Raw genomic sequence first — 115,343 nt, 5'->3', positions numbered from 1 at the left:
ACAGCTGCGACGGACGCGAAATGCCCGTACAGGACAGCTGGCAGTTGGGCTTTGACGCCCAGGGGCGCCGCTCTCTGGTCAGTCAGAGGCTGGTGGGCGATCGAGGCTTCGGCATAGAGGTATTTGCGCTCTTAAGTAATGGTTTGGTGAGCGAGTGCCAAGTGAGCTGGCGCGATGAGGTTGACGAAGTCACTGCCCAGTATCACTTATGCTCTCCTGAGGGGCACTCTCCCCGTTTAGGTGATGAAATAAAGGCAAGCTGGAGTGGGCCCAATGGCCCGCAGGAATTGCGGGTGGGTGGTGATAACCGTCTGCTGTTTCCTCTGATGCGAGTTTTTATGGGGCCGCTATTGAAAACACTGATAAAACACCCAGCAGGCCTAGAGGTTGTTTCTCCGGATATTGTGGACCCCTCCCAGCGGGGCAAATTATTGTCACCAAGAGTGAGTCACCGCACTGCACGAATTATGGCAGGAGACCAGGCTAGCCAGCGCACCCAGGACCTGGGTTCGGATATTAGCGGTTATATTTATCAGGGCGATGAAGCTGAACGGGATGCGCACTGCTATGTCGATAACCGTAGTTTGCTGGTTGGTTATGATTGGCCTTCCAGTACTGGTCGCCTGTGGCAGGTTCGGCTCAGAGACCTGGAGTGGTCCCCCAGTCTAACCAGCCTGCTTTTTTAATATCCCTTCTCTTTTCTGTGGTTGTGTTCACTTAGGCAGAAGTTTGTGAACACAACTGAATTATCAGTCCTGTGAATAATGAATATTGATTGACGTCTCATTCACCTTGATAAGATTCCAGGGTTTCTACGACTCGTGAAAATTATCCCCAAATGCCTTCCTTTCTCAGTGTTTTGAACTTTTAGCCTCCAGTGGGCATCCTAGTCAACCTCCCGTAACAGGTCTTTGAGAAAGTACTGACAAATTTATACGGCGGGATTTTTTCAGAACCGCAGTGTAAGCTTGCGTCACTATTGTGCTAATGGGGGAGCCATTTTGCCTTTTATCAAATCTAATTCCCGTTGGGGGATGCCACTGGCGATCGCCTTAGTTGTGACTTCACAGTTACCCTTTAATGTCGCTCTGGCCAGTATCGATGAAGAGACAGAGGTAGAGCTCAAGGAGCTGGAAAAAGCACCGGAAAAACAGCAGGAACAGTGTTTGCAAGAGCAGCTGTTGATTTCTTCTGCTGAGACCACTCTGAGGGAGATTCGCTTGCTCTGTGCTGACCGGGTCAGGGCTCAGCTGGGTCTGGAGGAGGATTTCTTTGAGGTCGATCCGGTGGTGGAGGAGTACTCAGAGGAACTGCCCACGGATAAGGTCCTGCTCGGTGGTCGTGCCCAAGCTATTCGCGATGCTGCCAGCAATCCCTTTACCCTGGCCTCCCATAAGACCAACTATATATTGCCATTTACCTATAACCCGTCTCCCGAGAAGGGCGGCTTGTCGGATTATGAAGGTGAAGGTAAAGACCTGGATAATATCGAGGTGCAATTCCAGCTGTCAGTGCAGGTACCCGTGTGGCGGGGCTTTCTCGGCAGTGCCTCATTTATGAGTGTGGCCTACACCAACCGCAGCTTTTGGCAGGCCTATAACTCCGATAACTCATCACCCTTTCGTGAAACCAACCACGAACCGGAGTTGATTCTAACCTGGCTCAATGATTGGAGTTTGTTTGGCTGGCAAAATGTGGCGAACCAGATTGCCTTCAACCACCAGTCCAATGGCCGCAATGAGCCCTATTCCCGAAGCTGGAACCGGGTATACGCTAACTTCCTGTTTGAGAAGGATAATTTTTCCGTTGGCATCAAGCCCTGGTATCGCCTCCCGGAGGACCGTGACGATGATGACAACCCGGATATAGAGCATTACATGGGGCATTTTGAGCTGGGTGGGCGCTACCGGGATGGCGATCACACCATAGCCGTTATGGTGCGCAACAATTTGCGCTCAGATAACCACGGTGCCTTTGAGCTCACCTGGGGCTTCCCCCTTGGTGACCGTGTGGATGGCTATATTCGCTACTTTAACGGTTACGGAGAAAGCCTGATTGACTACGATGAGTCAGTGCAGACTCTTGGCTTTGGTTTCACCCTGGCTCAGGGGTTCTAGCCCCTGTTAAAGGGTGAGTCAGAAGTGGTTCAGGGAGAAGTGGTTCAGGGAAGGAACCGATGGGATTTGAAGACAGTTACCGACTCAGCGCGCATGCGGTGATTACCAATGATGCGGGGGAAGTCTTACAGTTGCTGGCAACATATGCCAATCGCAGCTGGGGGCTTCCCGGTGGCGCCCTGGACCCGGGAGAGACTATCCACGAGGCCCTGCGGCGAGAGTGCCGTGAGGAGTTGGGCCGGGAGGTGGGTATCGAATACCTCAGTGGTGTCTATTACCACAAGGTCTACAACTCCCATGTTTTTATTTTTCGCGCCCGCTTCACCGATAGAAGGCACATCACCCTATCTAGTGAGCACTCAGAGGTAGCGTATTTTCCCCTTGAGCGCCTCTCCGAGGTGCAGCGGCAGAGAGTCAGGGACTGCCTCGAGTTCGATGGCGTTGTTCGCAGCGCAAAGTTCTAACTTTATCCCCTTCCTTGGCAATAGATCTGGTCGGTCAGCACGCTTTTGGCGATTTTCGCCAAAAGCTCTGACATCGCGGAATTCCCTAGTTCTCTCTATTAGTATTTGCCCCCTGGTTTTTTACCCAAGAACTCCAGATTCTCCGCTATTGCCGGGGGACTTAATAAAAGTTAATAAAATCAAACAGTTGAATAATTAAAGCAGCGGCCCTCGAGAAGTTGCGGGCTATGCTGGTGGATAAGAATATGGGTTTGGACATGAAGATGCCTGAATTGGGCAACCTGAAGCACAGCGCACAGAAGCTGGAATGCCACGTAGCGCTGGTGAGCGCAGACAGCAAATTGGCGGGAGACTGGGTTAGCGCCCTCAACAATACCGCAGCTCTGCATGAGAATCCCTTCGGCCTGGTTTTTGAGGCGGTGGTTCCTGCGGAGGTTGAAAATCTGGCGCTGCAGGAAGGCCGCCTGCAAGCGATGATCGTGGATGGTGGCACCGATGCTCAGGGGCTGGAGGCCGCTGATATGCTTGCCGACCAGATACATGCACTTCGTTCCCAGCTCAATATTTTTCTGGTGGCTCAGAGTGATGTCGCTGGCGGCACACCTTTGGCGGGTAAGAGTGGCGTTAAGTCACTGGCCAGTCTGCGCAGGCGTTTTGATGAGTTGTTTGACCGCCGGGAAGGCAACTTTAACCACATGTTCCGCCTAGTGCAGGCGTTTATTGCCCGCCGAGCCTCCACTCCCTTTGCCGATACCCTGAAAGAGTATGTGTTCTCCGCACGTGACGCCTGGCATACCCCCGGTCACTCTGGTGGCGATAGTCTGCGCAATAGCCCCTGGGTGGGGGATTTCTACCGTTTTATGGGCGAGCACGTCTTCAATACCGACTTGTCTGTTTCGGTGCAGATATTGGATAGCCTGCTGGAACCGCACTCGGTAATCCAGGAAGCACAGGATCTCGCGGCCCAGGCATTTGGCTCGCGCCATACCTTTTTCCTGACCAATGGCACCTCCACCGCCAACAAAGTAGTGATTCAACAGATCCTCGGTGGGGGCGGTAAGATTATTGTCGACCAGGCCTGCCACAAATCGGTTCACCATGCGATAGTGATGAACCGCTGTGAGCCGGTCTACCTAAAGTCGGTGTTGCACCCAGAATTCGGCATTTATGGCCCGGTGAAGCGCTCTGATATTGAGGCGGCCCTGGATGAACACAGTGATGCGCGTCTATTGGTTATCACCTCCTGCACCTACGACGGGCTGCGTTACGATCTGAAGCCCATCATCGATTACGCCCATGAGCGCGGGGTTAAGGTGCTGGTCGATGAGGCTTGGTTTGCCCACGGTTTCTTCCACCCGGAACTGCGTCCGACAGCGCTGGAGTGTGGCGCTGACTACGTAACCCAGAGTACCCATAAGATGTTGTCGGCCTTCTCCCAGGCCAGCATGATTCATGTGCAGGACCCGGACTTTGACGAGTTCCGCTTCCGCGAAAACCTGAACATGCACGCTTCCACCAGTCCGCAATATGCCATGATTGCCAGTCTTGATGTAGCCCGCAAGCAGATGGCAATGGAGGGTTACGGGCGCCTCAAGCAGTGCCTGCAGATGGTGGAAACTCTGCGATGCGCAGTGAACGAAACAGGCGTATTCCGCGCCCTGACTCGCGACGACCTGATTGCCGAGCCCCTGTCTGGCGACAACATCCGCCTGGACCCCACCAAGGTAACGATCGATATTTCCCGCAGTGGCTACTCGGGCAATGAAATGCAGATCAAGCTGTTTGACCAGTATGGTATTCAGGTGGAAAAGACCACCTACAATACCATCACGGTATTGGTAACTCTGGGGAGCACTGAGAGTAAATTGCTGCGTCTGATTCACGCGCTCAAACAGCTGGCGGGCAATACCCATAAGCGTATCCATGTGGGTACACCGCGTCGTTTGCCTGAATTCACCCGCTTTACCTGTCTGCCAGCGGATGCCTACTTTGCTGAGACAGAAGAGCTGCCATTGATGGATAACGGCGTTAACGCTACGCAGAATCTGGTTGGCCGCACCAGCGCTGATGAGATAGTGCCTTACCCGCCGGGTATTCCAGTACTGGTTCCCGGGCAGGAAATTTCCGCACAGATCGTGCAGTTCCTACAGCAGTTATTACAGGGGCAAAATACCACGGAGATTCACGGTCTGATTTTCCGCTCCGATGAACCCATGCTGCGCGTGGTTAAGGATGTGCCAGGCATTGAAGAAGTCAAAGACAAGAAGTCCGGTGCTAAAAAGACTAAATAAAACGATATGAGCTATCCGGCATGGAGGCCGGTATGTTTGATCAACCAAGGACGGTATTGCTTGCTGGGGCTTCGGGCGGTTTGGCTCGTGCAATAGGCGCTGAAATAGTTCGACGCTATCCCGATATTACACTGGTAACTTTGAGTCGCGCCGCTGTGGATCGGGTGCCGGGGCATGCCGGGGAGCGTCGGCACCTGGCGGTTTCCCTCGCTGATGAGCACTCTGTTAAATCCGTTGAGACCTTTCTCTCTGAGTTTTCCTCTCCGCCCGACTGGGTGATTCATTGCTGTGGGCTGTTACACGATGCATTCCATGGCCCGGAAAAATCCCTGGCTCAATGTGAGGATGATTGGTTGATACAGTCCATGCGAATCAACCTTCTGACTCACTTGCACCTGGCCCAGGCTCTGGACAGGAAGTTACTGCGAAAGCAGCCGCTGCTGTGGGCATCCCTTTCAGCCAAAGTGGGGAGTATTGGTGACAATGCTCTAGGGGGTTGGTATAGCTACCGTTTCAGCAAAGCAGCGCTCAATATGCTGGTAAAAAACCTATCTATTGAATGGGGGCGCCGCCTGGAACAGAGTTGTGTGGTGGCAATCCATCCGGGAACGACGGATACGGCACTTTCGAAACCATTCCAAAGTAACCTTGCTCCGGGCAAATTATACAGCCCGGCACTGAGTGCCGGGCGTATTGTAGATGTACTGCAACAACTCGCCCCTGCCGATAGCGGCAACCTGTTTTTTTGGGATGGTAGTCGCTTACCCTGGTAGGTAATCAGGGGCTCTCAAGCCTGGCCAGGTGTTATCGTCTGTTATTCGCGGATATCCGCTGTTGGCCTGGTCAGTGGTGATGTAATAGCGTATATAGCGTTGATTTTTCAGGAAGAAATAAGCGCGAAACGTGTTCCACTGGTGGGCCGCCGTAATCTTCGTAGCATAGGCGCCGAGCCCCGGCCAAGTATTGTCATTGATAGGTTTTGGGTGACCACTGTCAAGCCGATCATCTTCCAAGTCATAGCGCAAATAATTTCCCTCCTCCAGAAAAAAATAGACTTTGCTATTCGACCACTTCAAGGCTGCACGAATTTTTGACGCGTAGGAAGCCATACCTGGCCAACTATTGTTATCCACGAGTTTGGGGTAGCCGGAGTCCACCTGATCATCATTGAGGTCGTAACGCAGGTAACCTCCATCGCTTAAGAAGAAATAACCTTTATCACTATTGGCTTTAAAGGCAGCGACAACCTGATTGGCATAATCTTCTAATCCTGACCAACTACTGTTATCTGTTGTACGTGGATAATCATTTGCGGTTTTGTCTAGAATTTTGTTATAGCGAACATAATGGTTGTCTCCACGAAAGTAGTATGCGCGCGAGCCGTTCCAGTCGAGACCAGCAATAATCTCCGGGGCGCTTTTACGCAGAGCGACTGGGGTATCGTTATTGACGAGTACATAATCTAGAATGCCCTGAACGCCTGTGTAGTCAGTCCAACTCCGTGTACTAGCGTCTACTACATCAATAAGTCGATCGTTCTGATAGATTTCTACTGGGCCGCTACCTATGGAATACCAATTGATGGATATATTACTGGCCGACATCAATTTACGCGTGCCAGGGCTGTGCCAATCAATGGATTTCCATCCAGTTTCCAGGTTGTCTGCAGATCGGTACCCATAAAACGCAGTATTGTAGGGCTATCGACGTTTGTACCGAATAGCCATAAATACCATCGAAGTTTTTATTATGGATATCCTCAACCTAATCGCTGTGCTCAGAATTTAATGGTTGGTTACTACCAATAAATATAGTTTTCTCATTGACCGTCTGTAATCCATGATCACAGCCCAGGGTATCGCGACCATGGTCTGTGGTTACCAGCACCAGCCATTCTTCTCTGCTAGCAATGCGCGAATCTACGGCATCTAACAGCTCACAAAGTTGTGTATCACTCGTCTGAATACTTTCGTTATAGCGATCGCCAAAACAGGAACTGTGACCGGCACCATAGGGATCATCCAGATGTAGGAATAGAAAATCCACATGCCCAGAAGAAATTTCCTCTATAGCGTGTACGGTAAAATCCGCATCGGAAAGGCCATTTAAAACCAAGCCTGCTTGCTCCTGATCTGCGGAGAAGAAGTTGCTATTAATGTGGATAAAGATTATTTATCCATTTTGCCTTCGGCGCATCTAAAGTATGCATTCTCAGAAGAGAGTTATCTCAGATTTGCACTAACTAGAACCTTTGCAAGACCAGATTTTGGTGATCTCAATCCAGGTGGTTACTATGCCGGGCACGATAATGAGTTTATAGGTGGTAATCCAGATCTTGAACCCACTTACTCCTGGAACTTTGATGTGTTGTACGAATATTATTTCAATAATTCGGGGATATTATCTGCGGGTCTTTTCTATAAAGATATTACTGATCCAATTTTTACAGATGTGAAAGAGGGAGCGTATAATGGGGTTTCTGGAGTTGAGGTTTATAGCCCGGATAATGGTGATAATACCTCGCTGAGAGGCTTGGAGTTTATCCTGGTTCACAAGTTAGATTTCTTGCCAGGATTCCTGCCGAATATTGGGGTCTCAGCAAATGTTACCTTAATGGATTCAAAAATGCATATTCCGGGTCGAGATGAATCTGTACCAATTTCTCGTTAAGCCGGTTTATTGCATAATCTCTCTACCTATTATGACGACGGTGCTTTTTTCCATTCGCCTGACTCAAAATCATAAGGGCGAGTATATTGATGAGCATGATGCTAATAAAAATGAAGATCAATACTATGGGCCTTATACTAGCCTGAATATGAGCGCAAATTACACGTTGAGTGACAAGCTGGTTGTCTTTGCTGAAGCCTTAAATCTTACCAATGAACCATTAACTTACTACATAGGTGATAAAGATAGACCCAAGCAGGTAGAGTATTGCGGAGTTTGTGGACAATTGGTTTTTCGCTACAGTTTTATAGCCGAACGTTTTACTTTTTAAAAAAACAACTCGTCTGTTGGCGAGTTGTTTTTTTGAGCTTTCTTAATTATTTATTGTAAGTGGATCACCTCGTCTGAGTAGTGTTTCGATATCTATACCTTTTGGTAGGCTTCCACTACTATGTGCTCCTCTTGTTTCCAGCCTTGAACGAATAAAAGCATCACTGACAGACTGATTGCCAGCCTGCAGTAGTAGATGTGTCTGCATTGTGATTGCCATTTTATCTACGATACCGCGTGCTCGGTATTCAAATTGGTCCAAGTCGGAAAGTTCTTTTTTTAGAGAATCTACTGCTTTGTCGAACCGGACATCAACACCAATGCTTGTTGTCATTTCATCCAACCAGTGGTTAACCACACTGGGTGTTTTCATGATAGCCCGCAGTACATCAAGGGCCTGGATATTACCGGACCCCTCCCAGATAGCATTAATTGGCGCATCTCGGTAGAGACGGGCGGTGATAAAGTTCTCAATAACTCCATTCCCGCCCAAACACTCCATAGCCTCATAGGCGTGATGGGGGCTGCGCTTACAGATCCAATATTTGCCGACTGCCGCTCCCAGTCGGAGTAGCATTTGTTCATGTTCTTGATCCTCATGGTCCATCGCCCTAGCCATACGCATTGTTAGGGCAACAGATCCCTCAACCTCTAATTGAAGGTCCGCAAGGACATTTTGCATTAGGGGGTGGTCTATTAGCTTTTTCCCAAAGGCTTCTCTTTGTGCTGCGTGATAAATTGCTTGCACCACGGCTTGTCGCTGGCCCCCAGAGGATCCGACCATACAATCAAAACGGGTGATTGCTACCATCTTGATGATTGCGTTGACCCCTCGGCCCTCCTCACCCAGTAGCCACCCCAAAGCACCTCGCATCTCAACTTCTGATGAAGCATTGGATACATTACCAGACTTTACTTTGAGCCTTTGGATTTCCAGTGGGTTTTTGCTTCCATCTGGACGCCATCTGGGAACCAGAAAACAGGAAAGGCCTCCAGGCGCCTGAGCCAAAATCAGAAAACCATCACACATAGGCGCAGACATGAACCATTTATGGCCGAGAAGCTCGTAGGTACCATCCCCCATAGGGACGGCAGTGGATGTGTTTGCCCGTACATCCGAGCCTCCCTGCTTCTCAGTCATACCCATGCCAATAGTGAGGGAGTGTTTTTCAAAGTATGGGCGGTTACTGCCATCGTAGCCGCGACTGAGGATCTTGGGAATCCACTCCTCCGCTATCTCTGGATTTAATTTTATCGAGGGAATAGCGGCAAAAGTCATTGTTATAGGACAGCCGTGACCCGCTTCAAGTTGACAATGTAAATAATTCTTTGCAGCTCGAGCTACATTGGCCCCATTGCGGGGGGCGCTCCATGGAGAGCTGTGTAGGCCCTCTGATAAAGCTAGTTGCATAAGCTGATGGTAGGAGGGGTGGTAGCGTACTAGATCTATGCGGTTACCGGTTCGATCATGGCTTTCAAATATTGGCCTGAACTCATTGGCAGCATAACCCCGCTCTATCATTTCAGGTCTTCCGCAAACCTCACCATAACGCTGCAAATTATCCTCAGCCCAATGTCCACCATTGAGGTGTACTGAATCAAATAGAGCTTGATCGCCAGCATATAGGTTGTGTCCACATAGGGGTGGGGTTTGATTGTTTATGCGATGAGTAGTTGCATGGGCTGAGGGGTGAAGTTGATCGCTCATGATCAGGGCCTCTAGGGTTTACAAATATGAGGGGTAAGGTCTCTAGGCTTGGTCTATTTGGTACAAATTTGCCAGTTTCCCGATGGAATAAATAATCAGATACTACCAATGTAAAACTATAAAGTAGCCTACCTTTGTACGTTATTTAAACACTGATCGATTTCGATGAGATATATAAGGAGCATGAATAATTTATGGTTCATATAAAATTCGTATGTAGTTTATTCAAAACAATATCGTTTTCTTTATGAGAAACATATTCTTTATTTGAAAGTAGTTGGATAGATGTCTTTTCAATTTTTTTATGGTTTGGCTTGTGTCGGTAAGCGGGGGCATTCTGATGCTCCAGGTGGAAATTTTCGGCTACCTTTTGGTTAAAATAAATCCATTAAATATGCGGATTAGTACAATTTTTTTGCTATTGTCTATGTTCTAAAAATACTTTTAGCTTTATACAAAAGCATGTCCTCCGGAGATGTAATCCTGTGAAATTGTAATACCTTTGTATTAAAAGATGACTTTTGTCTTATTTGTTGGCACACTTAAGATTGAATTTTTGTTATCTGCTTCACTACCTGTTGCAGTGTTAGGGTTGATCGAATAGATTTAGCTCATACCAAATATGCTACGGACAGAAAATAATAAAAAAGTAAGAGAACGTCAGATTAAATCTTAAAGGAATGCGTGTTGGGGGAACCCAGATGAATTTGCATAAGGATTATGCGCGTCTCAAAGTTGTTTCACCGGAAAAAGTTTGTAAGGGGCCAGCAGTTGCTTTCTTAACTTCTTCGGTCAACTTACAGAGTTCAATTTTTGCGGGACATATTGAGGAAGAGTTTAATACGAGATGTTCTATCGTGCAGCGTACCCCATCTTTTTCTATTGGTGGACTAAAAGCTGATTATGTGTTGCTAGACTGCGTGGGTCTTTTGAAGTCAGATCTCGATCATTTATTGCGAGACATTCACGCCTCTATTAATCCACCCAGTATTATTCTTTTAAATGTTGATGACCCTAATGAAGTTGACTTTGTCCTGCATTGGGAGAGAGTGCTCGGGCTCATGCCTGCTAGGTCTGAGCCTGGTGTCATAATGGAACGGTTAGGCAGGATATTCTCTGGAGAGTATTGGTTTCCTAGAGAGGTATTACATAATTTTCTTCGGCAGCACAGGCGTCCCAAAAGGTGGATGAGCTCCTCCTCAAATCTCACTCAAAGAGAGAGGCAGATATTAGAGCTTATCTGCGAGTGTCGAACAAATGCTGATATTGCTGAAGTCTTATGTGTCAGTGAACACACTGTAAAAAGCCATTTGTATAAAGTCTATAAGAAGATTGGTTGTAAGAACAGGCTGGAAGCAAGTAGTTGGGCAAGTCAGAATTTGTGATATGGGAAAACTTTATTTACTTTGCTTTAAGCTTTTATTGGTTTTTTCTTTAGGAGTCTTGCCAGTCTCATCAATTTCTCAGGAGTCAGTACTTTCTGAGAGCGAAGAGTCCATTCTTACTGGACTAGTTATAGATAATACAGTGAGCGGTATAGGGCATGAGTTTGCACGCTCTCTTTCTCTTTATATTTCGTCCAATCTATCAGACTTTGATTATAACCTTACTGTTCATGAGAGGCCCTCTGCGAGATGGGGTAGTGTTGTATGGGTAGATTATGAAAATAAAGAAGTATTTAGGACTGTTATCTATCCAGGTCGAAGGCGTTTTGGTCAGGTAGTTGAGCAAGCTGTCGCTCAAATAAACAACAATGTTAGGCAGCAGAGACTGCAGGCATTATTTTCACAAAATTTAGATTTGGCCGGGGAGGAGCTGTAGTGCGGTTCTCATTACTTTTGGTTGCTATTCTGTTGTCTACTTCTGTTTCTGCGACAGAACTTATATATACCCCAGTAAACCCATCTTTTGGAGGTAACCCTCTCAATGGTAATTATTTATTAAACAACGCCAGTGCACAGAATAGTAAGAAGGATCCTAAAGCAGGGAAATCGCCTTACTCTGATTCATCATCACTCGATAGATTTACAGATACCCTTGAGTCAAGACTGTTATCTCAGTTACTTACTGATGTTGGCAATGGTAATGACGGTACTTTGGTAACTGATGATTTCATTGTAAATATACTCGATGTAGATGGTACTTTGACTATAACTATTACAGATGCTGTCACAGGAGAGCTTTCTGAGATTGTAGTCGTTGGCCTAAATCCCGGTAACTGATTTAATTGGCCAGCGGATGGTTTGTTTTTATGGGTGGTGGTGATGGCGGTGAGAATAATATTTATAGTTTCTGTTTTACTTTTGAGTGGTTGTACTTTTTTTCAAGATACTGGTGAGGCCTTATTTGGTCCTGGAGAACAGAAAGCCACTCTAACGGACAGAATGAGTACTTATGCGGATCTATTGAGTCTGCCACCCCCTAGGGGAAAGATTGTGGTAGCTGTTTATGGCTTTAGCGATCAAACTGGTCAATATAGGCCAGCTCCATCCAGCTCTTTCTCTACTGCCGTAACACAAGGCGCTGCCTCAATGCTTGTTCAAGTGCTCAATGAGTCAGGTTGGTTTGTCACTCTAGAGCGGGAAGGGTTACAAAACTTGCTTACTGAACGGAAAATAATTCGAGCAGCAATCAAAGAGCAAGAATCTTCAGCACCATTCGAACTGCCATCCTTAATGTCCGCCAATATAATGTTGGAGGGCGGGATAGTCGCCTATGATACCAATATTAAAACTGGTGGTGCCGGCGCCCGTTATTTCGGAATTGGACTCAATGAACAATATCGAGTAGATGAAGTTACTGTTAACTTACGCGCAGTTGATGTTAGAACTGGTAGAGTTTTAAATAGTATTCTGACAAGCAAAAAAATCCTATCAAGGCAAATACAGGGTGATGTTTATACATTCGTGGAGTATAAACGATTGCTAGAAATTGAAGCAGGGATGACGACCAATGACCCCGCTCAGCTTTGTGTTCTTTCTGCGATTGAGTCAGCAGTCATACATTTAATCGCCAACGGTGTAACCAACAATTTATGGGCAATGCAAGATGTTAATGAATTTCCTAGCTCTGTGCTGAGTGAATATGCAGATGCTACTGTGAAAATACTTTAAATAATTTTCGATTATTTTTTTTTATATCTGTCGGCTATATTTTAAAAAAGCTTACGCTCTTTTACTTTTAGGGGATATTTCCTTGTGTTTGAGCGTAAGTTTGTGTAATTTGTGCGGCTTCCCATCTGGCCTCTTATTGGTCTCTTAGAAAATCCTCTTAATCATCAAGAGTCTCATACAAAAGTCTTAAGATTTTCGCATTATTTTTAAGAAAAATATTCTTTCTTCTGATTTATTGTCCCTTCTTATATTTCTATAGTTGTCTCCGGTGGGCGAAGTCGCTCTTGCTTCAATTTCACTAAGGGAGATTTGGGTGGGCGCTATCAAGGCGAGTTTTTATTTTTTACTCCTGCTGGTTACCTGTATTCCCGCTGTTTGGGCAGGCGATTTGGATGGCTACGATGAGCTGTCCTCTGGTCAGGGGACGCTGGATCTTATGTTACAGCGTGATGAATCTATTACGGGCCAACTGGCTGAAGTTGTTCAGAGTGGGGACTATAACGTTGCCGAAGCATCCCAGTTTGGACAGTACAACCAAGTTTTTCTGGTTCAAGAAGGCTATTCGAATGAAGCTGTAATTCAGCAGGCTGGTGAATATAACTACGCAGCCATTTCCCAGTCTGGTGCTTATAACCAGGCAACAGCTATTCAAAATGGAATAGATAATATTGCCCTCATCAATCAGGTGGGTAATGCCAATTCAGCCAATATCATCCAAAACGGAGATGGCCTATTTGGATTTGTCGCGCAGTTCGGTGACAACCATGCAGTGCAAGTAGTTCAATATGACTAAAGCACTGTTTCTTTTTGTTCGTATTTGTTTATTTAGTCTGATGGAGATGCATAAATGAAAAAGCTTTCACTTGCTGCTGCGATTGCAATGCTTGTTGGTGCTGGGCAGGCCATGGCCGATAGTAATTATGGTGATCAGTTACAGACTGGCAATAATAATGCTGCAGACATTTACCAAATGTTTGAGTCCACCAATAACGCTGCTTACCAATGGCAAGAAGGTGACGATAACCGCGCTAATGCAAGCCAGTCTTCAGCCGATGCTAACTATATTGACCAGACCCAGGTAGGTAACCGCAACTATTCTGAAACTGATCAATATAATCAAAATGGCTCACAGGCCTATACTTTCCAGCAGGGCGAGGGTAACCAAGGTGTTATTCACCAGTGGGATGGTGCGAGAAACACAGCTTACGCTACTCAAATTGGTAGTGAAAACACCATGCACCTGGATCAGTACACCGAGGCTAATGACAATACCCTTGATGCAGTTCAAGACGGTAATGACAATATGGCCGCCCTGCAGCAAGATGGCAACGGCAACTTGTTTGTCAGCACCCAAGCAGGTGATGGCAACAGTGTTTGGAGCAGCACTTGGTACAGCTCGGCAGATGGCTTCTTAGGTGGTCAGGTCGGTGAAGGTAACGTTGGCTTCGTCTATCAGGGCGGCGTAGAAAACACGGCTAACCTGGTACAGACTGGCGATTACAATTACTTGGATTTATCCCAGGATGGTGCCAATAACGTTACCACTATTGCCCAGACTGGTACCGGCAACTCCAGCGCAGCCGGTCAATACGGCGATGCCAACGTGATGACTGTTACTCAGAATGACACTAATAACATCGGTGATATGTACCAGTATGGCAACAACAATGCTGCTACTCTGGTACAAAATGGTGACCTAAACTGGACTGAGTTCTCCCAGTCAGGGGACCTGAACGTAGCAACCATTGACCAGTCTGGTAGCGCTAACTCAGCCTTCGGCTATACCGATGGCATGGCCAATACGCTAGATATTGATCAGGCCGGTGAGCTGAACCTGGCTGAAATCCACCAAGACATGGGGGAATTCAACTTAATGGTTGTATCTCAAACTGGCTTTGAGCACGGTGCTCACCTGGGACAATCTGGTAGCGAAAACGCTACTTTTGTTACCCAGACAGGCAACTTCAACATGGCGAGTGTCCACCAGATGGGTAACGGCAATATGGCTGCAGTTTCCCAAAACTAATACAGCTATAGCGACTGTTGTCAGTACCTCTCCCCGTTTAGGGGAGGGGTTTTTTATTGGTCGAATATAAAATCCAACTTTCGCTTGTTTGAGCAGCTCTTTGCCTAGATGCTTCTTTGCCCGCTCAGATTAAGAGTAAGTTCCAGGAGACCATTCCATGGGGACCGATATTGGCTCCCACCCTTAATTGAGGAATCCACAGCTCTGGCTTTTAGCAGAAGAGCCTCCAGTTTGTGGGGCGTTAAGCGGGATAACGCAGCTTGTATGAGCGGTTGGCGCTTTTGTATACGAACCAGTCTTGCTATGGGCTGCCCTTGGTTGAGTTTTTCACCTAGCTCTAACAGTGAGCGTATCTCTCTTGTCAGGGCCCAGAGTACCACCGGTGGCTCAATACCTTCTGCACGTAAACCCTGCAAAGTCTTAATCGCTTTTTCAGGCTCTCCCGCCAGTGCCCGGTCAATTAGGTCAAAAACACTATAGCGAGCAGAGCTGGTAACACTCTGCTCCAGTTGCTCAACAGTTATTGTTGCGCCGTCATTATTTAAAAGCTTAAGCTTTTCGATCTCCTGGCTGGCAGCAAGTAGATTGCCCTCTACCCGTTCAGCTAGAATTTTTATAGCTTCCTTCTCGGCGGTTAACCCCGTGGAATTCATTCTTTGGCTAATCCAGTGTGGCATCTCCTGGGCGCTGACCGGCCAAATTTGTACCAGCACACCTTCCTGCTCAAGGACTTTAATCCATTTACTATTGAGCTGAGACTTATCAAGCTTGGGCAGAATCAGCAGTAATATTAAATCCTGGCTGGCAAGCGAGGAAAATTCCTGCAAGGCTTTGCTACCCTTATCCCCTGGCTTGCCACCGGGTGCGCGCAGCTCAATAAGTTTTTTTTCCGCAAACAGGGACATATTTCCGGCTGAGGCAAGTAATAATCCCCAATCGAAATTGTGTTCAGCATGAAGAAGTTCGCGCTCGCCAAAACCGTTTTTTTTTGCTGCCACACGTATTTGGTCGCAACACTCCTGTACAAGGAGTGGTTCATCGCCTGAGATGATATAAACCGGCGCCAGCCCTTTTCTAAGCTGCTGGGAAAGTTGTTGGGGGTTGATACGCATGGCGGAGCTACCTAGTAGCTCTTGTCTTGCAGTGGTGCATTGACATCAATACGGCGCAGACGGTTGATCATCCGGCTAATAAGTTCCCGGCGCATCTCTGCACGTAAGAGACGCTCCTCTTCCCCTTTACTGACAATTTCTGAAACGTCCCACTCCAGTGATCTGTAGACATCGGCCTGCGCTTTATTTAAAAGCACTTCGCCACTATGTGTTCGTACACTATAAATAGCGCTAGTAATCAATTCGTACTCAGAAGCCCGACCTTCAGAATCCACCGCAACAGTAAGCTTACGTTCCATTTCCTTGTGAATAGTGAGTAGGTAATCTGCCTCAATAGGAGATGCGGCAACAGGGACCCCACCATTTTCCAGAAGGCGGCTGATTTCATCCGCAATATCACTGCGTGGATTTTCACTGGAAATATAAATGGTGCTGCCAGGAGGAAAGTTCTTTGGAGCTCCGCGTAGGTGCCAACCGCAACTGGCGGTGGTCACAATGGCAAATAGAAGGACGATACGACGTGCGATTATTTTCATAAACTACCTGGCTTTTTTGTACCAGTAAACAGGGATTTTGCAGATACGAGCCGGGAGCAAGGTGCTCCCGGCTGACGGTTGGTTTTTACTGCGCGGATTTTTTACTTCGCGACAATATTTACCAGTTTGCCCGGTACGACAATAACTTTGCGTACAGTGGCATCGCCGATAAATTTCTGGACGTTCTCATCGGCAAGGGCGAGCTTTTCCAAACTCTCTTTGTCCGCATCAGCAGGCGCATCCAGCTTTGCACGTACTTTACCATTGACTTGAACAACCAAGGTAATGGACGTACGCACAAGTGCTTTTTCATCTACTACTGGCCAGGGAGCGTCGATCAAGGCGCTGGTATTACCAAGGATTTGCCACAGTTGGTGGCAAATATGTGGAGTTACCGGAGCCAGTAGCAAGACTGCTGCCTGCAGGGCCTCTCTCTCTACTGCAAGCCCTTGCTCACTACTGCGATCCGCTAGCTTGCCCACCTCATTGAGAAGCTCCATCACTGCGGCGACAGCAGTGTTAAAGGTTTGGCGGCGGCCATAGTCGTCGCCCACTTTCTGAATCGTCTCGTGGGTTTTACGACGCAGTTGTTGCTGTTGGTCGGTTAAGGATTGCTGGTCAATCTGAGTGCTGCAGGTGCCTGTGGCAACATGCGAATGTACGGTCTTCCACAGTTTGCGCAGGAAACGGCTGGCGCCTTCAACGCCGGCATCGTGCCACTCGAGGGTCTGCTCGGGAGGAGCGGCAAACATGGTGAATAGGCGAACCGTATCGGCACCGTATTCTTTAACAGCGGCATGGGGATCGATGCCGTTGTTTTTTGACTTGGACATCTTAACAACGCCGCCGGCGACCACTTCCTCACCGGTTGCGCGCTCGACCGCTTTAATGGGTTTGCCCTTGTCATCGCGCTCCACGTCTACATCGGCGGGGTTGATCCAGGTTTTATGGCCATTTTCTTCTTTATAGAAAGACTCGGCTAAAACCATGCCCTGGCACAGCAGCTGCTTGAAGGGTTCATCGCTGTTGACCAGCCCCTCATCCCGCATCAGCTTATGGAAGAAGCGTGCATAGAGGAGGTGCAGGATGGCGTGTTCGATACCACCTACATACTGGTCGACAGGCAACCAATAGTTGGCGCGATCAGGGTCGAGCATACCCTCTTTAAAATCCGGGCAGGTGTAGCGTGCGTAGTACCAGCTGGATTCCATGAAGGTATCGAAGGTATCTGTCTCGCGCTCGACCGGCGTACCATTGAGTTCATCCTTGCGCCATTCAGGGTCCGCTTTAATGGGGGATTGAACGCCGTCCAGCTCCACATCTTCCGGCAGCAAAATGGGCAGCTTATCGGCTGGCACGGGGATCTCGCCACCGTCCGCCAGGTTGAACATGGGAATAGGAGCGCCCCAGTAGCGTTGGCGGGACACGCCCCAGTCGCGCAGACGGTAATTGGTGGTTACCCGTCCCTTACCAGCGGCAATCAGCACTTCGGATATTGCGGTAAAGGCACCATCAAAATCCAGGCCATCGAAATTGCCGGAATTTACCAGCTTGCCTTTTTCAGTGAAGGCTTCCTTGTCCAGATCAATCTCCTGGCCATTGGTGGGAGCGATGACCTGGGTTATTGGTAGCTGGTACTTGTGTGCAAATTCCCAGTCGCGTTGATCGTGAGCGGGTACGGCCATAACGGCACCGGAGCCATAATCCATCAGAACATAGTTGGCTACCCAGACGGAGACTTCCTCCCCACTGATGGGGTGGATGGCCTTGAGACCGGTATCCATGCCTTTCTTGTCCATGGTGGCCATGTCGGCCTCGGACAGGGACTGCTTTTTGCACTCCGCGATAAAGGTTTTCAGCTCCGGGTTAGATTCTGCCAATTCCAGTGCAATAGGGTGTTCGGCGGCGAGGGATACATAGGTGACGCCCATCAGGGTGTCTGGGCGGGTGGTGTATACATCGAAATAGTCCATTCCAGCCACAGTGGTGGGCAGGCTAAAGCTCAGCTCCACACCGCGACTCTTGCCGATCCAGTTGCGCTGCATGGTGCGCACCTGTTCTGGCCACTCCGGCAGCTTATCCAGGTCCTCGAGAAGTTCTTCGGCATAGTCGGTGATCTTGATAAACCACTGGGCCAGCTCGCGTCTTTCCACGGTGGTGCCGCAGCGCCAGCAGGCTCCGTCTTCAACCTGTTCATTGGCGAGCACTGTCTGGTCATTGGGGCACCAGTTTACCGCGGAGTTTTTCTTGTAAACCAAGCCCTTTTCATAGAGGCGGGTGAAGAACCACTGCTCCCAGCGATAATAGGACGGCTGGCAGGTGGCCAGCTCGCGGGACCAGTCAAAGCCAAAGCCGAGGGCTTTCAACTGACCCTTCATGTAATCGATATTGGCGTAAGTCCACTTGGCCGGCGCAGTTTTATTCTGGATGGCGGCATTTTCCGCCGGTAGTCCGAAGGCATCCCAGCCCATAGGATGCAGGACATTTTTCCCCTGCATACGCTGGAAACGGGAAATGACATCGGTAATGGTGTAGTTACGCACATGGCCCATATGCAGCTTACCGCTGGGGTAGGGGAACATGGATAGGCAGTAGAACTTTTCCCTGCCGGTATCTTCCTGAACCTCAAAGCTTTTCTCTGTCTCCCAGAATTCCTGGGCGGAAGCTTCGACTGCGGAGGGGTTGTACTGCTCTTCCATTGATTGGGGACCTATACTCTGTGATCAAATTTTGCGGGGAAAATATTCAGTGTTTTAGTGGGAGAAGTTCTGGATCGGCAAGCAAAAGGATTGATTGCGATCAAGGACTTCCACCTGAGCATCTATTAGGATGCGTAAACGCGAGATTATAGGAGGGATACCGTGACGAAGGAACCGAAGTTGCCGCCGAAGGACGATCTGGCCGATGAGTTTCGTGAAGACCTGGAGGATTTGGTCGAGGGTGAACTGGCAGTAGAGAACCTTACCGCAAATAAAGTCGCTTTTCTTCGCGCCTGGTTGAAAGATGATCTACATCGGGCGGGGGACTATATGCGTGGCTTGGGAGGAGAACTATTGACTCTGGAGGAGCGCGGGGGCGACTGGTTACTGAACGCCGCGGACCCCACAGAAACGGCCTGGCCCAATCTTATGCGCTGTATCCGCGAAGGCAAACCCTGGGCCCTCGCCGGTGAGACAGTGGGGGCCGATGAGGAGTTGCAGTGCCTGGGCTGCGGTTATCTCGCCCAGCCGCCGGAGAATAGCCAAATTACTCCCTGTCACCGCTGTGGATATGGTTGTTTCAGGCAGATAGAAGGCGGCCTTGAGTATTGAGTGAGCTGTATAAAATAGCGACCAATATGCTGATGCCGCCCCTGGCGCCAATGCTGGGGTTACTTGCGGCATTCTTTATTCGCTTTTTTCCAGAGGGTTCTCTGCTGGAGAAGTCTTCCCTGCCACTGGCGGTTTTTTCATTTTGCCTGCTTTGGCTCAGTGCCACCCCAGCTTTTTCCAGCTGGCTCGGCAAGTGTCTGGGCTCAACGACAGACTTGCCAGATACGGCGCCAGCACCCCAAGCTTTGGTGGTGCTGGGTGGAGGGGTTTATCGGGACGGTGAATCTGGCTATGAAACTCTGTCCACATCCAGTATGGAGCGGGTGCTTTGGGCGGCTCAGCAGGGACCAGAAGACATGCCAATCCTGGTGTCTGGCGGTCGTGTCTCACCGGATGAGCATGCCTCTGAATCACAACTGATGGCAGACTTACTGAAAGGGTTGTCCCGTCCGGTGAGTTGGCGTGATGCTTGCAGTCACACTACCGCAGAGAACGCGGTAAACAGCGCAGCGATATTGCAGGGCGCAGGTGTGGATACTATTGTGCTCGCCACTCATTGGTGGCACATGCCCAGGGCCGCTGCGGTCTTTAAACGAGCGGGACTAAAGGTACAGCCCTTACCGGTGGGCAGTATTTCTGAGTTGTCACCGAGGGCACGGGGTAGGGTTTTACACTGGATACCCAATGCGGAGGCGCTGTTACAAACTCAGACCTATTGGAGAGAGCTCATGGCGCAGGTATGGTATCAATTTCGACCGCTTCCACAGGCAAAAAAGTGCTGAGGAACTTTTGTGGCGAAGGGGTCTCTGAGATTTATTAAGCATGAGGGAGTAGGCGTCGGTTAGGGAATGCATCTGTTTTATTGGCTAGTTGTATCGGGCAAATAGACGACTGGCGCCACAGATCTCACCCGCTGATTACTACTTAATATGGAGTAGCGACTGTGGATAACAACCATAACAATAAACGAGATAACCTTATGATGAAGGGCATCCCGGTTTCCTTTGCTCCCATCCAGTTACACAACAGGCTCAATCGGGCGGTATGGATTGGCTTCAAGCGTGTAGATCAGGATGGTAGAACGCTTTTTTTCCTGTGCGGTGGGGCCGAAAGTGGGGCTCAGTTAAACAAAAATTTTGAGACTTTTGCTGGGCAAATAGTCCGCGAGTTTGGTCTCGATCCAGCGGAAGTGGAGTTTATTGAACTGCGTGTCAATGCAGAGGAGTCCCAATGGTATCGCTGGCATGCGCAGTGGGTTGGCTCTGCGCCGATGGCTAGCCACGGAGATTTAGTCACTAGTGAATCTAGCCGGCGCTATCTGACCCAGGCCCTGGAGAGCGGTGTGGTCGCGGCTTAAACCAAGGCGCTTGAGCACTCTGGCAACAATAGTCTGCTTCTAGGCGCGCACCTTGTTACTGGCATTGTCTTTATCCAGTAGGTCGGCCAATGCTTGTTCCAGTGTGGGAAACTGGAAGCTGTAACCGCTATCGAGGGCGGCGTGAGGCTCCACCCTTTCACTGGCGAGGAGTAGCTCTTCTGCCATTTCCCCAAATAGTGTTTTCAGCAACCAGGCGGGTGAACGGAATAGGCATGGGCGGTGTAGTTGTTTTGCTAGTAAGCGGCTAAAGCTGTTATTGGTAACCGCCTCTGGGGCGCTCGCGTTGAAAGGTATACACAGACGCTGGTCGATAGCGTGGAGTAATAAACCCACTTCATCTTCTTCGTGAATCCAGCTCATCCAGTGCTCACCAGAACCCATTGGCCCACCGAGTCCCAGGCGAAAGGCTGGGAGCATCTTTGGTAGTGCACCGCCGCGCCTGGAGAGCACAATTGCGGTGCGTATGGTTCCAACACACATCCCAGCCCTTTGTAGTGGCTGCGTGGCCGCTTCCCAGTCACGGCATAATTGTGCGGAAAACCCTCCTCCGGGTGGGCTGTCCTCCTTGAGCAGTTCGCCGCCGCGATCTCCGTAATAACCGATAGCCGATCCTGAAAGGAAGTAACTGGGGCGCTCTCTCTGGGCGAGGGTCCATCGCACGAGTTGTTCGGTAATATTTAGACGGGAATTGCGAATCTCGGCGCGACGTTTCTCGGTCCAGCGGGTGGAAATGGGTTCCCCGGCCAGATTCACCACGACATCTACCGGTTCTTGAACCTCTTCCGGCGAGCTGCAGGCATTGACGGATTCGCCGCAGAGTTGGTGCACTTTATCGGGTTGGCGACTTAGTACTGTAAGAGTATCGCCGCGGGCTAGCCAGCGCTGGCAAAAGAGTCTGCCAATTAGGCCGGTGCCACCACTGATCAAGCAATGCATAAACAGCCCATCCCCGCCAAAATTTCACAGGTAAATTGCATGCAGCATAGCAGTCATCCCCGATTGCGGGGTGTTTTGGCAGCATGCGGTGAAGTGATTGGTGGCAGAAGATGATTACTCGGTGACGCCTCCGGGGATGGGTTTCTCAGCATTATCGGACCGCTTGCGGCTGAGAAGGAGTGCTAGGGCCATCATAGGCAGTGCCAGGGCAAACACTGAGAAAATGCCGGCGAGCATGAACGGCGTTGAGCCGCGCATAGCGCGTATATCGCCGGTCATATTTGCCCGCTCAAACTGGGGCAGCTGCTCGATGATCTGTCCGCGGGGGTCGACGATCGCGGTGACCCCGGTATTGGTGCCTCGCACAAGATAACGGCCGGTCTCTAGCGCGCGCATTTGCGCCATTTGCATATGTTGCAGCGGCCCTATGGACTCGCCAAACCAAGCATCGTTACTGATAGTTAGGAGTACCTGGGAAGTGAGGGCGCTATCCGCCACCAGGCGGGGGTAGACAATCTCATAGCAGATAAGAGGTGCCCAGCTGGCTCCCCCGGCATTGAGAGGCCCTTGCTGGTCGGGCCCGGAACGAATAAAAGAAGTGGGCAAATTGAAGAATTCAATAGTACCCCTGATCAGGTTTTCCAGTGGGACATACTCGCCAAAAGGCACCAGGTGACGCTTGTGGTAAACACTGGGGCTGCGTCCAAAGACTGCAGCGGAGTTATGTACCTTGCGGGTACCATCCTCGGAGTTATGGGTGTCGTAGAGAATACCGCTGATCAGATCGATACCGGTTTTCTCGGCATTGCGCTGCAGGGCTTGCATCAGGTTTGGGGCCTGGCCGTAAAGCATAGGCAGTGCCGCTTCCGGCCAGATAATGACATCCACATCCCGTTCGCTCAGTGAGCGAGTGCCCTCCTGGTAGCGACTGATAGTTTCTCCGCGAAACTCCGGCAGCCACTTTTTTTCCTGGGGAATATTGGCCTGAACCATCCCAACGGTGATTATGCCCCCCTCGGCCTGGGTCCACTGAATATTGGCGAGCGCAGCTCCGAGAGGCCAGGGCAGCACTGCTGCACCAATCAGTGCTATATGAGCCGGTCGCTTGAGGGGAGCCAGACGGCCGCTGGCGGCTAGAGCGAGCACGGCTCCAGAGAGGGCCAGTAACAGCCCGATACCATAGACACTCAATACCGGCGCCCAGCCAGACATCCAGGTGCCAAGATGGGCATAACCGGCGAATAGCCAGGGGAAGCCGGTAAACATCCAGCTGCGGAACCATTCACTGATAAACCAGAGCGCGGCAAAGGCGAGAGCAAAGCTAAATTTGTTGGCGGTAAAGCGACCGAGAAAAGAGAAAGGCGCCGCCAGGAGTACCGCCATGAGTGCGACAAACCCGCCGGTGAGCGCAAACCCCAGGGGAGGCGAAGAGTTGCCGAAGTTAGTGATTGAGACATAGACCCAGGAGCCACCAGTTGCATACAGGCCAAGCCCATAACAGAAGGCCAACCAAAAGGTGCTGCGTCCGCGCATTGGCTGACCGCGGGAGGCGAACAGGAGCAGCCAGGCAAATAGGGCGAGAGACAGGAGTCCACACACCCAGTAGTTGAAGGGTGCCAGGGAAAGTGTCATTAGCCCGCCGGCACCCGCACCGGCGAGAGATAATAGTATTCTTCGCATAGACTCGCTTAATCGGTAGCCGCAGCTGCGACTGTATCCCTAGCAGAGAATGTTATGACTAGACCTATAGGTGCCCGGTTCAATCTTCATCGGGCGGCTTACGCATATGGGCTACGCGCAGCAGGTGGATTTGCCGGCTGTCCGCGTAGAGTACCCGGAACAGGAAGTCTCCGAGGCGGGTGACTTCATCGCGGCCGGGCAGATGGCCGAAAGACTGCATAATCAGACCGCCAACCGTGTCGAATTCTTCATCGCTGAATTCGGAATCGAAAAATTCATTGAATTCCTCGATGGGCGTGAGTGCCTTGACGATGTAGTCATTTTCACCCACCCGGCGGATAAAGCTATCCGCTTCTTCCTCATCGGTTTCGTCTTCGATCTCACCGACGATTTCCTCGAGGATATCTTCAATGGTCACAACGCCGGAAACGCCGCCATATTCGTCGATTACAACGGCCATATGGTAGCGATTTTCACGGAACTCCCGCAGGAGGATATTCAGGCGCTTGCTCTCGGGGATGATATTGGCTGGGCGAATGATGTCTTCTAGCTGGAATGCTTCAACGCCTTTGAGAAGCAGGGGGAGCAGATCTTTGGCCAGCAGTATCCCGCGGATATCGTCGATACTCTCACCGACAACAGGGAAGCGGGAGTGGCCCGACTCGATAATCTTGGGCAGAAATACCTCGGGCTTATCCTGTAGTCCCACAACCACCATCTGCGAGCGGGGGATCATTATCTCCCGCACCTGCTGGTTGGACACATCCAGGGCACCCTCGATGATGGATAGAGCCTCGGCATCGACCAGCTGATTTTCAGCGGCGTCCTTGATGATATCCAGCAGTTCATCGCGGGACTTGGGTTCGGCAGAAAATGCACCAAACAATCTTTCCAGCCAGTTCTTCTCACTCGACCGGGGTTTGCTGGAAGAGTGACTACTTGGGGGCTCGTCTGTGGTCATGGAAGTGGCCATGCTCCGGATATCTCTCGTCTATTTCAATCAATAATCGTAAGTGGGTAATTTCATTTTGACCCCTTGTCATCCCGCCTCATCGAGAGGGATGTAGGGGTCGGCAAAGCCGAGGTGGGTCAACAGGCCCGTTTCCAGCTTTTCCATGATTTCCGCATCGCTATCTTCGATATGGTCATAACCCAGAAGGTGCAGTGTGCCATGGACCAGCATATGTGCCCAGTGCGCCTCAGTCGTTTTGTTCTGTTGCTCCGCTTCCTTTTCCACAACTGGAGCACAAATGACTAAGTCGCCCAGTATTGGTAGGTTTAATTCGGCGGGAAAGTCTGTTTGAAAAGACAGAACATTGGTCGGCTTGTCTTTGCCGCGATACTGAAAGTTGAGCTGTTGGCTCTCCGCTTCGTCGACGATGCGCACAGCCAGTTCAGCCTCTTTGCGCCGGCCGGACAGGGCATTGGTGATCCAGGTGCGGATCTTTTCATCGGAGGGCAGGTTTGTGCAGCGGCTGGCACGCTGCACATCAAGGGTCAAATCAATCATAACTCAGCGGGGGAACCTCAGGCGGCATTCTCGTCGGTTTTGCTACCGATATTAACTTCCCGCTCGGCTTCGTGAATATCGTAAGCTTCTACGATGCGCTGCACGAGGGGGTGGCGGACAACATCTTTAGCGCCGAAATGGGTAAAGCTGATACCGTTGACCTTACCGAGGACTTCTACCGCGTGGCGCAGCCCTGAGGCCTGTCCGCGCGGGAGGTCGACCTGGCTCGGGTCACCGGTAATCACCGCAGTGGAGCCGAAACCAATCCGGGTCAGGAACATTTTCATCTGCTCACGGGTGGTGTTCTGACTCTCGTCGAGGATCACAAAGGCGTTGTTGAGGGTACGTCCGCGCATATAGGCCAGGGGCGCTACCTCAATCACATTGCGCTCGATCAGTTTGCCGACGGTTTCAAAACCGAGCATTTCGTAGAGTGCGTCGTACAGTGGTCGCAGGTAAGGGTCCACTTTCTGGCTCAGGTCACCGGGAAGGAAGCCGAGTTTCTCACCGGCTTCTACTGCTGGACGCACCAGCAGGATGCGCTCCACCTGGTCTTTGAGCAGGGCTTCGACTGCACAGGCCACTGCCAGATAAGTCTTGCCGGTACCGGCTGGGCCTATGCCGAAATTAATATCGTTGCTCTGAACCGCCTGCACATACTTGCGCTGGTTTAGGCCTCGGGGGCGAACAGAACACTTCTTGGTGCGAATCAGTACCACTTGGTCGGCTTCGCTGGATTCTTCCTTCTCCCCCTTATTGAGCAGTTCCTCCACACCGGCCTGTTGTAGGGCCAGGTGTATCTCATCGGGGGTCAGTTGATCGCGCGAGCCGGTTTCCTTGTAGAGAAAGCTCAACAATTCACAGGCGGCCTTGGCTTTATCGGGCTCGCCGTAGACGGCGAACTGATTGCCGCGATTGCGGATCTCAATGTCCAGTCGCTGCTCTATTTGGCGTAGGTGTTGGTCGAACTGACCGCAGAGGTTGGCGAGGCGGCGAGCGTCGTTGGGCTCGAGGGTGATACTGTGAGCGAGGGTTTGCGTTTCCAAACTGGTTTCCGGCACCTTAATCTGTAGGGTTCATTGCTAGGGTATACCCATTTTCCCTGTATGGGAAAGCTTTGGGTGTTACCAATAGGTTCTAACTTTACCCGATTTTAATTACAGCTTGTAATTTCAGTGGTGCTGTTAGGATATTTGGGCGGCAAGGTGTGGTTTTTAAGCACACCTTGCCTGGATTTAAAGTAATCCCTAACCCTTAGAACAGGTCCTCTTCCAGCTCCGAGGTAATCAGTGTGCCGCGCAGGGAGTTTGGCAGGGCCTCCTCAATCAGGACATCGGCAAATTTGCCAATCAGGGCCAGGTCATCGGCGCGGAAGTTAACCACTCGGTTGTTTTCGGTGCGCCCTTGCAGTTGACCGGGGTCTTTCTTGGAAACTCCGGTCACAAGAACCCGTTCGGTATTGCCGACCATATGCCGCGCGATAGCCTGGGCCTGCTGGTTGATACGGTTTTGTAGTAGCTGCAGGCGCTCTTTTTTAACCTCTTCCGGGGTGTCGTCGGGCAGGTCAGCTGCCGGGGTGCCCGGGCGCGGTGAGTAGATAAAGCTGAAAGAGAGGTCAAAGCCCACTTCCTGAATCAGATTCATAGTGGCTTCGAAGTCCCTGTCAGTTTCACCGGGGAAGCCCACGATAAAGTCAGAGGACAGGCAGATATCCGGGCGTATTTTCTTCAGGCGGCGGATCTTAGACTTGTATTCCAATGCGGTGTGGCCGCGTTTCATCGCCATCAAAATGCGATCGGAACCACTCTGTACCGGCAGGTGCAGGTGGCTGACCAGTTCTGGTACCTGTGCATAGACGTCGATCAAAGCGTCAGAGAACTCCACTGGGTGCGAAGTGGTGTAACGGATGCGGTCGATGCCGTCTATAGCGGCCACATAGGTGATCAGCTCGGCGAAATCCACCTCTTGTCCATCCACTCCGGCAGCGCGGTAAGCGTTGACATTCTGGCCCAGCAGGTTGACTTCTCGCACGCCCTGTTCTGCCAGGTGGGCGACTTCCTCCAGTACATCGGCAACTGGCCGGCTCACTTCCTCGCCGCGGGTGTAGGGCACTACACAGAAGGTGCAGTACTTGGAACAACCTTCCATAATGGAGACAAAGGCGGTGGCGCCATCGGCCTCGGGTTGCGGCAGTCGGTCGAACTTCTCGATCTCCGGGAAGCTGATATCCACAACCACTACGCCATTTTTCTGCTCTTTGGTTTCCATCATTTCCGGCAGGCGGTGCAGAGTTTGTGGGCCGAAGATCAAGTCAACATAGGGGGCGCGCTTGGCGATTGCCTCGCCTTCCTGGCTGGCCACGCAGCCACCAACGCCGATAACCAGCTCGGGATTTTTTTCCTTGAGACGTCTCCAGCGACCCAACTGATGGAACAGTTTTTCCTGGGCCTTCTCGCGAATAGAACAGGTATTGACCAGTAGTACGTCCGCCTCTTCGGGATCGTCGGTGGGTACCATCGCGTGTGACTCGCCGAGCAGATCGCGCATCCTGGCGGAATCGTACTCATTCATTTGGCAGCCGTGGGTTTTGATGTATAGCTTTTTCGCCGGTGTATCGGACATATCGTGCCTGATTAAAAACTGGTCAATTAAACGGGTGGGGCATTATAGCGACAGGACCCGGTACTGCATAGATGGCTATATTAGCGCTTGAGAACCTGTGCTATTCTTGCGCGCTTTTTCGGGCATTGCCCGCTTTCTGAACAACTTCGAGCTTCGGGGTATTCCCCATCCTGAGAGACCTATGGCCAACCCGATATATAAAGTGATTTTCCACAACCAGAACCAGGTATATGAACTCTATGCCCGGGCGATTTATCAGAGCGATATGTACGGCTTTATTGAGGTCGAGGAGTTCGTATTCGGTGAGAAAGCCCAGCTGGTAGTGGACCCTAGCGAAGAAAAGCTGAAAACTGAGTTTGCCTCGGTAACCCGTTCCTATATCCCTATGCACAGCATTGTGCGAATCGATGAAGTGGAAAAAGAGGGGACCGGCAAAATTGTCGAGGTTAAAGGCGATAAAGTGGCTAAATTCCCCTTCGCCCCGCCCATTCGCCATCCCCAGGATACCGAGTAATTAGCCATCCTTTTCACCGGATCAGCGGGCCTTCGGGCAGGCTGATTCGGGCGCCTAAAACCCTCGCAGTCTGCCGGGTTTCACTGCAATATAAGCTTCAATAAAGGTCCTCCGGACTGTCATCAAATCGCTGCAAAGTGACAGCGCAGGCGATCACCGGACTTATTGGTATTTAATTGATATTTAATAAGTGCCCGCCTGTTCGCGGCTTGCAAGCTATTGACTGATAAATTCCACTGTGGCGCCAGGTTGGCGCGCCAGGCTGATTATCAGTCTTTACGCGAGTTGATTACGGGTTAATGGCTGGAACCTTGCTATGAGCAATCGCTACCGCGCGTTGTGGATATCGGATGTCCATTTGGGTAGTAGAGACAGTGAGCCCCACCGATTAGCAGATTTCCTGGCACAAAATCGTGCTGACAAGGTTTACCTGGTGGGGGATATTTTCGATATGTACGCCCTGTCCAAAGGGAAGGGCACCTGGTGTCAGGCATCTTCCATGTTGCTGGGTATGCTTTCGGAGTTAAGTAGTCTCACCCCGGAAGTCATTTATATTCCCGGAAATCACGATGCCCCCATGCGCAGCTGGGCGGGCAAACGTCTGGGCAATATCCGTATCGAGCGCGATTGGATTCACACTGCTGCTTGCGGTAAACGTTACTGGGTAACCCACGGAGACCAATTTGAACACCACATCAAAATTAATCCGCTCAGTTACCACATTGGGGATCGCAGCTACTATCTGATGTTGCGATTTAATCGCTGGATTAATTACTGGCGCAGTCGTTTCAATAAACCTTGGTGGTCTTTGGCCAGCCAGGTAAAAAACCGCGTTGGCGCTGCCAGGCAAATGATGAGCGATTTCGAAAATATCGCCGTGGGTGAAGCAGTGGCCAAAGGCATGGATGGGGTTATTTGTGGACACATTCATCGCCCGGCACTGCGCAGCAAAAACAAGGGCGAGCGCACGGTGACCTACGCCAATTGTGGCGATTGGGTCGATTCGATGAGTGCCGTGGTAGAACAACAAGATGGCAGCCTGGAACTGCTCCATTGGTACCGGGCCCCCAAAATAGCCAGCATAATGACAGAGGTGGTGGCCGCATGATTCAGCTCGAAACACTGTTGCAAAAAAATGCCTGGTATAGCGCAGCGCCGCAAAAGCCAACACGGAAACTGGTTTCCGCCACTCTTAAAAAAATTTGTTGTGAGGAGCAGATTATAGAGTTTGGACGGCGTTACCCCCATCTGGGAGGGCTAGATTTTATTCGCCAGCTATTTAGTGACCTTAATTTCCGCTATGAATTAAATCCCACGGAACTGGAAAGGGTGCCAGTGACAGGCCCCTTGATTATTGTGGCGAATCACCCGTTGGGCAGCCTGGATGGCCTGGCCTTGATCGATATGGTTGCCCGGGTGCGCAAGGATGTGCGTGCAATTGCCAGTCAACTTTTATGGAATATTCATCCGCTGCGCCCCTATTTTTTGCCAGTGGATAATTTTAATGGGCGCACCCGCCGTTCGGATGTGCAGGGGATTTACGATTATTTGGGGCAGGGTGGGGCTGTAATTATTTTCCCCGCCGGTGAGGTTTCGCGCCTCAGTCCCCAGGGTGTGCGTGATGGGCGCTGGAACCCTGGATTTGTGCGCTTCGCGGAGAAGGCGAATGCGCCGATTCTGCCGGTGCAAGTACTCGGCAGAAATTCCTGGTGGTTTTACGGTCTGTCGATGCTGAATAAACCCCTTTCGACCCTCTGGCTTATTCGAGAAATGTTCAAGCAGGCCAGTCGTGGCATTGATATCCGAATTGGCCGCCCCCTGGAAGCGGAACATTTTCGCAGTTGGCCGCTAACCCCTCGCGCCCAGGCCGCGCTATGGCGCAAACATGTATACATGCTACATCGGTCTCCCGCGCCCCTGGGTCCCGATCTTATCGCTGCTGCGGAGCCTCGTGGCGAGGTGGAGAGAATTATAGAGAGCTGTGAAGCCCTGACCGCCCAAGGGGACTTTTCCGTGCGCTTATATCGCCAGAGGCCGGATTGCCCGGTAATGCGTGAGTTGGCGCGTACACGTGAAGTGGCCTTCCGCGCAGTGGGTGAGGGAACCGGGCAGAGCCGGGACTGGGATGCATTTGATGCACACTATGACCACTTGCTGCTATGGGACCATAAGCTCAAGCAGATAGCTGGTGCTTATCGCATTGCTGGCACCGAGAGCCTGGCGGAGGATGAAATTTACAGCAGTACCCTGTTCAATTACCCCTCGCCGCCGTGTCAGTGCCTACCGGGCTCGGCGGAATTGGGCCGCAGTTTCTTACTGCCGGAATACTGGAGAGGAAAGGGTTTAGACCTGCTTTGGAGTGCTATCGGCCAGTGGGTTTTACGCAATAATGTGCGCTACTTATTTGGCCCTGTCTCTATGCCGGGAACATTTTCGGTGCGGGCCAAGTCGGCGATTGTAAGATATTTCTCCCATTATTTCGCTCCGCAAAATTCACTGGGCGATGCGCGCCTGCCCTTTCTGCAATCCGGCGCACCCCTGCCAGATCTTTCCGGGGACTCCATCGCAGATATGCGCCAGTTAAAGTTGGTGTTGCGTGAAGAGGGGGTGGTTTTACCACCACTTTTCAAAAAATATGCCGCACTGACGAAACCGGGTGGAACCAGCTTTCACGCCTTTAATGTCGATCCGGATTTTTGTGATTCCGTCGATGGGCTTGTGGTGGTTGACTTGCACCTTGCCGATGAGAAGTTCGCACGGCGCTACCTCTCCAGCGAAAATGCCGCTTAATACAAGAGGACGGTTATAAGAACCGCCCTCTTGATTGATTGCCAAAATTATTTCCGGCTGCTATCCCGCCTTTCGCAGTTGCTCCAGTTTCTGGCGCACACTGGCTAGTTTCACGCATAGTACGAACACAGACATGGCTGTATCGAGTTCTTCCAGTGGGGGGAAACTCGGTGCTATACGAATATTGCTATCCTCAGGGTCTTTGCCGTAGGGGAAGGTGGCTCCGGCTGGAGTCAGTTTTACTCCGGCCTCTGCTGCCAGCTTGACCACCGCCTTGGCGCAGCCCGGACGCGTGTTAAAGGAGACAAAATAGCCTCCCTCAGGTTTTTCCCATTGACCTAAATCCGTATCGCCCAGCCCCTTGTGCAGGTGTTCCAGCACACAGTCAAACTTGGGCTTGAGGATATTCGCATGCTTGCGCATGTGTTCCTTAAGGGTGGTGAACTCGGTAAAGAAGCGAGAGTGGCGCAGCTGGTTCACTTTATCTGGGCCAATAGTCATCGCTTGCATCTGCTGTTGCAAAGATTGCAGGTTGGCGCTGCTGGCGCTGACAAATGCCACGCCGGCTCCCGCATGGGTCACTTTGGAGGTGGAGGCAAATTGAAGCACTGAGTCCACAGTGTCATTTTCCAGAGCGGCCGCACGGATACTGGCTAGGCTGACATAGTGGCCCAGGTCGTGCACGGCATAGGCGTTATCCCAGAAAATACGAAAGCCCGGATTGGCGATTTGCCCCAGTTGCGCCAGACGCTCTACGGTTTCATCGCTGTAGGTGACGCCGTTGGGATTGGAATATTTAGGCACACACCAGATGCCGATAATTTCGTTGTCCTCGCGAATATGTTTTTCTACAAGGTCCATATCCGGCCCCTGCGCATTCATGGGAATATTGATCATGCCGATCCCCAACTGTTCACAGATGGTGAAGTGTCGATCGTATCCGGGTACCGGGCAGAGGAATTTCGGCGCTTTCAGTTCGCGCCAGGGAGTATTGCCGGCAAAGCCGAACAGGTAACCGGTCAACACCGCGTGATACATCAGGGTGAGCGAGCTATTGCCCCCGGCAATGACTTCTTCCGTGGGCACTTGAAGCATATCCGCGCCCAGTTCACGGGCACAGGTAAGCCCGATCAAACCGCCATAGTTGCGGCTGTCGGTTCCGCCGGCGGCGCGGTAATCGCTGCAGAGGATGCCGTCGAGCTTATCCGATAAATTTAACTGTTCGGTTGAAGGCTTGCCGCGGGTGATATCCAGATTCAGTTCGTGTTGGCGGATGCGCTCGTAGTGGGTGCTCAGCTCTTTCTCCCACTCCGCTAACTGGTCAATACTGGCGGATTCGATTTGCACGTGATGTCCCCTGACTGGTCATTAGAGGTGGCGAGCTTAGCAGTATGAGCCTGGTTTCGTCAGCCCCATGGCTGAGTCTTCAGGGGTTTCTTTCGCGGTTATGTGAGGGGAATAACCACGTATACGGCTCTGTTTATCTTTGTTTTCCGGCCGCTTATTGATTAGCCAGTGAGTGGAAATCCTGGGCATACTCCCTGAGGGTGCGGCTGAGGTGACGGCGCTGCTCAAGGCTGGTGCTGGTTAATATTTTTTTTGCCAATACCTGCGCCTGTTGTTGGCGCTGCTCCTGGGCCTGACGGTATTCAGGTGACCAGAGTTGTTCCGGATTGAGCAGCAGGCTGCGGATTTTTTCCAGGTATCCCTCGGGTTTAGAGCGCAATAATTCGAAGGCTTTTGATTGCCAGAGCCTTCGCTGTTCGATGCGTTGCAGGGGGCTATATTCCATTTTGGAAACCCAGGCGGTAATCAGGTTTTTTTGCTCTTCGGTAAGGGTACCGAGCCAGCGAACACTTTCCCTGCGGATAATCTTGTCTCGCTTTTGTTGTATTTTTTCCGGTGATCGCTGCCACTTTTCCAGGGTCTTCTGCTCTTTTTTCCACATATTGCCCTGCAGCTGGTTGATTTGCTGTTCATTGAGCTGCGCCGCCAGTGGCAACATCAGGTTGTAAGCATTTTCACTGGCCGCGGCTAAAAACTGGTGGACCTGCTCTTCGACAGGTTGTAACTGTGGGTTTTCCAATGCCCCGTTATCGACCCTTTCCGCCAGATTGTTCAGGAAGTCGGCATAGCGGGGCAGTTGGGTCTGTCGATGCCATCGAAAAAAGCTGTTGAGGGCGCCCTGCAGCTCACTTTTTTGGGTGCGGTCCAACTCCACATATTTCTGGGCTTTCCAGCGAATCCAATAATCCACATTGTTGTAGGCAAATTGGATGCTGGAACAACTATTGATAAATAGTAAGAAGAGTAAAAGTGCAATAACACGCCAAAAATGGTGTATTGGCGTGCCATTCAGTTGTGTCATCGATTTTTCCTATAGGCATTGCCCGACTGATGCCGGGGAATTATTAGAAAGCATAGATGATCGGGTAATCGGCTTCTTATGGCGTGAAATTACTCGTTTTGACTTGTGTGTAGCTGGACTCCTGGGGCCTTGCCAGATCCATAAATAGCAGCTCCTGGGTTGAATAGATAAAAAAGGTGACAATGACATTTCTTGCAGTCATCACAGCCGCTCACTCTGTCTAGCCAGCACATAGACTGATAGTTGTAATCCTCCTTGGTTTAGCGCGGGTGAATTCGGTTGTAGCGGGAGGAATAGGCAGCCTGGGTGAATGATGGAATGACTACGACGATCATGGAGGCCGAAGCCCGTGAGGCTCCGGCAAGAATTGCTGAGCAGTTACAAAGCAATGCCAAAGTCATGGAGCAACTTGGGGAGCGCTTGCGGGCTCATGCCCCGCGCTTTGTCATGCTTGTTGGGCGTGGCTCTTCCGATCATGCCGGTGTCTTTGCCAAGTATTTGATAGAAATAGAAACTGGGACCCCTACTTTTGCCGCAGCACCCTCGGTTTCCAGTGTGTATGGCCGCCAGCTTAAATTGGAAGGGGCGATGGTATTGGTGATCTCCCAATCGGGGCGCAGCCCAGATATCCTCGCTCAGGCCAAGATGGCCAAGGAATGTGGAGCCTATACCGTGGCTTTGGTGAATGATGAACAGGCGCCAATCAAGGATATCGTCGATTTGCTGATTCCCTTGAAGGCGGGCCCGGAGAAGGCGGTGGCGGCCACCAAGAGTTATCTGGCCACGCTCTCGGCAATTTTGCAGCTGGTGGCCTGCTGGAGTGGAGACAAAGCGCTTCGTGAGGCGCTGGAAAAATTGCCCGAAACTCTACAGGCGGCGGTGTGCGCAGAGATTCAGCTGAGACCCGAAGATCTGGCCTCAGTACAGAACTTGGTGGTGCTCGGGCGTGGTCCCGGTTATGCCATAACCCGGGAGCTGGCGCTGAAGTTGAAGGAGGTTTGCAATATTCACGCGGAGTCTTTTTCCAGTGCGGAGTTTTTACACGGACCGGTTACTCTTGTTGAGGACAAGCTGACCGTAGTGAATGTCCCTATTGAGGATGAGTCATTCAAGGCGCACAGCGAGCAGATTGATGACATAGTGCATAGGGGGGCAAGCCTGATTAATCTACACGTGCCCAGCAAAGGGGTGCATCCCCGCGTCGCGCCCCTGGCCTTGCTGCAGCGCTTTTATATCGATGTTGCCCATGTGGCGGTAAACCGCGGTATTAACCCCGATGAGCCGGCGGGGCTGAAAAAAGTCACGCAGACCGTGTAATAATCTGCCGGAAATCCAACGACAAAAAATACTCAGAGTTACTACTGGGTCAGAAGGAAAGAATACACTGCGCTCAAGACGCGCTGTGAATACATCCCTGTAAGCTCGTAATCGGCATCCATGCCTCATACGGTCCCGAGCGCAGTGTATCCTTTCCTACCCCCTTTTTAGTAAGTCAGAGTTAAGGAGGGGCTGTGGCTTTTGCCTTGGTCGCAGAAAAACTTTTTGAGGGCGAAAAAATCCTGGAGGATGTGCCCCTAGTTGTGGGCGATGACGGCCGCATTGCTTCCATTGGTGAAGACCCGCAGTCCTCAGCACCCTATCTCCATGGACTGCTGGCACCTGGGCTGGTGGATATACAGGTGAATGGTGGCGGTGGCGTACTGTTTAATCAGGAGCCCACTGTCGAGGGGCTGCGCACCATGGCTGAAGCCCATGCCCGCTATGGCACCACCGCCTTCCTGCCCACCCTGATTACCGACCGCCTCGATGTTATGCAGAATGCCGCAAATGCGGTCAGTTCCGCATTGAGTCAGCAGGTGCCTGGCGTGGTCGGTATCCACTTTGAAGGGCCGCACCTGAGTGTGCCGAAGAAGGGTACCCATGAGCAGTCATTTATCCGCCCTCTCAGTAATGAGGAGTGGGAAATTTATGAGCGCGGGGATCTGGGCATCAAGGTGGTTACCCTGGCGCCGGAAACTGTACCTGTGGAGGATATTCACAGGCTGGCCTCGCTGGGGGTGCGGGTTTGCCTGGGGCACTCCAATGCCGATGGTAAAACCGTGCATTCGGCATTACAGGCTGGCGCTGTGGGTTTTACGCATTTGTACAATGCCATGTCGCCGTTGCACTCCCGCGAGCCCGGTATGGTGGGTTCTGCCTTAATTTGCGATAAGGCTTGGTGCGGCATTATTGCTGATGGTCATCATGTCAGTGCTGAGGCCATTACCCTGGCTCTCAAGGCCAAGCCGCGCGGAAAACTGCTGCTAGTTACGGATGCCATGTCCCTGGTGGGAAGCGATGCGCTAAGTTTCCCGCTGTTTGATCGGGTGGTGACCCGAGAGGGGGACAAGCTGACTTCCAGTACCGGTGAGCTGGCCGGTTCGCACCTGGATATGATGGGAGCGGTGCGCAATATCAGCGATTGGTGTGATTTGGATATTTATGAATCCCTGCGCATGGCGAGCCTCTACCCGTCCCAATTTCTGGGCTTGCAAAGCGGCAAGATTGCGCCCGGTGCCAGAGCGGATTTCATTTTGTTGGACCGGAATTTACAGGTTCAGAAAACCTGGATAGGGGGGCACCAGGTTTATGGTGATTAACGCTTTGAATTTTCCTTAATTTTTTTAGGCTGCCTTACATCTGTTGGTTAATAGCTTCCTCTACCGCAGGCCCGCTGGAGTCCCGCACGATTAGAGTGGGAGTAAAGCTGCGACAATTGCTGTCCGTCTTTGCTCTTACTTGCTGTTCTTTTTCCTGGCTTCCTCGGCACTGAATGCGTTCCAGCACCAGTTCTGCTGCGCAGCGGGCAATATCTTCGTTGGGTTGATGGGCGGTGGTGAGTTTGGGCCAGGTTTGGCGTGAAAAGGGGCTATCTTCGAAGCCGGCGATGGAAAGCTGTTGTGGTACCTCAATATTTAGCATGCGAGCGGCAAACAGTGCGCCTGCGGCCATTTCATCGTTACCGGCAAAAATAGCGGTGGGGGGATTGGCGGAGTGCAGCAAAGCGGTAGCCCCGGCCACGCCAGAATCAAAAGAATACTCGCCCTCAATCACCAGTTCTTTTACAAAAGGTAGGCCTGCTTTTTGTAAAGCGTGCTTGTAACCCGTCAGACGGCTGTGCGTGGATAAATGTTCAGAGCCGCCGCCAAGATAGGCGATTCGCTTGTGGCCCAGCTGCAACAAATGTTGGGTAATGGTGAAGGAGGCTGCCTCGTCATCAATCTCAATACAATTTTCTTCTCCCTGGCTGCAACCTTCCGAGGAAATTATCCGCACGAATTCCACATCCAGGGATTTCAATGTATCGATGACTTCCTGAGTCTCGGAAAAAGGGGGGGTGAGCACCAGCCCGGCAACCCGGCTTTGTTCCACCAGTTTGCGCAGCTCTTCGTGGATAGTGTCTCTTTGGCCACTGCCTGGATGAATAAGCAGTTCGTAACCCTGTTCGCGGCAGGCTTCGAGAATGCCGTTTTGCATGTCGATCACATAGTAGGCATTGGGGTTGTCATAAATAAAGGCGATGGAATAGGTGTGCGTGCCGGCTAAGTTGCGCGCTGCCAAATTGGGGCGGTAATTGAGTGCCTCTACCGCCCGCATAACCCGCTCGCGGGTACTGGCGCGCACAGAGGGTTCATTATTAATGACTCGCGAAACAGTCTTTATTGATACGCCTGCTCGTTCGGCTACATCGTTAATGGTGACTTTCATCGGCACCGTTCCCTCTTGCAAAACCCGTCGTGGGGAGGCGCAGGCCTCCTATTCATCGCTCTCTCTGTTACTCCAGCCACCCGAAACAATGGAGAGTGCCCGGAGTAGACAGTTTGGCAGCTGCTCAGAATCCCGGCTGGCGGCGGATTCTAACAACAATTGAATATGGCGCAGGGGCAGCGCAAAGGGGCTTTGCACTCTTTCTAGTGGAAAGGCTGGCCGGGTGGGCGCTGCTGGTGAGTGAAAAAGGCTTATCAATCATTCATCTTTTTGTAATTTTCTTACATTTTTGCCTTTTGACACCAAAAACTTATTCCTGCACTCATCGGTATTATGGCGCTTAATTTTCTATATTGAGACTGTTGGCGCTTTTTTTTGGGGTTCTAGCAGTTTCCAGCTGGATAATCGTATTGCTCACCAGAGGCCCCTTGATCTTTTTTGTAGTTTTACTACATAATGTGCTCCATCAGCTTGCCGGACATTACTGCTGTACTTCTCATAGATCCTGAAGTCTCTACTCCACCAGGAAGGGGGAGGTTTAGCTCTTGTCGACCCACTAGTATCTGGTGGGCTTGGAGGGCAGCGGCAAAAATTGGTTCTGGCAAGAAAGTGCGTGCTTAGAGCTTCAAATAGGCTCTAACTGTGCTCTTTTATTTCTTCTTGAAGCAGGAGCGCAATTTCTTCACAAGATGGGTAATGGAGTTCTCCGGTTTCTCCATCTTCAGTCGGGTGATAGGGCGCGGGCCGCACTACAACCCAGTCAAGCGGCGGGACTTTTTGCCGCAGGCCCTTTCAGGGAAGAAAGATCACTGGTGGCTATTTGGTCATCGCAATATGGCATCGGTGCCGGTCTCAGGCTGCACCGCAGCAGAATTAATACGGAAGAGTCATGGTTCACAGCAAGGTTCAGGCGGTTACCGAGCGCATTATCCAGCGCAGTGAGGAAACTCGCGCTCAGTACTTGGCCCAGGTGGAAAAAGCGCATATTGAAGGGCGTGCCACTGAGCACTTGTCCTGCGGTAACCTGGCCCATGCCATTGCAGCTTCTCCAGAAAAGGACAAGCAACTTATTGCTTCCGGGCGCGGCCCCAACCTGGGGATTGTCACCGCTTATAACGACATGCTTTCCGCGCACCAACCTTATGGCACCTACCCGCCACGCCTGAAAGAGGCGGCGTCGCGCCACGGCGCCACCGCACAGGTGGCCGGCGGAGTGCCGGCGATGTGCGATGGGGTGACCCAGGGGCGCCCGGGTATGGAGCTGAGCCTCTTTTCCCGCGATGTAATCGCCATGTCCACCGCCATAGCCCTTTCCCACGATGTCTTTGAAGGCGCCATGTTCCTCGGCATCTGCGACAAGATTGTGCCGGGATTGGTCATCGGTGCCCTCGCTTTTGGGCACCTGCCCTCAATCTTTGTTCCGGCGGGTCCAATGCCCACCGGGCTTTCCAATGCGGAAAAAGTACGGGTTCGCCAGCTCTATGCCGAGGGCAAGGTTGGCCGTGCCGAATTGTTGGAGGCGGAGAGCGCCTCTTATCACAGTGCCGGTACCTGCACTTTCTACGGCACCGCCAACAGCAACCAGATGCTGGTGGAAATTATGGGCCTGCAGCTGCCGGGCAGTTCTTTTGTGAATCCCGGTACTGGCCTGCGCGATGCATTGAACGAAGCGGCTGTGGCCCAGCTGGCCAAAATTACCGAACCCAGCCAGCACACGCCCATCGCAAAAATCCTCACGGAAAAAGCCTTTGTTAACGGCATTGTGGGGCTGCTCTCCACGGGCGGCTCCACTAACCATACGTTGCATTTAATCGCGATGGCGCGCGCGGCCGGAATTCAGATCACCTGGCAGGACATGGCGGATCTTTCCGAAGTGGTGCCTCTGTTGTGCCATGTCTACCCGAACGGCACGGCCGATATCAATCACTTTGCCGCCGCTGGTGGTATGCAGTTCCTGATTAGTGAGCTACTTGCCGCCGGCCTGTTACACGGCGATGTATACACAGTAATGGGCGATTCCGGCCTGGAGCCCTACTGTCAGGACCCCTTCCTAAATGAGGTCGGTGATGGTGTGGTTTGGCGTCCAACAGCGCAAGAGAGTGCCGACACCACGGTGATTCGTCCGGTGAGTGAACCCTTCTCTCATCACGGCGGTTTGCAGTTACTGGAGGGCAATCTCGGCCGCAGTGTCATTAAGGTTTCTGCGATTAAACCGCAGCATCTCAAAGTGAAGGCGCCAGCGATTGTACTGCACAACCAGGATGAACTACTGAAACGCTTCAAGGCTGGCGAGTTGGAGCGGGATTTTGTTGCCGTAGTGCGCTTTCAAGGGCCGCAAGCCAATGGCATGCCGGAGCTACATAAGCTGACCCCAACCCTGGGGGTGTTACAGGATCGCGGTTTCAAAGTGGCCCTGGTCACTGACGGGCGTATGTCCGGTGCATCCGGCAAGGTGCCGGCGGCAATCCATATGTCTCCGGAAGCAGTCGAAGGTGGTCCGATCGCCAAAGTACGCGATGGTGACTTGGTGGAGCTGGATGCTGAGGCCGGGGTGTTGCGTGTCCTGGTGGATGAAGCGGAATTTAATGCGCGCGAACTTGCGCAGTGCGATTTGTCGGGCAGTGCCCGAGGCATGGGACGCGAGCTATTCGCTAATATGCGCGCTATTGCCAGTGGTGCCGAGAGCGGTGCCAGTATTCTTTATTAAAGTGTGCCGCTTATATATAGCGGTGCAAGAGAAACGATTTCAGAGCGAATTTTATGTCTAACCCATTTGATATGGTGTTGTTTGGTGGCGGTGGTGATCTTGCCCTGCGCAAGCTGATTCCGGCACTGTATCGTGCTTACCGGGAGGGCAGCCTGGCAGAGGGCTGCCGCATTCTCCCCGTTTGTCGTCGCCAGGAAGACGCTGATCAATATTTAAATGTGGCCCTTCAGTCCCTGCAGCAATATTTGCGCGATGGTGAGTATTGTAATTCTATCTGGACAGGCTTCAGTCAGTTACTACGCCCAGTGGCCCTGGATATTTCAATACCCGACCAGCAGTGGACGCATTTGTCCGATATCCTCGAATCGGACCCGGACCGAGTGCGTATTTTTTATTTGGCCATTCCCCCGGGCGTCTTTGGCCCCTGCTGTGAAAACCTCTCAGCGAAAGGATTAATTAGCAAAAATTCCCGGGTAGTAGTGGAAAAACCCCTTGGTTATAACGCGCAGACTGCTGAAGAAATCAATAGCAAGATGGCGAGCTATTTCCCTGAGAGTAGTATTTTTCGTATTGATCACTACCTGGGTAAGGAAACCGTTCAAAACCTGCTGGCCCTGCGTTTTAGTAATGTTTTGTTCGAGCATCTTTGGGATGCAAAAACCATCGATCATATTCAGATCAGTATTTCTGAAACTGTCGGACTGGAAGGCCGCGCCGGGTTTTACGATGAAACCGGTGCGCTGCGGGATATGGTGCAAAACCACCTTTTGCAGTTGCTGTGTCTGATCGCTATGGAGTCCCCCAACTCCATGACGGCGAAAAATATTCGTGCAGAAAAAATAAAGGTGCTGGAAGCACTGCGTCCACTGAAAGGTGATTTGGTGGATGAAAACGTGGTGCGCGGCCAGTATGTGGCCGGAGAAATTGATGGGCAAAAGGTGCCCGGTTACCTGGATGACTTGGCGGACGGTGCCAGCGCCACTGAAACCTTTGTAGCGCTGCGTGCGCATATCGACAGCTGGCGCTGGGCGGGAGTGCCGTTTTTCTTGCGTACCGGCAAGCGAATGGAAAAGCGCTGTGCAGAAATTGTGGTGCAGTATAAAAAAGTTTCTCACCACGTCTATGACGAAAGCGCGGGAAATGTAACTCCCAATCGCCTGGTTATCCGCCTGCAGCCGGAAGAGAGTATCCGGCTGATTCTGATGGCCAAAAAAATGGATAGCCTCACTACAGAGCTGCAACCGGCGGAGTTGAACTTAACCCTGTCCGACACTTATGACAGTTTTCGCAGTGATGCCTATAAGCGGTTAATGCTGGATGCCGCCGCCAATAATTCGGCCCTATTTATTCACCGCGATGAAGTGGCGGCGGCCTGGGCCTGGGTAGACCCGATTATTGAACACTGGCGTGAAACCAACAATCAGCCCAAGCCCTATCCTGCGGGCAGCTGGGGACCAGAGGAGGCCAATGAATTACTGGCCCGCAGTGGTCGTCACTGGTTTAACGCCAAGTAACGAATCCGTGGATTACCCGGCTTTTTTTTCGGTGATCCACAATGATGAATGGAAGTATTCATGGCAGAAGAAAAATTTTTCACTGATCGCGAGCGCCTGGTGCAGGCGTTGGTCCACGATTGTGCCTGCGAACTGCAAAAAGGCATTAAAGAGTCTGGCCAGGCTACCTTTCTGGTCTCGGGAGGCAGCACTCCGGAACCGGTTTATCGCGAACTTTCCAAGCGCCCATTGCCCTGGTCACAAATTACCGCTGCGTTGGTAGATGAGCGCTGGGTAGATAAAACCCATAGCGGTAGCAATCAGGCGTTTATTGAAAACAGCCTGATACAGAATGATGCCGCCGAGGCCACCTTGCTGGGTATGAAAAATCTGCATAGCAGTGCCGCAGAGGGTGAAGCTGACTGTGAACGTGCTTATGGCGAGCTGCAGCGCCCCTTCGATGTGTGCATTCTGGGGATGGGCAATGACGGTCACACCGCTTCTTTATTTCCCCATGCACAGGGCCTTGCTGAAGCACTAAATCCGGACTCCGATAAATTGTGTAGCGCAATCACTGCGCAACAGAGTGCAGTGACTGGTGCCAATACCGAGCGTATGACGCTAACCCTAAACGCTATTTTGCAGGCAAAAAACATCAAGCTTCTGATTACCGGTGAGGAAAAACTCAAGGTCTATCGGGAAGCCCTGCTCGGCAGTGATGAGCTGGAGATGCCGGTGCGCAGTATTCTCAAGCAGGGGCTGAAACCGGTCACTGTGTATTGGGCGCCTTAACGAACGATTTGGAATTGATTGATGCAGAAAAATATCGCCGACATTTTGCAGTCTGCTGGCGTTGTCCCAGTGTTGGTTATCGAACAGGCTGAGGATGCGCTGCCCCTGGCGGAGGCCTTGCTCAAAGGCGGCTTGAAGGTTCTGGAGGTTACGCTGCGTACAGAAGCAGCTCTGGCCGCGGTGGAGCAGATTGCCAAACACCTGCCCGAGGCACATGTGGGCACAGGCACAGTATTAAATAGCGATGACCTGCGCCGTTCTGTCGATGCCGGAGCGGGCTTTATGGTAAGCCCCGGCGCTACAGAAAAATTACTGGCAGCCGCCGACGAAAGCGATGTGCCTCTATTGCCCGGAGCCGCTAGTGCTTCAGAAGTAATGCGTCTTTACGAGCGCGGTTACCGCTACCAGAAATTTTTCCCTGCCCAGGCTGCTGGTGGTGTGCCCATGTTGAAATCCCTTGCCGGCCCATTGGCGGAAGTGTGCTTTTGTCCGACAGGCGGAGTGAGCCCCAATAATGCGGCGGATTACCTGGCGCTTAATAACGTGGTTTGTGTGGGCGGCTCTTGGATGGCCTCCAGCGCTTTAGTGCGGGAGAAAAGCTGGGCCGAGATCACCCGACTGTCGCAGCAGGCTGCGGCACTGAAATCGTAATTAGGTACCTGCGCTGAGTGCCGACCACAGTATTAATCCGGTGGCACTTCAACGACTGATACAGGGGCGCTATATCGCCAGCCAAATCGTCATAAAAGTTCGCTAGGGTGCATTCGTCAATGGATGCAACAGGGGAAAACCAGAAGCTAATAAGAAAGGTTAAAGCCAGATGAAAATTAAAGTCGCCATCAATGGTTACGGCCGTATCGGCCGCAACGTCACCCGTGCCATTTACGAGTCTGGCTATAGCGATCGTATCCAGCTGGTTGCGATTAATGATTTGGCTCCGGTTGCCTCCAATGCGCATCTAACTCGTTTCGATACTATTCACGGCCGCTTTGCCACCGAAGTTAAAGTGGATAGCGATGCGTTGATTATTGGCGGGGATCGGGTGCAGGTCTGTCAGGAGCGCGATCCGGCTAAGCTGCCCTGGAAAAAAATGGGAGTGGATCTGGTGCTGGAATGTACCGGCCGCTTTACCGATAAGTCTTCTGCCTCTGCCCATATCGAAGCCGGTGCTGCCGCAGTGCTGATTTCCGCCCCCTCACAAGATGCGGATCTCACCGTGGTTTACGGCGTAAATGATAGCAACCTGACGGCGGATCACCGCGTGGTTTCCAACGCTTCCTGCACCACCAATTGCCTTGCGCCTGTGGCACAGGCCCTGCATCGCGAGCTGGGTATTGAACGCGGCTTTATGACCACGGTGCATGCCTATACCAACGATCAAAATACCCAGGATGCCGTTCATGCGGATATTTATCGGGCGCGTGCCGCGGCCGATAATATGATTCCCACCAAGACCGGTGCGGCGGCAGCCGTGGGCTTGGTGCTCCCGGAATTAAAAGGCCGTTTGGATGGAATGGCGGTACGGGTGCCGGTAAGTAATGTCTCCCTGGTGGACTGCCAGTTTATCGCGGGCCGCGATACTACGGTTGAAGAGGTAAATTTCATTATGCAAAGCGCTGCAGAGCTTAGCGGTGGCGTTCTCAGCTACTGTGACCAGCCTTTGGTATCCGTGGATTTTAATCACACCACCGCTTCCAGCCACTTCGATGCCAATCACACGCGAGTGAATGGCAACCTGGTGAAGGTGATGGCCTGGTATGACAATGAGTGGGGGTTCTCTCACCGTATGCTGGATACCAGCCTGGCCATGGCGACGGCCCTGCAGCTTGATATGCCGGTGGCGGAATCTGCCTGAACATACACATGTCATGGGTTGGCCAGGCATCGGAAAATTGCTGTGGGAAAACCTGTGAGTTCGTCTTGTACACTAGCGGGCAGGCTAAATTCACTTTATGCAGAACTTAGCCGGCCACAAAAATTCTTTTTCCTTCAAATATCTGATGGGACCATATGATTCGCCATACAAAAATCGTCGCCACCTTGGGACCCGGCACCGATAAGCCGCGAGTGATCGATGAAATGATTCGTGCCGGCGTCAATGTTGTGCGCTTAAACTTTTCCCACGGTACCGCCGATGACCATCGTCGCCGAGTGCGGGAAGTGCGCGATGCCGCTGAAGCACAGGGGAAAACGGTCGGAGTATTGGGCGATTTGCAGGGTCCCAAAATTCGGATTGCCCGCTTTGCCACAGGCAGTGTGACGCTTGAGAACAATGACGAATTCACCCTGGACCTCGACTGCCCTGCCGAGGGTGGCGATGAGCATCGCGTAGGGGTCGATTACCCCAGCCTGATCAGCGATTGCCACTCCGGCAATATTCTCCTGCTCGATGATGGCAAGATTCGCCTGGAGGTAACCGGCACCACTGCGAGCAAGCTGTTTTGCCGTGTGTTGCAGGGTGGCAAGCTTTCCAACAACAAGGGTATTAACCTACTCGGCGGTGGCTTGTCTGCGCCAGCTCTGACGGAAAAGGATTACCGGGATATCGAACTGGCTGCGGAATTGGAAGTGGATTTCCTCGCGGTGAGTTTCCCCCGCTGCGCCGAGGATCTTGAGACTGCGCGCAAAGCCATGCTGGCCGCTGGTAGTGAGGCCGCCATTGTGGCCAAGATTGAACGGGCTGAGGCTGTTGCCAACGATGCGCAGATGGATGCCCTGATTCTCGCCTCCGATGCGATTATGGTGGCCCGCGGTGATCTGGGGGTGGAGATTGGCGATCCGGCTCTGGTGGGAGTACAGAAAAAACTGATCCATCGTGCCAATGTACTCAATCGCGGTGTAATCACTGCGACGCAAATGATGGAGTCCATGATCTCCAGCCCGACCCCCACCCGTGCGGAAGTGATGGATGTGGCCAATGCTGTATTGGATGGCACCGATGCGGTGATGCTCTCCGCCGAAACCGCAGCTGGCGATTACCCGGTATCTGCGGTGGAATCCATGAGCGAGGTGATTGTGGGGGCAGAGCAGTATCTGGGCAGTGTGCCTTACGCACCGGAGGAGCATGGCGCTTCGGACCGTATCGATACGGTAATTGCCCAGGCCGCGATTGATGTGGCTTCCCGTGTAGAGAATCTCTGCGCGGTGGCCGCCTTGACCGAGTCCGGCCGTACTCCGCGCATGATGTCCCGCGCCAATACCCGCCTACCGATTTATGCCATGACAAGGCACCCCAATGTTGCACGCCAGCTGGTACTTTTGCGTGGAGTAGAGCCCATCAGCTATGACCCATCCACAGTACCACTCGGGCATCTTACAGAATCCATTATTGAAGTGTTGGGTTCGCGTATCGACCTGCAAAAAGGTCAGCGTGTGCTGATCACCCAGGGTGAGCGCCTCAATGTGGGTGGACATACCAATTCGATGCGTATTAAAGAGATCGAATAAGTCATTTGGGTGTAAGCCATTACTTACTTCGGAGCATCCGAGAATAGTAATGGCTTTTGGCCTATAAAAAGATTATCAATTAGTTTTTCTGCATATTTTTAGCTGCCATTAGACCCACCGGCCGCAAAACCACATCTTTATTTTTCACCCCTTCCTGAGAGCATATTGTGATGCTATTCACAATGTTTTTTGTCTCTAAACGGCCCTATAGCTTCAATTATCGCTTGCTACTTTAAGTGATGAGGAAAACTGCAGAATCCGGTGCTCTTTTAATTTGGATTAGCATTATTTGAATTGACATTGATGGGTTTAATTCGAATTTGATTTTTCTTTTAGAGTTTTGTAATAAATTATCTGCTGTCTGGGTGTCTGAGTATTAACTTAACACTCTCAATTCAAAAGAATTTTATTATTTTGTTGATCTTCATTTTAATTCCTGCTGTCGTACTCGTGTAATGCCGTTTATCTACCCCCCTTCACTTATTTGCGGTAATCTGCCCGGATAGGTCGCAATTTCAGGTATCCCTTACCGGTAGCTTTGGCCTCATCCCATCCAGGTACCGGTGAATTTGAACTATTGACAAGTAGTTTTCCATAAACTTTCGGGGTAATGAGATTCACTATTTTAGATTTCACAAATTGTGAATACCCTAATCCAACAAAATTTGACGCACTACAGCGGGCAGTAATCAGTTTGCTGTGTGTAAATTGAACAATTTTGGGTTGGGACGGTACCAGGCCCCGGGGGCTGGGTTGTTGATAGATGAGAAGATAAATCGGGATGATTTATTGGATCAGGCAAAGATAACAAGAAGCTGGCGCAAAGCGGGCTTACGGCGTTTGAAGGATTATCCATGCAGCTAAGTGTCGAGAACAGACAAGGCATTCGTTATATGGTGAGAGTTGGCTGGGCGTACCAGATGGGTATTCCCATGCAGGTAGATGCCACCCAACTGCTCTCCATGTTTGATGACGTTGCCATTCAGGAAATCTATGAACACTTTTTCGGCCTGAATGGTATTTCCTGTAATACGCTGAGTGTCAGTATTCAGTCCAGCCAAGCCGGAACGGTTTATCTCGGGCCCCTGAGTGAAGCGCCGGGGCACCTAAGCAGCCGGGAAAAAGAAATCTACCTGGCCCTGGTACAAAACCGCCTGATTATTGAAGAAGCCCCATTTGCAGCCACCGCACTGGCCGATAAGCAGGCTGAGTTGTTGAGTAAAATCCGCTTAGGGCTTCAGCAGATTATCGCCCAGGAGAGAGCGGAGGCCGCGCTGATTCAGCAGCGCCATGAACAGCGTTCAGATCTTGAGAAGGTGGGTGCCTATATTGATCGCGGCGCTACCGGCCTGGGCAACGCTGCCTGGGGTTTGGTAGTTTGGAGTAAGGATGTACTTGAGGTAGCGGCGCTGGTTAATCCTATACGTCAGTCCTTTGAGCAAAATAAAGCCATTGTCAATTACCTGCTCAATGATAAAAGCTTGGTAGAGTCCCAGCGGGAGTACTTATCCGCGATCCAGCGGGAAGCCGTGGATGTGCTCGGCTTTGACCCCACCAAAATCACCAAACAGCAATTTGATCTGGCTGTTGAGGTGGCTGAGCTGATTTATGAAGATCCAGCCCTGCGCGACACCTTCATCCGCTTTGCCAAAGATTACGCGAGTGCCCAACACAGCCTGGAAATCACCGAAATAGCCGGCGGTGGTGCCTTTGAGATTATTCTCACTATCGTGTTAGCGGCGGCTACCGGTGGCATTGGTGCGGTAGCTGCTATGGTCAAAAATACGCGCCTGCTCAAAGCCTTTGGCGGCATCGGCGATCTGATGATGGATTTTGCCAAGCTGAAAAAACAGCACAACCTGCTCTCCAAAAAACGCGGCGGCAATGCCAAGGGCAATGGTGCCAGCTTCTCTGACCTGAGCTCCTCTGAAGCTGCGGTACCAACTTCGTCCGGCGGCCCCTCGTCGAGTAGCTCTTCCTCAAGTAGCGCTTCGAGTAGCTCTACTTCTAGCAATAGCTCCTCCAGTAATTCCAGTAATGCCAATCAAAGCAGCCAGGGGAGTGGCTCAGGCTCCAATGCCGATGGTGGGAGCCAGGCCAACGGCAGTTCTACTTCCAATGAGCCGGATAGCGCCAATAGTGAAACCGGCGAGACTCCTGACGGTAAAAAGGCTCAGTGTGCTAAGAACTCTTGCCACGGTGGTGATCCAGTTAATTTAAAAACTGGTGAGGAGTTCCTCTCGCTTGTAGATACGGTATTGGATGGCCCACTGCCTCTTACCGTAGCGCGCACCTACCGCAGCAGTAACCCCAAAGACTTCGGCATGGGACACGGCTGGACCCATACCCTGGGTGAAAAACTGCTTTGGCGGCCTGGTAAAGCGGTGCAGCTCCACGACGCCGAGGGCCGAGTGATTAACTTGCCGGCACCGGGTGACAGTGGCCGCAGCCACAATGTGGTGGAGCAGTTAACGCTTACTCGCGTTAATGACGAGCATTGGATAGTGACCCCCTACGGCGCCCCCAATGGAGTGCAAAGGCACTTTAAAGCTATCGGGGATAAGGGGACTCTTAAGCTCGCAGAAATTCGCGATGGCTACGGCAACTTCTATCTGTTCCACTATATCGATGAGCGTTTAATCTGCATTGAGAGCAGTCTCGGTGAAGCCCTGCATATTAGCCCACCAGAAGGGCAGGCTAACAGCCTGCGTATCGGTGAACTGAAAAAAGAAACCCGCGATGGCCGCATTAAAGTACTCGCCCAATATGAGTACAGCGATGAAGGCGACCTGATCAAAGCCACCGATGCTGATGGCCACAGCGAGCAGTATCAGTACCGTCAGCATGTTATTAAGCAGCGTACCCTAAAAACCGGCTACCGCTTCCATTTCGAATGGGATGCCGAAGGTCCCTCGGCCCGCTGTGTACGCCAGTGGGGCGATCCTATCGATGGGCAGGCCACTTACAACTACCAGTTTGATTGGGATGATGATGGCAAGGGTGTCACCGTAACTGATACCCGCGGCGGTAAAGAGCGTTATCGCTTCAATGATCGCGCCCTGCCCATTTATCACCGCGACCCGGAAGGTGCCGAGACCCTTTATAGTTACAACGACCTGGGCCAGATCACTAAGGTACAGCTGCCAAGCGACGATGGCAGCCTGCGCGAAGAGATTTATCAATACGACGATCAAGGGCGCCTGGTACAAAAAGCCGATGCCGCCGGCAATAAGCGCCGCATTGAATACAATAGCGAAGGTCTGCCCGCAAAAGTTACGGACCCCGCTGGTAATAAGTGGCAACGCGAGTACAACAAAAAAGGTCAGATCGTTGCCACTAAAGACCCTCTCGGCAACAGTACCGAATACGGTTATAACCCCGTTGGTCTGATCGGCAGCGTTACCGACCCATTGGGAAATACCACCCGCTACTTGTGGAATCCTGAGGGTAAACTCGCCGCGGTTAAAGACCCGATGGGCCGCGCCCAGCACTACCGCTACGACAGCGCTCGCCGCTTGGAAGAGGTACAACATGCTCCCGGTCAGGTCACTCGCTACGAATACGATGCCCAGGATCGCATCCATGCGGTAATCACCCCAGATGGCGCCCGCACCCAATACAGTTACAACCCCCAGGGGTTACTGGCCGAAGTTACCGACTCCGAAGGTCGCAGTACCAGCTACGCCTACGACGGCCTAAGCCAGGTTAAGACGCGCACCAACCCCGACGGCAGCCGCCTGGAATACCACTACGACGGTGAGCGCAACTTAGTCGGCCTCACCAATGAAAACGGAGAGCGCTACCAGCTTAAATACGATCTCAATGAGCGCCTGATTGAAGAGGTTGGCTTCGACGGCCGCGTGACCCGCTATGCCTATAATCGCGCTGGCCATTTAATCAGCTCCAGAGCCGTAACCGATACTGATACTGGTAAGGGTATCGACACCATCTTCGAGCGCGACCCCTTCGGTCGCCTGCTGGAAGAAGTGACTCCAGACGGCATCACCAATTTCCGCTACAACCGCAGTGGGCAGTTAATTGAAGCGGAAAATGCCCACCGTAAATTGCGTTGGGAGTACGATGCCAATGGCCGCGTTGTGGCCGACTGGCAGGGCAAAGACAAACTGAGCCACCAATACGATGCCGCCGGTAATCGTATCGCCACGACTTTACCCGATGGTGAAGTACTGAACTTCGCCTTCAACCCCGCCGGCCAATTCCAAAGCCTGCACCGCCGCCCACTGGGCAGCGATTCCGATCAGCTGATCACTAGCATCAGTCACGATGAGCAGGGCAGGGAAAGCCAGCGTCAGCACGGCAATGGGCTGGAAAGCCAGAGAGACTACGATCCTCAGGGTCGCCTGCAAAAGCTGCGCCTGGGCAAGGCCAATGGTCCGGTATCAGATCCGACTCAGTCAAACTCCATCCTGGAGCGCCGCTACCAATACAACAAAGCCGGCCAGATCGCTCAAATTGAGGACAGCCTGCGCGGCACCCGCAGCTACCACTACGACGCCCTCGACCGCCTCACCCAGGTAGACGGCCCCAACCCTGAATACTTTGTGCACGATCCCGCGCACAATATTCTTGCCGCCGCCAATTCGAAAGACGAAGCCAAGCAGCAGGCCAGCGCTACCCAGGTCAAAGGCAACCGTTTAGCCTTCCGTGGTGATACCCACTACCGCTACGATATCCACGGCAACCGCATCGCCGAGCTACGCGGCAAAGGGCAAAAGCTGCAAACCCGCTATCACTACAACAACCGCCAACAGCTGGTGCGTGTAGAAAAGCTCAAGGTAGAAAACGGCACAGAACAGTTTCAGCAGGTCATCCACTACCAATACGACCCCTTAGGGCGCCGTATTGGTAAAGCGAGTGAAAGCGAGCAAACCGATTTTCTCTGGGATGGCGACGTACTCCTGCGGGAAAACAAAACCGATATCCAGACCCAGCAGGATCTCAATACCCGTACCTACTACTTTGAGCCGGGCACTTTCAAACCTGTTGGGTTAAAAGAAGATAATCAGGTTTATCACTACCATCTGGATCACCTGGGAACTCCAGATACCCTCACTAATCAGGATGGTGAAGTGGTATGGAGTGTTGCCTACAAGAGCTATGGCAATATTGCTCTGGCCCATGAAAATCAGATAGAGCAGCCGATTCGTTTTCAGGGGCAGTACTTTGATGAAGAGACTGGCCTGCACTACAACCGGTTTAGGTATTACGATCCGCAGGTTGGGGAGTTTACTCAGCAGGACCCGATTGGGTTATTGGGTGGGGTTAATAATTATCGGTATGCACCTAATCCGGTTGGGTGGATTGATCCTTACGGTTTGAAAAGTAAGGATTGTCCGCCATCTAATACAGTCACAGAGCAGCTTGATGCTCAACCGGATAATGCACCTTATAAAAAGGATAAGAACGGTCGTTGGCACGACAAGAAAGGTAAATTTACAACTCAGAGCTGGCCTCCAAATGATGGCTTTGGAAGTGTTAATGGTCAGGTTATAAGAGAAAAAATCATAATGACTCCCGGTCAGAAAATAGATCGCTTTGGTGGGTGGTATGACGATAATGGTTTCAATGATAAGGGCAGCTATTTTTCAGATGTGGGAGCTCCGTTCGAGAATAGGGCACTACCTCCTGAGACTATGAACTCTCCATATCACCAGTATGAAGTTGTTGAGCCTTTCGAGGTTGAAGCTGGTCCGATCGCTCCATGGTTTGGAGAGCCAGGAGGGGCAATGCAATATTTTGTCCCGAAGTCTGAGGGCGGAACAGACGGACTTTTGGAATCTGGAAAAATTAAGAGAACTACGAAGGTTGATTGATGAATAGAAAACGAGAATATATAGATTTCACACCTAACCAACCAAAAGGGTATCCAGCGGGGAAATCTATTTATTATGAGTGTCTGATTTGTGGAGGTGTAGTTGAGTCTAAACCAAGATATTTCTCTGAGTGTGAGTGTCAAAATATAACTGTAGATAATTCTGGTGGAAGGCTCGCCATTACAGATCATGAAAAATTTAAAATATTCAAGACATAGTTAGTGGTTTATGTGATTGATTCTTTAAGTGGTAACTTTTCGGCTGTAGAAGATAGGCGCTATTATGTGTAAAAATTAATAAAAATATTTTCCTGGTTGCATTGTTTTTCATGTGAGTCGCTAGAATGTGATTGTAATACTTTTTTTGGGGAAATATCTCCGATGGAAATTTTTATTTTTATGGAATTCGAAGTGTTAGTCTATCTGCGAGAAAAGGTCCAGCGCAAACCTTACTGTGGGAATTATACTAATAGCTGAGCCATTGTGGTCCGTTAAAAATGATTTCTATCAGTTCATCACCAGTAGCAGTTATGAAGAAAGTTTTGAGTAAATGGCTTGGGACCGAATGAAGGTTCCTCGGGATGAGCGAATGAATTATATCAAGCCGACGGGAAGTAAAAGATTTTTTGAAGATAATGATCCAGATGAATAGAGCTCAAGCCGATGATTAAAGATTTTGTGCGAGATGAAAAAAATGGTGAAGTGAAGTGGGTTAGTGATGGGGTGTTAATATCAAAAAAGTATAATAATAAAATCCAAGCTGAATTGATTGTTGATCAGAATAGGGTGCTTGTAGTAAGTGATCACAAAGAGAGTGGACCTCAAAATCTTTGTATATACGATGAAAAGGGTGAGGTGGTCTTGAAGCCCATGATGCCTAAGTTAAATAATTCTGTTGATGGTGTGTATTCTGTTTGGTTCATTCCGGGCAGTAAGATACAAAAGGTTGTTTTACTTACTGATGAATACTCTCCTTTTGATACGGTTTGTAACTTGAATATTAACACTGGAGAGTTTTCCGATTTTCACCGAACAAAATAAAAATAGAGTTGTCCATCATAGTAGGTTGAACGTACTGCATGTGTTGGGCCCTAATGACTGGATGTGGTATAAAACATCCTAATCACCACTTATGGCAGGTCAATTTTCAGCATCCTTTTTACTGGCTTAAGGGTAAGATATGTGATGGGTGTAAACCCAGAATTTCGGGATAAGTTTTATTTTTGCAAATCAATAGTCGTTGACTATGTTCTGGAGGGACGTTCGAGAAAAATTACTAAGGTGATATCTTATAAATAGCTTGTCTTTATTTCTAGGAAAAGATCGAGGCGCCTCAACAGTTTTGTCTTGGGATGAGGGAGGGCGACAAGTTGTTCTTAAGTTTCCAACAATTGCTCGAGCTATTTATTCTTCGACATCTAAAAAGGTATACGTAAGTGAGTATATCAGGTCGTTAATCCATGTTTATTCACAGAGTGGTGAGTTGCTGGATAATTTTAATATTCCAAAAAAGAATGGCTGCCAGTTTAGGGGGTTGAATAAAAACAAAAAATCTAGCACAGGAGTTTCGTTGCTTTATTTTCCTGTTGAAGCTGGGGTTGGAAATCAATGGGAGGATATTGAACAATTTGAGCTATTAGATGCTTGCCCATATTTAGGTGGTTTTATTGACATATATCGCTAAAGAAATAGTTCCTGATGTTTTTGCCGTACACTGTGTAATATTTTTTTTGCTAAATAGAATAAATGGGGTCAGAGTAAACTATTGTCGCTTGCTTAACCTTTAACCAGGTTTCAGATCACTGGCTACGAATACGATGCCCAGGATCGCATCCATGCGGTAATCACCCCAGATGGTACCCGCACCCAATACAGCTACAACCCTCAGGGGTTACTGGTCGAAGTTACCGACTCCGAAGGTCGCAGTACCTGCTACGCCTACGACGGCCTCAGTTAGGTTAAGACCCGCACCAACCCGGACGGCAGCCGGCTTGAATATCACTATGACGGCGAGCGCAACTTAGTCGGCCTCACCAATGAAAATGGAGAGCGCTACCAGCTTAAATACGATCTCACGAACGATGAATCGAAGAAATCGGTTTCGATGGCCGCGTGACCCGCTGTGCCTATAATCGCGCTGGCCACTTAATCAGCTCCAGAGCCGTAACCGACACTGATACTGGTAAGGGTATCGACACCATCTTCGAGCGCGACCCCTTCGGCTGCCTTTTAGAAGAGGTCACTCCAGACGGTATTACCAACTTCCGCTAAAACCGCAGCGGTCAGCTAATCGAGGCTGAAAATGCCCACCGTAAACTGCGCTGGGAGTACGATGCCAATGGCCCGATATCAGATCTGATTCAGTCAATCTCTATTCTGGAGCGCCGCTACCAGTACAACAAAGCCGGTCAGATCGCCCAAATTGAGGACAGCCTGCGCGGCACCCGCAACTACCACTACGACGCCCTCGATCGCCTCACCCAGGTAGACGGCCCCAACCCTGAATACTTTGTGCACGACCCTGCACACAATATTCTTGCTGCCGCCAACTCGAAAGACGAAGCTAAGCAACAGGCCAGCGCCACCCAGGTTAAAGGCAACCGTTTAGCCTTCCGTGGTGATACCCACTACCGCTACGATATCCACGGCAACCGCATCGCAGAGTTGCGCGGTAAAGGGCAAAAACTGCAAACCCGCTACCACTACAACAGCCGCCAACAGCTGGTTCGTGTAGAAAAGCTCAAGGTAGAAAACGGCACAGAACAGTTCCAGCAGGTCATCCGCTACCAATACGACCCCTTGGGCCGCCGTATTGGTAAAGCGAATGAAAGCGAACAAACCGATTTTCTCTGGGATGGCGACGTACTCCTGCGGGAAAACAAAACCGATATCCAGACCCAGCAGGATCTCAATACCTGTACCTACTACTTTGAGCCGGGCACGTTCAAACCTGTTGGGTTAAAAGAAGATAATCAGGTTTATCACTACCATCTGGATCACCTGGGGACTCCAGATACCCTCACTAATCAGGATGGTGAAGTGGTATGGAGTGTTGCCTACAAGAGTTATGGCAATATAGCCCTGGCTCATGAAAATCAGATAGAGCAACCGATCCGCTTCCAGGGACAGTACTTCGATGAAGAGACTGGCCTGCATTACAATCGGTTTAGGTACTACGATCCGCAGGTTGGAGAGTTTACTCAGCAGGACCCGATAGGGTTACTGGGGGGACGAATAATTATCGGTATGTATTGAACCCTGTTGCATAGATTGACCCTTATGGATTAACTAGTAAGGGATGTCCACCAGTAAAGCTTCTTCCTGCTCCAAATGATCCTGGTGCATTATTAAACTCTGATGGGGTTTCAGTTATCGTTGATGAGGCTTCATATTTAGAATATTTCGTTCAAAAAGATCCTGCAGGGAACCCATTGTTTGATAAAAATGGTAATTATCTGATAAATAAAGTAGCAGCATTACCGCCCGGTAAGTATGTGACCTTCACTGAAGATATTAATGGGATGAATATAGTTGAGGCCAGAAAAGCTACAGGAACATATTCTGTGCCAGGCCGAGAAGATTATCGAGCATATGAGGGGACAAATTATCGGATTGACATTGATTTTTCCAATAACAAGGATATGTTGCAGGTTCCTGGTAAAGACCCCTCATATTTGAATGATATTGGTGGTCCTAGAGCTGTCGGAGGTGCGCGACAACGCACAACAAAAGACTGGGTGACTGTAGGGGATAAGGTACAAGGGGTTACACGACTTGATCCACCAGTAAGGCCAACTCCGGAGTAGTTATGAATAATATTGCTAGAAACCTCAAGGATCTTTTGGAAGGGAATTACAAGTATGCTAAAAATACAAAGCTTGAGGAGTTTAAGGGGTACGATGATTTTAGAGAGAGATTTGTAATTGTCTCAAGTACAGAGGATGTCCTAGAGGCATTTTATGAGGTCTATAAGATTATTGATGATAGATTCTTACCCGGTTTTTTCTGGCTGGCTTCTTCATATAATGTTCACTTATACAAGATTTTGCCGAGAGTGCTTTTAGATGGGATGTCAGAAGGGAAAAAAAAGAGGTATTTAGAGAGTTGTCTTAATAATTTTGATGTATGGCCTAAAAGTACATTTGCATTATATACTGATAATGAAAGAGCGAAAATTTTAAGCTATGCAAATATTTTTGGGATAGTTCTTAGCGATCAAGCTTTGAAAGTATTGACTTAGTGAGTTTTTGCTAAAAATATAAGGCTGCAACCCCAAAGAGTTGGTGAGAATAGTTGTGTGATTATTTGACTGGGTAGGAGCTTCTGTTGAGGCGTATTACTTTTTTAAAGTTTAAAAATGGCAGTCCGAATAATGCTATTTTAGAGATGCGTCCTGAATGTAATATTTGCCAAACTTTCCCAAAAGAAAGAAAGTTTTCAAGTGGAAAAGAGTTTGATGTCTATTTTCATCAAGTTTCAGATTTAAAGTTGGCCGGAAAGATTCTTTCTATTAAAGGGCCGAGCTGGCTTAATCATGATTCGAGCCACATTGGGGCAGCAGCTTTCTTTAAGTGTTCTGGCTGCGGTTCTGTGTGGGATTTCGCGGCTCCTGAAAAGGAATTTGGTGGTTTTTGGGTCAGGATCGTTTAGGGTGTTTCTGTAAGTTCTCAAAAACCACTGTTTCTGAAAAAATGGTTGATAGCGTTGGTAAGTCTCCTGAAAAACTTATAAAAATAACGCTATCAATTATGGCTATCGAAAAGCTCATAACTGTCGAAGGTTGAAAGAAAAGCGCTAAGTCCCGCTACCATTTCAACATTCGTCTGCAGCTGGTGTATGTGGAAAAGTTGAAGGTGGAAGAGGGTTTAGAGCAGCTTCAAAAAGAGATTCACAACCAATATGACCCTATTGGGAAAGCCTCCAGCAATGATTAAACTGGCTTTCTTTGGGGTGGTGATTATCCTGCAGGAAACCAAAATAAATCTTCAAACTCAATAGGTTCTCAGTAGTCGTACCTGCTACTTCGATCAAGGACTGTCAAACCAGTTGTACTGAAAGAAGATAAGCTGGTTTATCACTATCACCTAGACCACCTCGAAACCCCAGGTATCCCCCCCACTAATCATGATGGTGAAGTAGTATGGAGTGTTGCCTACAAGAGCTATGGCAATATAGCCCTGGCTCATTAAAATTAAATAGAGAAACCGATTCGCTTCCAGGGTCAGTATCTCGATTAAGAGACCGGGCTGCATTACAGCCAGTTCAGGCACTATGAGCCACAGGCTGGGGGTTACCCAGCAGAATCGGATTGTGTTGTTGGGAGGGGAATAATTACCAGTATACGCAGAATCCGGTTGGGTAGGTTGATCCGTTTGGGTTGAGTCGCAAAGGAAATTCCTGGAATGTATTTCAGATTAATACATAATGAGCCTGCAAATAAATGATTATTTCTGATGCTGTAGGTAACGCGAAAAAAATGAAAATTGTATTTAAAGAACCTTATGCATATTTGCTAGTTCAAGATGATAATAATTGGTATCTAACAGTTTTTACTGGAGGGCCGTTTGAGATTGATATATGTGTGAAGTTTACGGAAGAAGAAGTTAATAGGGTGTCTAGCAGTCAAGTAGAAGCCGCTAAGTTAGCACAGAAATTTCAGCAAAATAGAGATTTATATAAAGGGAGAAGGGTTGTTCCATCTGTTGTTCCTGGTCGATAGGTTTGAAATGGTTCATGATTGATTAGAAAAATTAATGCCAAGTCGCTTTTGGAGTTGGTGGAGGAGGAGCTAAATACTTATGGCTGTGAATTTTGCCATAAAGAGGATTTGAGGTCGTGGGTAAATATAAGTCCTGAAATAAACGAAAATATAGAGCTAGTAGCTGAATTTTATGACTCCAATGAATCAATTAAGAAGAATGGCTATAATGAATATCATCCTGGGGGTACCAGCTACTGGAGTGCAGATGCACCCATAGCTGTGAATTATTATCCCTACCATGAGAGTCGCATTAATATATGTAAAAAATGTAATGCCGTCTTTTTGACTTATACTGAATATGCTGGGCATGGTCCTCAGCATAGGATTAGATATGTTAATAAAGATCTGGTGGTTGAGTAAATCTTTCTTTCTAATGATATGGAGCCTCTGAATAACTCCGTAATGCCTCTGCGGATCATGAAAGCTGTGGGTATTAAGCGCACTCACCGCGAATGTCAACCTTTGTGAGATGCAATGAGGGCGCTCAAGACTTTGTGTCAGCCATATCAGCTATGGGCTGACGTATTAATCCAAACGATCTGGAAAGTGGGTTACCAGCGGTGACAGTGTTGAATTTCAATTTTGAATTGGGTGTATCCAGCGCTCTGAGACTTTTAGTAAAACGGCGAAAAAAAGCTTCAGTAAGCTATTTTCATTGGTAAAGCTACTCTTGGTCTTGGCCAACTTGCGAAGCTGTCTGCGTAGAGTCGCCAACTCATTAGTGGTGTATATCGGAGTTTGGAGATATTCTAGGTATTTAAAGTAGGCCGATTAAATTAGCCATTTAATATGCTGCGACTTAATCACCATCGGATATTTTTCTCCCCACTACGCTTCAGTCTCATCTGAAACGCTCTCGGTGGCATTGATGAATTTATTTGAAATCGCTCTAAATAATAAAGAAACAGATAATTTTTTTAGAGGAGAGGGTGTCTACTTTGTTCCAAGTCCTGATTACGAAGGGCATGTACATGGAGCAAACATAAGTGGTCATGTGCATACTTTTTTAAAAGCATCTTCAGATAATGGCAAAAAGTTTGACGATTCTTTTATAAATTTTATAAAAGACCTGTCTCTCACGGAAGCAGATCTATCTAACTTTCTTGCAAATTTTTCATCATATGTGGCCCAGAAAAGTTCACATAAATTACCTGGGTCCAATTTGTTTTTAGAAATGGATTCTTTGGAGTCTACTCTTGTAAAAAATTACTTGTTAAAGTTTAAGAGTGCAGGTGCCTTGAATGAGTATAGGGATAAATTAAACACGCATGCTAGTTTTGCTTGCCGCAAAGGAAATGAGATTTTAAAAAAAATTCTCGAAGAGCTTGGAATGATTGGGGGTAGAGTAAAATATTGACCTTTCTTTAACCTTTAATCAGCCTTCTAAATACCGGCTACGAGTACGATGCAAAGGATCGTATCCATGCGGTAATCACCCCAGATGGTGCCCGCACCCAATACAGTTACAACCCCCAGGGATTACTGGCCGAAGTTACCGACTCCGAAGGTCGCAGTACCAGCTACGCCTACGACGGCCTCAGTCAGGTTAAGACCCGCACTAATCCGGACGGCAGCCGCCTGGAATACCACTATGACGGTGAGCGCAACTTAGTCGGCCTCACCAATGAAAACGGAGAGCGCTACCAGCTCAAATACGATCTCAATGAGCGCCTGACTGAAGAAGTCGGCTTCGACGGCCGCGTGACCCGCTATGCCTACAATCGCGCTGGCCACTTAATCTGATACTGGTAAGGGTATCGACACCATCTTCGAGCGCAGACGGCATTACCAACTTCCGCTACAACCGCAGCGGTCAGCTCATCGAGGCGGAAAATGCCCACCGTAAATTGCGCTGGGAGTACGACGCCAATGGGCGTGTTGTGGCCGACTGGCAGGGCAAAGACAAACTGAGTCACCAATACGATGCTGTCGGTAATCGTATTGCCACAACATTACCCGATGGTGAAGTTCTGAACTTCGCTTTCAATCCCGCTGGCCAATTCCAAAGCCTGCACCGCCGCCCTGTCGGTGGTGACGCCGCTCAACTGATCACCAGCATCAGCCACGATGAACAGGGCAGGGAAAGCCAGCGCCAGCACGGTAATGGGCTGGAAAGCCAGAGAGATTACGATCCTCAGGGTCGCTTGCAAAAACTGCGCCTGGGCAAGGCAAACGGTCCGGTATCAGATCCGACTCAGCAAAATTCCATCCTGGAGCGCAGCTACCAGTACAACAAAGCTGGCCAGATCGCGCAAATTGAGGATAGCCTGCGCGGCACCCGGAGCTACCATTACGACGCCCTCGACCGCCTTACCCAGGTAGACGGCCCCAACCCCAAATACTTTGTGCATGACCCTGCACACAATATTCTGGCCGCCGCCAACTCGAAAGACGAAGCCAAGCAGCAAGCCAGTGCCACCCAGGTCAAAGGCAACCGTTTAGCCTTCCGTGGTGATACCCACTACCGCTACGATATCCACGGCAACCGCATCGCCGAGCTACGCGGCAAAGGTCAAAAACTGCTAACCCGCTATCACTACAACAACCGCCAACAGCTGGTGCGTGTAGAAAAGCTCAAAGTAGAGAGGGGCGCAGAACAGTTCCAGCAGGTGATCCACTACCAATACGACCCCCTGGGGCGCCGTATTGGTAAAGCGAGTGAAAGCGAGCAAACCGATTTTCTCTGGGATGGCGACGTACTCCAGCGGGAAAATAAAGTCGATACCCAGACCCAGCAGGATCTCAATACCCGTACCTACTACTTTGAACCGGGTACATTTAAACCTGTTGGATTAAAAGAAAACAAACAAGATAAAGAGCAGGTTTATCACTACCATCTGGATCACCTGGGAACTCCAGATACCCTCACCAATCTGGATGGTGAAGTGGTATGGAGTGCTGCCTACAAGAGTTATGGCAATATTGCTCTGGCCCATGAAAATCAGATAGAGCAGCCGATTCGTTTCCAGGGGCAGTACTTTGATGAAGAGACTGGCCTGCACTACAACCGGTTTAGGTATTACGATCCGCAGGTTGGGGAGTTTACTCAGCAGGACCCGATAGGACTTTTAGGTGGAGTTAATAATTATCGGTATGCACCTAATCCGGTTGGGTGGATTGACCCGTTGGGCTTGGTTTGTAAAGAGCGTTTTGATCGGTATAAAGAATTAAGGCAACAAGGTTTTTCCGCTAGAGGGGCGGCACAGTTTTCAAAGTCTAATTCACTGAGAATGGGTGATGAGCTAACCAGTAATGATCAAGCCTTGATAGAGGGTGCGGTTGCGTGGCAAGGTCCAGATAATAAAGGATATCCCCACAAAGATACTTATGCTGGTGTTATGACCCTTAAAAAAGGAGATGTTGTTCATGGTTTATCTCCAGATCGTAGAGAGTACTATACGACAAGTAATACTGTTGAGCGGTTCGGAGACTCCTCACAGTCTATGAATGAAGCACTGCAGGTCTGGCCGAGTGACTATGGCCAGCCTGAAGGTGTTTATCGTTATCGGCCAGCGTTGGCTACCTATAAAGTTACTCAAGATACAGATGTTCCTGTAGGCATAGTCAAAGCTAATGATCAGTGGGGTGACGGCGGAGGCACTCAGCTATATATGAAGGATCACTGGGATGTTTTAGAGGAGGTCGAAGTTAAAGATTTGCCAAATAATGTCCCAAATGATTCTATTCATGATTACAGAGCTGGAATGGATAAGAAAAAATGAAGCAAAAAATCAAGGAAAAACCCTATAAAACGGCGACAAAATTTGATGTTTGCACGCACCTTCAGCCTATTGTGAAGGTGCTAGAAGATAATGGTAATGCTGCCGATAGATTAACAGGAATTATTTGTGATAAAGGGGATGGTAATATTCTTCTGGTCGAGAATGAAATCGACTTTAAGCTTATAGAGAACCATTTTGAATTGCCCGATTTTATTGTGATGAATGAACAAAAAAGTAGGATAGTATGCTCCAAATGTTGGTGCTCCCTTGAGAAAAAAGTAACCGGAAGGAAGTTTAATACAAGCCAGAAAATCTTTTATTAGTATTTATGGGGCTCCTCAAAATGATCCCTCAACCCTGTAGAGGGGACCTGAAGGGCGCAAATGGCTTTAAATACTTTGTTTTTAAATAATTAATAGTTGGGGTCAGAGTAAATTGTTGATATTTAATTGATTTTTAATCAGGTTTCAGATTGCTGTCTACGAATACGGTGCTCAGGATCGTATCCAGGCGGTAATCGCCGCAGGTGATGCTTACCCCCAGTACAGCCCCAATTCCCTGGGGAGTTTTGGCCGCCGATGGCCGCAGTCCCTGTTACGCTTACGATGGCCTTACCTAGGTAGACGGCCCCAACCCGGTATATTTTGTGCGTGACCCCGCAGACAAATCCTCTCTGCCGCTAACTTAAAAGACGAAGTTAATCAGCAAGCCTGTGCCAATCAGGCCAAAGGCAAAAACTGCAAACCCGCTACCATTACAACAGCCGCCAGCAGCTGGTGCGTGTAGAAGGATAAAACAATAGGGTTTGATAAAGTAGATATTTTGCCGGAGAAGTAAAAATGTCAGAAGCATACTATGTGATTGCAGAAGTAGATCAAAGGGCCTTAAAAAGTGGGAATGACAGCAAGTGGCCTAAAGTATTAGCTTATTCCAATTCAGCAAAAAAATTATTCCTTTCCGAAGGGTGCGGGCATGGGCTTATGGGGGGGAAGATTTCGCTAATAAAATTTAATGCCTCAGATTGGCATGATTTTTTTAAGGATACCAATTCTACTTGGTTTCAAAAATTAATAGCAGATGGCACGCTTTTTTCAATAAATGAAGAGTCTGATTTTCTTGATCTGTTGGCAAAAAATAATTGCAGTGTAAAAATTGTTTGTTATTAAGGTGGATTATAGATTTTTCATTTTTTGGTCTCTGCGGCGGATGGAATATGATATACATATTTACTGAGCAGTCATTTCAGTTGATGGGTGAACAAATTAGAAAATAGGGCGAGAGTAAAATGATGACGTTTAACTAACCTTTTGGCAGGTTTCAAATACCGGTTACGAGAACGATGCCTAGGACCCTGTCCGTGCGATAATAATCCCAGATTTCATCGTGCCCAATACAGATGCAGCCCCCAGGTATTACTGTTGCAACTATCTTACGGTGGCTTAAATTACATTTAAAGATTTTAAGGCGTCGTGGGCTAATGCAGGGCCCAGCGAATACATTAATTTTACTGATGCCCCATACTTAGAAATTGTTGGTATAAAAAATCGGATGCTTTGGAAATTCAAGATCAAAAAATTGTAGAGGGTCGATACGCCTCAACAGTTTTGTCTTGGGATGAGGGAGGGCGACAAGTTGTTCTTAAATTTCCAACAATTGCTCGAGCTATTTATTCGGCGATATCTAAAAAGGTATACGTAAGTGAGTATATCAGGTCGCTAATCCATGTTTATTCAAAGAGTGGTGAGTTGCTGGATAACTTTAATATTCCAAAAAAAATTGGCTGCCAGTTTAGGGGGTTGAATAAAAACAAAAAATCCAGCACAGGAGTTTCGTTACTTTATTTTCCTGTTTAAGCTGGGGTTGGAAATCAATGGGAGGACATCGAACAATTTGAGCTATTAGATGCTTGCCCATATTTAGGTGGTTTTATTGACATATATCGCTAAAGAAATAGTTCCTGGTGGTTTTGCCGTACACTGTGTAATATTTTTTTTGCTAAATAGAATAAATGGGGGCAGAGTAAATTATTGTCGTTTACTTAACCTTTAACCAGGCTTCTGACCACTGGCTACGAATACGATGCCCAGGATCGCATCCATGCGGTAAACACGCCAGATGGCGTGCGCACCCAATACAGCTACAACTATCAATAAGGTCGCTGAGTGAAAACTTAAGAGGTCTTAACTCAAGATGTTGTGTAAATTATTAAAAATAAGAGTAGGTCGTGTAGTATATTTAGAGCACACAACCTTACTATTGTTGATCTCCCCCAGGCAAATGAATGCAGCTAAGAATCTTTACTACATGTTTTACTCTTGGTTAGAGTTAACTGTATGCTTTGAACATGGCAATGAAAAATTTGCTGGGCTTGTATGTGCAAGATGGATCATTTTGTTCTGCTCTCTAAATTTGAAGCGAACTCAAACTTCATTCTAGCTAGTGCTTCATTTGCATGTTCATTGGCCGCATCTTCGTTACCAATTTCCTCCTCTCTAAGGCCTAAGTTGTAGTAAGGCCAAGTAAAGTCTGGATCAATATTGATTGCTTCCTTGTAATAATGAATGGACTTTTCTTCATGGCCTATCATAGATAACGCAACACCGGTATGATTAAAGAGAAAAGCTTTTCTAATTTTGGGGCAGTTTTGATCGATCTTGTCATGTATAGTTCAAGTCCGTCTGCATCCTCATTTTTTTACAGCAATCATGCCGTATGCAAGGTTTGCTCTCCAGCTATCGATGCCCTTTACTAAATATTTTGCTTTCGAAGGGCTTAACAGATAAACAATGTAGAGCGCCTGTAAAGACCTTACTTCTTCATTTTTAGGATTTATAGCGATAGCCTTTAAAATCCAATTGTATCCTTTAAGTAGCTTCATTTTACGGAAGGAGAGGCCTCCCTGATAGGTATCCTGGAAATACGCTTCTGCTAGACATATTAGAGCTTTCTCATGCCTTGGATTTTCCATTAGCAGGTAGTTTGAAATTGCTTTGCACTCCTCTTAAAGTCGAGTTTCACCACGGAGTCGATTTAAATTTTCTTCCGCCTTTTCAATTTTTCCCTTCCTTATCGCTTTATTTTCTAGGGTGAAAAATCCTGCTGTTCTTGCTATGGTATTAAGAACTATCATGAGTATTGTTATTTTTTACTGTTGAATCTTTATTATATGCTGAAGTTCATTTGCTTTATCCTAGGAATTGATTACACGTTATTTCAAAGCCGCAAGAAAGTTGAGCGGTTAGATTGGTTGGTGTTGACAATTAAGTTGCCATTGATAATCAAGCTATACCATAAAGTCTTGTAGATCTTTGTGGGCAAATCAATTTCTTCTTATATACTTAAGTACACATGGTTAGTGTCGCTCATATACAGGCATCATAAGGAGAGATATGTCTAAAAATGTTGACTTCGGTTGCAGAGGTCTAACAAATATTCAAGCAAAAATTATTTAAACCCTATATCCCTTTAGAGCCTGAAGGGATTGTTTAGCCTTTTGCTGCTTAATGGTGTTCAGAGCTGGAATTTGTAATGTCTAATCTTAAGTACTAAATTTGTTCTTTGTGTAAGATAAATGGCCGGAAAATATCTGTGCTCGAATTTAAGTGGTCAAGAATAGGGTTGTTTGTTTTTCTATGTTAATTTTTTAGATGGGTCGCTCCAGATATTTCTGTCAAACGTCTTTTTTATTTCTGTAAGGGTGCCAGATCATTACGCGCTATGTGCTTTCATGTGTAACTAATTTGTACGGCTTTATATACTTTCAAGTGTAACTATTTTTCCTGTCTTTAATGTTTTTTTTAATGCGTTATTTTTTGTTGTAGAGTTTGGGTCGAGAATAGTTTACGTCAAGTTGTTGAGCCTTGTGCCGATTTAAAGGAAATAGTGTCATTATCATAGTTTTGCGATTTGGTACTATTGACAGTAATTGGTTTGAGCATAGAAAGTTGACGGGCTGTTTGGGGTACCTAATTTCAATAATAAATTTAAGGTCCAGGTTATGAGTAAGATTGCTCTCTCAGTTTCAATGAAAACTGTATTGTCTCTTTGTCTGTTAACTTCATCTGCTATTGGTCTCGCTGAAAATATTTCAGACATTGAGCGTAGTAATGGCAAAGCAAAATATAAGCACTGTGGTACTCAGCATCCATCTATTCAGGAGGCTGCGCTAAAAGAGCAGCACTTTACTGCTTTGCGGCAGAAATCAGCTGTTGCTGATGGAGGCCACACATTACGACCGAATGGCTCCGTTAGTATTGATGTGTACTTCCATGTAATTACTGATTCCTCCAATAATGGATCCCTTCCCAGCAATGTAATCAATGCACAAATGGATGTGCTGAATAATGCATATGCAAATACCCCCTTTACTTTTAATCTAGTTTCTACTTCGGTAACGGCTAACAATTCTTGGTATAACGTGGGTTATGGTTCCTCCGCAGAGAGTAATATGAAAAACGCTTTGCGCGTTGGTGATGCTGGGGATTTAAATATTTATGTAGCTGAAATTAGTGACGGTTTGTTGGGATGGGCAACTTTTCCAAGCAGCTATGCCTCAGATCCCTTCGATGATGGGGTGGTGATTTTAACTGGATCGGTGCCTGGTGGTGATGCGGCGCCCTACAATGAAGGTGATACTTTGACTCATGAAGTTGGTCATTGGTTGGGTCTTTACCATACTTTCCAAGGGGGATGTGGAGGCAGGGGGGACTATGTTTCAGATACTCCTGCAGAAAGATCCGCCGCCTACGGCTGTCCGATAGGACGGGACTCCTGTACACGGGGAAGAAATGCTGATGGGCTGGACCCGGTGACAAACTTCATGGATTACACCGACGATAGCTGCATGTATGAGTTCACTGAAGGGCAGGCTACACGAGCAGACCAGCAAAGCGCGACTTATCGCGGGCTGTAGGGGGTAATCGGGGGGATTTCCCCCCCCGATATATTTTGTATTATGCGAAACATTCGATTTTTCTTAATTCTTTGTGCTCTGTGTTTACTGAGTATGGGTACGGAAGCTCAGCGGCTTGCTGTACCGGATTACGTTGCTTGTGATAGGAACAAGCTAACCTCTTGGCAAGGGAAGGTGTCTAAATTAAAGCTGGTAAATGGTAGCTTTGAGTTGTGGATGGAGACTGATGATGGTACCAGTGAGTATCTAAAACTCTCTATGCCTGGTTGGAGTGAGCTGCTAGAACAGTTTCGCCTTGCGGGAAACGTATTAAAGCCGGGTGATTGGCAAAAAGTCTCTGCCCCAGAGAGTGGTCTTCGCCCTGGGGTCCGAGCCGTGATTTGGTTGTGTGAAGATAAATCATATCCCCCTGTGATCAATTGGCAACCTCCTTACAATTAGGGCCCTATGCTTGTATTAAATAGGGCTGGGCTCTTTATTTTCAGGTATTTTTCAGGTGCTTCACTGAGGGTTTAGCTCTTAGGTATGCCTTGATCTAGATATCCTGTATCAACCCCAAACCAGAAACTTCCATCTTTGTTATTAAAATACATGTAGCGAATACTGCCGCCGCTCGGCACTGAGGTTTGGCTGATAAATTTCTCGGTTTTGGTATCAAAGGCAAAGATAATATTCGGCGTAGCTCCAGTGTCCGCTATCCAGAGCTGGCCTTTATCGTCCAGTGCAGTGCCGTAAGGTCGGGGATTTTCAGAGGGAATCTTCCACTCCTTGAATTTTTTTGTCCTGGGAATATATCGACCGATATAACCCTCTGGGTAATCCACATACCATATATTGCCAGATTGATCGATTTCCAACCTACGCGGCCGGGCTTTTGAGCGAGGGAGGGAAACTTCTGTTACGGCCATGGTTTTGGGGTCTACCCAGGCAAGTTTGTTGGTGCCAAATAGGGCTACCCAGGGGCGATCCTGTTGGTCTACCTTAATGCCATAGGGGCGTGCATTACTGGTTTGTGGTGTTGCGACCAGTACACGACCATTGGCCACATTCAATAAGCCAATCCGATTACTCTGTTGAGCGGTAAACCAGATGTTCCCTTCCTGGTTAAAGACCAGTGTATGTGGATCATTAACTCCTTCAGGCATAGCATATTGATGAATTTTGCCGTTCTCTGGATTCATCCGGCCAATATGTGCGTTGCGGTTACCGGCGTACCAGATCTGATCTTGGTTATCCACAATCAAGTTGTGTGGGTGAGTCCCTTTGGGTACCTCAATTTGCTTGAATTCTTTATTAGTCGGATTAAATCGACCAATATAGTTGCCTGCCTGTCCACAGAACCAGACTTGTTGTTGGTTATCCACATGCGGGTCCCTTGGTAAACCCTCCCAAGGCACTTTCCATTCCTTTAAGGTGAGGCGATCCGGCAGGACATTGGCCTGGGGAGAGGCATAGGAGACTGTGGATAACGCATAAAGGGTAGAGATGGCAATTTGAAGCAATAAGCTGGAAATCTTAGTGAATATATTCATTTAGCAGCTCCATTGGCTAAGCGCCTCGAAAGGACAAAGATTTGCTACCGTGATTGATATCGAGAGTATGGGTGATAGAGGTTGTTCATAGCTTAGATGATTAATGGTGTTTCATAAGAAAAAAGATATTGGGAGTTATGTAGACGTTTTCCAAAGAATCCTTGGGTGTAGTTTTCACACGCGACCTGCAATATCTTTTAGTATTTTTATACCCGGTATGGTTTTATACTCTATTGCCTGCATATAATGAATGAGCGCATGGCCCCTAAGGCACGTGGTTGAAAGATTCTACTTTTCAATGGCCAGGATCTATAAACTATATGCATCCCAAATGCAGAGTATTATTTCCTTCCTCGCTCTGAGTAATTAGGCTCAATTTACACGTCTGTAACCTATAGCGTATATTGCAACCCCTAATGTAGGAGTCTCGCTATGTTACAACGTCTCCGCCGGCCAGAAATATTATTGTTGCTCTTGGCTGCTTCAATGCCCCTTTCTTTCTCCGTATGGAATACTCTGCTCAATAATTTTGTAATTTCCAAGGCTTCCTTTACTGGAGCTGATATTGGTCTGTTGCAAAGCGTGCGGGAGATACCGGGCTTCCTCGCTTTCACGGTAATCTTTGTTTTGTTACTCATCCGTGAGCAGCGGTTGGCGCTTCTTTCGCTCATTGCGACGGGAGTGGGAGTCATGCTGACAGGATTTTTTCCTTCACTTACAGGGCTGTTACTGACAACCCTATTGATGTCCATTGGGTTTCACTTCTATGAAACTTTGCAGACTTCCTTAGCTCTGCAGTGGTTTCCCAAACAGACCTCGGCAATTTGGATGGGGCGTATGGCTGCGGCGGGTTCCTTTGCCGCGTTGCTGGCCTATGGGTTGGTTTGGTGCTTAATGAATTTGGCGGGATTGGATTATTCTTGGGTTTACCTGATTGGAGGTGGTACTACAGTCTTGGTTGCTTTGGTAGCTTGGATACTCTTTCCTCAGTTTCCCCAGCCTCACAGCCAGCGAAAGCAGCTGATCGTGCGGAAACGCTATTGGCTTTACTACGTTCTGACAATGATGAGTGGCGCGCGCCGGCAAATCTTTATTGTTTTCGCTGGTTTTTTGATGGTGGAAAAATTCGGTTATAGTGTGGGCGAAATAGCTGCCCTCTATACAGTGAACCACCTGCTTAACTTATATATTGCACCAAAAGTAGGCCAATTTATTGTCCGTTTTGGAGAGCGCCGTATTCTTACTTTGGAATATCTCGGCTTAATACTGGTTTTCGCTGGCTATGCACTGGTGGAGAGTGCGGCGATGGCTGCAGCACTCTATATTATTGATCACCTGTTCTTTTCTATGGCAATAGCGATCAAGACTTATTTCCAAAAGATCGTGGATGAACGTGATATAGCTGCATCCGCTGGAGTCAGCTTTACCATTAATCATATCGCTGCGGTTGTTATACCGGTTCTGTTCGGTCTGCTATGGCTCACCTCTCCGGCCATGGTGTTCTTTGCAGGATCTTTGATGGCTTTGGTCTCGCTGGGGTTGGCGCAGCTGGTGCCTGAGCAACCTGGACCCGGCAACGAAGCGCGTTTGGGGCAGAGAGTAGCTGCAACATAGCGGCACTCTGCTATTTTGGGTCCGGATTCTTTGATCGTTATTAGAGGTTGTATATGCGTCTAGTCCTGCTATTCATGATGTTTGCTCTTCCCCTGGGTGTTTTTGCGGCACCAGAACAAGTTTCTGTTGGTGAATACCGTATTGAATACGAGATCAAGGGGGCTGGTGAGGCTACTTTATTTCTAGAAGCGGGTGGTTCGGCTGGTATGTCTGATTGGAATCCAATCTATGACAAGCTGGCAGAGCACGCAAGAGTCATACGTTACTCTCGTGTTGGTAATGGCAATTCCACAGCTATTAGGAAGCATTTTAGTTCTGAGGATTATGCCCAGGGGGCTAAGACTTTACTGGAAGCTCTCGGTGTTAAAGGTAAGGTTATCTATATTGCACATTCCTATGGTGCAAATGTAGCTCGAACTTTTGCTGCGCAGTATCCAGAGAAATTGGCTGCCTTGATGTTGATTGAGCCATCTTCTGAGCACGATGTAGATATTATGCGTGCTCTGGATTTGGAGCTGGCTGAGAAACAGATTGCTCAGGTAAAACTGGATGACATGAAGAATGGGATGACGAATCAGTACTTGGACTTTTGGTCCAAGCGTCCCCTACCAGACTACCCGCAAATTCCCGATATCCCCGTTACTGTGATTGCTTCAATCAAGAAGTATGATGACCCTCAGCTACTCTTCTTCACCGATGAGGCTCGAAATATGTGGGGCGAGTTACACTCAAATTGGGCCCATGCATTTCCACAGGGGCGGGTGGTTCTGACAGAAAAGAGTTATCATTACCCTCAAAATGATGAGCCGGATATGGTGGTAAACGAAGTTCTAGCACTTATTTCCAGGGCTTCCAAATAGGAGGGGCTAATAGATGGAAAATACAGCCATATTATATTTTCATAGTCGACAAATTGCAGGTTTTTAACGGTAGCCGGTATTTACCATCTATCCCCAAGTCCTAAAATATAAGTCCTTTTATCCATCGAGCTTTTGCTGTGCTTAAAAAAATTGTTTTGGCTTTTTCTATGGCTGCTTTCTCTGCTGGTATCGTTTATGCAGAGGATACCAATAAAGTTCAAGATAATTTATCTGATGCAGATAAACTATTTGGGCTTTCTCTCTATTGGAAGGAGGTTAGCTATAACTTCGCTTTCTTCGACCAGGTTCCCGAGTTGGACTTCGATGCTAAGTATCGGGGATTTATTCCACGGGTTTTAGCAACCCAAAACACCTATGAATATTACCGCGAACTGAAGCGCCTCAATGCCTTCCTGCAGGATGGTCATACCAATATTTATTACCCAAAGGGTATGTCCTCCAGCTATATAGACTGGCCAGCTATTCGCTTAACTGAGGCCGGGCGTAAGGCAGTGATCACAGGAGTTGAAAAGGGGCTGGAGTCACAAATTCCACCTGGCTCAATTATTGTCGCGATCAATGGGCAGCCCGTGGAAGCTCATTTAAAAGAGCAGGTGATGCCATATATTGCCAGCTCTACTCAACATATTCTCTGGAATACTGCGGTTCGAGATGCTCTTGATGGAAAGCCGGGCAGCATGGCCCAATTCACTATTGAAACTCCTGATGGGGCGACCAAGCGTGTCCAGGTTAAGCGGGATGCACGGGGTAGGGAGATCGAATATGCCTCAATCAAACAGCCCGCCTCCAATGGTGAATTGTTTGAGTTCAAATGGATGGAGAATGATATCGGTTATGTAGCGCTAAATGGTTTTCATGATGAAGCGATTGTTGAGCAATTTAAATCTCACTACGATGAAATTACTAAGTCTAAAGGGCTGATTATTGATTTGCGTTTTAATGGTGGAGGTAATTCTGCCTATGCCGGAGAGATAATCTCTTATTTGACTGATCGGGATTTACCTGGCTCTGTATGGAAAACTCCCAAGCATGTTGCAGCTTATAAGGCCTGGGGTTCTTTTGCGGATCAGTTTGAAGATTTAGAAGAGTATCGTCCCTATGCAGAGGGTACTTCATGGGAATCTGGTGAGGGGTCGGGGGATTTAGTTGAGCCGAAGTCGGAGAGTAACCACATAGTACCAACTTATGTGCTGATTGGCCGAAATACCGCCTCTGCAGCTGAAGACTTCTTGGTGTATGCAGATTCTCTAGAACATTTCACTACTGTAGGTGAACCCACTTATGGCAGTACGGGACAACCTATGTTCGTAGACCTTCCTGGAGGTGGTACCTTCAGAGTGTGTACCAAGCGGGATACTTACCCTGATGGGCGGGAGTTTGTTGGCTACGGTATCCAGCCAGATATTCTTGTAGAGCGCACCCTGGATATTGTGCGATCAGGTGAGGACCAAGTACTGGAAAGGGCTTTCGCTGACTTGAAGAGCTCGATCAATGGCTCAGCTCTCTGACTGCATATTTATCGAACAGTTCTGACCTGCCTATGGGTGCTCTTTAGCTGTAGGGTAGGCTGGGCTACCCAGCTATTTAGGGCACGTTAAATAGTTGTGCACCGGTGGTTTCCTTCGCTGGTCAGGGTTGTTATTCCCTATTTCCCTATTTCCCTATTTCCCTATTGTGTGCTGGAACCCAAGTCTCAGCTGGGAGAGCTATGACCGTGTGAATTTGTCTTTAGATAAATTACCACTGGCCGAGATTGCCTGTTGGGCCGCTTCGCTGTTTAATGCTGGCTTTGGTTTCCGGCGACTATTCGGCGGCTAGAGGAAAGCGCTTGTCATCGTTTATAAGCCAATTAAGTGGTACGTTAGGGTATCTCTGAAAATTAAGTAACTATAAAAGTAGCTAGGAGTTGTACTTATGGCACAGATCAAAGCTTTGGATAAAAAGGCACATGCCAACCTGAAACTCACCCAGGACATCACTTTTGACCATGTGAGCAGCAATCATATTTTGCCGCTAGTGGTTCAGGAGATTGTTCAAGCGGCCCAGAGCTATCCGATCCTGTTCGTAAAAGACCAGAACACCGATCAGTTCAAAGTGGTTGCCCTCACTGGCCTGCGTCCCGGTGAAAACCTGTTCTCCGGCGCTGACGGCTGGAACGGCAGCTACATTCCTCTGCAGGTTCGCACCTACCCATTCGTGCTAGTGAAGAACCCAGAGAATACCGATCAGGCGGTACTGTGTATCGATGAAGACTCCAAGATGCTGAGTGAAGCCGAAGGTGAGGCCCTGTTCGACGGGGAAGGCGAGCAGACCGACTACCTGAAGAACCGTGCCCAGGCGGTGGTGGAAACTGCCCAGCGTGTGTCTGTTACCGAGTCTTTTATCGAGTTCCTGGTATCCAAGGATCTGCTGACCCAGAAGAAGCTGACTCTGCGTATTAACGAAGAGGATAAGCCCTACGACCTGACCGGTTTCTACGTGATTGACGAAGAGAAGCTGAACAAGTTGTCTGATGAGGACTTCCTGGAGCTGCGTAAGCGCGGTGCTCTGCCGGCGATTTACGCTTCCATGATGTCCTCCATGCAGGTTCAAAATCTGATTCGCAAAAAGCGCCTGAACTGATCCTGTAAAGCCCGGTGACTGCGGTTGCCGGGCGGTCTTTCCGCATTGTCTTTTCGAGATGCAGTTATCAGCGGTCACTTTCCCGCCTTGATCCCGCCTTACACTCGTACCACTATTAGTCCCTCTGACGTTTAAGTTCGCGAATAATAAGATGAAATTCCTAGCGCGGTTATCTCTCCGCTACTGGTTTGCTTGGTTGGTTTTGTTTTACGGAGTGTGGCTGTTCCTCGTTTTACAGGGGGATAATCTGGCCCTGGCATTGGAACATTGGTCCATGGCACTGGCCATGGCGCTCGGCAGCTATGCCGCCGGTTCCACGCCCATGGGCGGAGGCACTGTTGGCTTTCCGGTGTTGGTGCTGCTATTTGATATGCCGGCCAGTCTCGGCCGCGATTTCAGTTTTGCGGTTCAGTCCATCGGTATGGTCAGTGCCAGCCTGTTTATTCTCTGTCGGCGACAGGCGCTGGCCTGGTCGATGTTGCGCGGCGCTCTGCTCGGTTCTTTATTGGCTATCCCCGCAGGTATATTACTGTTCGCCCCACTGATCCCCGAATTGTGGGTAAAACTCTCCTTCGCAGTGCTTTGGGGTAGCTTTGGGGTGTTTCATTTATACCGCCTCGCTGAGATTACCGACTGTGAGCACAAAGGCGATCCGCAGTGCCCAACGGATTTTCGTGTAGGTTTTTTGCTTGGGGCTTTTGCTGGTTTCTGTGTGGTCTCCGTGACCGGCGTGGGTGTGGATATGCTGGTGTATGCGGCTCTGGTGCTTTTGAGTCGTGTGGATCTGAAAGTAGCGATCCCCACTTCGGTGGTGATTATGGCCTTCTGTTCTGTGCTGGGCGTGTTGGTGAAATCACTGGCCGGTGATTGGCAACCGGGGGTCTTTGGCAATTGGCTGGCGGCGGCGCCGGTGGTGGCCTTGGGAGCACCCCTGGGCGTTTTTGTCGTGAGTCTTTTGGGTCGCAAACCCACACTACTGATTGTGGCTCTACTGTGTGTTGTGCAGCTTGTGTGGACTTGCGTGTCTGAACGGCAGGCGCTGAGTGGTCTGGGCGGACCGCTGGTACTGCTGGCGCTGTTGTTGTGTCTACTGGGGTTTGAGTGGCTGCGCGCGCTGGGATTGCGCCGCGAGCACAGTCGTGGAGCCATCTCAGAATTTACGTCGGCTAAGGAGGCTGAGGCGGTTGCAATAGAGGAAACCTTGGCGCCGGGCGTTAAAGCCGGGTAGGGATGTTTGGTGGTGGCTGGTGCGCAATTGCGTGCCGGCAGCGATAAGCTGATATCAACGAACAAAGATGTCGGCTGACGAAGAATCTAGTTTTGAGTGCTGCCCTGGATCGGGCCTGCGGGATAAATTCTGTAAGATGGCTGGGGCGGAAGGATTCGAACCTTCGCATGACGGGATCAAAACCCGCTGCCTTACCGCTTGGCTACGCCCCAGTTTCAAGGTTCACAAAGAATAGACTTTGTGATTTGAAATGGTAGCAAGGGGGAGACTCGAACTCCCGACCTCAGCATTATGAGTGCTGCGCTCTAACCGGCTGAGCTACCTTGCCATTTCTTTTGTTGTCTCGGCTGTCCCGAGGGCGCGCATTATTAATCGATGGGCTGGGTGTGTCAATACTTTTTTTGTATTCTTTTCAGTTAGTTAGCGATTTTTTCATCTGGAGTCAGCGACTCTTAAGCGCGGCGCCCGGAGCGGATGGCGGCTAGGGCAGAGCCCAATACTACCGCGGCGGCACCACTCCAGCTGATCCAATTGAGCGGCTCTACCGCGATGTAATTGGGCCAGATGCTGCTTACCAGGGTGCTGAACAACAGTGTGATCACTGGCACCAGCGACAGGGTAGCGCTGACACTGGAGGCCTCCCAGTGGGCCAGGGCCTTACTGAAGGCACCATAGGCGATTAGGGTGTTGGCGGTAAGAAACGCCAGCAGTAACCAATCCAGCCAGCCCAGGTGGGCGACATCCAGTGGATCGGCCATCGGTAGGAAACACAGAGTGCCGGCGATATAAATCAATACCAGCAAGTCCTGCGGCGTGGCGCGGCTGAGGATTTTCTTCTGGAAAAAGCCATACACCGCCCAGGATATGGCGGCGATCAGGATCAGCCCAAGTCCCAGCAGGTAGTCGCTATCGGCACCGCTGCCCAGCTCGGTGAGGCGCTGGTTAAAAAATAACAGCAACCCCATCACCACCAGGGCCACGCCGCACCACTGTCGCGGCGAAAAACGCTCATCCAACCACAGCACACTGGAGATCAACAGCAACAGGGGCGCCAGCTGAATCACGATCTGTGCTGCACCGGGGGTGATGTAGTTGAGGCCGCTGGCATAGGTGAGATAGTTGAGCAGCAGTCCGGCCACGGCGAGCAGGGTGAATAACAGCAGGCCACGGCTGAAGAGTGTTTTCAATTTCAATTGCCGTGCACGGCCATAGTAGAGCCCCGCCAGCAGTGCTGCGCCGGCAAAACGATACCAAGTAGCGGTCTCAGGGCTGATATGCTCCAGAAGGCCTTTGAGGGCGATGGGCAGGGCTGCCCACATAAACACTGTAATCAGCGCCAGGGGCAGGCCGATCTTCCAGTTTGATTGCGCCATGGATTTTACGCCGCAGGGACTGCCTCCCCGGGTGGGGAGGCGAAAGATAGATGGGAGGGTATTAGACGTTGAAGCGGAAGTGAATCACGTCACCATCGGCGACAACATAATCTTTACCTTCCAGGCGCCATTTACCCGCATCTTTGGCTCCGGCCTCACCCTTGTGATCGACAAAGTCGCTGTAGCTAATCACTTCGGCGCGGATAAAGCCCTTTTCGAAATCCGTGTGGATTTTGCCGGCGGCATTCGGAGCGGTGGCTCCCAGAGGAATGGTCCAGGCGCGCACTTCCTTCACGCCGGCGGTGAAGTAGGTGTGCAGGCCCAGCAGCTGGTAACCGGCGCGGATTACCCGGTTCAGGCCGGGCTCTTCCATACCCAGTTCTTCCAGGAATTCCTGCTTCTCGTCATCGTCCAGCTCGGCAATTTCCGCTTCAAGCTTGTTGCAGATGGGCACGAGCACCGCATTTTCCTCAGCGGCGATGGCGGCTACGGCGTCCAGGTGTGGATTATTTTCAAAGCCGTCTTCATGCACGTTGGCGATGTACATGGTGGGTTTCACCGTGAGAAGGCTCAGTTCACGCAGGTCCGCCAGTTCATCTTCGGAAAGGCCGAAGGAGCGCAGCGGTTTGGCTTCATTCAGGTGTGGTAGGATTTTTTCCAGCAGCGCTTTCATCTTGATGGCGTGCTTGTCCTGCCCCTTGGCGGCGCGGGTAAAGCGCTGCAGGGCTTTCTCCACAGTGTCCAGGTCGGCGAGGGCTAGCTCGGTGTTGATCACTTCGATATCGGATACCGGGTGTACCTGGTTGGCCACGTGGATGACGTTGTCGTCTTCGAAGCAGCGCACGACATGGGCGATGGCATCGGTCTCGCGGATATTGGCGAGGAATTTGTTCCCCAGGCCTTCACCCTTGGAGGCGCCTGCAACCAGCCCAGCGATATCGGTGAATTCCATGGTGGTTGGAATCACCTTTTGAGGCTTGACGATCTCCGCCAGTTTGTCGAGGCGGGGGTCCGGCACTGGCACTACGCCGGCGTTGGGCTCGATGGTGCAGAAGGGGAAGTTCTCTGCGTCGATTCCCGCTTTGGTCAGTGCGTTGAAGAGGGTGGATTTGCCCACGTTAGGCAGGCCGACAATACCGCAAGTAAAACCCATGGTGATATTTTTCCGTTTGCCCGAGGCGCGTACCGCGCACTCTGCTAATTGCGTTAGAAGTCCGGTAGTGATTGCGCTGGCGGGAGTCTGGGCGGGCTGGTTAGCGCGGCCTCCGAATGATCCGGGCCAGCCGGGAAAATACCGGCAATTTGGCGCAGCACACTATCGAGATTTCCGGGACAAAAGGCAAGCCGCCCGGGGGGATCTATTTGGCGGTGTGCAGCGTTTTCATGGCTGCGCCCCAGTCGCCGTTGGCGGCGGTGGGCAGCACGTCGATCGCGAGATCGATGGCGTCAGCCAGAGTTTCCTGTTCCGCCCTGGGGGCGCGCTGGAGGACAAAGCGCGCCACTTCGCTGGCGCTTCCGGGGTGGCCGATGCCGAGTCGCAGGCGCATAAAGTCCCGGTTGTTGCCCAGTGCGGCAATAATGTCCCGCAAGCCGTTGTGTCCGCCGTGACCGCCGCCAGCTTTCAGGCGCGCGATACCGGGGGCCAGATCCAGCTCGTCGTGAGCGACCAGTATGGCTTCCGGGGAAATTTTGAAGAAGTTCGCCAGCGGGCCTACAGCCTGGCCACTGCGATTCATATAGGTGGTGGGAATCAGCAGCCGGACTTCCCGGTTGCCGATCCGCACACGGCCGGTGAGGCCGTGGTATTTGCTGTCGGAGCTGAGCTGAGTGCCGTGGCGGCGTGCCAGCTCGACAACAAAGTCGGCACCGGCGTTATGTCTTGTCCGGTCGTATTCCGGCCCGGGGTTGCCCAGGCCGACAATCAACTGGATCGGAGTATCCGGTGCCGCAGCCAAGGTGATTACTCTTCGCCTTCGCCAGCTTCTTCGGCTTCAGCTTCAACAGCGCCGCGAGGCTTGTGAATAGAAGCTACAACCAGGTTGTGGTCTTCGCCGTGGCTCAGATCCGCAGACTCAACACCTTCCGGCAGTTTCAGGTCGGAGATGTGCAGGATGCCATCCAGCTCCAGGTCCGCCAGGTCCACTTCGATGAACTCGGGCAGTTTGCCGGCAGGAGCATTGACTTCCAGCTCGGTCAGGGTGTGAGAAACGATACCGCCGGCTTTAACGCCTTTGCAGGTGTCTTCGTTGAGGAAGTGCAGAGGCACTTTCACGTGTACTTTGGTGCTGGCGGAAACGCGCTGGAAGTCAATGTGCAGCAGCAGTTGCTTGGCAGGGTGACGTTGCAGATCGCGCAGAATAACTTTCTCTTCTTTGCCGTCGACGTCGATGGTCAGCATGGAGGAGAAGAAAGCTTCGTTTTCCAGGGCCTTGAACAGGTCCTTTTGCAGCAGGGATACGGATTGCGGCTCAACTTCGCCACCGTAAACGATGCCGGGTACACGGCCTTCCAGGCGACGCAGGCGGCGGCTCGCACCTTTCCCTTCATCGCTGCGGGCAATGGCGTTCAGTTTGATATCAGACATGGGGTAAACCTCGGGTTGTCTGTCCAGAGAGACCTGCGACCGGACCGCTCTGGTGTTTATGTAAATTGGGCGTTTGCCCAAAAGTAATTGCCCGGCTAGGCCGGGCGGGCGCGTATTCTACGGGAATCGGGCCCAAACGCAAAGTGCCCCGGCGATGCGGGGCACTTTAACTATTTGCCGGTTGTCAACTGGAGACCCCTGATGGGGTGCTCTTAGCGGAACATCGCGGAGAGGGATTCCTCGTTGCTGATGCGGCGCATGGATTCAGCCAGCATGGCAGCCAGAGTCAGCTGGCGAATTTTCGGGGCTTTTTCCATCTTGTCACCCAGCGGGATAGAGTCGGTAACGACCAGCTCGTCCAGAACAGAATTGTTCAGGTTGCTGATGGCGTTGCCGGATAGTACCGGATGGGTGCAGTAGGCCACGACTTTTTCTGCGCCGTGTTCTTTCAGGGCGTTGGCGGCGTTGCACAGGGTGCCGGCGGTGTCGACCATGTCATCGACCAGCAAACAGGTGCGGCCGCTGACTTCACCGATGATGTTCATCACTTCGGCAACGTTGGCGGCGGGGCGGCGTTTGTCGATGATGGCCAGGTCGCAGTCGAGGCTCTTGGCCACGGCGCGGGCGCGTACAACACCGCCGATGTCCGGGGAAACCACAACCAGGTTCTGGTACTTCTGGCGCTCGATATCGTCGAGCAGTACGGAGGAACCGTAAACGTTATCCACAGGGACATCGAAGAAGCCCTGAATCTGCTCGGCGTGCAGATCGACGGTCAGTACGCGGTCGATGCCCACGCTCACCATCATATCGGCAACCACTTTTGCAGAGATCGGCACTCGCTGGGAACGCACGCGGCGATCCTGACGGGCGTAGCCGAAGTAAGGTACCACTGCGGTAACGCGGCCAGCGGATGCGCGGCGCAGGGCGTCAACCAGCAGGATCAACTCCATCAGGTTGCGATTGGTGGGCTGGCAGGTGGACTGCACCACGAAAACATCGCGGCCGCGCACGTTATCGGTAATTTCAACAGCGATCTCGCCATCGGAGAAGCGCTTGACCGTAGCTTCGCCCAAGGGGATCGCCATATGGTCGACAACCTTTTGTGCCAGTTCCGGGTTTGCGTTGCCGGTAAAGACCATTAAGTCAGCCACTGCGAGTTCCTTTAATTCTGTCTTGAAGTGAGTTGAAGTGTAGATGCCGGCATTATTTGCTAGCAGTTAGGATGCGATAGCACCACTTTTTATAGGGGGCGATAGTACGGGTAGCAAAGCGGGTAAATGTGCTGGCCGTCCCGGATCACCCAGGTGGTTGCTTTGATGTTCGGAGAGCCTCCGGGTCGCCGGCAGGGGTTTGCGCGCAAAGCTGCCTTCGACATTGTTTCTTTGAATTCGGGGATAGGCTTTTTGCAGCCCGTTACGGGTGGCCTTGGCCGGTTGGGTCAGTGTCGACTGGAACATGTCGGAACCGGATTTTTGCTGGTGCCACTGCGTAAAAGAAAATGGCTGGGGCGGAAGGATTCGAACCTTCGCATGACGGGATCAAAACCCGCTGCCTTACCGCTTGGCTACGCCCCAGCATCTTTCCTCAATCGCTTGAGGTTAATTTCGCGAGTCGCTGGTGTACTGGTGAAACCTGTACGCCGGCTGCAACAAAACCCTGCCATTTTCGCGGTAGTCTGGCAAGTGCCGTTTGGGCTGCTTGCTCAGTTTCGAAGGCGGCGAAAACACAGCCTCCGGTGCCGGTGAGTTGTGCTGGAGCAAATTGCTGCAGCCACTCTCGGGCATCGCGAACTTCAGGGTAGAGACTCTCAACGAGCGCCTGGCAGTCGTTACCGGAAAAAGCTTCCAGTTTTTTGCTGCTGAGTGGCTTTTCATTGAGCTGCCCCTCGCGAAGGGCCGCTAATGTAATTGCGACGGAATCTCTTGTCAAACGGGAATCGGAAAAAATTTTTGCAGTGCTCACTTGGCAGCCGGGAGCTACGACTAGATAGTGGCGTTTTTCTGTGCAAAGTGGTGTGAGTTTTTCCCCGACACCCTCAGCCCAGGCAGTGCGCCCGCGCACAAACACCGGTATATCCGCACCGAGTTGTCGGCCCAGCTCGGCGAGGCTTTCGATCGATAAATGACATTGCCAAAGATAATTAAGGCCGAGCAGTGTAGTGGCAGCATCGCTACTGCCGCCGCCAATACCACCACCGTGTGGCAGTTTTTTATTCAGGCAGATATGGACACCGGGAAGAGCGACATCTTGCTTCTGTATATTTTTACGAAGCAGCTGGGCTGCTCGGTAAACCAGGTTGTCCTGCTCGGGAACATCCAGAGTTCCCGCGTCGACGCTAATAACCCCATCGTCCCGCAGGGAGAATTCAAGGCTGTCGCCGTAATCGAGTATTTGGAAAAGGGTCTGCAGCTCGTGGTAGCCATCGGGGCGACGGCCGAGTATGCGCAGGATTAGGTTGAGCTTGGCGGGGGCGGGTAAAGTCAGCATGCGGGATGAGTGGGCCGTTTAATTCTGGTGGCACCATAATACCCGCATGCTAGGAGTTGGGCATTTAAAAACCCCACTCCTTGATCACCAGGGTCACCTGTACCGGTCCGGCGACACCGTTGGTCTGGGCTTTAATGCGAGTGGGAAGGAGGTAGGGACCGTTTTGGCGGTAATCGCTAAAGCGCAGCGACCAGCCGGATTGCTGCAGGCTCTGAAGCTCACCCCGGCCGTTATGTTTTTCTGCGCCTCTGGGGCCGGGCGCGGGAAGGCCACGCACCCAGTAGAACATTTCCTTGGCGGGCAGGGGCCAACCCAGAGTCTGTTGGGTGAGTTGGGCAGCGTCGCGGGCCACCACAGGGGCTTCATTGCCGCGCACCAGGCTGACACCTCCGGCGGAACCGGATATCACCGTAGTACCGGCACCGAGAGGGCCGCTCAGGTGAATACGAAAATTTTGCGGGCCGCTCTGCTGCCAGGTCAGGTTGGCACTGCCGTTATCAGCCGGAGAGCGCACACCTAGCTTGCCTTTAATACTCCACTGCTTGAGTTGGGCAACCGATGTGGGCGCTGCAGTTTCGCCGGGGCTTTCCGCCGCAGCGGGTTCCTTGGTCTTCTGACCGGCACAGGCGGAGATCAACAGGGTGAGGACTGTTACCAGTAGAAAAGAAAACTTACGGTTGGCGGCGTCAGTTGTCAGATGCATGTTGTTCCAGTGTTTCTTTGATTTGCAGACGTTTCATCGCTGCCGGGATGATCTTGCTCTCGGGGTTGGCGGTCAACCCGTCTTTCCAGACTTTGAGCGCAGCATCGCGATCCCCCAGAACCCAGAGTACTTCACCCAAGTGGGCGGAGATTTCGTGATCCGGCAGTTTCTCCAGAGCCCGGCGCAAATATTTTTCCGCGGCGCGATAATTTCCCAGACGGTACTGCACCCAGCCCATGCTGTCGATGATGGCCGGGTCCTCGGGTTCCAGTTCCAGGGCCCGGCTGATTAACTGCAGGGCCTCCTGGCGACGGGATTCATCATCGATCAACTTGTAGCCCAGTGCGTTTAATACCGTGGCGTTGTCTGGGTCGCGTTCCAGCAGCTTGCGCAAGTCCCGCTCAAACTCCACGCTATTGCCGAGCTGGTCGTTGAGCAGTGCGCGGGTATAAATCAAGCGACCGCTGTTGCTCAGAGTGGCTACAGCTTGATCAGCCAGTTGCAGCGCCATCTGTGGTTCGCCACTCTTGCGCAGCAATTCGACCTCCATCAGGAAAAAATGTTCTGCCTGTACGGGGTGTCGCTCGCGTAACTCGGCAAACCATTGGCTGTTTTCGAGGTGTTTTCCACTGGCTGCGAGCAATTTGGTGCCCGTGGTGATGGCCTCTACATAATCAGCTCCGGGCTCCACTTGCTTGAGATGCGCGGCGGCGGTGACGTTGTCGCCCTGTTTCTCCGCGAGCCCACCGAGGTAAAAGTGTGCCGCGGATTCGTGCTGCTCCAGTTCTAGTAGCCGGTCGAGTAAAGGTTTGGCTTCAGCGAGCTGGTTGGTTTCATAGTGGATCAGCGCCAGGGATAAAATCAGGTTACCGTCTTCTGGGCGTTGCTTGACCAACTCGGCGAATTGCTGGCGTGCGAGGGCCAGATCTTCGCGGATTAGCAGGCGCGCGTATTGCAAACGTAAACGGGTTTCTTCCGGGTAAATTTTGACTAAATTTTCCAGTAGCTGGATAGCTTCTTTGCGTCTACCCAAGTCCACCAGTAAGTGGCTCTGCAGCAGTGGGGCATCCAGCTGGTCTGGGTGTTGCTCCTGAACACGGCGGACCAGAGAGAGGGCCCGCCGGTACTGTTTGGCATCGCGCAGCACCATGGCGTGGGCCATGACTACTTCATCGTTGTAGGGGTAAATCTCGGCGAGCCGAGCGAATTCTGCACGGAGCTGATCGTCCAGTTGTTCGTGGCCGATGGCGGTGGCGGCGAGGGATTGCATCGGCGCTTTACCGCCGAGAGCCAGTGCCTTCTCCGCGTGTTTCAGGGCCTCTAAAAATTCCCCTGCTAGGGTGAGCTCTGCAGTTAGTGCCAGCTGGGCATCGGCATTATCCGGCTCCAGTTCGGCCCATAGCTGCGCTGAGCGCAGAGCGGCCTGACGGGCATTGAGAAAACGTGCAATGCGGGTCGCACGGGCTGCAACGCCGGCATCTTTGGTGACCTCAGCCTGGTGGTAGTAGTTGGCTAGAGCTACGTCATACTGTTCGCGGATACCGGCGACTTCGGCTACCAGCAGTGTGTAAAAGGTATCGATGGGAAAGCTGCGAGCTTCGCTCTCTTCCGCGGCGACAGTCGTCTGCTCATCGCTGCGCTGTTCCTCTGTCTGGTGTTGGGACTCTTCGCTAGTTGCCGGTTGAGATGGCGCTTGAGCACAGGCACCCAGCAGGTAGGCGAGTGATAGGCAGAATGCGCAGAGTGATGGAGCTTTGATTCTACAAGGGTTGTGCGGCTGACGGGATGGGAGCATAGATCGTATCCATACATGGCTGCTGCGGAGAAGCGGTGTAAGAGTGGCGCGTTTTAAACGTTTATCGCCATATAATTCTAGCCGTGAATCCGCTCCTGGAGTGCGGGCCCTGGGCCGGTTGCACAAATCAGCGCACAATTAAACCGTATCACCAGCTTGCAAGCGAAGCGACAGCCCGTGAAAATGCGCCCCCAATGCGGATGACGCGCCTCTAGATTTAGCCGACGGAATTCTATGCCAATTGTTACCCTGGGGATCAACCACGACAGTGCGCCTATCGAGGTGCGCGAACGGGTCGCTTTTGCGCCCGAGGTGATGCCCGGTGCCCTGGGGGATGCGCGCAAGGCGCTCGACTGCCGGGAACTCGCCATTCTCTCCACCTGCAACCGCACCGAGATCTATGGGAATGTGGAAGCGGAGCCGCTGCTGCAGTGGCTGGCGCAATACCATCAGGTACCTCTGGAGCAGCTGCGGGGTTGCAGCTATATCCACACCGGCGAGGAGGCGGTGCGCCATATGATGCGTGTGGCCTGCGGTCTCGATTCACTGGTCCTCGGGGAGCCGCAGATTCTCGGTCAGTTTAAGTCAGCCTACGCAGTGGCGCGGGAGTGTGGCAGTGTCGGCAGCGAGTTACACCGGGTCTTCCAGCGGGTGTTTACCATAGCGAAAAAGGTGCGCACCGAGACGGCAATCGGTGAAAACCCTGTCTCTGTCGCCTATGCGGCGGTGTCCCTGGCTTCGCGTATTTTTACCGACCTGAAGAAACAGACCGCACTGTTGATCGGTGCTGGTGAGACGGTGGAGTTGGTGGCGCGTCACCTGTTGGACCAGGGTATCAAGCAGTTGATTGTGGCCAACCGCACCCTGAGCCGCGCACAGTTATTGGCGGAAAACTTTGGCGCTGAGGCAATACTGTTGGCGGATATTCCCGAGCACCTGGCTCGTGCCGATATCGTGATCAGTTCCACCGCCAGCCAGCTGCCGATTTTGGGCAAGGGCGCGGTGGAGTCCGCCCTGCGCAAGCGCCGCCACAGCCCCATGTTTATGGTGGATATCGCGGTGCCTCGGGATATCGAAACCGAGGTCGGTGAGCTCGACGATGTCTACCTGTACAGCGTTGACGATCTGCGCGGTGTGATCGATGAAGGAATGCGCTCCCGTGAGCGCGCCGCCGAGGCCGCCGGGGAGATCGTAGATAGCGCTGCGGCGGAATTTACCAAAGAGGGGCGCGCCCTTGGAGCGGTGGACACGATCCGCAGCTACCGCCAGCGCGCCCAACAAATCAGTGGGACCGAGCTTGAGCGAGTACTTTTACAGCTCGATAAGGGCGAAGATCCCAGGCGCTTGATGGAGCAGCTGGCCCGCTCACTGACCAATAAATTGATTCATGCTCCTACGATCAGCCTGAGAAAAGCGACTGCGGATGGCGACCTGGAGCGGCTGCGTATTGCCCGCGAAGTGGTGGGGCTCGACGACCTCGCCGATACCGAATTAGAGAAAAAACAGAAATGAAAGAATCCCTACTGAACAAGCTGGAGAATCTGCAGGAGCGCCACGAAGAGGTGTCTGCACTGCTCGGTGATGCCAGTGTGATCTCCGATCAGGACCAGTTCCGCGAGCTGTCGCGGGAGTACTCCGAGCTGGAAGAGGTGGTCAAGTGCTACGGCCGCTACAAGCAGTTGCAAGAGGATATGGCGGCGGCGCGGGAAATGCTCGGCGAGAGCGACCCGGAAATGCGCGAAATGGCCCAGGAGGAGTTGCGCGAGGCCGAGGTTCAGGTTGAACCCATGGAGCGCGAGCTGCAGACCCTACTGCTGCCCCGCGACCCCAATGACCGCAAGAACGTCTTCCTGGAAATTCGCGCCGGTACCGGCGGCGATGAGGCGGCGATTTTTTCTGGCGATCTGTTTCGCATGTACTCCCGCTATGCGGAAAAACAGGGCTGGCGCATCGAGATTGTCAGCGAGAATGCTGGGGAACACGGTGGCTACAAAGAGATTATCACCCGTGTGGCCGGCGAGGATGTCTACGCCAAACTGAAATTTGAATCCGGTGCACACCGTGTGCAGCGGGTGCCGGAAACCGAGTCCCAGGGACGTATTCACACCTCCGCCTGTACCGTGGCGGTGATGCCGGAGCCGGACGAGCGCGACGCGATCGAGATCAATAAGGCCGATCTGCGTGTGGATACCTACCGCGCCTCCGGTGCAGGCGGTCAGCACGTTAACAAAACCGACTCTGCCGTGCGCCTGACCCACCTCCCTAGTGGTATCGTCGTGGAGTGTCAGGATGAGCGCTCCCAGCACAAAAACAAAGCCAAGGCGATGGCGCTTTTACAGGCCAAGCTCTCCAGTGAGCAGGAAGCAGCCGCCGCGCGGGAAATTTCTGATGCGCGCCGCAGCCTGGTGGGCAGCGGCGATCGTTCCGAGCGTATTCGTACCTACAACTATCCCCAGGGCCGGGTGACCGACCACCGTATTGGCCTGACCTTGTACAAGCTCGATGAAGTGATGCAGGGTGCCCTGGAAGAGGTGATTGAGCCGCTGCGTACCGAACACCAGGCGGATCAGCTGGCGGCGATGGGACAATAGTTGATGCTTTGTTTGCCGCTATTGGGTAGCACTTTCCTATGAGCAGTGTGAAGGACAATCTTTCCCGCAGTATTGAGCTCACCGATAGCGAGTCGGCGCGTCTCGATATAGAGGTGCTGCTCGCGCATATTCTCGGTCGCGAGCGCACTTGGCTCTATACCTGGCCGGAATACGAACTGAGCCCGAGTGAGCAGGAGGAATTGGATGCCCTACTGGCGCGACGTAAAAACGGTGAGCCGGTGGCCCACCTGACTGGCGTGCGGGAATTTTGGTCGCTCACTTTGAAGGTCGACGCTTCCACATTAATTCCACGGCCGGATACCGAATTGTTGGTGGAGACCGCCCTGGAACTCTGCCCTCAAGAGAAATTGCGCGCACTCGACCTGGGCACTGGTACCGGTGCCATAGCCCTGGCGCTGGCCTCGGAAAAGCCCGGTTGGCAGATAGTCGCCGCGGAGAAATCACCGGCCGCCCTGGCACTGGCCGAGGAAAACCGCAAACGTCTCGGCTTTGCCAATGTACAGATCCTTGAAAGCGATTGGTTTGCACAGTTACCGCCCCAGCAGTTTGGCCTGATCGTCAGCAACCCGCCTTATATCGATGCGGCCGATCCACATTTGGCCCAGGGGGATGTGCGCTTCGAGCCGCACTCTGCGCTGGTTGCTCCGCATCAGGGACTGGCGGATATAGAGAGGATCGCCAGAGGCGCTGCAGACTTTCTGCAAGGCGGTGGCTGGTTGATGGTGGAACACGGTTGGCAGCAGGCCGAGTCTGTACGGGAAATTTTTAGCGCCGCGGGTTACTGCGCGGTAGAGAGCCGCAAAGATTATTCCGGCTGGGAGCGTATTACTCTGGGCCGTAAAAACTAAGCGCTTCTACGGGTAAGCGCTGCAAAAAATTGCGTATCCCGAGGGATTGATAGGGAGGGAATCTATGCACGATCATGTCCACCACCGCACAGGCAACGGTGCCCTGCGTCCGTTAGTGATTGCCCTGGTCCTTACATTGGGTTTTTCCTTTGTGGAGGCCATTGGCGGCTGGTTATCTGGATCCCTGGCACTGCTCAGTGATGCCGGTCATATGCTCACCGACTCTTTCGCCCTAGCTCTCGGCGCTGTAGCGGCAGTATTGGCAAAAAAACCAGCGGACCGGGAGTTATCATTCGGCTGGGGCCGCGCTGAGGTGCTGGCGGCGGTCACCAATGGCCTGATTATGTTGTTGATTGTGGCGGGGATTGCCTTTGCGGCGATTGACCGCTTGCGCAACCCCCAGCCTGTACATGGTAGTACGGTGATGGTGATTGCCTTTGTCGGGTTGCTGATCAATATCCTTGCAGCCTGGGTGCTCTACCGGGGTGAGCGCACACTCAATATTCGCGGCGCCCTCCTGCATGTGATGGGGGATATGCTGGGCTCTGTGGCGGCGTTGATTTCCGGGGCGGTGATTTATTTTACCGGTTGGGTGCCGATTGACCCGCTGTTGTCCCTGCTGATCTGCCTGCTGATTTTGCTCTCTTGCGTGCGCCTGCTGCGCGACTCGGTGGATGTGCTGATGGAGCGTGTGCCGCGGGAATTGAGCCTGCCAGTGGTGGGTGAGACCCTGGCAGCTGTGGTCGGTGTGCGCTCGGTGCACGACCTGCATATCTGGCGCCTGGACTCCAGCACCATCTCCCTGTCGGCACATATTGTGGTGGATGATTTAACCGCCTGGCCGGCGGTGCTGGAGCGCTTGCGGGAGACTTTAATCAAACGCTTTGATATTGATCACATCACCCTGCAGCCGGAGCCTCTCGTACAGCCCCAGCCCAGGATTATCGACAAGGTAAGTAATCCACAGTAGAGGGTTAATCCTCGTCACCCCTTAATTCGGCGGTGCCATCGCTAGCTTCGCTCGCAGCATTCGTTGCCTGGGGCTGGGGCTTTTGCACCGGTGGTTCTTCTGCGACCACCTCTTCTGGAGGGCTGATTTGCTCCTGCGGAGCCTGGATGCCGATGTGGTAAGCGGCGAAGCCCGGTTGTACCACCTGATCCAGCGCCATGCCGAGGATGCGGCCGTTGTGCTGCGAGCGGATTTCCGTGCGCACATTGGTGATGGGATTGGTTACGGTGCCCAGAAGGTCTCCCTTACGCACAAATTCTCCCAACTCTACCTCGCTGAAAATAATGCCGCCGGTAGAGGAGCGCTGCCAGGTGGAGTTGTAGTACACGGGCTCCGGGTCTCCCCACAGGCGGAATTTATTCACCATGCCCAGCTGGTTGAGCAGTGTGCGAATCCCTTTCACACTGTGGCTGACCGAGCGCTCGTCCAGCACCATGGGGGCGCCAGCTTCCAAGGTTACTGTGGGAATGCCCGCCTCCACAGCGGCGCGGCGCAAGGTGCCCTTGGCCCCGGCGCTGTGCAACACCACCGTGGAGCCGAAGCCCTTGGTCATTTTCACGATTCTCGGGTTAGTCAGATCACCGCGTAACTGCGGCAGGTTAGTGCGATAAAAAGAGCCGGTGTGTAGGTCAACCACGGCATTACAGTGGCTGATAATCTCGTGGAAAAAAGAATTGGCGATCCGTGAAGCGGAGGAGCCGTTGGGGTCTCCGGGGAAGTGCCGGTTTAGGTCGCGGCGATCGGTGAGGTAGCGGGAGCTGCGATGGAAGCCCTGCAGGTTGACGATGGGTACGCCAATCACAGCGCCGCTCAGCTGCTCAGCATCCAGGTTGTACATGACCCTGCGCACCGTCTCCACGCCATTTAATTCATCCCCGTGAACGGCGGCGGTCAGACAGAGTACTGGCCCAGGATTGGCGCCGTTGACAACCAATACGGCGGTGGGACTGTAGACGCCCTCAAAGTGCTGGCTGGGGGACCAGGCCAGGCGGGTGGAAGTTGCCGGGGCAACTTCGGCACCGAGTAGGCGCAGGGGTTTGGCCTTTTCCACTTCCAGGGAAACATTCCCGGTTGGGGGGGCTTCTGGCGGAGTTGCCGGTTTTTCCGCGGGTTTGGCTTGCGCCTCTTGGTTTGTGGAGCCTGTTGGAGTCCCTTCGAACTCGCCGATGGGCTGGTCTAATTGTAGGTTTTCCGCCTGGGGCAGGGACTCCTGCGAGGGCTCTTCTGCATTTGCCTGCGGATTTTCATTTTGCTCTGCGACGCCGGTGGGTGGGCCCAGTTCGGTGATTACTGGTTGGTCCAGCTTTAAGTTTTCCGCCTTGGAGACTGCTTCCGTCCGATTTTCTTCCTGTACTTTTTCCTGCACCTTTTCTTGGGGTTTTTCTTGCGCGCCGCTGGAGTCACTCAGGGCCCAGGTCTGGGCTGAGGTCAATAGCAGGGCGAGGCTCAACAGGCGCCGGGGCCTGTTGGGAATAGGGCGCGGGATCATTCGGTAACTCCGGTTAACAACATGTGCGGGCAGTGCCGGTTATTGTTGTTGCCCGGCACGCTTGGGGACTTGGAGCGCCAGTATAGTCAAAGTGTTCCCTGGGAATGTGATCTAGCCCCTACTCCCCAGGTTTTGGCGATCGCCTTGCGGCTAGTGCGGCGCAGGCGTAGCGCCAAAAGGATTGAGGCAGTACCCAGGCCGATACAGACGCCGGTCCAGTAGCCATAAACCCCCCAGAAGTTTTCGCCCAGCCAATAGGCACTGGAGAGCCCCACCAGCCAGTATGAGAACAACTGAATATACATGGGCACGCGGGTGTCCTTGTAGCCTCGCAACGCGCCCCAGGCCATGGCCTGGGCTGCGTCCACCAGCTGGTAGGCGGCGCAGAGCAGCAGTAGGTTAGAGGCCACTGCGATAATTTCCGCGTTGTTGGTATAAGCCTGGACAAACAGGTGGCGAAAGGTGATCAGCAATACCCCGGTACCGAGGGCATATACCACACCGCTGCCGATCCCCACTTTACCGGCAAACAGCGCTCTCTTTGGGCGGTTCTGCCCGAGCAGGTGTGCTGTACGAATACTTAGAGCCTGTGCCAGTGCCAGCGCTACCAGGTAAAAAATTGAGCCGATACTCATACCAATCTGGTGAGCCGCCACAATGGCTGCGCCATAGGGGGCGAGTAGAATTGTTAGGCTGGCAAAAAATGTCACCTCACTGGCGGCGCCGACACACACTGGCAGCCCGACTGCCAAAAGGTGCCTCAAGATAGGCCAATCGGGCTTGGGTGGTATCAGTTTTAGTTTGAGCTGGTGATAGGCCGGATCTGTCGCGGCGTGCCAGAACAGGGCGATGGCGATCAGAGTACTGACCGCAGCGGTTGCCCAGCCGCAGCCTGCGCCTCCCATGGCGGGTATGGGGCCGGCACCAAAGACAAAGAGAATATCCAAAGGAATATTGAGTAGGGCGGCGGCCAGGTAAATACGCATGACCGGGCGAACCTGCCCCATACCCTCACAGTAGCCGCGCAGGGCGGTTCCCAAGGCGAAGGGCAGTGTGCCCACGGTGAGTGCCAGGATATAACCCTGCAATACCTGCCGGACTGGCTCTTCAGTGTCGATCCACTGGCTCCACACCGGAACGGCGAGTAGGGCGAGCAGCACTAATATGCCGCCGACCAAGCCGATCCAAAGCGCCTGGTGTAGCTGGGCGGCGCAGCCCTCTTCATCGCGGCCGCCGCGCAGGTGGGCGACAACCGGGGAAACCGCGGCGAGTAGACCGATAAGGGTAACCGCGCACACTGCCCAGATGCTGGAGCCCAATGCCAGTCCGGCCAGGTTCACCTCTCCAGCGTTGCCGGCGACAATCGTGTCCACAACGCCCATGCTCACCACGGCCAGGTTACTGACAACCAGGGGGCCTCCCAATGTGGTGAGGTGCGAGAGTTCGGTGGAGATGGCGCGTCGGTAAATCTTGAGCAAGGGAAAAACCAGATTAATTAAGGCGGAGCCTGTCGATGATTTTGGTATATCAGCCAAGTTCAGCCGGGGTTGGGCAGAAAAAAATAATCGGGCAGTCAGTTGTGCCAAATGACCTTTAAAGCAGGGTGAGGGGCTGTAAGGGGCTATATAGCACGGATATTCCGCCGCAAAAAAGGCAGATTATTCTACGGCCAATTCGCTTTTTCTCCCAGCCGCTACTGAGCAATATCCTCTAATAATCTGGCAATTTTGTGCGGTGTGAGAAAGATACATCCATGGCTAGCGTCAATTTCCCGGTAGTGCCACCCCGGAATTTTTTGCGCGCGCTCCCCGCTCTTATTGGCCGGGGGATAGTGGGGTTTGGTGCAGCGAATATAGGTGCAGGCCGGCCCCTGCTCAGGGGGCACTTTCATTTGGATGGGATCCAAATAAGTCTTCACCGGGTGCGGGGTCATATGACGACGCAGCCAATTTAATATTTCCTGGTCCTTAATTCCTAACTGAGCTGGGTCCATGGGTAAAAAGCAGCGGGTACCACAAATCTCTTTGGCCTCTGCCAGGCGTTTCTCTCGTAAATTTTCTGGCAATTGTTCGATAAACGCTTGGTTGGGCTTGGGGATAGCTCCATCCAAGTAAACGAGATGGCGAATGCGTTCGGGAAGCGCGTCAGCGGCGCCTGCGGCTGCCATGCCCCCAAAACTGTGCCCCACTAAAATCACCTGGTTTAGCTCCTCGAACTCGATCACATTCACCAGATCCTGGATAAAGGTATCCATACCAATCGAGGGTGAAAGTAAGTGATTTCTCTCCCCCAGGCCTGTCTGGGTGGGGGTGAACACTCGATGTCCGCCGGCAATCAGCAGCCTGGCCACGGGCGCCCAGCACCATCCCCCAAGAAATAAGCCATGTACCAATAGGTAGGTATTCACTTTGTACTGACCCCATCCCGTCACCTGCAAGAACAAGCTTAGTCAGAGGCACTGTAAGAGATGCCTGGGTCGCTCGACTAAAGTGAACACATACACTGAAGAGAGGGTGATAAGGATGGTCCTGTTATGAATACCCTGGGTCGTTGGTATGGTTGCTTTGTGCACTGGGTTCAGAAGATCGACTGGCTGGGACCACTGGCATTGCGAATTTACTTGGCGCCGATTTTTATTTTGGCCGGGCTCAACAAAATGGGGGATATCGACAGCGTGGCCGCCTGGTTTGGCAATCCGGACTGGGGGCTGGGCCTACCGGCCCCCCTGTTCATGGCCTGGGCGGCGGCGCTGACGGAGTTTTTTGGCGGCATTGCCATACTCCTGGGCTTCGCCACCCGGCTGGTGGCAATCCCCCTGATGTTTGTGATGGCGGTGGCTGCGGCCACTGCACACTGGGAGAATGGCTGGTCAGCTTTGCCGGATAAAACCCTGATGGCCCCCTGGGAGTGGCGTGAGGATCTGATTGATGAGGCCATTACCCGCAAGGAGAAAGCCATAGAGTTATTAAAAGAGCATGGTAACTATGAATGGTTGTCAGAGACCGGCGGCTTCACAGTCCTGAAGAATGGTATTGAGTTTTCGGCGACTTACTTCATTATGCTGTTGGTACTTCTGTGCAGTGGGGCCGGGCGTTTCTTCAGTATTGATTATTGGCTGTGCCGCCACTGTAGCGGGCGAGAATCCACATAGAGTGGTGGTATACTCGCCGATTATTTGAACATTTGAGCGAGTATTTCACTTGATAGGAAAGTTGTTCCGTCGTTCCTCCTCTACTGAGGAGAAGAGCCCCCGCCAGGGAGATGAACGCTCCCAGCAGCGTAAAAGTGGCCAGAATCCCTCCAATAAGCCCCGTAAGGGCCAAAAAGCCGAGGCGAAATCTGGTCAAGGTGAGGGGAGCTCACGCCGGGGCAGCGGCAAAGGCCCCCATAGAGGGCGCCAGCGCACCCATACTCCCAAGTCGGAAGCAGCAACGCCCTGGTCTCTGGACGACTTCCAGATTCCAGAGCAAGAGGGCAAGGTCCGTTTCCATGATCTGGGTTTACCAGCGGAATTGATGCGCGGTATTCACGACCTGGGATTCCAGTATTGCTCACCGATCCAGGGGCGTTCTCTACCTCATACCCTGAATGGCCACGACCTGGTGGGTAAGGCCCAGACAGGCACTGGCAAGACTGCAGCCTTCCTGATAACCGTTATTGATGATCTGTTGCGCCACCCCTTTGATGGGGAGCGCTACGCCGGCGAGGCCCGCTCCTTGATTATCGCGCCTACCCGCGAGTTGGTGATGCAGATCGCCGATGATGCTAAGGCGCTGTGTAAATACACGGGTCTGGAGATTCATACCCTGGTTGGAGGGATGGATTACGAGAAGCAGCAGCGTAATCTCAATGAGCGTTTAGTGGATATTTTGGTGGCGACACCGGGTCGGCTGCTGGACTTTGTCGGCAACCGCGACTGCTTCCTGGATCAGGTAGAGGTGCTGGTGATTGATGAAGCTGACCGCATGCTGGATATGGGCTTCATTCCCCAGGTGCGCCGAATCGTTCGCCAGACACCCCGCAAGACCCATCGCCAGACCATGTTTTTCTCTGCCACCTTCACCCCCGAAGTCGATGACCTGGTGGAGCAGTGGACCGAAGAGCCGGTAGTGGTAGAAATCGAACCGGAGCGGGTTGCCACCGATTCCGTCGAGCAGCATGTCTATTTGGCCGCTAGTGAGGAGAAGTACGCACTTCTCTACAATATCTTGCAGCGGGATGAGGTGGACAGCCTGATTGTCTTCGCCAACCGCCGGGATCAGTGTCGCCGCTTGCATGAACACCTGCTCGCCCACGGTATTTCCGCCGGCCTACTCTCCGGCGAAGTGGCACAGAACAAGCGCGTGCGTACTCTCGATGACTTCAAGTCGGGTAAAACCAAGGTGTTGGTAGCCACGGATGTGGCCGGCCGTGGTATCCATATCGACGGTATTAGTCATGTCGTGAACTTCACCCTTCCGGAAGAGCCGGAGGACTACGTGCATCGTATCGGCCGTACAGGGCGAGCCGGTAAGACGGGTACTTCCATCAGCTTCGCCTGTGAAGATGATGCCATGCGATTGGAGCCAATCGAACAGCTACTAGGGCAGAAGCTCAAATGCGAAGTGCCACCGGAAGAGCTACTACAAGAGCCACCGAGAGTTGAGGTGCGCCGCAGTGGTGGCGACAGGGATCATCGTGGAGGGCACGGTAATCGCCGCGGTGGTGGCCGAGGGCGCTCTCGCTACTGATCTCAATTATGCCAATAGGTCATTATGGTCTATTGGCACCCTCAGGTATTTGGGTACTTTATTAACCTAAATCGTGGTCAATGTACCAATTTTTGTCTCTTTTTCTCTCTCCCTTCTCCCCCTCTCTTACTTTGAACTACACTTGAAAAGATTTTTTCTGTTGTTGGGACCACCATTCCGTAGGCTGTCAGGTTTTTTTGAAACTTGAATTAATTGGCCTTGAGTTCGGATGTTTTTACCTATGTAAAATCAAAAAGACTCGAATGCGAACTCTCTTCCTTCACATCGGTTTCCATAAAACTGGCTCTAGTGCACTACAGCTTGCTTTAAAACAATCCACAAAGTTATTAAGTTCGAGAGGGATAGAGTTCCTATCTCTTGGAAAAAAAGGCAGTTCCTCCCGCACAGTAGATATCCAGAAAAAAAATGGCCGAATGTTTTATCGTATAAATCGGCGATTAGGTAATTTACTGGCAAAAAGTCGTGGAGAGAACGTCATTGTATCTGCAGAGCATTTGTGTTTTATTCACACGCTTGACGACATTGAGAGTATCTACAGAGATTGCCGAAAATTTTTCGACAGATGTCAAATTATTGTTTATTTGCGTAGACAGGATTTGCAGGCACTTTCATTTAAAAGGCAGGCTGCACGTGCTGCGGCACCGAATATTAGTCCCTCTAGCCAGTTGTTTGGCCATTGCGAAGGTGCATTTCCGCATGTCAATGCCGATCTAATGACATATTTCGATTATTTTTCCAAGTTGAAGATATGGGCTACGGTTTTCGGTGAGGGTGCGTTGAATGTACGTGAGTTTTCTGTTGAATTTTTACAGGATGGTGATGTTGTAAATGATTTTTGCTCATTGCTTGGGGTGTATGTGAATATTCCCTCTGTTCGTATCAATGAGGGAGTTGGCCGTAAAGAATTCCTGCTAACTAACAAGTTATTGGAGCTTGGCGTTACTGAGTCTGAGGTTAAAAAACTTAAACCAATGATGAGGAAGGGAATCTCTGAGTTGACCCCATCAAAAGCTGAGGCTGAAGGCTTCTTCAGTTTTTTTGAGTATTGCAATAAGCCGCTGAATGATCACTTCCTAAAGAATGCTTCTGGTTTGGCATTTGATAATGACTTCTCTGGTTATCCTGAAGAGGGAAATGATTCCTTAACCATACAGGATTTGTCAGATTGGCTGCCACAAATATTGGCTAGCGGTATAAAGCATCCTCAACAGGTGAGGGATTCCTTGTTGAGAGAGCGGCTACAAAACTTGTTGATGAAAAACATTGAAAATCCGCAGTTGTTTCGTGAGCTGGAGGGTGCTGTAAAATGTTTGTCGCCAAGTGTAAATCCTGAGCGGATTGATACTCCCTGGCTTGGGCTCCTCCGGGGCTAAAGCCCTTAGCCTCAATAGACTTTACCAAACACTTCCCTGTGCTGGGTCTGATTGGCGGTTTTATTGATTACTTAATTGCTTGTAGTGGCTAATGACTTGTTGGGCAATGATTTCCCAAGTGAAGTTCTCTTTCACCATTTTTAGTCCAGAAACTCCCATCTGTTTACTCAGCTCTCTATTGTTTAGAAGTTGTCTAATAGCTCTTTGAAGGTCATCTACTGATCCCGGTTTAGTTAAGATTCCATTGACGCTGTCTTTTACGATATATGGAATTCCACCTATATCGGAAGCAATAATGGGTAATCCACTCGCCATGGCTTCTAGCCCGGATATACTTGTGGCTTCCATTAGGGAGGGGAGTGATGAGGCATCCGCTGCTCTATAGATATCAGGCATCTTCGAATTATGAATATTGCCAAGGAGATGGGCGTTGCCTGATTTGACTTGGTTTCTGAGTAGGTGTTTTATATCCTGAGTCTCACTGCCATCACCAGCAATTATTAGGTGTAATTGCGGGTCGTTAATAGCTGCAACTGCCTCTGCAAGAAAGCGGACGCCTTTTACTGGTTCCAGCCGGCAACCGATGGCAATAACAAAGGCTTCTGTTGGGATTGATAGGGATTCTCTTATCGTTGAATCCCCGGGGTAGAAAATATTGGTATCTACCCCGTTACAGATAAAGCTAACTGGATTTTGATAACCTGTTTCCCTAGTTTTTTCCGCTAAAATTTCGCTTGCGGCAAGCGTAGCTGAAGCAATGTTAAGTTGGCTCAGCATCTTTCTTAAAGCTTTCTTCCCTTTTTCTGCGCGTTTAATAAATGATGATGTGTGATTAGTAAATATGACTGGGATCTTCAACCCCTTGCAAGCATTCAATGGGCGCATGCCATGAATATGAACGATATCGATTTGACGCTCACGGACCTGTTTGCGAATTTGTTTACGCAACAGCCAGTCGTAGAGCAGATGGCTGTCTGGTAATTGCAATCGTTCAACGGTAACACCATCGTAGAAGTCAGTCGTTGGAGTGCTTTTAGTAGGTTTTCTAGTTAGTACGTGCACAGAGTGACCAAGCTTAACGAGTGCTCTGGAAAGCTCAAATACATGAGTCTGAACCCCGCCAATAGAAGGAGGGAATTCATTGCTAATCATTAATATATTCATTAACACTTATAATTTTTTTGTGGCCGGCTGGCCATTAAGTAGCTATTTTAGGTTGCACTGAGCGGAGGAGTAGAGTTCCGCCGCCCTTAGGGGGTAAGTGCATATATTTAGGGGTATATGGCTGGGAATAATTCCAGGCTCAATTGGGCAATGTTGCAGTATGGGTTTCTGTCCCAGGATCTCCCTCCCTGCGCAGCCGCTCTACCCAGAGTGCGGTACCCCCAGCTACTGCAGCGGGCATCACAAATATATTTAAAATCGGTACCATCTTGGCCAGCATCACGGTTCCGCCAAAGGTGAGCGAGGTTAGTTTGCGTCGGCGTAGTACGCTTTTTAATTCACCAAAAGGGCGCTGGTGATTATCGAGAGGGTAGTCAACATATTGTATTGCCATACACCAGGCACCCCATACTGCAGCCAAGACGGCAGGGATAATTATGGTCCAGCTGGTTACTGTGGATATCAGAAAAATGATCACTCCCCAGAAAATAAAGTAACCCAGTTTGCGCATTTCCCGTCCCAGTGTGCGCCATACCATCTGTATCATTGGTTCAGCAGGAGGTGCTTTGCCGGTGAGAAGTTCTTCGACTTTCTCGGCTAGGAGGCCATTAAAAGGGGCCGCAATAATATTGGTGATTATTCCAAACAAATAGCCATAGGCGAGGAAAAATAAAAACAGTACCAGAATGGCAATAATCCAGGCGAGCCAGCGAAAAATGCTGGCGGTCCAGGCGGCGCCTTTAGCCATGACGGCTTCCCACCAGGACATATTGGTGGTATCTACTGGGGTGTGTGATAGGAGGCTGCTGATATAGTCACTGAGGCCGCCAAGCTGAGTAATCATGATGCCGCTGATTACAATAAACAGCACCAGGTTAATCAGCAGGGGGACAAGGATAAATGGGCGCAGCTCGCGCCGGATTAACAAGCGGGCGCCGCGCACCAGCGCGTCAATACCGTGGACTGGATTTGAAGTCATAAAATTACCTCTCGCGGGAGCGCGGCAGTTAATCAGTCTTTAGCGCCGGCGGCTTTTAGGATTTCTATATATTCGTTACTCTGGCGGTGCTCGCTTATGCGGGTTAACAGGGTATTGCCATCGGGTCCCGTGCTGTTGAGGTCGTGGCCCTCGGCGAGAAACAGTTTTACAAAAGTGGCAAAACTTTCCGCTTTCATACTGCGGTAGGCGCGCTCAAGTAAATGAAAATCCCGGTTGGTATTTTCGGGTGCTTCCCCCACCAGGAAGCCGGCAATTCGCTCCTCGTCAAACACTTCGCCGAGGACTTTTTGTTTGTCTTTTTTCAGGCTCAAAATCAATTCCTTACTTCTGTGAGAATAGCCAGGCGCGGACCTGGCTTTGTGTTTAAAAGGCTTAAAGTAAAGCGTCGAGCTTTTCCTTGAGGATCTTATTGATCATCTGTGGATTTGCTTGGCCCTTAGAGGCTTTCATGATTTGACCGACAAAATAGCCCATCATTTTGGGACGCTTGGATTCGTCGGCTTTGCGGTAGTTATCTACTTGGGCGCCGCTTGCGGCGATAACCGCCTCTACCATCTGTTCAATGGCACCGGTATCGGATACCTGCTTAAGGCCGCGCTTCTCGATAACTTCATCTGCGCTGCCCTCGCCCTCTGCCATAGCTTCAAAAACCTGTTTGGCAATCTTGCTGGAGATGGTGTTGTCTTTGACTCGTACGATTAACCCGGCAAGTTGCTGGGCGCTAACCGGGGACTCCTGTATAGAGATTTCCTGGCGGTTCAGCAGTGCGGCTAACTCACCGGTAACCCAGTTAGCGGCCAGTTTTGGTTCCCCGCAGGATTTGCAAACCTCTTCAAAGTAGTCCGCAATGATGCGCTCCTGGGTCAACTGATCGGCGTCGTAAGCAGATAAGCTGTACTCTGATTGGAAGCGCTCGGCTTTGGCATCGGGCAGTTCTGGTAACAGTTCGCGTAGTTGCTCTATGTAAGTATCGGTGATCACTACCGGCAATAGATCGGGGCAGGGGAAATAGCGATAGTCATTGGCAACTTCTTTACTGCGCATGGAGCGGGTTTCATTTTTATCCGCATCATACAATCGGGTTTCCTGCACTATGCTGCCGCCGTCTTCGAGAATGTCGATTTGGCGCTCGGCTTCGACTTTGATAGCACGTTCAACAAAGCGGAAGGAGTTGATGTTTTTTAACTCGGTGCGTGTGCCCAGTTTTTCCTCACCTTTTAATCGCACAGAAACGTTGGCATCACAGCGTAGGGAGCCTTGGGACATATCTCCATCGGAGATGCCCAGATAGGTGACGATACTATGGATTTTTTTCAAATAGGCGACCGCTTCGGCGGCGCTGCGCATATCGGGCTCTGAGACAATTTCTATCAGCGGTGTGCCCGCACGGTTCAGGTCGATTCCGGACATGCCGTGGAAATCTTCATGCAGAGACTTACCGGCATCTTCCTCCAGGTGGGCGTGGTGCAGACGTACTTTTTTACTGCTGCCGTCCTCCAGGTGAATCTCAACTTCGCCAGCCCCGACGATAGGTTGTTCCAGCTGGGTTGTCTGGTAGCCTTTGGGAAGGTCTGGATAAAAATAGTTTTTACGCTCAAAAACAGAGCGCTTGCCAATTTCCGCATTCATCGCTAAGCCAAACATTACCGCGTAGCGAAAGGCCTCTTCATTGGGTACAGGCAAGGTTCCAGGCATGGCCAAGTCCACGGCGCAGGCTTGGCTATTCGGTGCTGCACCGAAACGGGTGCTTGCGCCGGAAAAAAGTTTGGATTGGGTGGATAACTGTACGTGAATCTCCAGCCCGATAACGATTTCCCATTCCACGATAGATCTCCTTATACGGCGCTGGCTTGGTGCCAGTCGGTTACCTGTTGGTATTGATGCGCAACATTGAGCATGCGAGATTCACCCAGGTAGTTACCGGTAATCTGAAGCCCCACGGGTAAATTGTTTACCAATCCACAGGGGATAGACATACCTGGTAAGCCCGCCAGATTGGTGGCGATGGTATAGATATCCTCCAGGTACATGGCCACCGGATCGGCGCCTTTGGCACCCAGCTCGAAAGCGGGGGAGGGTGTGGTGGGCCCCATAATGACATCGACTTTTTCAAAGGCCTTTACAAAATCCTGTTTTATCAGGCGGCGTACCTGCTGGGCCTTGTTGTAATAGGCATCGTAATAGCCAGCTGACAATGCATAAGTGCCAACCAAAATACGGCGCTGGACTTCTTCGCCAAAGCCCTCCCCACGGGAGCGCATATATAAATCGCGCAAATCTTTGGGGTTTTCACAACGGTGCCCATAGCGCACCCCGTCGAAGCGGGACAGGTTGGCGGAGGCTTCGGCTGGGGCGATGACATAGTAAGCTGGAATAGCCAACTCAGTATGTGGCAGGCTGATATCCACCAGCTCAGCCCCGAGTTTTTCAAATTCCTTAAGAGCATCTTGTACGCGGGTGGCTGTTTCAGAGTTCAAGCCTTCCCCAAAGTATTCTCTGGGTACACCGATTTTGAGACCGGCGATGGACTTGTTCAGTCCCGCGGTGAAGTCTTCTTGCGAGCGATTCAGACTGGTGGAATCTTTTGGGTCGTGGCCTGCCATGGCGGATAGCAGAAAAGCTGCATCTTCCGCATTGCGTGCAATAGGGCCGGCCTGGTCCAGGCTGGAAGCGTAGGCGACGATACCCCAGCGGGATGTACGGCCGTAAGTGGGTTTTAGGCCGGTGGTGTTGGTCAAAGCGGCGGGTTGTCGAATGGAGCCACCAGTGTCAGTGCCGGTGGCGCCGGGTACCAGTAGCGCTGCAACCGCTGCTGCGGAACCACCGGACGAGCCGCCGGGTACACAACGGGTATTCCAAGGGTTTTTCACCGGGCCATAAAAGCTGCTTTCGTTGGAAGAGCCCATGGCGAACTCGTCCATATTGGTTTTGCCCAGGGTTACGGTGCCGGCGGCATTGAGGTTCTCCACTATAGTGGCATCGTACGGCGGAATAAAATTATCCAGCATCCTTGAGGCGCAACTGGTGCGTACGCCGTTGGTGCAGATGATGTCTTTATGGGCAATGGGGACCCCACACAACGCGGGTGCTCCGCCTTTAGCCAAGCGTTGATCGGCGGTTTCGGCCTGGGATAGGGCGAGTTCTTCGGTTACGGTAATAAAGCTGTTGTAGTTGCTGTCTAGCTGTTGGATTCGTGCGAGTAGATGGCGAGTTAGCTCCACACTGGAGAATGCCTTACTCTGCAGGCCGCGGATCATCTCGGCAATAGTAAGCTGGTGCATGTTATTCCCTTAAAAGGCTCTGGGCGGGCTCAGGGCGAAATCGAATAGGCGAAATCGAATAATTAGGTGCTTGCTTGGGGCCCTGTTCAGTCGATGACTTTGGGGACTAGATAAAGTCCTTCTTCAGACTGCGGGGCCAAGTTCAGGAAACTCTGGCGCTGGTCAGTTTCTGTTACCGCGTCGGTGCGCAGGGTCTGCACTTCATCAAGCGGGTGCGCCATGGGGGCGACGCCGTCAGTGTTGACGGCCTGCAACTGGTCCACCAGCTGCAGGATATCCCCAAGGCGGCCGCTGACTTCTTCGATAGTTTCTTCGGATATGGCGATGCGGGCGAGTTCCGCCAGCTTCTCTACGGTTTGCGTATCCACAGCCATGGCAATAGAGCTCCTCCGGCTTCAGTTGCGAATCTGGGTTGCTCCGTATAAGGACGGGGCAGGGCCGGCAAATTTAGCACAATAGGCTGCTATTCTCACCGGCTCAGCTATAGGGGTAAATCTGCAATCGATTAGCGGGGCTTCAGCCTTGCTCTGAACCGGCGCCGTTGTTAGAGTTTGCCCAATCCTGCCGGGCGCCCAGAGACTCCGGCGTATTGCGTAAATTCCGATTCGAAATGCGGCTCGGAACTCAGAATTATTTGCGCGGACTAACTAGGATTTGTATCCATAAAATAAGCCGCGCCCGCAGTGCCCGACCTGGGGGCTGACAATTAGTACAAGGTAATCGAATTCCATGTTTAAACGTTTGCGGGGCATGTTCTCCAGTGACCTCTCCATCGACCTGGGAACCGCCAATACGCTGATTTACGTTCGCGATCGCGGCGTAGTTCTCGACGAGCCCTCTGTCGTCGCAATCCGTCACTACAATGGCCAGAAAATCGTTGAGGCAGTTGGAGTGGAAGCCAAGCGCATGCTCGGCCGTACCCCTGGCAATATCACTGCGATTCGCCCTTTGAAGGACGGTGTGATTGCCGATTTCCAGGTTACCGAGAAGATGTTGCAGCACTTTATCAAGAAAGTGCATGAGAACAGCTGGATGCGACCGAGCCCCCGCGTGCTGGTCTGCGTTCCCTGTCAGTCCACCGAAGTGGAGCGCCGTGCGATTCGCGAATCTGCCCTGGGTGCAGGCGCCCGCGAAGTATCCCTGATCGAAGAGCCGATGGCGGCGGCGATCGGTGCCGGCCTGAATGTGGAAGAGGCCAGCGGTTCTATGGTGGTGGGTATCGGTGGTGGTACGACAGAGATTGCCATTATCTCTCTTAACGGTGTGGTTTACTCGGATTCCGTGCGTATCGGTGGCGACCGCTTTGACGAAGCTATCGTCAACTATGTACGCCGCAATTACGGCAGCGTTATCGGTGATGCCACTGCTGAACGTATTAAAGAAGAAATTGGTTGCGCCTATGCGGGCAGTGAGGTTCGCGAGATCGATGTGCGCGGCCGCAATCTGGCAGAAGGGGTGCCCCGTAGTTTTACCCTGAATTCCGATGAAATTCTTGAGGCCTTACAGGAGCCGCTGACTGGTATTGTGCAAGCGGTGAAAAGTGCCCTGGAGCAATCTCCCCCCGAGCTGGCTTCGGATATTGCCGAGCGCGGCATGGTGTTGACCGGCGGCGGCGCCCTGCTGCGGGACCTGGATCGCTTGCTGATGGAGGAATCTGGCCTTCCGGTGATCGTTGCCGATGACCCCCTCACCTGTGTTGCCCGCGGTGGCGGCAAGGCCCTGGATATGCTGGATCGCAGCCGTTTGTATCTGATGTCCAACTGAGTCGATCGAAGCCGGCAAGTTATCCTAGTGAAAATTGGGGTAGTCCTGTCGGCAGTTAGTTTCACGTTTCAGGGACATCCGATATATTGTGAGACCAATAATCATTGACCTGTACAAAGGGGGCTGCTCTTGAAACCGCTTTTTACCCGCGGCCCCTCCCCTGAGTTCCGCCTCCTGTTATTAGTGCCCCTGGCAATCGCTCTGATCGTTGCCGACCACTACACCAATTGGTTCCAGTCCACCCGCGAGCGCCTTTCCGGTGTTACAGCCCCGCTTTACTGGATCACTGGTGCCCCGGAGCGCGTTGGGGACTGGGCTGGTGAGCAGTTTCGCTCCCGCGAAGAATTACTTGAAGAGAATGACCGTCTCAAGCGCCAAGTGCTGCTGCTGGAGCAGCGTAGCCAATTGTTAGCCGCGGTAAAAGCGGAAAATACGCGTTTGAAAGAGCTGATGAATTCGGCGGAAATGGTTGATGACCGGGTACTGGTGGCCCAGGTCATCGGTGTCTCACCGGACCCTCTCGAGCATGTGTTATTGATCGACAAAGGGCGCGATTACGGTATCGATGTAGGAACACCGGTGATGGACGCTAGTGGTCTGCTCGGGCAGGTGATTGAGGCTGGTGATACCTCCAGCCGGATTCTCCTGATTACCGATTCCAGCCACGCAATTCCCGTTCAGGTGCTGCGCAACAGTATGCGCGCTGTCGCCGAGGGCACCGGCGACCTCTATCGCCTCAAGCTCAGGCATCTTGCCAACACCAGCGATATCCGCGAGGGGGATCTGCTACTCAGTTCCGGTCTTGGCGGGCGTTTTCCGGCGGGCTACCCGGTGGGTGAAGTTATGTCGATCACTCGAGACCCGGGTCAACCATTTGCCGAGGCGGAAGTGCTTCCGCGCGGACGTATGAGTCGCAGCCGCTTTGTCCTGGCGGTCATCGGGGATGGGGGGTAGGGCCTTGCAGGCGAATAATCGCTGGTTTATCACGCTCACGCTCTTCCTCTCGATGCTGCTTGTGGTTATGCCTTTACCACAGCAGTGGCTGTGGTTTCGCCCGGCATTTCCGGCCCTGCTGGTTATTTTTTGGGTTACCCGTATGCCCCAGGCTTTGGGCGTCGGTTTTGCCTGGCTGGTGGGAATACTGGAAGACCTGATTAGTGGGGCCAGTCTCGGCACCCATGCGCTAGCTCTGGCGGTTTTGGCCTATTTCAGCCTGTTAACCTACCAGCGTACCAGGGCCTTCAATCCTGCCCAGCAGCTTTTATGGGTGTTTGTATTGGTGGGTATCCACCAGGTGGTGGGTAACTGGGTGCACGGTTTGGAGGGAAAAACCGTCCCCGGATTAACCTTCCTATGGCCCGCGCTCACCACGGCCCTGCTATGGCCTTGGGTGGCGCCGCTGTTGCACCGCCTCTGTGGTCGGTTGCAGGTCCGCTGAGCGCCTCTCCAGTCTGTAAATCAATGTAAAATTCTGATCATTTTTCGATCAATTTCGCTATAATCAGCCGCTGGCCCACAGGGAATATGTAGTACAGTGACGAATACGACCTCTTCAAACCGTCTTCTTCTCGCCTCGGGATCGCCGCGCCGGGCCGAATTATTGGCACAGATAGGCGTTGCATTTTCTCAGTGCCCCCCGTCTGTGCCTGAACAGAAACAAGCTTCAGAGACTCCTCAAGAATATATTCAGCGCCTGGCTCAAGATAAGTCTGCAGCCGGGTTATTGACGGCGTCTGAGCAGTCCGGGCTCTGGGCGCTGGGTGCCGATACGGTTGTACTTTGTGGTGATCGTCTGCTTGAGAAGCCACAAAATTTCACTGACTTTGAGTCCATGATGTTGGCCCTGTCTGGTAGGGAGCACTCTGTAATGAGCGCTATTTGCCTGCGTAATCAAGAGCGGCAGTTTAGCCGTCTGGTGGAAACCCGTGTGCGGTTTCGCCATTTGTCACACCAGACCATTCAAGCCTACTGGCATACAGGCGAGCCTACCGATAAAGCCGGCGGATACGGTATTCAGGGCATGGGGGGCGCATTGGTGGAGTCTATCAGCGGCAGTTATAGCAATGTGGTTGGCCTGCCCCTGGAGGCACTGGTTCCGATGTTGGAGCAGGCCGGAATTCCCTACTGGCAGGAGGCCGAGTCTTGAGCGAAGAATTACTAATCAACGTTGCGCCCACTGAGACCCGGGTGGCACTGGTAGAAAACGGTGTGCTGCAGGAGGTTTACCTGGAGCGCAGTGCGCGCCGGGGTATCGTCGGCAATATCTATAAGGGCAAAGTGATCCGGGTACTGCCGGGGATGCAGGCGGCCTTTGTGGATATTGGCCTGGAACGCGCCGGCTTTATTCACGCCTCCGATATCGCCCCCCTGGATGATGAGGGCATGGAGTCCAGGGATGCCGAAGTGGCAGATATTCGTGCTCTTGTGCGGGAGGGACAACCCTTGGTTGTACAGGTGGTCAAGGATCCTATTAGCAGTAAAGGGGCGAGATTAACCACCCATTTGTCGGTATCTGCACGCTATCTCGTTTATATGCCGCAAACCCGCCATATTGGGATCTCCAACCGTATTGAGGATGAAGGTGAGCGGGAGCGCCTGCGTCAGTTGGTGGAAGTCGCCTCATCACGCCTCGCTGAGGACGGTCTTTCCGCTGACGGCGGCTTTATTTTGCGCACCGTGGCGGAGGGCGTCAGCGAGGAGGAATTACTGCGGGATATCCCCTTTCTCTACAAGCTTTGGGGGGAGTTGGAGCAGCGTATCAAAGAGCGGGCCGTGCCTTCCGTAATTTATGAGGATTTGCCACTGTTCATGCGTGCCCTGCGTGATCTTGCGCGCCCTTATACCGAGAAGATTCGTATAGACTCCCGCGAGGCGCACGGCCGCGCTGCAGAGTTTGCCGGTAAGTACGCACCTGAAATAGCCGGGCGACTTGAGCATTATCCCGGTGAGCGACCCTTGTTTGATCTCTATGGGGTTGAGGAGGAAATCCGCCGTGCCCTGCAGCACAAGGTGACACTGAAGTCAGGGGGCTACCTCATCGTCGAACAAACCGAGGCGATGAGTACCATCGATGTCAATACCGGCGCATTTGTGGGTCATCGCAACCTGGAAGAGACTATCTTCAAGACGAATTTGGAGGCGGCGACAGCAATCGCCCGCCAGCTGCGCCTGCGCAACCTGGGGGGAATTATCATTATCGACTTTATCGATATGAAGGACCCGGAACACCAACGCCAGGTATTGCGTACCTTGGAAAAAGCCCTGGAGCGGGATCACGCTAAGTCAAGTATTACCGGGGTCTCCGAGCTCGGTTTGGTGGAAATGACCCGCAAGCGTACACGGGAATCACTAGGCCAAATTCTGTGCGAGCCCTGCCCGGTGTGCGAGGGACGCGGGACTCTGAAGAGTGCAGAAACGGTTTGCTTCGAGATCTTCCGGGAAATTATTCGCGAGGCACGCGCCTACGACAGTGAAAAGATCATGGTTCTGGCTAGCCAAGTGGTGATCGACTTGCTGCTGGATGAAGAGTCGGCAAATGTCGCCGATCTGGAGGAATTTATCCGCAGGCCCATACAGTTTCAAGTAGAGCCTATCTACAACCAGGAGCAGTACGACATTGTTCTTGTATAAATCATTTTTCGTCTCCTCTCAGCTTTTCGGTGCTGGCTGTTGCGAAGCCTGCGGCCGCTCCATGAGTGAGTGGAGGTGATAATGATCCTGTTGCGCTGGCTCGCGCGAAAGTTCTGGTTGTTGTCGGTAAGCCTGGTGATTGCCCTGGCAATCCTTGTGCAAACTGGACGCCTGCTATCCCCTCAAGTGGAAGAATATCGCCCGCAGATCAGCCGCTGGCTCACCGGTCATTTGGGAGTGCCGGTGCAGATGGATCGGATCTCCCTGCGCTGGGAGGCACTGCAAGTGTCATTACAGCTCGATGGCTTGCGTCTGGGAGAGAAGGGCGAGTTACGTATGGGGCACGGATTGTTCCAGCTGGATCTGCTCGCCAGTCTTTGGAACCGGGAGCTGGTGTGGAAAGATCTGCAAATGCACGCTTTTGCGGCCGGCCTCAGTCGAAATGAACAGGGAGAGTGGCGCCTGGACGGCTTTCCTGATATCTCCTTGAAGCCCGACGGCAGAGTTGTGTCCAACCCCAAAGCGGCCGATCCGGCACGACTCTTCCAGCTCAGTCCCAAGGTTTGGATTAGCGATGCGGCAATCACCGTCAGGCTGCCTTATGAGCAGATCGCCGAGATCAATTTGCCGGAAATCTCTTTGGAAAACCGAGGGGATTTTCACCGCCTAACTGCCCGCGCATTTATTGCCCGTGAGGGTGAAGAGCCCACAAGCAATTCCGAGACTCTTCGTTTGGTAGTGGAGGGACGCGGTAATCCGCGTAATAAGAAAGATTTTTCACTGAGAGGCTATATGCAGCTCAACGAGCTGCTACTGGACCAGGATATTGTTTCTCTCCTTCACCAGCTGACCCCACTTCCCGATCGATTCCATTGGCAGGGGCGCAAGTGGGCGGATGGACGCCTATGGCTGCACAGTGATGCCAATAAAGGCTATCGCCTGCTTGGGCGAGTAGGCCTCGCCCGGGTGGAAAACCTGGATGAAACACCGGTGGAGCTGGAGAAAGGCCAGCGAAACACTGGTGAGCTGAGGGAAGGTGGTGACCACATAATGGCTCCGCTGCGTGCGCTCTCTGGAGATATTTCCGGTCGTTGGCTGCCCGGTGAGCACTGGCGTCTGGCTCTGCAGAGTACCCAAGTAGATTGGCAGGGCCTGCAAATGCCGCCGCTAAACCTGCAGGTAAGTAGTAATCGGCAGGGGACTGCATTGTCGGCAGACGTGATCGACTTGGCGGGATGGAGCGATATTCTCAGGCGGCTGGACGTATTGCAGGGGGCTGCAGGTGATTGGTTAAAGTCACTGGAACCCGAGGGCCAGCTGCGCCGTGTACAACTGCGAAAAGAAGCTGATGGGACGGTTAGCTTGAGTGCTAATTTGCACAATATATCCACTCAGGCCTACCGCGGAGCTCCCTCGGTGGCTGGATTGAGTGGCTACCTGGAATTTGCCGGGGGCGACGGCCGGGTGGAGCTTGATGGCTCCAGCTTGCAAGCGGGTTTTCCAAATTTGTATTCCGAGACATTTTCTTTTGAGCGGGCCAGCGGCACCTTGGCTTGGAATCTGGACAAGGATGCGAATGAAATCAATGTCTTCTCTGGCCCCTTGCAGCTGGATGGTGAGGTGGGGGAAGTGCGCGGACAGTTTTTGCTGTCCCTGCCTTTTCGCCCACATACTCGTGCGGCGGATTTGGCCTTGTCCCTGTCGTTGCGTGATGCCAGCGTAGGAACCCAAGAGAAATTGGTTCCGACTACGGTTAGTGAAGACCTGCGCAGTTGGCTGAAAGATGGGTTAGGTGCCGAGAATCCTGGACGGGTTGAGACTGCCGCGTTTATCTATCGAGGTAGCAATTATCCAAAAGATGGCAAGGAGGAGTCTCTACGCGCTCTGGGGGCTCATACGCAGCGCCAAACGGTACAGCTGGCCGCAGAATTTTCCAACGCCAGCCTCAAGTATGCCGATGAATGGCCCAGGGTTCAGTCGGTGGATGGCCGCCTTTCGCTGGATGACGGAAACGTATCCGTCAGCGCCAATAAGGCGCGCATATGGGGTGTGGATGCCCATGAGGTTTTAGTTGAAGTAACCCCACAACCTGAGAAAGGGTCACGCCTGGATGTAACCGCACAGCTACAGGGGCCAGCTGAGGATGGATTGCGTCTATTGAAGGAATCTCCTCTGCGTAAGCAACTAGGCAGTGCATTTGATGAGTGGCAGTTGTCTGGGGATATTCGTGGACAACTGAGACTCTCCCAGCCCCTCGGCGGCGCGGCGATATCACCAAGTCAAAGAGTTGATTTGCAGCTTAATCGTGGTGATTTGCAGCTACAGAACCTGCGTTTACATGCCGAGGCTTTGGCTGGCGATGTGGTCTATGACAGCGATACTGGTCTCGAGGGAACTCAGCTGAAAGGCGAGCTCTGGGGCCGGCCCATTAAAGCGAGTATTCGTCATTTTGGTGAGGGCGATTCCCGGGATACTCAGGTGGTAGTGGATGGGAATGCCGCTACCCAGTCGATCTACCGCTGGAGTCAGCGCCCCGAGTTGAAATGGTTGGATGGTGCCATGGATTACCGGGCATTGGTGACCATTCCGGCAAGATCAAAAGAGGCCCCCTACGCTGCAGTTTTTGAGCTGACCTCGAATCTTGCCGGTGTCGCAGTCAATCTTCCTGAGCCCCTCGGTAAAGTCGCCGAGAGAAAAACAAACTTTGTGCTGCGCGCCCCCATTGGTGATCAGGGTAGTTTGTTCCATTTGAATTATGGTGAACACCTGCAAGGTCAGTTTTGGTTGGTGGATGGGGCTCTTGAGCGTGCAGCAATAGCACTCAATGCCGAGGCGAAACTGCCTGAAGAGAGGGGGCTAAGTATTCTCGGGGATATCTCCAGTGTTGATCTGCCCCGCTGGGAAAAACTGTTGAATGTATACCGCGATGATGTACCGGCAGGGGCTGAGTCCTCTAGCCAGTCTGGGCAAACGCTGTCACAGATTCCTACAGAGAAGACCGATAGCCAGAACAAAATAACTTCTTCTTCCCAAAGTGCGATGGCAACGGCCAAGGTATCCAGTCCTTTACCGGTAAGTCTTGATCTCAGCACCGATCGCCTGCAGTTGGGCACTGCGGAAATTGAGCATATACATGTCACTGGCCGAGGGGTGGGTGCCAAGTGGCAGTTGGATTTCGATAGCGAAATGGCGGCGGGGAGGCTCTCTGGAACGCTAGGGGGGAAAAAGCCTCTCCGCATGAAATTGGCGCATCTGCGTCTTCCCACTCCTGAAAAAAAACAGGCTGCTTCAGGGGAGGCTTCTTCTGAGCTGCCCCTTTCAGAAGAGTCGGTGGACCCCTGGGCGAACTTTAACTTCCAGAGCTTGCCATCGATTGATTTCAGTACGGAAAGTCTGCGCTTAGGCGAGGAAGAGCTTGGACGTTGGTCCCTTGAAGTGCGGCCATCTAAAGAGCGCTTGGTGTTGAGTGATATTCGTGGCAGTGTACACGGTTTCCAGTTACAGGGGCGTGGCGGTGGTGAAAAAGCCCTGGGAGCGCAGCTGATGTGGATGCGTGATGCTGAGGGTAACAATTCATCCCAATTTATCGGGCGTCTGGCAGCCGATGACCTGGCTGATATTCAGCGTCAAATGGGGCATGAGCCGCTGATTGAGAGTAAATCCGCTACCTTTGATACGGCATTGCGCTGGGATGGATCTCCGGCGATGGCCAGGGGCAGCTTGTTCTCGGGAGATTTGAAAATAGACATTCGCGATGGTCGCTTCCTTCGTTCAACCGGTACCGCAGGCTCAACCGTCCTAAGATTATTGTCGCTATTTAATTTCGACACCTGGGCGCGCCGCCTGCGCCTGGATTTCTCTGACCTTTACAAAAGTGGTATGGCTTTCGACCGGGTGCGCGGTGAGGTGGTTTTCGAAGGAGATGGGCAGCTGTTAATCGCAGTACCTATCCAGGTGGAAGGGCCAACCAGTGAGCTGCAGATGGCTGGGCGGGTGAATTTGGTACGTGAAGATTTGGATTTGACTCTAGTCGCTACCCTGCCGGTAAGTAATAACCTCGCTTTGGTTGCTGCACTGGCCGGAGGACTCCCGGCCGCGGCGGGCGTTTACCTCATCAGTAAAGCCTTTAAAAAGCAGGTGAAGAAAATGGCCAGCGTCAGTTATCGCATTAGTGGTGACTGGGCCGATCCACAGATGCGCTTTGAAAAACTCTTTGATGGAGATGGCGCTGAGCGTCAGGGGGCGGCCTCTGAGGCATCTGGAAAAGAGGCAAGACAAGAGCAGGGAGTGGCGGATTCCAGCCATACCCCATCTCCTCCGTTAGCTGACGGAGCCGGCTCTTAACCGCTTGTTGATGGAGCTAACAAGCCTGAGGGGAGGACTCCGAAAGCCTGTGAACGCAGCTTTCTAACCTTTTAAGGTAATACCTAATGAGGACAGGAGTTTGCAATATGGTGAAGACTTCGACGCTATCGCTTCTAGTGGTGTTAATCCTGGTTTTATCGGCCTGCTCCGAGGCCGATGATCAGAGAGTTCAAGATATGACAGTGGCAGAGGCTAAGACTCGTATCGCTGAGGGCAAAGGCCTGGAGCAGATTCCCAAGTCGGTGTGGAAACAATTACTCCCTGAGGATCGATATAAAGTTCTTTGGAAAGGGGATACTGAGCGGGCTTTTAGCGGCAAGTTGTTATACAACGAAAAAGAAGGAGTCTACATTACCGCAGGTTGTCGTCTGCCGGTATTCAGCTCCGAGCACAAATTTAAATCGGGCACAGGCTGGCCCAGTTTTTGGGATGTAGCCTACCCGCAAAATATCGTATTAAAAGACGATTTCAGCTGGGGGCTCAGGCGTACAGAAGTATTATCGAAGTGCGGTGAGCACCTGGGACATGTTTTTAAGGACGGTCCTCCTCCGACAAACTTGAGGTACTGCTTGAATTCTCTGGCCCTGGACTTTGAACCTGCGCAGGGGCCTGAACAGTAACCAACTGGGCTTGTAGCCAATTGGAGCGGTGGTTAAAAAGGATGGACTTTTTCTAGCAGCACTTATCGGTGACTAGATTGGTTTTAGTATTAGCCAATATTGCAATATAAAGATTTTTGGGCGGTGCTAGGCCGCCCGAGCGGTGCAAGAGTGATGCTGGGTTACTGTGAAGACTGAATAAAAAAGTCCCGCAAATAGCGGAACAGCTTGCGCTGATTGCTGGGGGGCTTGCTATTTTTGATCTCGCGCAGGGAATCACGCACCAGTTGACGTAGTTGTTGGTGGTCTACCTGGGGGTACTGATCAAAGAAAGCTTCCTGGGCACTGTTGCCCTCTTCAAGTAAGCGCCCGCGCCAGTCTTCTGCCATCTTGTCAAAGCGTAGGTGTTGCTGATCTCGCTCTTTGAATTTATTCAGTACGGCTTCAATGGCTTTGTGGTCAGCACTGCGCATCAGTTTACCGATATATTGCATTTGACGGCGGCGCGCTTCGTTAGACTTGATTCGTCCCAGGGTATCGATTGCCTCGCGCATATCCTCATCGATGGGCACTTCAGCGAGCTGGGTTTTGGATAGCTCGGTCAATTGCTTGCCCAGGGCCTGCAGCTCGTGCATTTCCTGCTTTACCTGCGTCTTACTCTTGGGCAGGTCTTCATCGTCGTATTCGTACATCTGGAGTTCCGTGTATAGGTTCCGGGCTGCCCCGGTTCTGTTTGAGCAGGCAGTGTATTGCCTCTCAGCCAAAATGCCAGGTGGCGAGGCCCAGGAAGGACATGAACCCCACCACATCGGTAACGGTTGTCAGTGCGACGCTACCGGCCAGTGCCGGATCGATTCGTATTGCCCGCAATACAACCGGTAAGATTGCCCCTGCCATCGCTGCTACGATCAAATTAATGACCATTGCGGCAACAATGATGACAGCAATGGTAATGTCGTCAAACCATAGCGCGGCGATCAGCCCCATCACCAGGGACCAAAGTAGGGCGTTTAGAGCTGCTGATCCGAGTTCCCGCGAGAGTAGCCAACTGAGGTTGCTCTTGCCAATCTGCCCCAGCGCCATACCCCTGATTACTACGGTGAGTGTTTGGCTGCCAGCCACCCCGCCCATACTCGCGACGATGGGCATTAAAACGGCGAGGGCAACGACTTTATCCAGCGTATTCTGAAACAGGCTGATGACCCAGGAAGCCAGTAGGGCAGTAAGTAGGTTGATACCGAGCCAAAGCGCGCGTCTACGGGCAGTTCGCCTAACCGGGGCAAAGGTATCCTCTTCTTCATCGAGGCCCGCCATGCTCATTAGGGAGTGATCGGCACCCTCGCGGATAACGTCGACGATATCGTCGATGGTGATACGGCCCAGTAGGCGGTTGTCCTCATCCACTACCGGTGCGGTGATCCAGTCATACTTTTCAAACAGCCGGGCGACTTCGGTATCGCGCATATCTGCGGGTATAGGCTCAACATCGGTATTGACCACCTCGCGAACTGTGACGGATGGGTCTGTAGTGAGAAGCTTGGAAAGCGGGAGTAGACCGATGTATTGGCCCTGGCGATTGACCACAAACAAACTGTCAGTGGACTCCGGCAGCTGTTCATGACGGCGCAGGTAACGCAGTACTACATCCAGGCTCAGGTTGGGCCGCACCGAAATGGTATCGGTGTCCATCAGGCCGCCAGCGGTGTTCTCATCGTAAGCGAGAACACTTTCCACCCGCAGGCGGTCTGTTTCGCTCATTGCCGAGAGGACTTCCGAGACGACACGCTCGGGGAGCTGCTGGAGGATATCGGCGATATCGTCCGCGTCCAGCCCCTCCATGATCTCCACCATCTCCTCAGTATCCATGGTGTCGAGGATCTGGCTGCGGACCTCATCGGTCAGCTCTTGCAGAACCTCACCCTCGACATCCCGGTCGATCAGATTCCACAGAACCTGGCGGATACGCGGAGGCGAGCTTTCCAACAGTTGCGCAATGCTCTGGGGCGTAAGGGTCTTGAGCATGCGCCGGACTTCCTGCCCGGTACCACTATCGAGAGCGGCGAACAACTCACTGAGCTGGTTTTGCGCGCGGAACTTGATTTCGGCTTGGGGTGGGCTGGACACGATAAATCCTTACTGCTCAGCGGTGGTTAGGGGGCAGAGGCCACAGAAAGTTTGTGGCGTTTTGATACCATGGCGGACTCTATCCACTGCCGGTTGCCTTTGCAAACTACTCGGCTTCACCGAAGCGCTCAGAGACCAGGGTGCAGATGGCATTAAGTGCGTCGCTCTCATCACGGCCCTCCACCTCCAGCTCGAGTTCAGTACCCTGGCCAGCGGCGAGCAACATGAGCGCCATCACGCTTTTACCGTCCACGGACCTGTCTCCGCAGTTCACCTTGATATTTGAAGAGAAGCGGGCAGAGGTCTGGGCAAATTTACTGGCTGCGCGGGCGTGTAGCCCGAGTTTGTTAATGATGATGAGACGCTGCTTTTGCATAGGGGCTTGCGGTGTTTCGACTATCTCTGTTGTTCGCGGTGACGGACTTGAATATTGCCAAATTTATGCAGAAAAGTACGGGCTAGTTGCTCAACCATGTATACCGAGCGGTGCCTTCCTCCGGTACAGCCAATGGAAATACAGGTATAGCTGCGGTTGCTCTCTTGGAAGGAGGGAAGCCAGTTCTCTAAAAAGCCTGTGATGTCCGCTTCCATTTTGTTGGTTTTTGAATAGGAGCGTAAAAACTCGGCTACTTCGGGGTCCAATCCGGTTTTTTTTCTCAGGCTGGGTTCCCAATAGGGATTTGGCAGGCAGCGCAAGTCGAACATCAAGTCGGCATCCACGGGAACGCCGTATTTAAAGCCGAACGACTGAAAAAGGATTGCCATTCCCTCTGAGTGTTCGCCCACCACTCGGCTTTTAATTAGCTCTCGCAACTCATGTAGGCCAAGGCTGCTGGTATCGATCACCATATCCGCCATGGCTGAGATCGGTGTCAGCAATTCCCTTTCTTGTTTTAAGGCCTCGAGTAAGTGGGTGCAGTCATTGCTGAGGGGGTGTTTTCGGCGAGTCTCGCTGAATCGCTGTACCAGGACAGGTTCACGGGCATCCAGGTAGATAATGTCACACTGGACACCCGTGCTGCGCAAGGCTTCTATGACACGTGGAGCCTGCTTAATATCCTGCCAGAGGTTGCGTGCGTCTATTCCCAGGGCTAGGGGAGTGTTCCCCTTTGGGGTTTGTTGCTCGGCCCGCTTAATCAGTTCGGGCAGCAGGCTGATCGGTAGGTTGTCAATGCAGTTAAAGCCCACATCTTCGAGCAATTGTAGTGCGGAGCTTTTACCGGAGCCGGAGCGGCCGCTGATAATGACCAAGCGCATGGGGACCCCCTCTTTTTAGCTCTTTATACCATTTAATCGCTTGAGAAATGGTGTTTTTATTCCTAACGGTAATTTAAGGAGTGATTCAGGAGAATCTCAGTTGTTACCAGAATAAAAGTACAAAACCAGAATCAGGCTGCTGCGGCAGAATCTATGGCTAGGGCGTAGAGCTCATCACTACTGTCGGCTTTTCTCAACTTATCCCGGACTTGGCTGTTGGAAAAAAGCGCAGCGATTTCTGCCAGTGTATCCAGATGTTGTTGTTCTGAATCTTCAGGGACGAGTAAGACAAAGAGTAAGTCGACAGGTTGCCTATCGATAGCGTCGAAATCTATGGCGGGTTCGATTGTGCAAAGCACACCAATAGGTTGCTCACAGCCAGGAAGGCGGCAGTGAGGTATGGCTACCCCCTCGCCAATACCCGTCGAACCCAGGCGCTCTCGAGCGATCAATTGGTTGAATGTTGTGTCGGAGTCATGCTGTGGATATTGTTCGGCGATGGCTTGGGCAATATTGAGCAGCAATTTCTTTTTGCTGCTCCCCGCCAGGTGGCAAAGGCTCAGGCGGGGAGAAAGTAAAGCTTCCAGTGTCATAATTCAGCGGTGGTTCTGCAACTTCTCTTTGTGTTTTTTCAGTTGGCGGTCCAACTTATCTGTAAGCGCATCGATGGCTGCGTACATGTCTTTGTCTTCCGAACCCGCACAGAGGTCGTGACCATTGATATGTACTCGGGCTTCAGCTTTCTGGATCAATTTATCTACAGATAGAATAACTTGCGCGTTGGTTATGTTGTCATAATGCCTTGAGAGCTTTTCCAGCTTGTTCTCACAGTAGTTGCGCATTGGTGAGCTAACGTCGACGTGGTGACCACTAATGTTGATCTGCATGGATTTCTCCTTACCAGGTGCATCACAATACGGCGAGCCTCCTTTCGGGTCGCAACCCTACTAGGAAGTGGCCCAGAATGGAAGGATACACTCAAAGTTTGGAGTTCGGTTGTGAAGACGTAGCAACTGGCGCCAGGTTATGACTTGCTCCGCCTTTTGGGTCGCGCCCGGTATGGGCAAATTAAACTAGGCGCTTCCTTTCACTGGAGGAGGGGATACCCATTGATTCGCGATACTTGGCTACTGTGCGGCGGGCTACTTTGATGCCCTGCTGGTCTAGTTCCTGGGTAATTTTATTGTCGGATAGCGGCTTGCGTGGCGTTTCCGAATCAATCAGCTTTTTGATCAGGGCGCGAATGGCGGTTGAGGAGGCATCTTCGCCGGAGTCTGTGCTTACGTGACTCGAAAAGAAATACTTGAGTTCGAACACACCGCGGGGTGTGAGCATGTACTTTTGGGTGGTTACCCGGGAGATGGT

General features: G+C 51.4%; 107 protein-coding genes, 3 tRNA genes and 1 pseudogene (2 of these 111 only partly in view). 64 read left to right on the top strand and 47 right to left on the bottom strand.

Features of this window, described 5'->3' with window-relative positions:
- From ACJJID_RS12995 to ACJJID_RS12975, 5 genes are all read left to right on the top strand, one after another.
- A protein-coding gene (locus ACJJID_RS12995) for a hypothetical protein (protein ID WP_444919848.1) crosses the window boundary here: on the top strand, window positions 1-686 show its 3' portion. The gene continues 40 nt to the left of window position 1, outside the view; 686 of the gene's 726 nt are visible here — the last part of the coding sequence; its start codon lies off the left edge, out of view; its stop codon occupies window positions 684-686.
- Between the two features lie 315 nt (window positions 687-1,001).
- Window positions 1,002-2,117, top strand: coding sequence for a phospholipase A (locus ACJJID_RS12990; protein WP_444919847.1), 1,116 nt, complete (start codon window positions 1,002-1,004; stop codon window positions 2,115-2,117).
- Window positions 2,118-2,176: 59 nt separating this feature from the next.
- Window positions 2,177-2,581: an NUDIX hydrolase gene (locus tag ACJJID_RS12985; RefSeq protein WP_152454655.1), complete on the top strand. Its 405-nt coding sequence runs from the start codon at window positions 2,177-2,179 to the stop codon at window positions 2,579-2,581.
- A 227-nt stretch (window positions 2,582-2,808) separates the two neighbouring features.
- Window positions 2,809-4,872 (top strand): aminotransferase class I/II-fold pyridoxal phosphate-dependent enzyme, encoded by a 2,064-nt coding sequence (locus ACJJID_RS12980; RefSeq protein ID WP_444919846.1) that lies wholly within the window; start codon window positions 2,809-2,811, stop codon window positions 4,870-4,872.
- A 32-nt stretch (window positions 4,873-4,904) separates the two neighbouring features.
- Complete coding sequence (locus ACJJID_RS12975; RefSeq protein ID WP_444919845.1) at window positions 4,905-5,645, top strand: SDR family NAD(P)-dependent oxidoreductase; 741 nt, start codon at window positions 4,905-4,907, stop codon at window positions 5,643-5,645.
- Here ACJJID_RS12975 and ACJJID_RS12970 read toward each other — a convergent pair.
- Window positions 5,634-6,476, bottom strand: coding sequence for a hemopexin repeat-containing protein (locus tag ACJJID_RS12970; RefSeq protein ID WP_444919844.1), 843 nt, complete (start codon window positions 6,474-6,476; stop codon window positions 5,634-5,636). The two genes, ACJJID_RS12975 and ACJJID_RS12970, sit on opposite strands and share 12 nt — an antisense overlap.
- A gap of 160 nt (window positions 6,477-6,636) precedes the next feature.
- Window positions 6,637-6,987, bottom strand: a complete 351-nt coding sequence (locus ACJJID_RS12965; RefSeq protein WP_444919843.1) for a hypothetical protein — start codon at window positions 6,985-6,987, stop codon at window positions 6,637-6,639.
- 42 nt (window positions 6,988-7,029) lie between these two features.
- Here ACJJID_RS12965 and ACJJID_RS12960 point away from each other — a divergent pair, with 42 nt between their 5' ends.
- Together ACJJID_RS12960 and ACJJID_RS12955 are read left to right on the top strand one after the other, a co-directional pair.
- Complete coding sequence (locus tag ACJJID_RS12960) at window positions 7,030-7,542, top strand: TonB-dependent receptor domain-containing protein (protein ID WP_444919842.1); 513 nt, start codon at window positions 7,030-7,032, stop codon at window positions 7,540-7,542.
- Window positions 7,517-7,873 carry a hypothetical protein gene (locus ACJJID_RS12955; RefSeq protein ID WP_444919841.1) on the top strand — a complete coding sequence of 119 codons (357 nt, stop codon included), beginning with the start codon at window positions 7,517-7,519 and terminating at the stop codon, window positions 7,871-7,873. Before ACJJID_RS12960 ends, ACJJID_RS12955 begins: the two co-directional genes overlap by 26 nt.
- Before the next feature lie 42 nt (window positions 7,874-7,915).
- Here ACJJID_RS12955 and ACJJID_RS12950 read toward each other — a convergent pair whose 3' ends face one another.
- On the bottom strand, window positions 7,916-9,580 hold the full coding sequence (locus ACJJID_RS12950; RefSeq protein WP_444919840.1) for an acyl-CoA dehydrogenase family protein: 1,665 nt from the start codon (window positions 9,578-9,580) through the stop codon (window positions 7,916-7,918).
- 701 nt (window positions 9,581-10,281) lie between these two features.
- Here ACJJID_RS12950 and ACJJID_RS12945 point away from each other — a divergent pair.
- The 6 genes from ACJJID_RS12945 (at window position 10,282) to ACJJID_RS12920 (ending at window position 14,719) form a co-directional block, all read left to right on the top strand.
- Window positions 10,282-10,965: a response regulator transcription factor gene (locus ACJJID_RS12945; RefSeq protein WP_444919839.1), complete on the top strand. Its 684-nt coding sequence runs from the start codon at window positions 10,282-10,284 to the stop codon at window positions 10,963-10,965.
- 1 nt (window position 10,966) lies between these two features.
- Complete coding sequence (locus ACJJID_RS12940) at window positions 10,967-11,401, top strand: curli production assembly/transport protein CsgE (RefSeq protein ID WP_444919838.1); 435 nt, start codon at window positions 10,967-10,969, stop codon at window positions 11,399-11,401.
- A complete protein-coding gene (locus ACJJID_RS12935; protein WP_152454646.1) occupies window positions 11,401-11,802 on the top strand; it encodes a curli assembly protein CsgF in 402 nt (133 codons plus the stop codon). The genes ACJJID_RS12940 and ACJJID_RS12935 overlap by 1 nt, the downstream gene beginning before the upstream one ends.
- A 42-nt stretch (window positions 11,803-11,844) precedes the next feature.
- Window positions 11,845-12,693 (top strand): CsgG/HfaB family protein, encoded by an 849-nt coding sequence (locus ACJJID_RS12930; RefSeq protein WP_444919837.1) that lies wholly within the window; start codon window positions 11,845-11,847, stop codon window positions 12,691-12,693.
- 313 nt (window positions 12,694-13,006) lie between these two features.
- Window positions 13,007-13,486 (top strand): hypothetical protein, encoded by a 480-nt coding sequence (locus tag ACJJID_RS12925; protein WP_444919836.1) that lies wholly within the window; start codon window positions 13,007-13,009, stop codon window positions 13,484-13,486.
- 54 nt (window positions 13,487-13,540) lie between these two features.
- Window positions 13,541-14,719, top strand: a complete 1,179-nt coding sequence (locus tag ACJJID_RS12920) for a hypothetical protein (protein ID WP_444919835.1) — start codon at window positions 13,541-13,543, stop codon at window positions 14,717-14,719.
- A gap of 104 nt (window positions 14,720-14,823) precedes the next feature.
- Here ACJJID_RS12920 and holA read toward each other — a convergent pair whose 3' ends face one another.
- From holA to leuS, 3 genes are all read right to left on the bottom strand, one after another.
- Window positions 14,824-15,831, bottom strand: coding sequence for a DNA polymerase III subunit delta (gene holA, locus ACJJID_RS12915; RefSeq protein WP_444919834.1), 1,008 nt, complete (start codon window positions 15,829-15,831; stop codon window positions 14,824-14,826).
- A gap of 11 nt (window positions 15,832-15,842) precedes the next feature.
- Window positions 15,843-16,367 (bottom strand): LPS-assembly lipoprotein LptE, encoded by a 525-nt coding sequence (locus ACJJID_RS12910; RefSeq protein WP_444919833.1) that lies wholly within the window; start codon window positions 16,365-16,367, stop codon window positions 15,843-15,845.
- Window positions 16,368-16,468: 101 nt separating this feature from the next.
- Window positions 16,469-19,066 (bottom strand): leucine--tRNA ligase, encoded by a 2,598-nt coding sequence (gene leuS / locus ACJJID_RS12905; protein ID WP_444919832.1) that lies wholly within the window; start codon window positions 19,064-19,066, stop codon window positions 16,469-16,471.
- Window positions 19,067-19,228: 162 nt separating this feature from the next.
- Between leuS and ACJJID_RS12900 the strand changes: the two genes are divergently transcribed.
- From ACJJID_RS12900 to ACJJID_RS12890, 3 genes are all read left to right on the top strand, one after another.
- Complete coding sequence (locus ACJJID_RS12900) at window positions 19,229-19,678, top strand: zinc ribbon-containing protein (protein WP_152454639.1); 450 nt, start codon at window positions 19,229-19,231, stop codon at window positions 19,676-19,678.
- Window positions 19,675-20,460 carry a YdcF family protein gene (locus tag ACJJID_RS12895; RefSeq protein ID WP_444919831.1) on the top strand — a complete coding sequence of 262 codons (786 nt, stop codon included), beginning with the start codon at window positions 19,675-19,677 and terminating at the stop codon, window positions 20,458-20,460. The genes ACJJID_RS12900 and ACJJID_RS12895 overlap by 4 nt, the downstream gene beginning before the upstream one ends.
- Before the next feature lie 197 nt (window positions 20,461-20,657).
- Entirely contained in the window at window positions 20,658-21,035 is a 378-nt protein-coding gene (locus ACJJID_RS12890) for a hypothetical protein (RefSeq protein ID WP_444919830.1), read from the top strand.
- A gap of 39 nt (window positions 21,036-21,074) precedes the next feature.
- Here ACJJID_RS12890 and ACJJID_RS12885 read toward each other — a convergent pair whose 3' ends face one another.
- From ACJJID_RS12885 to miaB, 6 genes are all read right to left on the bottom strand, one after another.
- Window positions 21,075-21,992: a TIGR01777 family oxidoreductase gene (locus ACJJID_RS12885; protein ID WP_444919829.1), complete on the bottom strand. Its 918-nt coding sequence runs from the start codon at window positions 21,990-21,992 to the stop codon at window positions 21,075-21,077.
- Window positions 21,993-22,106: 114 nt separating this feature from the next.
- Window positions 22,107-23,672: an apolipoprotein N-acyltransferase gene (gene lnt / locus ACJJID_RS12880; protein WP_444919828.1), complete on the bottom strand. Its 1,566-nt coding sequence runs from the start codon at window positions 23,670-23,672 to the stop codon at window positions 22,107-22,109.
- A 79-nt stretch (window positions 23,673-23,751) separates the two neighbouring features.
- The gene (locus tag ACJJID_RS12875) at window positions 23,752-24,645 is read right to left on the bottom strand and encodes an HlyC/CorC family transporter (RefSeq protein WP_371416930.1); all 894 of its coding nucleotides are present in this window, start codon (window positions 24,643-24,645) and stop codon (window positions 23,752-23,754) included.
- A gap of 66 nt (window positions 24,646-24,711) precedes the next feature.
- Window positions 24,712-25,182 (bottom strand): rRNA maturation RNase YbeY, encoded by a 471-nt coding sequence (gene ybeY, locus ACJJID_RS12870; protein WP_444919827.1) that lies wholly within the window; start codon window positions 25,180-25,182, stop codon window positions 24,712-24,714.
- Between the two features lie 17 nt (window positions 25,183-25,199).
- The gene (locus ACJJID_RS12865) at window positions 25,200-26,228 is read right to left on the bottom strand and encodes a PhoH family protein (RefSeq protein ID WP_444919826.1); all 1,029 of its coding nucleotides are present in this window, start codon (window positions 26,226-26,228) and stop codon (window positions 25,200-25,202) included.
- Window positions 26,229-26,436: 208 nt separating this feature from the next.
- The gene (gene miaB / locus ACJJID_RS12860; protein WP_152454632.1) at window positions 26,437-27,804 is read right to left on the bottom strand and encodes a tRNA (N6-isopentenyl adenosine(37)-C2)-methylthiotransferase MiaB; all 1,368 of its coding nucleotides are present in this window, start codon (window positions 27,802-27,804) and stop codon (window positions 26,437-26,439) included.
- A 181-nt stretch (window positions 27,805-27,985) separates the two neighbouring features.
- Between miaB and ACJJID_RS12855 the strand changes: the two genes are divergently transcribed.
- The 3 genes from ACJJID_RS12855 (at window position 27,986) to ACJJID_RS12845 (ending at window position 31,108) form a co-directional block, all read left to right on the top strand.
- Window positions 27,986-28,318: a DUF1820 family protein gene (locus ACJJID_RS12855; RefSeq protein WP_172975496.1), complete on the top strand. Its 333-nt coding sequence runs from the start codon at window positions 27,986-27,988 to the stop codon at window positions 28,316-28,318.
- A 316-nt stretch (window positions 28,319-28,634) separates the two neighbouring features.
- The gene (locus ACJJID_RS12850; RefSeq protein WP_444919825.1) at window positions 28,635-29,426 is read left to right on the top strand and encodes a UDP-2,3-diacylglucosamine diphosphatase; all 792 of its coding nucleotides are present in this window, start codon (window positions 28,635-28,637) and stop codon (window positions 29,424-29,426) included.
- Window positions 29,423-31,108: a lysophospholipid acyltransferase family protein gene (locus tag ACJJID_RS12845; RefSeq protein ID WP_444919824.1), complete on the top strand. Its 1,686-nt coding sequence runs from the start codon at window positions 29,423-29,425 to the stop codon at window positions 31,106-31,108. Before ACJJID_RS12850 ends, ACJJID_RS12845 begins: the two co-directional genes overlap by 4 nt.
- A gap of 60 nt (window positions 31,109-31,168) precedes the next feature.
- Here ACJJID_RS12845 and ACJJID_RS12840 read toward each other — a convergent pair whose 3' ends face one another.
- Together ACJJID_RS12840 and ACJJID_RS12835 are read right to left on the bottom strand one after the other, a co-directional pair.
- A complete protein-coding gene (locus tag ACJJID_RS12840; protein WP_152454629.1) occupies window positions 31,169-32,455 on the bottom strand; it encodes an aminotransferase class I/II-fold pyridoxal phosphate-dependent enzyme in 1,287 nt (428 codons plus the stop codon).
- 154 nt (window positions 32,456-32,609) lie between these two features.
- Window positions 32,610-33,476 (bottom strand): DUF6279 family lipoprotein, encoded by an 867-nt coding sequence (locus ACJJID_RS12835; protein ID WP_444919823.1) that lies wholly within the window; start codon window positions 33,474-33,476, stop codon window positions 32,610-32,612.
- 318 nt (window positions 33,477-33,794) lie between these two features.
- Here ACJJID_RS12835 and nagB-II point away from each other — a divergent pair, with 318 nt between their 5' ends.
- Window positions 33,795-34,793, top strand: a complete 999-nt coding sequence (gene nagB-II / locus ACJJID_RS12830) for a glucosamine-6-phosphate deaminase NagB-II (RefSeq protein ID WP_444919822.1) — start codon at window positions 33,795-33,797, stop codon at window positions 34,791-34,793.
- 194 nt (window positions 34,794-34,987) lie between these two features.
- Window positions 34,988-36,115, top strand: a complete 1,128-nt coding sequence (gene nagA / locus ACJJID_RS12825) for an N-acetylglucosamine-6-phosphate deacetylase (protein WP_444919821.1) — start codon at window positions 34,988-34,990, stop codon at window positions 36,113-36,115.
- A gap of 34 nt (window positions 36,116-36,149) precedes the next feature.
- Here the strand turns inward: nagA and ACJJID_RS12820 are convergent, their stop codons facing one another.
- Window positions 36,150-37,223, bottom strand: a complete 1,074-nt coding sequence (locus ACJJID_RS12820; protein ID WP_444919820.1) for a LacI family DNA-binding transcriptional regulator — start codon at window positions 37,221-37,223, stop codon at window positions 36,150-36,152.
- A gap of 113 nt (window positions 37,224-37,336) precedes the next feature.
- Here ACJJID_RS12820 and ACJJID_RS12815 point away from each other — a divergent pair, with 113 nt between their 5' ends.
- The 11 genes from ACJJID_RS12815 (at window position 37,337) to ACJJID_RS12765 (ending at window position 53,766) form a co-directional block, all read left to right on the top strand.
- Entirely contained in the window at window positions 37,337-37,567 is a 231-nt protein-coding gene (locus ACJJID_RS12815) for a hypothetical protein (RefSeq protein ID WP_444919819.1), read from the top strand.
- Between the two features lie 545 nt (window positions 37,568-38,112).
- Complete coding sequence (gene edd, locus ACJJID_RS12810; RefSeq protein WP_444919818.1) at window positions 38,113-39,930, top strand: phosphogluconate dehydratase; 1,818 nt, start codon at window positions 38,113-38,115, stop codon at window positions 39,928-39,930.
- A gap of 53 nt (window positions 39,931-39,983) precedes the next feature.
- Window positions 39,984-41,444, top strand: a complete 1,461-nt coding sequence (zwf, locus tag ACJJID_RS12805) for a glucose-6-phosphate dehydrogenase (protein ID WP_444919817.1) — start codon at window positions 39,984-39,986, stop codon at window positions 41,442-41,444.
- 60 nt (window positions 41,445-41,504) lie between these two features.
- Window positions 41,505-42,215 (top strand): 6-phosphogluconolactonase, encoded by a 711-nt coding sequence (gene pgl, locus ACJJID_RS12800; protein WP_444919816.1) that lies wholly within the window; start codon window positions 41,505-41,507, stop codon window positions 42,213-42,215.
- Window positions 42,216-42,236: 21 nt separating this feature from the next.
- Window positions 42,237-42,866 carry a bifunctional 4-hydroxy-2-oxoglutarate aldolase/2-dehydro-3-deoxy-phosphogluconate aldolase gene (locus ACJJID_RS12795; protein WP_444919815.1) on the top strand — a complete coding sequence of 210 codons (630 nt, stop codon included), beginning with the start codon at window positions 42,237-42,239 and terminating at the stop codon, window positions 42,864-42,866.
- Between the two features lie 169 nt (window positions 42,867-43,035).
- Complete coding sequence (gene gap, locus ACJJID_RS12790; protein ID WP_444919814.1) at window positions 43,036-44,070, top strand: type I glyceraldehyde-3-phosphate dehydrogenase; 1,035 nt, start codon at window positions 43,036-43,038, stop codon at window positions 44,068-44,070.
- 155 nt (window positions 44,071-44,225) lie between these two features.
- Window positions 44,226-45,662 carry a pyruvate kinase gene (gene pyk, locus ACJJID_RS12785; RefSeq protein WP_444919813.1) on the top strand — a complete coding sequence of 479 codons (1,437 nt, stop codon included), beginning with the start codon at window positions 44,226-44,228 and terminating at the stop codon, window positions 45,660-45,662.
- Between the two features lie 854 nt (window positions 45,663-46,516).
- A complete protein-coding gene (locus ACJJID_RS12780; RefSeq protein ID WP_444919812.1) occupies window positions 46,517-51,496 on the top strand; it encodes a glycohydrolase toxin TNT-related protein in 4,980 nt (1,659 codons plus the stop codon).
- A 662-nt stretch (window positions 51,497-52,158) separates the two neighbouring features.
- Window positions 52,159-52,536 (top strand): hypothetical protein, encoded by a 378-nt coding sequence (locus tag ACJJID_RS12775; protein ID WP_444919811.1) that lies wholly within the window; start codon window positions 52,159-52,161, stop codon window positions 52,534-52,536.
- A 301-nt stretch (window positions 52,537-52,837) separates the two neighbouring features.
- Window positions 52,838-53,179, top strand: a complete 342-nt coding sequence (locus tag ACJJID_RS12770) for a hypothetical protein (protein WP_444919810.1) — start codon at window positions 52,838-52,840, stop codon at window positions 53,177-53,179.
- A gap of 428 nt (window positions 53,180-53,607) precedes the next feature.
- Entirely contained in the window at window positions 53,608-53,766 is a 159-nt protein-coding gene (locus tag ACJJID_RS12765; protein ID WP_444919809.1) for a hypothetical protein, read from the top strand.
- A 93-nt stretch (window positions 53,767-53,859) separates the two neighbouring features.
- Here ACJJID_RS12765 and ACJJID_RS12760 read toward each other — a convergent pair whose 3' ends face one another.
- Complete coding sequence (locus ACJJID_RS12760) at window positions 53,860-54,012, bottom strand: hypothetical protein (protein ID WP_444919808.1); 153 nt, start codon at window positions 54,010-54,012, stop codon at window positions 53,860-53,862.
- Here ACJJID_RS12760 and ACJJID_RS12755 point away from each other — a divergent pair.
- The 7 genes from ACJJID_RS12755 (at window position 54,007) to ACJJID_RS12725 (ending at window position 57,616) form a co-directional block, all read left to right on the top strand.
- Complete coding sequence (locus tag ACJJID_RS12755; protein ID WP_444919807.1) at window positions 54,007-54,750, top strand: RHS repeat domain-containing protein; 744 nt, start codon at window positions 54,007-54,009, stop codon at window positions 54,748-54,750. The two genes, ACJJID_RS12760 and ACJJID_RS12755, sit on opposite strands and share 6 nt — an antisense overlap.
- A 176-nt stretch (window positions 54,751-54,926) precedes the next feature.
- Window positions 54,927-55,301: a hypothetical protein gene (locus tag ACJJID_RS12750; RefSeq protein ID WP_444919806.1), complete on the top strand. Its 375-nt coding sequence runs from the start codon at window positions 54,927-54,929 to the stop codon at window positions 55,299-55,301.
- A 2-nt stretch (window positions 55,302-55,303) separates the two neighbouring features.
- Window positions 55,304-55,735, top strand: a complete 432-nt coding sequence (locus ACJJID_RS12745; RefSeq protein ID WP_444919805.1) for a hypothetical protein — start codon at window positions 55,304-55,306, stop codon at window positions 55,733-55,735.
- Between the two features lie 86 nt (window positions 55,736-55,821).
- Window positions 55,822-56,145, top strand: a complete 324-nt coding sequence (locus ACJJID_RS12740) for a hypothetical protein (protein WP_444919804.1) — start codon at window positions 55,822-55,824, stop codon at window positions 56,143-56,145.
- Window positions 56,146-56,510: 365 nt separating this feature from the next.
- Complete coding sequence (locus ACJJID_RS12735; RefSeq protein ID WP_444922631.1) at window positions 56,511-56,684, top strand: RHS domain-containing protein; 174 nt, start codon at window positions 56,511-56,513, stop codon at window positions 56,682-56,684.
- A gap of 251 nt (window positions 56,685-56,935) precedes the next feature.
- Entirely contained in the window at window positions 56,936-57,214 is a 279-nt protein-coding gene (locus ACJJID_RS12730) for a hypothetical protein (protein ID WP_444919803.1), read from the top strand.
- Between the two features lie 18 nt (window positions 57,215-57,232).
- Entirely contained in the window at window positions 57,233-57,616 is a 384-nt protein-coding gene (locus ACJJID_RS12725; RefSeq protein WP_444919802.1) for a hypothetical protein, read from the top strand.
- 216 nt (window positions 57,617-57,832) lie between these two features.
- Here ACJJID_RS12725 and ACJJID_RS12720 read toward each other — a convergent pair.
- Window positions 57,833-58,012 (bottom strand): annotated as a pseudogene (locus ACJJID_RS12720) (transposase); the annotation flags it as partial.
- 112 nt (window positions 58,013-58,124) lie between these two features.
- Here ACJJID_RS12720 and ACJJID_RS12715 point away from each other — a divergent pair.
- The 4 genes from ACJJID_RS12715 to ACJJID_RS12700 all read left to right on the top strand — a co-directional run bounded on the left by ACJJID_RS12715 (window position 58,125) and on the right by ACJJID_RS12700 (window position 62,144).
- Window positions 58,125-58,613, top strand: coding sequence for a hypothetical protein (locus tag ACJJID_RS12715; RefSeq protein ID WP_444919801.1), 489 nt, complete (start codon window positions 58,125-58,127; stop codon window positions 58,611-58,613).
- A gap of 490 nt (window positions 58,614-59,103) precedes the next feature.
- Window positions 59,104-60,978 carry an RHS repeat-associated core domain-containing protein gene (locus ACJJID_RS12710; RefSeq protein ID WP_444919800.1) on the top strand — a complete coding sequence of 625 codons (1,875 nt, stop codon included), beginning with the start codon at window positions 59,104-59,106 and terminating at the stop codon, window positions 60,976-60,978.
- Window positions 60,975-61,301 carry a hypothetical protein gene (locus tag ACJJID_RS12705; protein WP_444919799.1) on the top strand — a complete coding sequence of 109 codons (327 nt, stop codon included), beginning with the start codon at window positions 60,975-60,977 and terminating at the stop codon, window positions 61,299-61,301. The genes ACJJID_RS12710 and ACJJID_RS12705 overlap by 4 nt, the downstream gene beginning before the upstream one ends.
- Before the next feature lie 516 nt (window positions 61,302-61,817).
- The gene (locus tag ACJJID_RS12700) at window positions 61,818-62,144 is read left to right on the top strand and encodes a hypothetical protein (protein WP_444919798.1); all 327 of its coding nucleotides are present in this window, start codon (window positions 61,818-61,820) and stop codon (window positions 62,142-62,144) included.
- A gap of 1,220 nt (window positions 62,145-63,364) precedes the next feature.
- Here ACJJID_RS12700 and ACJJID_RS12695 read toward each other — a convergent pair.
- The gene (locus ACJJID_RS12695; protein ID WP_444919797.1) at window positions 63,365-63,565 is read right to left on the bottom strand and encodes a tetratricopeptide repeat protein; all 201 of its coding nucleotides are present in this window, start codon (window positions 63,563-63,565) and stop codon (window positions 63,365-63,367) included.
- 99 nt (window positions 63,566-63,664) lie between these two features.
- A complete protein-coding gene (locus ACJJID_RS12690) occupies window positions 63,665-63,946 on the bottom strand; it encodes a hypothetical protein (RefSeq protein ID WP_444919796.1) in 282 nt (93 codons plus the stop codon).
- 1,029 nt (window positions 63,947-64,975) lie between these two features.
- On the opposite strand from ACJJID_RS12690, the gene ACJJID_RS12685 reads away from it, so the two are divergent.
- The gene (locus ACJJID_RS12685; RefSeq protein ID WP_444919795.1) at window positions 64,976-65,890 is read left to right on the top strand and encodes a zinc metalloprotease; all 915 of its coding nucleotides are present in this window, start codon (window positions 64,976-64,978) and stop codon (window positions 65,888-65,890) included.
- Between the two features lie 174 nt (window positions 65,891-66,064).
- Window positions 66,065-66,331, top strand: coding sequence for a hypothetical protein (locus ACJJID_RS12680; RefSeq protein ID WP_444919794.1), 267 nt, complete (start codon window positions 66,065-66,067; stop codon window positions 66,329-66,331).
- 71 nt (window positions 66,332-66,402) lie between these two features.
- On the opposite strand, the gene ACJJID_RS12675 is transcribed toward ACJJID_RS12680, so the two are convergent.
- Complete coding sequence (locus ACJJID_RS12675) at window positions 66,403-67,422, bottom strand: Vgb family protein (protein WP_444919793.1); 1,020 nt, start codon at window positions 67,420-67,422, stop codon at window positions 66,403-66,405.
- Window positions 67,423-67,854: 432 nt separating this feature from the next.
- Between ACJJID_RS12675 and ACJJID_RS12670 the strand changes: the two genes are divergently transcribed.
- The 5 genes from ACJJID_RS12670 to ACJJID_RS12650 all read left to right on the top strand — a co-directional run bounded on the left by ACJJID_RS12670 (window position 67,855) and on the right by ACJJID_RS12650 (window position 73,767).
- Window positions 67,855-69,036: an MFS transporter gene (locus tag ACJJID_RS12670; RefSeq protein WP_444919792.1), complete on the top strand. Its 1,182-nt coding sequence runs from the start codon at window positions 67,855-67,857 to the stop codon at window positions 69,034-69,036.
- 53 nt (window positions 69,037-69,089) lie between these two features.
- On the top strand, window positions 69,090-69,896 hold the full coding sequence (locus ACJJID_RS12665; RefSeq protein WP_444919791.1) for an alpha/beta fold hydrolase: 807 nt from the start codon (window positions 69,090-69,092) through the stop codon (window positions 69,894-69,896).
- Window positions 69,897-70,033: 137 nt separating this feature from the next.
- A complete protein-coding gene (locus ACJJID_RS12660) occupies window positions 70,034-71,425 on the top strand; it encodes a S41 family peptidase (RefSeq protein WP_444919790.1) in 1,392 nt (463 codons plus the stop codon).
- Between the two features lie 406 nt (window positions 71,426-71,831).
- Entirely contained in the window at window positions 71,832-72,539 is a 708-nt protein-coding gene (locus ACJJID_RS12655; RefSeq protein WP_444919789.1) for a SapC family protein, read from the top strand.
- Between the two features lie 151 nt (window positions 72,540-72,690).
- Window positions 72,691-73,767, top strand: a complete 1,077-nt coding sequence (locus tag ACJJID_RS12650; RefSeq protein WP_444919788.1) for a sulfite exporter TauE/SafE family protein — start codon at window positions 72,691-72,693, stop codon at window positions 73,765-73,767.
- Between the two features lie 137 nt (window positions 73,768-73,904).
- Here ACJJID_RS12650 and ACJJID_RS12645 read toward each other — a convergent pair.
- The 11 genes from ACJJID_RS12645 to ACJJID_RS12595 form a co-directional block, all read right to left on the bottom strand.
- Window positions 73,905-73,979, bottom strand: a tRNA-Gln gene (locus ACJJID_RS12645).
- A gap of 39 nt (window positions 73,980-74,018) precedes the next feature.
- Window positions 74,019-74,095, bottom strand: a tRNA-Met gene (locus ACJJID_RS12640).
- A gap of 124 nt (window positions 74,096-74,219) precedes the next feature.
- On the bottom strand, window positions 74,220-75,140 hold the full coding sequence (locus tag ACJJID_RS12635) for a DMT family transporter (protein ID WP_444919787.1): 921 nt from the start codon (window positions 75,138-75,140) through the stop codon (window positions 74,220-74,222).
- A 61-nt stretch (window positions 75,141-75,201) separates the two neighbouring features.
- On the bottom strand, window positions 75,202-76,293 hold the full coding sequence (gene ychF, locus ACJJID_RS12630; protein ID WP_152454601.1) for a redox-regulated ATPase YchF: 1,092 nt from the start codon (window positions 76,291-76,293) through the stop codon (window positions 75,202-75,204).
- 205 nt (window positions 76,294-76,498) lie between these two features.
- On the bottom strand, window positions 76,499-77,095 hold the full coding sequence (gene pth, locus ACJJID_RS12625) for an aminoacyl-tRNA hydrolase (RefSeq protein WP_444919786.1): 597 nt from the start codon (window positions 77,093-77,095) through the stop codon (window positions 76,499-76,501).
- A 5-nt stretch (window positions 77,096-77,100) separates the two neighbouring features.
- Complete coding sequence (locus ACJJID_RS12620) at window positions 77,101-77,724, bottom strand: 50S ribosomal protein L25/general stress protein Ctc (protein WP_152454599.1); 624 nt, start codon at window positions 77,722-77,724, stop codon at window positions 77,101-77,103.
- A gap of 212 nt (window positions 77,725-77,936) precedes the next feature.
- Window positions 77,937-78,866, bottom strand: coding sequence for a ribose-phosphate pyrophosphokinase (locus ACJJID_RS12615; protein WP_444922630.1), 930 nt, complete (start codon window positions 78,864-78,866; stop codon window positions 77,937-77,939).
- Window positions 78,867-79,226: 360 nt separating this feature from the next.
- Window positions 79,227-79,301 (bottom strand) — tRNA-Gln (locus ACJJID_RS12610).
- A 10-nt stretch (window positions 79,302-79,311) separates the two neighbouring features.
- Entirely contained in the window at window positions 79,312-80,214 is a 903-nt protein-coding gene (gene ispE, locus ACJJID_RS12605) for a 4-(cytidine 5'-diphospho)-2-C-methyl-D-erythritol kinase (RefSeq protein WP_444919785.1), read from the bottom strand.
- A 64-nt stretch (window positions 80,215-80,278) separates the two neighbouring features.
- Window positions 80,279-80,917 (bottom strand): lipoprotein insertase outer membrane protein LolB, encoded by a 639-nt coding sequence (gene lolB, locus ACJJID_RS12600; RefSeq protein WP_444919784.1) that lies wholly within the window; start codon window positions 80,915-80,917, stop codon window positions 80,279-80,281.
- Window positions 80,901-82,712: a tetratricopeptide repeat protein gene (locus ACJJID_RS12595; protein WP_444919783.1), complete on the bottom strand. Its 1,812-nt coding sequence runs from the start codon at window positions 82,710-82,712 to the stop codon at window positions 80,901-80,903. The genes lolB and ACJJID_RS12595 overlap by 17 nt, the downstream gene beginning before the upstream one ends.
- Before the next feature lie 234 nt (window positions 82,713-82,946).
- On the opposite strand from ACJJID_RS12595, the gene hemA reads away from it, so the two are divergent.
- From hemA to ACJJID_RS12575, 4 genes are all read left to right on the top strand, one after another.
- Window positions 82,947-84,224 (top strand): glutamyl-tRNA reductase, encoded by a 1,278-nt coding sequence (gene hemA, locus ACJJID_RS12590; protein WP_152454595.1) that lies wholly within the window; start codon window positions 82,947-82,949, stop codon window positions 84,222-84,224.
- Complete coding sequence (gene prfA, locus ACJJID_RS12585) at window positions 84,221-85,303, top strand: peptide chain release factor 1 (RefSeq protein ID WP_152454594.1); 1,083 nt, start codon at window positions 84,221-84,223, stop codon at window positions 85,301-85,303. Before hemA ends, prfA begins: the two co-directional genes overlap by 4 nt.
- Before the next feature lie 38 nt (window positions 85,304-85,341).
- Entirely contained in the window at window positions 85,342-86,172 is an 831-nt protein-coding gene (prmC, locus tag ACJJID_RS12580) for a peptide chain release factor N(5)-glutamine methyltransferase (RefSeq protein ID WP_444919782.1), read from the top strand.
- A 64-nt stretch (window positions 86,173-86,236) separates the two neighbouring features.
- Complete coding sequence (locus ACJJID_RS12575; RefSeq protein ID WP_444919781.1) at window positions 86,237-87,142, top strand: cation diffusion facilitator family transporter; 906 nt, start codon at window positions 86,237-86,239, stop codon at window positions 87,140-87,142.
- Window positions 87,143-87,146: 4 nt separating this feature from the next.
- On the opposite strand, the gene ACJJID_RS12570 is transcribed toward ACJJID_RS12575, so the two are convergent.
- The 3 genes from ACJJID_RS12570 to ACJJID_RS12560 all read right to left on the bottom strand — a co-directional run bounded on the left by ACJJID_RS12570 (window position 87,147) and on the right by ACJJID_RS12560 (window position 91,077).
- Window positions 87,147-88,670, bottom strand: coding sequence for a succinylglutamate desuccinylase/aspartoacylase family protein (locus ACJJID_RS12570; RefSeq protein ID WP_444919780.1), 1,524 nt, complete (start codon window positions 88,668-88,670; stop codon window positions 87,147-87,149).
- A gap of 86 nt (window positions 88,671-88,756) precedes the next feature.
- Complete coding sequence (locus ACJJID_RS12565; RefSeq protein ID WP_444919779.1) at window positions 88,757-90,148, bottom strand: MATE family efflux transporter; 1,392 nt, start codon at window positions 90,146-90,148, stop codon at window positions 88,757-88,759.
- A 215-nt stretch (window positions 90,149-90,363) separates the two neighbouring features.
- A complete protein-coding gene (locus ACJJID_RS12560; protein WP_444919778.1) occupies window positions 90,364-91,077 on the bottom strand; it encodes an alpha/beta fold hydrolase in 714 nt (237 codons plus the stop codon).
- Between the two features lie 126 nt (window positions 91,078-91,203).
- On the opposite strand from ACJJID_RS12560, the gene ACJJID_RS12555 reads away from it, so the two are divergent.
- From ACJJID_RS12555 to ACJJID_RS12545, 3 genes are all read left to right on the top strand, one after another.
- A complete protein-coding gene (locus ACJJID_RS12555) occupies window positions 91,204-91,821 on the top strand; it encodes an HvfX family Cu-binding RiPP maturation protein (RefSeq protein WP_444919777.1) in 618 nt (205 codons plus the stop codon).
- Window positions 91,822-91,870: 49 nt separating this feature from the next.
- Window positions 91,871-93,400 carry an ATP-dependent RNA helicase RhlB gene (gene rhlB, locus ACJJID_RS12550; protein ID WP_444919776.1) on the top strand — a complete coding sequence of 510 codons (1,530 nt, stop codon included), beginning with the start codon at window positions 91,871-91,873 and terminating at the stop codon, window positions 93,398-93,400.
- A 197-nt stretch (window positions 93,401-93,597) separates the two neighbouring features.
- Window positions 93,598-94,794, top strand: coding sequence for a hypothetical protein (locus ACJJID_RS12545; protein WP_444919775.1), 1,197 nt, complete (start codon window positions 93,598-93,600; stop codon window positions 94,792-94,794).
- 60 nt (window positions 94,795-94,854) lie between these two features.
- Here the strand turns inward: ACJJID_RS12545 and ACJJID_RS12540 are convergent, their stop codons facing one another.
- The 6 genes from ACJJID_RS12540 to gatC all read right to left on the bottom strand — a co-directional run bounded on the left by ACJJID_RS12540 (window position 94,855) and on the right by gatC (window position 100,613).
- On the bottom strand, window positions 94,855-95,946 hold the full coding sequence (locus tag ACJJID_RS12540; protein WP_444919774.1) for a glycosyltransferase family 4 protein: 1,092 nt from the start codon (window positions 95,944-95,946) through the stop codon (window positions 94,855-94,857).
- Between the two features lie 151 nt (window positions 95,947-96,097).
- Complete coding sequence (gene cysZ / locus ACJJID_RS12535) at window positions 96,098-96,937, bottom strand: sulfate transporter CysZ (protein ID WP_444919773.1); 840 nt, start codon at window positions 96,935-96,937, stop codon at window positions 96,098-96,100.
- A gap of 32 nt (window positions 96,938-96,969) precedes the next feature.
- Window positions 96,970-97,269 (bottom strand): PA4642 family protein, encoded by a 300-nt coding sequence (locus ACJJID_RS12530; RefSeq protein ID WP_444919772.1) that lies wholly within the window; start codon window positions 97,267-97,269, stop codon window positions 96,970-96,972.
- 61 nt (window positions 97,270-97,330) lie between these two features.
- Entirely contained in the window at window positions 97,331-98,782 is a 1,452-nt protein-coding gene (gene gatB, locus ACJJID_RS12525) for an Asp-tRNA(Asn)/Glu-tRNA(Gln) amidotransferase subunit GatB (RefSeq protein WP_444919771.1), read from the bottom strand.
- A gap of 11 nt (window positions 98,783-98,793) precedes the next feature.
- The gene (gatA, locus tag ACJJID_RS12520; protein ID WP_444919770.1) at window positions 98,794-100,239 is read right to left on the bottom strand and encodes an Asp-tRNA(Asn)/Glu-tRNA(Gln) amidotransferase subunit GatA; all 1,446 of its coding nucleotides are present in this window, start codon (window positions 100,237-100,239) and stop codon (window positions 98,794-98,796) included.
- Between the two features lie 86 nt (window positions 100,240-100,325).
- Window positions 100,326-100,613, bottom strand: a complete 288-nt coding sequence (gene gatC, locus ACJJID_RS12515) for an Asp-tRNA(Asn)/Glu-tRNA(Gln) amidotransferase subunit GatC (RefSeq protein WP_444919769.1) — start codon at window positions 100,611-100,613, stop codon at window positions 100,326-100,328.
- Window positions 100,614-100,968: 355 nt separating this feature from the next.
- On the opposite strand from gatC, the gene ACJJID_RS12510 reads away from it, so the two are divergent.
- The 7 genes from ACJJID_RS12510 (at window position 100,969) to msrB (ending at window position 110,618) form a co-directional block, all read left to right on the top strand.
- Complete coding sequence (locus tag ACJJID_RS12510; protein ID WP_444919768.1) at window positions 100,969-102,003, top strand: rod shape-determining protein; 1,035 nt, start codon at window positions 100,969-100,971, stop codon at window positions 102,001-102,003.
- Window positions 102,004-102,132: 129 nt separating this feature from the next.
- Window positions 102,133-102,957 carry a rod shape-determining protein MreC gene (mreC, locus tag ACJJID_RS12505; protein WP_444919767.1) on the top strand — a complete coding sequence of 275 codons (825 nt, stop codon included), beginning with the start codon at window positions 102,133-102,135 and terminating at the stop codon, window positions 102,955-102,957.
- A 4-nt stretch (window positions 102,958-102,961) separates the two neighbouring features.
- Window positions 102,962-103,441, top strand: a complete 480-nt coding sequence (mreD, locus tag ACJJID_RS12500) for a rod shape-determining protein MreD (protein WP_444919766.1) — start codon at window positions 102,962-102,964, stop codon at window positions 103,439-103,441.
- A gap of 96 nt (window positions 103,442-103,537) precedes the next feature.
- On the top strand, window positions 103,538-104,149 hold the full coding sequence (locus ACJJID_RS12495) for a Maf family protein (protein ID WP_444919765.1): 612 nt from the start codon (window positions 103,538-103,540) through the stop codon (window positions 104,147-104,149).
- A complete protein-coding gene (rng, locus tag ACJJID_RS12490) occupies window positions 104,146-105,633 on the top strand; it encodes a ribonuclease G (protein WP_152454577.1) in 1,488 nt (495 codons plus the stop codon). Before ACJJID_RS12495 ends, rng begins: the two co-directional genes overlap by 4 nt.
- An 81-nt stretch (window positions 105,634-105,714) precedes the next feature.
- On the top strand, window positions 105,715-109,977 hold the full coding sequence (locus ACJJID_RS12485; protein ID WP_444919764.1) for a YhdP family protein: 4,263 nt from the start codon (window positions 105,715-105,717) through the stop codon (window positions 109,975-109,977).
- Between the two features lie 107 nt (window positions 109,978-110,084).
- The gene (gene msrB, locus ACJJID_RS12480) at window positions 110,085-110,618 is read left to right on the top strand and encodes a peptide-methionine (R)-S-oxide reductase MsrB (RefSeq protein WP_444919763.1); all 534 of its coding nucleotides are present in this window, start codon (window positions 110,085-110,087) and stop codon (window positions 110,616-110,618) included.
- A gap of 161 nt (window positions 110,619-110,779) precedes the next feature.
- On the opposite strand, the gene yjgA is transcribed toward msrB, so the two are convergent.
- From yjgA to ACJJID_RS12445, 7 genes are all read right to left on the bottom strand, one after another.
- Complete coding sequence (yjgA, locus tag ACJJID_RS12475) at window positions 110,780-111,289, bottom strand: ribosome biogenesis factor YjgA (protein ID WP_444919762.1); 510 nt, start codon at window positions 111,287-111,289, stop codon at window positions 110,780-110,782.
- A gap of 64 nt (window positions 111,290-111,353) precedes the next feature.
- Window positions 111,354-112,721 carry a magnesium transporter gene (gene mgtE / locus ACJJID_RS12470; protein ID WP_152454573.1) on the bottom strand — a complete coding sequence of 456 codons (1,368 nt, stop codon included), beginning with the start codon at window positions 112,719-112,721 and terminating at the stop codon, window positions 111,354-111,356.
- Between the two features lie 106 nt (window positions 112,722-112,827).
- Window positions 112,828-113,097 (bottom strand): HPr family phosphocarrier protein, encoded by a 270-nt coding sequence (locus tag ACJJID_RS12465; protein ID WP_444919761.1) that lies wholly within the window; start codon window positions 113,095-113,097, stop codon window positions 112,828-112,830.
- 20 nt (window positions 113,098-113,117) lie between these two features.
- A complete protein-coding gene (gene rapZ, locus ACJJID_RS12460; protein ID WP_444919760.1) occupies window positions 113,118-113,978 on the bottom strand; it encodes an RNase adapter RapZ in 861 nt (286 codons plus the stop codon).
- A 131-nt stretch (window positions 113,979-114,109) separates the two neighbouring features.
- Window positions 114,110-114,571 (bottom strand): PTS IIA-like nitrogen regulatory protein PtsN, encoded by a 462-nt coding sequence (gene ptsN / locus ACJJID_RS12455; RefSeq protein ID WP_444919759.1) that lies wholly within the window; start codon window positions 114,569-114,571, stop codon window positions 114,110-114,112.
- A 3-nt stretch (window positions 114,572-114,574) separates the two neighbouring features.
- A complete protein-coding gene (gene hpf / locus ACJJID_RS12450) occupies window positions 114,575-114,865 on the bottom strand; it encodes a ribosome hibernation-promoting factor, HPF/YfiA family (protein WP_152454569.1) in 291 nt (96 codons plus the stop codon).
- A gap of 181 nt (window positions 114,866-115,046) precedes the next feature.
- On the bottom strand, window positions 115,047-115,343 hold the 3' end of the coding sequence (locus ACJJID_RS12445) for an RNA polymerase factor sigma-54 (protein WP_444919758.1). Its footprint extends 1,161 nt past the window's final position; 297 of the gene's 1,458 nt are visible here — the last part of the coding sequence; its start codon lies beyond the right edge, outside the window; the stop codon is at window positions 115,047-115,049.

This window comes from Microbulbifer sp. CnH-101-G, assembly GCF_052466775.1.
This window is presented reverse-complemented; position numbering and strand designations above follow the sequence as displayed.

What these genes read in the sequence shown, in the direction of transcription:
- ACJJID_RS12985 (WP_152454655.1), top strand. Translation starts at nt 2,177, where the DNA reads ATGGGATTTGAAGACAGTTACCGACTCAGCGCGCATGCGGTGATTACC.
- ACJJID_RS12980 (WP_444919846.1), top strand. Translation starts at nt 2,809, where the DNA reads ATGCTGGTGGATAAGAATATGGGTTTGGACATGAAGATGCCTGAATTG.
- ACJJID_RS12975 (WP_444919845.1), top strand. Translation starts at nt 4,905, where the DNA reads ATGTTTGATCAACCAAGGACGGTATTGCTTGCTGGGGCTTCGGGCGGT.
- ACJJID_RS12970 (WP_444919844.1), bottom strand. Translation starts at nt 6,476, where the DNA reads ATGTCGGCCAGTAATATATCCATCAATTGGTATTCCATAGGTAGCGGC.
- ACJJID_RS12955 (WP_444919841.1), top strand. Translation starts at nt 7,517, where the DNA reads ATGAATCTGTACCAATTTCTCGTTAAGCCGGTTTATTGCATAATCTCT.
- ACJJID_RS12950 (WP_444919840.1), bottom strand. Translation starts at nt 9,580, where the DNA reads ATGAGCGATCAACTTCACCCCTCAGCCCATGCAACTACTCATCGCATA.
- ACJJID_RS12945 (WP_444919839.1), top strand. Translation starts at nt 10,282, where the DNA reads ATGAATTTGCATAAGGATTATGCGCGTCTCAAAGTTGTTTCACCGGAA.
- ACJJID_RS12940 (WP_444919838.1), top strand. Translation starts at nt 10,967, where the DNA reads ATGGGAAAACTTTATTTACTTTGCTTTAAGCTTTTATTGGTTTTTTCT.
- ACJJID_RS12930 (WP_444919837.1), top strand. Translation starts at nt 11,845, where the DNA reads ATGGCGGTGAGAATAATATTTATAGTTTCTGTTTTACTTTTGAGTGGT.
- ACJJID_RS12920 (WP_444919835.1), top strand. Translation starts at nt 13,541, where the DNA reads ATGAAAAAGCTTTCACTTGCTGCTGCGATTGCAATGCTTGTTGGTGCT.
- holA (WP_444919834.1), bottom strand. Translation starts at nt 15,831, where the DNA reads ATGCGTATCAACCCCCAACAACTTTCCCAGCAGCTTAGAAAAGGGCTG.
- ACJJID_RS12910 (WP_444919833.1), bottom strand. Translation starts at nt 16,367, where the DNA reads ATGAAAATAATCGCACGTCGTATCGTCCTTCTATTTGCCATTGTGACC.
- leuS (WP_444919832.1), bottom strand. Translation starts at nt 19,066, where the DNA reads ATGGAAGAGCAGTACAACCCCTCCGCAGTCGAAGCTTCCGCCCAGGAA.
- ACJJID_RS12890 (WP_444919830.1), top strand. Translation starts at nt 20,658, where the DNA reads ATGATGAAGGGCATCCCGGTTTCCTTTGCTCCCATCCAGTTACACAAC.
- ACJJID_RS12885 (WP_444919829.1), bottom strand. Translation starts at nt 21,992, where the DNA reads ATGCATTGCTTGATCAGTGGTGGCACCGGCCTAATTGGCAGACTCTTT.
- lnt (WP_444919828.1), bottom strand. Translation starts at nt 23,672, where the DNA reads ATGCGAAGAATACTATTATCTCTCGCCGGTGCGGGTGCCGGCGGGCTA.
- ACJJID_RS12875 (WP_371416930.1), bottom strand. Translation starts at nt 24,645, where the DNA reads ATGGCCACTTCCATGACCACAGACGAGCCCCCAAGTAGTCACTCTTCC.
- ybeY (WP_444919827.1), bottom strand. Translation starts at nt 25,182, where the DNA reads ATGATTGATTTGACCCTTGATGTGCAGCGTGCCAGCCGCTGCACAAAC.
- miaB (WP_152454632.1), bottom strand. Translation starts at nt 27,804, where the DNA reads ATGTCCGATACACCGGCGAAAAAGCTATACATCAAAACCCACGGCTGC.
- ACJJID_RS12855 (WP_172975496.1), top strand. Translation starts at nt 27,986, where the DNA reads ATGGCCAACCCGATATATAAAGTGATTTTCCACAACCAGAACCAGGTA.
- ACJJID_RS12850 (WP_444919825.1), top strand. Translation starts at nt 28,635, where the DNA reads ATGAGCAATCGCTACCGCGCGTTGTGGATATCGGATGTCCATTTGGGT.
- ACJJID_RS12845 (WP_444919824.1), top strand. Translation starts at nt 29,423, where the DNA reads ATGATTCAGCTCGAAACACTGTTGCAAAAAAATGCCTGGTATAGCGCA.
- ACJJID_RS12835 (WP_444919823.1), bottom strand. Translation starts at nt 33,476, where the DNA reads ATGACACAACTGAATGGCACGCCAATACACCATTTTTGGCGTGTTATT.
- nagB-II (WP_444919822.1), top strand. Translation starts at nt 33,795, where the DNA reads ATGACTACGACGATCATGGAGGCCGAAGCCCGTGAGGCTCCGGCAAGA.
- ACJJID_RS12820 (WP_444919820.1), bottom strand. Translation starts at nt 37,223, where the DNA reads ATGAAAGTCACCATTAACGATGTAGCCGAACGAGCAGGCGTATCAATA.
- edd (WP_444919818.1), top strand. Translation starts at nt 38,113, where the DNA reads ATGGTTCACAGCAAGGTTCAGGCGGTTACCGAGCGCATTATCCAGCGC.
- zwf (WP_444919817.1), top strand. Translation starts at nt 39,984, where the DNA reads ATGTCTAACCCATTTGATATGGTGTTGTTTGGTGGCGGTGGTGATCTT.
- pgl (WP_444919816.1), top strand. Translation starts at nt 41,505, where the DNA reads ATGGCAGAAGAAAAATTTTTCACTGATCGCGAGCGCCTGGTGCAGGCG.
- ACJJID_RS12795 (WP_444919815.1), top strand. Translation starts at nt 42,237, where the DNA reads ATGCAGAAAAATATCGCCGACATTTTGCAGTCTGCTGGCGTTGTCCCA.
- gap (WP_444919814.1), top strand. Translation starts at nt 43,036, where the DNA reads ATGAAAATTAAAGTCGCCATCAATGGTTACGGCCGTATCGGCCGCAAC.
- pyk (WP_444919813.1), top strand. Translation starts at nt 44,226, where the DNA reads ATGATTCGCCATACAAAAATCGTCGCCACCTTGGGACCCGGCACCGAT.
- ACJJID_RS12780 (WP_444919812.1), top strand. Translation starts at nt 46,517, where the DNA reads ATGCAGCTAAGTGTCGAGAACAGACAAGGCATTCGTTATATGGTGAGA.
- ACJJID_RS12775 (WP_444919811.1), top strand. Translation starts at nt 52,159, where the DNA reads ATGATTAAAGATTTTGTGCGAGATGAAAAAAATGGTGAAGTGAAGTGG.
- ACJJID_RS12745 (WP_444919805.1), top strand. Translation starts at nt 55,304, where the DNA reads ATGAATAATATTGCTAGAAACCTCAAGGATCTTTTGGAAGGGAATTAC.
- ACJJID_RS12730 (WP_444919803.1), top strand. Translation starts at nt 56,936, where the DNA reads ATGATTATTTCTGATGCTGTAGGTAACGCGAAAAAAATGAAAATTGTA.
- ACJJID_RS12715 (WP_444919801.1), top strand. Translation starts at nt 58,125, where the DNA reads ATGAATTTATTTGAAATCGCTCTAAATAATAAAGAAACAGATAATTTT.
- ACJJID_RS12705 (WP_444919799.1), top strand. Translation starts at nt 60,975, where the DNA reads ATGAAGCAAAAAATCAAGGAAAAACCCTATAAAACGGCGACAAAATTT.
- ACJJID_RS12700 (WP_444919798.1), top strand. Translation starts at nt 61,818, where the DNA reads ATGTCAGAAGCATACTATGTGATTGCAGAAGTAGATCAAAGGGCCTTA.
- ACJJID_RS12695 (WP_444919797.1), bottom strand. Translation starts at nt 63,565, where the DNA reads ATGATAGGCCATGAAGAAAAGTCCATTCATTATTACAAGGAAGCAATC.
- ACJJID_RS12690 (WP_444919796.1), bottom strand. Translation starts at nt 63,946, where the DNA reads ATGGAAAATCCAAGGCATGAGAAAGCTCTAATATGTCTAGCAGAAGCG.
- ACJJID_RS12685 (WP_444919795.1), top strand. Translation starts at nt 64,976, where the DNA reads ATGAGTAAGATTGCTCTCTCAGTTTCAATGAAAACTGTATTGTCTCTT.
- ACJJID_RS12675 (WP_444919793.1), bottom strand. Translation starts at nt 67,422, where the DNA reads ATGAATATATTCACTAAGATTTCCAGCTTATTGCTTCAAATTGCCATC.
- ACJJID_RS12670 (WP_444919792.1), top strand. Translation starts at nt 67,855, where the DNA reads ATGTTACAACGTCTCCGCCGGCCAGAAATATTATTGTTGCTCTTGGCT.
- ACJJID_RS12665 (WP_444919791.1), top strand. Translation starts at nt 69,090, where the DNA reads ATGCGTCTAGTCCTGCTATTCATGATGTTTGCTCTTCCCCTGGGTGTT.
- ACJJID_RS12655 (WP_444919789.1), top strand. Translation starts at nt 71,832, where the DNA reads ATGGCACAGATCAAAGCTTTGGATAAAAAGGCACATGCCAACCTGAAA.
- ACJJID_RS12650 (WP_444919788.1), top strand. Translation starts at nt 72,691, where the DNA reads ATGAAATTCCTAGCGCGGTTATCTCTCCGCTACTGGTTTGCTTGGTTG.
- ACJJID_RS12635 (WP_444919787.1), bottom strand. Translation starts at nt 75,140, where the DNA reads ATGGCGCAATCAAACTGGAAGATCGGCCTGCCCCTGGCGCTGATTACA.
- ychF (WP_152454601.1), bottom strand. Translation starts at nt 76,293, where the DNA reads ATGGGTTTTACTTGCGGTATTGTCGGCCTGCCTAACGTGGGCAAATCC.
- ACJJID_RS12620 (WP_152454599.1), bottom strand. Translation starts at nt 77,724, where the DNA reads ATGTCTGATATCAAACTGAACGCCATTGCCCGCAGCGATGAAGGGAAA.
- ACJJID_RS12615 (WP_444922630.1), bottom strand. Translation starts at nt 78,866, where the DNA reads ATGGTCTTTACCGGCAACGCAAACCCGGAACTGGCACAAAAGGTTGTC.
- ispE (WP_444919785.1), bottom strand. Translation starts at nt 80,214, where the DNA reads ATGCTGACTTTACCCGCCCCCGCCAAGCTCAACCTAATCCTGCGCATA.
- lolB (WP_444919784.1), bottom strand. Translation starts at nt 80,917, where the DNA reads ATGCATCTGACAACTGACGCCGCCAACCGTAAGTTTTCTTTTCTACTG.
- ACJJID_RS12595 (WP_444919783.1), bottom strand. Translation starts at nt 82,712, where the DNA reads ATGCTCCCATCCCGTCAGCCGCACAACCCTTGTAGAATCAAAGCTCCA.
- hemA (WP_152454595.1), top strand. Translation starts at nt 82,947, where the DNA reads ATGCCAATTGTTACCCTGGGGATCAACCACGACAGTGCGCCTATCGAG.
- prfA (WP_152454594.1), top strand. Translation starts at nt 84,221, where the DNA reads ATGAAAGAATCCCTACTGAACAAGCTGGAGAATCTGCAGGAGCGCCAC.
- prmC (WP_444919782.1), top strand. Translation starts at nt 85,342, where the DNA reads ATGAGCAGTGTGAAGGACAATCTTTCCCGCAGTATTGAGCTCACCGAT.
- ACJJID_RS12575 (WP_444919781.1), top strand. Translation starts at nt 86,237, where the DNA reads ATGCACGATCATGTCCACCACCGCACAGGCAACGGTGCCCTGCGTCCG.
- ACJJID_RS12570 (WP_444919780.1), bottom strand. Translation starts at nt 88,670, where the DNA reads ATGATCCCGCGCCCTATTCCCAACAGGCCCCGGCGCCTGTTGAGCCTC.
- ACJJID_RS12555 (WP_444919777.1), top strand. Translation starts at nt 91,204, where the DNA reads ATGAATACCCTGGGTCGTTGGTATGGTTGCTTTGTGCACTGGGTTCAG.
- ACJJID_RS12540 (WP_444919774.1), bottom strand. Translation starts at nt 95,946, where the DNA reads ATGATTAGCAATGAATTCCCTCCTTCTATTGGCGGGGTTCAGACTCAT.
- cysZ (WP_444919773.1), bottom strand. Translation starts at nt 96,937, where the DNA reads ATGACTTCAAATCCAGTCCACGGTATTGACGCGCTGGTGCGCGGCGCC.
- gatA (WP_444919770.1), bottom strand. Translation starts at nt 100,239, where the DNA reads ATGCACCAGCTTACTATTGCCGAGATGATCCGCGGCCTGCAGAGTAAG.
- gatC (WP_444919769.1), bottom strand. Translation starts at nt 100,613, where the DNA reads ATGGCTGTGGATACGCAAACCGTAGAGAAGCTGGCGGAACTCGCCCGC.
- ACJJID_RS12510 (WP_444919768.1), top strand. Translation starts at nt 100,969, where the DNA reads ATGTTTAAACGTTTGCGGGGCATGTTCTCCAGTGACCTCTCCATCGAC.
- ACJJID_RS12485 (WP_444919764.1), top strand. Translation starts at nt 105,715, where the DNA reads ATGATCCTGTTGCGCTGGCTCGCGCGAAAGTTCTGGTTGTTGTCGGTA.
- msrB (WP_444919763.1), top strand. Translation starts at nt 110,085, where the DNA reads ATGGTGAAGACTTCGACGCTATCGCTTCTAGTGGTGTTAATCCTGGTT.
- yjgA (WP_444919762.1), bottom strand. Translation starts at nt 111,289, where the DNA reads ATGTACGAATACGACGATGAAGACCTGCCCAAGAGTAAGACGCAGGTA.
- ACJJID_RS12465 (WP_444919761.1), bottom strand. Translation starts at nt 113,097, where the DNA reads ATGCAAAAGCAGCGTCTCATCATCATTAACAAACTCGGGCTACACGCC.
- rapZ (WP_444919760.1), bottom strand. Translation starts at nt 113,978, where the DNA reads ATGCGCTTGGTCATTATCAGCGGCCGCTCCGGCTCCGGTAAAAGCTCC.
- ptsN (WP_444919759.1), bottom strand. Translation starts at nt 114,571, where the DNA reads ATGACACTGGAAGCTTTACTTTCTCCCCGCCTGAGCCTTTGCCACCTG.
- hpf (WP_152454569.1), bottom strand. Translation starts at nt 114,865, where the DNA reads ATGCAGATCAACATTAGTGGTCACCACGTCGACGTTAGCTCACCAATG.